The organism is Streptomyces smaragdinus, from assembly GCF_009604385.1.
Taxonomy (GTDB): Bacteria; Actinomycetota; Actinomycetes; order Streptomycetales; family Streptomycetaceae; genus Streptomyces; species Streptomyces smaragdinus.
In genome coordinates, this window is the sequence record NZ_WEGJ01000012.1 from 1 (window position 1) to 110,628 (window position 110,628).

Below are 110,628 nucleotides of genomic sequence, written 5' to 3' on the forward strand. Positions count from 1 at the left end.
TGAGCAGCACTCCGACGTCACTGAAAACCGGGCATGTGGGACTGAACGTCACCGACCTGGACCGGTCGATCGCCTTCTACCGGGCCGTCTTCGGCTTCGAGGTCGGCACCGAGGGCAAGGAGGAGGGGAACTCCACCCAGGCCCTAGTACGGCGAACGCCCGTACCCCAGGGGGAACAACGCCGGTTTGCCGTCGCCGTCGTTGAGCGGCTCGTCCCCCGCCGCGCGCGGCCAGGTCACCGGGAGCCTGCCCGTATAGCCGGCACCGAACAGCGTGTCGGTGAGCCCGCCGCCCTCCGTGCCCGGCAGCCAGGCGGCGACGAAGGCGTTGGTCTCCGCCAGCTCGTCACCGATGATCAGCGGCCGCCCCGAGTACAGCACCGCCACGCACTTCGCCGCCCGCGCGCACGTCTCCCGCAGCTCCCGCGCGTCGTCCGCCGGCAGCGCCAGGTCCGCCGAGTCCCCCCGCCCCTCGGCGTACGGGTCCTCTCCCCCGACCCAGATCGCCACGTCCCCGCGCCCCTCCCGCGACACCTCGACGTCCGTCCCCTCGACGGCGCCCCGCAGCGCCTGCCAGAAGGTCGTGCCCTGCGTGTGCCGCCCGGTCTGCCCCTGCCAGGCGTACGACCAGCCGCCGAGCTGGCGCCCGAGGTCGTCGGCGCCGTCACCGCCGACGACGATCCGGTACGAGCCCTCGCGGGACAGCGGCAGCACCCCGTCGTTCTCCAGCAGCACCTGCGACTTGCGCACCGCCTCCCGGGCCACCGCGCGATGTGCGCGCGAGCCGACGGACGCGGTGAGCTTCGGATCGCCGTACGGATGCTCGAAGAGGCCCATACGGAACTTCACGGCGAGGATGCGCCGTACCGCGTCATCGACCCGCCCCCGGGAGATCCGCCCGCTCTCGACGCCCTCGGTGATCGCGGCGATGGCGCCTCGGTAGTTCTCCGGCACCATGATCATGTCGATGCCCGCGTTCACCGCCCGCTCGACCTGCGCGGCGAAGGTGCCGTCGGGAAGCTGCTGGACCCCGGCGTAGTCACTGACGAGGAAGCCGCCGAAGCCCAGCTCCCCCTTCAGCACCCCCGTGAGCAGCGCCCGGTCCCCGTGCACCTTCTCGCCGCGCACGCTGCTGTACGTCGCCATCACCGACCCCACGCCCGCGTCCACGGCCGCGCGGTACGGCGGCAGATGGACGGCCCTAAGCTCGGCGTCGTCGATCGGGGCGTCGCCCTGGTCGAGGAGGTAGCCCTCCTTCGCGTTGCCGGTGCCGGGGACGGTGCCGCCGTCGGCGACGAAGTGCTTGGCGGTGGCCAGCACCGACCCGGGGCCCAGCCGCTCGCCCTGGAAGCCCCGTACGGACGCGGCGCCGAGAGGGGCGACGAGGTCCGGGGTCTCGCCGTAGCCCTCGTACGTACGGCCCCAGCGGTCGTCGCGCGGGACGCAGACGCAGGGGCTGAACGCCCAGCGCATCCCGGCGCCCAGGACCTCGTCGCGGGTGACGCGGTCGGCGCGCTCCACGAGGCCGGCGTCGCGGGTGGCGCCCATGCCGATGCGCTGCGGGAAGAGGGTGGTGCCCTGCACGTTGCCGAGGCCGTGCACCGCGTCGACGCCGTAGAGGAGGGGGATGCCGAGGCGGCTGCGGAGGGCGGCGTGCTGGAAGCCCTCGACGGCCTTCGCCCATTCGGCGGCCGTACCGCCGTTGCGGCCGCCGGGGCCGCCGTCGTTGCCGGCGCTGAGCATCGCGCCGATGCCGTGGCGGGCCAGGTCGTCGGGGTCCTTGAGGTAGATGTTTCCGACCTGGGTCATCTGGCCGGCCTTCTCGGCGAGCGTCATCCGGCGCAGGCAGTCGTCGGGGCTGTCGCAGCGCCGGGGCTGCGCGGCGGCGGCGGGCGGTACGTCGGTGGATCCCGTACAGCCGACCGCCAGCGCCAGCAGGGTGAGGAGTCCGCCCGCCCAGGCCCGTCCGTGCATCGTGTGCGCCTCCTCGCGTCGACCGATGCCACATTCGATCACCGCGCGGGGCGCGCTCCCGGGCAACGCTCCGGCCCGCCCCCCGGTTGGCGGGCAGGCCGGTACGGGGTCACGCCCGCCGGCGCGCCCCCACGACCAGCGCCCCGCCCACGGCGATCGCCGCCACCGCGGCCCAGCCCAGCAGCCGCGCCCCGTCGGCGCCGGTGGCGGCCAGCGCTCCCCCGGTGCCGCCCGTCGACTGCGCCCGGTCGCCGCCGGGGGAGCCGCTGGAACCGTGGTCCGCTCCCCCGGCGTTGAGCACCAGCCGCGCGGTGTTGTTCCCCGGGTTCCCGTCCTCGGGATGCGCCTTCCCAGACCCCGGCAGCCCGACGGTGAGCGTGCCGACGGCGCCCGGCACGACCCGGTCGATCGTCAGCTCCATCGGATACGCGTACGTCTGCGACTCCAGCACCGACCCGCCCGTGGCACACACATAGCGCGGGGCGCCGAGCTGCCGGTCCGGGCCGTAATACGTACCGTCCCGCTCGGTCGCGCTGCAGCCCTCCGCCGTCTTCGTCACCCTCGCGCCCTCGGGCACCAGGAACTCCAGCTCCGCGAGCGGCAGATGGTCCCTGGTGTTCCGGTACCAGCCGGGCCCCTTGTTGGCCCAGCCCAGATCGACGTTCACCGTCTCACCGACCGCGCCGCGGGCCCGTACCCCACGCGCGGCGAAGTCCACGGTGTTCCGCACGCGGAAGCCGGTCGCCGTCCGGTTGTCCCACGGCGTCAGATCCGCGCCGCGTGCCGTGGCCGCCCGCTGCCGCAGGGTGAGTGTCCGCCCGTCGCCCGGGGTGAACCGCAGCCCGCCACGCGCCCGGGTCCGCGCCTCGGGGGAGTTCGACGACACCTCGAAACTGAAACTGTCGTCCATCGCGTGCGGCGCCATCCGCAGCCGCTCCCCCGGATCCGCCTCCCAGACCTCACCGGGGGCGACATCGTCCTCGAACTCGCAAACGACGACGGTGAGCGCCCCGACCCCCTGCGCGGGCGTCGTGCCGTACGCGCAGTTGTCGTACCGGTCCACGAACTCCACGCCGCGCGTGGCCCGCATCGTCAGCAGCACACCGTCGGTCGGCTGCGTACCGACGTTGGAGAACACCATCGGCGCCACGTACCCGGACCCGGGCCGCAGGTCCGGACCGGGAGAGGGCAGCGGCTGCGCCACCAGATCCGCCCCGCCCACGGTCACGGTCGTCGTGTACGGGGCCAGGGCCTTCCCGTCGACCTCACCGGTCACCCGCACGACGCCGGAGGTCCGCTCGGCCACACCGCGCGCGGCGGTCAACTCGAACCGCCCCGCGAAGTGGGTGTCCCGCCACAGCCCCGTATACCCGCAGGTCACGACGGCACCCTGGGTGGCGCAGTCCCCCAGGGGCCCGTCCGCGCCGTACGCCCAGTCGGCGACACCGGCCAGCCCTCCGAAGTCCATGGTCACCTCGACCGCGGCCTCCGGCACCGCCTCGCCCGGATTGTCGATCACGATGTCGAGATACCCCGCCCGCGGCGCGCCCTCGTCCGGATACGGATACAGCGCGACGTCCCCCGGATCACTGCCGAGCACCGCCCGGGCCTCCTGCGCCCCCACCGGCGCGGCGACACCGACGGCCAGCAGCCCCACGGCTCCCAGCGCACAGACCAGACGCCGCAGAGCGGCTCCCCGGGACAGAAGTGTCATGAGTCAGCCCTTGTCATGAAGTAGGCGTGAATCCGTTGTGACACCGGATACCAACTTGACCCCCGCCACGCCCCCGGAGTTGTCCCGCCCCACATCACGAATCGGCAAAAGCGTCCGGCCCGCCCCCACCGAGGGGACGGGCCGGAATTCACACGTACGGGTCAGGCCGCCGCAGCGTCCTCCCCCTTGCCGCGCCGCCGCGCGACGACGAACAGCGTGCCGCCGACGACCAGTACGGCCGCCGCGAGCCCGCCGACCAGCGGCATGTTGCCGGCACCGGTCGAAGCCAGGTCACCGCCGGTGCCCCCGGTCGACTGCGCCTGGTCGCCGCCGGACGCGGAGCCGCCGTCGGAGCCGCCGTCCCCGGAGTCCCCGCCGCTGCCCCCGCTGCCGGAGCCGCCGCCCGTGCCGTTGAGCACCAGCGACGCGGTGTTGTTCTTGTGGTTGTCGTCGAAGGGGTGCGGCTGCGGCGTGGTCGGCGCGAACGAACCGACGGTCAGCCTGCCGGAGGCACCGGCCACCACCTTCTCGATCTTCAGCTCGAAGGGGTAGGAGAACTTCTCCTTCTCCAGCACCACCGCTCCCGTGCTGCACACATACCGCGGGGCGCCGAGCTGCTGGTTGTCCTCGAGGTAGCCGCCGTCGCTCTTGGTGCCGCGGCAGCCCGCGGGCTTCTTCGTCACCTTCGCGCCCTCGGGCACCAGGAACTCGTAGGTGGCGACGTCCTCGCCGGAACGGGTGTAACCGACCCACGCCGGACCCTTGTTCTGCCAGCCGAGGGACACCTTCACCGTGTCACCCGCCGCGCCCTTCGCGGTCGCGCCCCACGCGGCGAAGTCGGCGTGGTTCGTGATGTCGAAGGCCATCTCCGACAGGTTGTTCCACGGGTCGAGGTCCGCGGCGGTGCGCGCGACGCGCGCCTGCTTCAGGGTGAGCGTGCGGCCCTCGCCGCGCGTGAACGTCAGCCCGCCGCGCTGCTTCGACCGCGCCGTGGCGGTGTTCGGGTCGACCCGGAAGCTGAATTCGTCGTACAGCGCGTGCTCCGCGAGCCGCAGCCGCTCCGGCGGGTCCGCCTCCCACACCTCGCCGGGACCGACCGGGTCGTCGAACGCGCAGATCACAACGGTTCCCGGACCGGAGTACGTACCGCTGCTCTCGCTGTACTCACAGTTGTCGTAGCGGTCCACGAACTCCACGCCGTGCGTCGCGCGCATCGTCAGCAGCACACCGTCGGCGGCCTGCGTACCGGCGTTGGCGAACATCAGCGGGGCGTTGTACACGTCGCCGGGCTTGGACTTGCCGGGCGACGGCAGCGGCGCGGCCACCAGGTCGGGGCCGCCCACGGACACCTTGGCCGTGTAGTCGGCGAGCGACGCGCCGTCGACGGTGCCGGACACCTTGACCGTGCCCGAGTCCCCGTCGGCGCTGCCCGCGGCGGCGGACAGCTGGAACGCGGCCACCGTGCTCCGGCCCTCCCACACCCCCCAGTCGCTGCAGGTCACGACGGCCCCCTGGGCCTCGCAGTCACCGAGGGATCCGTCCTCGCCGTACTTCCAGTCGGCGACACCCTGGACGCCGGTGAAGTCGATCGTGTAGACCACCCGGGCGTCCGACCGCCGCTCTTCGCTCGGGTTGTCAAGCCACACCTCGAAGTCGGCGGCCTGCGCGGCGCCGCTCGCCGGGTGCGGGAAAAGCCCCGTCTCGGCCGGGCTGCTGCCCAGCGTGTACGGGAGGTCCTGCGCCTGTGCGGGCGCGGAGAAACCAACGGCTGCCAGGGCCGCGGCGCCGATGGCGCACGCGACATGCCGCAGGGCAGCTCTCGGTGAAGCAGAAGTCATGGGTCGCCTTAGTCAGCAGAAGGACCATTGAGGCCGCAGTGACAGCGGACACATATTCGACCCGCAACCCGGATGAACAGTTGCCCCGGCTTCGATCACGAATCGGCAACGCACGGCGAAGGCAGCGTCCGCAGATTCCGCGCCTCCCTGTTCCGCGCCGCCAGCTCCCCGTCCGCCGGATACCCGACCTCCTCCAGCGTCAGCCCGTGCGGCCGTACGACCTGAACCGACGAATCCCGCACCGCCGCGGCCAGCACCTTCCCCGTCCACTCCGGCACCCGGTGCCCGTCCCCGACGAACAGCATCGCGCCGACCAGCGCCCGCACCATGTTGTGGCAGAACGCGTCGGCCTTGACCGTGGCCTCCAGCACCCCGTCCGCCCGCCGCTCCCACCGCAGCTCCTGCAGCGTCCGGATGGTGGTCGCACCCTCCCGCCGCTTGCAGAACGCCGCGAAGTCGTGCTCCCCCAGCAACCGGGCGGCGGCATCGTTCATGGCGTCCAGGTCCAGCGGCCAGTTGTGCCACAGCACATGGTTCCGCAGCAGCGGATCGACCCCGCCGGGGTTGTCGCTCACCCGGTACGCGTACCGCCGCCACACCGCCGAGAACCGCGCGTTGAAGTGCACCGGAGCCTCGGCGACCCGCCACACCCGTACGTCCTGCGGCAGCTTCCCCGCGAGCCGCCGCAGCAGATGCGGCCCGTGCTCGGCCCACACCTCCGCCGGCAGGTCGACGTGCGCGACCTGCCCCCGCGCGTGCACACCCGCGTCTGTCCGCCCGGCCACGGTCAGCTCGTACGACTCCTGCCGCCGCATCACGACGGGCAGCGCCGCCTCGATCTCACCCTGTACGGTCCGCTGCCCCCGGTTCTGCTTCGCCCACCCGGAGAACCCCGTCCCGTCGTACGACAGGTCCAGCCGCACCCGCACCATCCCGGGCGCCACCTCGTCCGTCACCGCACACGCCTCTCGTAGCTCATCGGTCCCAGCATTCTCGCCCCCTCACGCACGAAACGGGCCCGCCCCGCGAAGGGGCAGGCCCGCTCGTACACGCACAGGCGTCCGGAACATCCCCGCTCACGCGGAGACCGCACGCCCGGCCGTCACGCGTCCTTGGACTCCTCGGCCGGCGCGGCGTCCTCGACGGCCTCGTCGGCCGAAGCCTTGAGGTCGGCGACGGCGGCGTCACCGGCGACGTCCTTGGCGGAACGCTTGGTGGCGGCCTCGGCCTCGCCGACGGCCTCCTGCTGCACGGTCAGCGCCTCGACCAGCTCGATGATCGCCATGGGCGCGTTGTCGCCACGACGGTTACCGATCTTGGTGATCCGGGTGTAGCCACCCGGGCGGTTCTCGTACCGCGGGCCGATCTCGGTGAAGAGCGTGTGGACGATGCTCTTGTCCGTGATCTCCTGCATGACCTGACGACGGTTGTGCAGGTCGCCCTTCTTCGCCTTGGTGACGAGCTTCTCGGCGAAGGGACGCAGCCGACGGGCCTTGGCCTCAGTCGTACGGATCCGGCCGTGCTCGAAGAGCGAGGTGGCCAGGTTACGCAGCATCAGCCGCTCGTGCGCCGGGCTGCCGCCCAGCCGAGCACCCTTGGTGGGCCTAGGCATAGTGTTACTCCTCATTCTCCGCACCGGCCGTATCAGGTACCGGTACGGGCCCTGCGGGAACCCTGTTGATCCCCGTCGCGGACCCCTGGGACAACAGCCCCGGGGAAACCTCCGGCCTACGGCCGGGGGCACCGGATGCGCAAACACCCGGAAGTTCAATTGTCACCGGGGGCCGGCATTCCAGCCCGTCCGGCGTTTGAGGACTTCGGGCGAAGCCCGAAGCCCCCCGGCGCGGCCGGACCCGAAAGCCCGACCGCGCCGAAAGCGAATCAGTACTGCTCGGTCTCCACGAACCCGGCATCGACGTCATCGTCGGCACCGAACGCGTCAGCGGCCGCCGTGGGGTCGAATCCGGGCGGGCTGTCCTTGAGCGCCAGCCCCATACCCGCCAGCTTCGCCTTGACCTCGTCGATCGACTTGGCCCCGAAGTTCCGGATGTCGAGCAGATCGGCCTCGGACCGAGCGACGAGCTCACCCACGGAGTGGATGCCCTCACGCTTGAGGCAGTTGTACGACCGAACGGTGAGCTCGAGCTCCTCGATCGGCAGCGCCAGATCCGCGGCAAGGGCCGCGTCCGTCGGCGACGGCCCCATGTCGATGCCCTCGGCGTCGATGTTGAGCTCACGGGCCAGCCCGAACAGCTCGACCAGGGTCTTACCGGCGGAAGCCATCGCGTCACGAGGCCGCATGGCCTCCTTGGTCTCGACGTCGACGATCAGCTTGTCGAAGTCGGTCCGCTGCTCGACACGCGTGGCCTCGACCTTGTACGTGACCTTCAGCACCGGCGAGTAGATGGAGTCGACGGGAATCCGCCCGATCTCCTGGCCCACCTGCTTGTTCTGTACGGCGGAGACGTAGCCGCGACCGCGCTCGACGGTCAGCTCCATCTCCAGCTTGCCCTTGCCGTTCAGCGTGGCCAGGACCAGGTCCGGGTTGTGGACCTCGACGCCGGCCGGCGGGGCGATGTCGGCGGCGGTCACGACGCCGGGACCCTGCTTGCGCAGGTACATCACCACGGGCTCGTCGTGCTCGGAGGACACGACCAGCTGCTTGATGTTGAGGATGAGGTCGGTGACGTCCTCCTTGACGCCCGGCACGGTGGTGAACTCGTGCAGGACACCGTCGATCCGGATGGACGTGACAGCCGCGCCCGGGATCGAGGAGAGGAGCGTACGCCGCAGGGAGTTGCCGAGGGTGTAGCCGAAGCCCGGCTCCAGCGGCTCGATGACGAACCGGGACCGGTACTCCTCCACGACCTCTTCGGTCAGGGAAGGACGCTGAGCGATCAGCATGAGGTGATGCCTCCAGTCTTCGGCGCCCACTATTTGACGCCGAGGCGGAACCGGTACCCGCCATATGGCACCGGTCGTACAAACCAGGATACGGGCGGCACAGCGCGAACGCGCCGTACCGCCCGGATCCCGTACGAGCCTTACTTCGAGTAAAGCTCGACGATCAGCTGCTCCTGAACCTGCGTGTCGATGACCGCACGCTCAGGCATCGAGTGGACCAGGATCCGCAGCTTCGACGGGATGGACTCCAGCCACGCCGGAACCGTCTTCTCGCCGGCCTCCGCAGCCGCCACCTGGAAAGGCGTCAGGTTACGGGAGGACTCACGGACCTGGATGATGTCGTTCGGCGACACACGGGCCGACGGGATGTCGGTCTTGCGGCCGTTGACCTCGATGTGGCCGTGGCGGACCAGCTGGCGGGCGTGGTCGCGGGACTTGGCGAAGCCGGCCCGGTACACGACGTTGTCCAGCCGGGTCTCGAGGATGCGGAGCAGGTTCTCGCCGGTCTTGCCGGACTTCCTGTTCGCCTCCTCGTAGTAACCACGGAACTGCTTCTCAAGGACGCCGTAGATGCGAGCGCACTTCTGCTTCTCGCGCTTCTGCAGCAGGTACTCGGAGTCCTTGGTGCGCCCGCGACCGTGCTCACCCGGGGGGTAAGGACGGATCTCGATCGGGCACTTCGCGCTCTCGCACTTAGCTCCCTTGAGGAAGAGCTTCTGCTTCTCCCGACGGCATCGCTTGCAGTCGGCCCCGGTGTAACGCGCCATTGTCTTAGTTCTCCTACTTCAGATGGTCAGACGCGGCGGCGCTTCGGCGGGCGGCATCCGTTGTGCGGGGTGGGGGTGACGTCCTGGATCGAACCCACCTCGAGGCCGGTGGCCTGGAGGGAGCGGATCGCGGTCTCACGGCCGGAGCCGGGACCCTTGACGAAGACGTCGACCTTGCGCATGCCGTGCTCCTGGGCACGGCGAGCGGCGGACTCCGCGGCCATCTGAGCGGCGAACGGCGTCGACTTGCGCGAGCCCTTGAAGCCGACGTGGCCGGCAGAGGCCCAGCTGATCACGTTACCCGCGGGGTCGGTGATCGAAATGATCGTGTTGTTGAACGTGCTCTTGATGTGAGCGTGCCCGTGGGCGACGTTCTTCTTCTCCTTGCGGCGCACCTTCTTGGCGCCGGCCGTACGGCCCTTCGGAGGCATTCAGTTTCTCCCGTGGAGGTGGTCGGTCCTACGACAGCAGGTAGTGGGACCGCTGCGAGGACTACTTCTTGCCCGGCTTCTTCTTGCCGGCGATCGCGCGACGCGGACCCTTGCGGGTGCGGGCGTTGGTCGAGGTGCGCTGACCGCGGACCGGCAGGCCGCGGCGGTGACGCAGGCCCTGGTAGCAGCCGATCTCAACCTTGCGGCGGATGTTCGCCTGGATCTCGCGACGGAGGTCACCCTCGGTCTCGATGTTCGCGTCCACGTAGTCACGGATCTTGACGAGGTCTTCCTCGGTCAGATCACGGACTCGGGTGTCCGGGTCGACGCCGGTCTCGGCGAGCGTGCGCTGCGCGAGCGTACGGCCGATACCGAACACGTAGGTGAGGGCAACCTCCACACGCTTGTCGCGCGGGAGGTCAACGCCTTCGAGGCGTGCCATGAATCTGGCTCCTGATGACTAGTCGGAGGTCTGACGCAGCACCGTTCCCGTAGCCGCCTCCGGGGCTGTGCCCCGGGCCCCGCGAAACGGGGTGGTCGGTCGTACATACAGGCCGGGTCCTCGGCCTCCGAGCCGAGGGTGTCGTCCCACGGGGTGCTGCCGCACACTGCCGGCGCTGCCTCACCGCGGGGGTCGGGTACTGCGTATCTGTCGTTATTCGCTTGTGCGTCGCGCGAACGGAGGTTCGCTGAGAACTGCGAGGTGCAGGTCGGCGTGCGTCAGCCCTGGCGCTGCTTGTGGCGCAGGTTGTCGCAGATGACCATGACCCGGCCGTGACGGCGGATCACCTTGCACTTGTCGCAGATCTTCTTGACGCTCGGCTTGACCTTCATTGGTTCTGAGGTCCTCCGGGTCGGTGCCCTGACGTCCCACGGGAGGCGGGACATCCGAGCAAGATCTACTTGTAGCGGTAGACGATCCGTCCGCGCGTCAGGTCGTACGGAGAGAGCTCCACCACGACCCGGTCGTCGGGAAGGATACGGATGTAGTGCATCCGCATCTTGCCGCTGATGTGCGCGAGGACCTGGTGCCCGTTCTGGAGCTCTACCCTGAACATGGCGTTCGGCAGAGACTCGACGACGGTGCCCTCGATCTCGATGGCCCCTTGTTTTTTGGCCATACCTGAGTGCTACACCTTCCGGATTGGCTACCTGGGGTGGTCCGTGAGCGCACGAGGGCGCACAAGGACCGACGAGTCAGTCTACGCGACGCGCCAGTAAAAGGCGAAATCGGGATTCTCCCCAGCACGGGTGATCCTTACGCCCCCGTTCCGCACCGCGGGCAAAGCCCCCGGGAATCGTGGCCGCGGCCGCGTGGCGGGCATTACCCGAGGGGGTCGGGCGCCGCCTCCACGCCGAGCTCCGCCAGCTTCGCCCGGCCTCCGTCGGGAGCCGTCAGGACAAGCGGTCCCGCCTCCGTCAGCGCGACGGAATGCTCCCAGTGCGACGACCACGAACCGTCGTCGGTCTTGACCGTCCACTCGTCGTCCAGGACATGCGTCCTGGGGGTCCCCAGGCTGACCATGGGCTCGATCGCGAGACAGAGCCCCGGCACCAGCTTCGGCCCCTTCCCCCGCCGCCGGTCCACGTAATTCAGCAGATGCGGGTCCATGTGCATCGCGGACCCGATCCCGTGCCCCCCGTAATCCTCGATGATCCCGTACTTCCCCGACGAGGGCCGCGGCTGCCGCCGGATGTACCCCTCGATGGCCTTCGACACATCGACCAGCCGGTTCCCCCGCCGCATGGCGGCGATCCCGGCCCACATCGACTCCTCCGTCACCCGGCTGAGCTCGAGCAGCTCCGGACGGTGACCGGACCCCACGAAGACCGTGATGGCCGCGTCCCCGTGCCATCCGTCGACGATCGCCCCCGCGTCGATGGAGATCACGTCCCCCGACGCCAGTACGGTCTCCCGGTCCGGGATCCCGTGCACGACCACGTCATTCACCGACGTACAGATATTGCCGGGGAATCCCCCGTACCCCAGGAAATTCGGCCGCGCCCCGTGATCGGCGAGCACCTTCGCCGCGATCTCGTCGAGCTCCTTGGTGCTCACACCCGGCTGCGCGGCCTCCGCGCATGCCGCGTGCATCGCGGCCACGACGAGCCCCGCCTCGCGCATCTTCGCGATCTGCTCGGGGTTCTTGATCTCCACCATCGGGACTGCCGCCTTCTGCACGGGTCGGGGACTACGGATTTCCACGATACGCGCCCCGTATCAACGAAATGAAAACGCCGAGGGCCGGTCCCGTACCGACGGAACCGGCCCTCGAGGCGTGAATACGGGGCGTCCTACTCGGACGGCAGTGCCGCCATCGCCCGCTGCGTGACCTCGGTCACCGTACCCAGCGCGGAGATGGTCGTGACCAGACCCTGCGACTGGTAGTACTCGATGATCGGCTCGGTCTGCGTGTGGTAGACCTCGAGCCGCTTGCGGACGGTGTCCTCGCTGTCGTCGTCACGCTGGTAGAGCTCGCCGCCGCAGGTGTCGCAGACGCCGGCCTTCTTCGGGGCGTTGTACTCGACGTGGAACACGTGCGCCGAGTCGTTGCGGCAGATGCGCCGGCCGGCGATCCGCTTGACGACCTCGTCCTCCGGGACCTCCAGGTCCAGCACGGCGTCGATCTTCATGCCGGCGTCCTTGAGCATCTCGTCGAGGGCCTCGGCCTGGGCGACGTTGCGCGGGAAGCCGTCGAGCAGGAAGCCGCCCGTGGCGTCCGGCTGCTCCATGCGGTCCTGCGCCATACCGATCGTGACCTCGTCGGGCACCAGCTGTCCCGCGTCCATGTAGGACTTCGCGCGCAGCCCGAGCTCCGTGCCCTGGCTGATGTTGGCGCGGAACAGGTCGCCCGTGGAGATGTGCGGGATCGACAGGTTCTTGGCGAGGTACGCGGCCTGCGTGCCCTTGCCCGCGCCCGGCGGTCCGACGAGGACGATTCGCATCAGCGGAGGAACCCTTCGTAATTTCGCTGCTGAAGCTGACTCTCGATCTGCTTCACAGTCTCGAGGCCGACACCCACGATGATCAGGATGCTCGTGCCACCGAACGGGAAGTTCTGGTCGGCGTTGAACAGAACCAGAGCAACCGTCGGAACCAGGGCGATCAGCCCCAGGTAGAGGGAGCCCGGCCAGGTGATCCGGTTGAGCACGTAGCTCAGATACTCCGCGGTAGGACGGCCTGCCCGGATGCCCGGGATGAACCCACCATACTTCTTCATGTTGTCGGCGACTTCCTCGGGGTTGAACGTGATCGCCACGTAGAAGAAGGCGAAGAACACGATCATGAGGAAATACGCGCACACGTACCAGGCCGACCCGGTGTTCACCAGGTTCTGCTGGACCCAAGTGGCCCAGCCGGCGGTGGAGTTCGTGAACTGCACGATCAGTGCGGGGATGTAGAGCAGCGACGAGGCGAAGATGACGGGAATCACACCCGCCTGGTTCACCTTCAGCGGGATGTACGTGGACGTACCGCCGTAGGAGCGGCGCCCGACCATCCGCTTCGCGTACTGCACGGGGACCCGGCGCTGGGCCTGCTCGACGAAGACCACGAGGCCGACCATCGCCAGACCGAGCGCGATGACGACGATGAACTCGCCCCAGCCGCCCGCGATCTTGCCGGACTGCTTGATGGCCCACAGCGAGCCGGGGAAGCCGGCGGCGATGGAGACGAACATCAGCATCGACATGCCGTTGCCGATGCCGCGGTCGGTGATGAGCTCACCGAGCCACATGATGACCGCGGTGCCGGCGGTCATCGTGATCACCATCGTGACGATGGTGAAGATGCCGTCGTCCGGGATGATCTGGTTGTTGGCCGAACACGTCGGGAAGAGCGAGCCGGAACGGGCGGTGGCCACCAGACCCGTGCCCTGCAGGATCGCGAGGGCGACCGTCAGATACCGGGTGTACTGGGTGATCTTTGTCGTACCGGACTGGCCCTCTTTCTTCAGGGCTTCCAGTCGCGGGATGACCACGGTCAGCAGCTGCAGGATGATGCTCGCCGTGATGTACGGCATGATCCCGAGCGCGAAGATGGTCAGCTGGAGCAGCGCACCGCCGGAGAACATGTTGACGAGGCCGAAGAGTCCGGAGCTCGACTCGATCTCGTCCATGCACGTGTTGACGGCCTCATAGCTGACTCCCGGCAGGGGGATATGCGCGCCCAGCCGGAAGAGCAGAATGATGCCCAGCACGAACAGCAGCTTCTTGCGCAGGTCGGGAGTCTGGAACGCCCGGGCGAACGCGGTGAGCACGGTGCCTCCTGCGGCCCCCGTGTTCGAGCACGAGGACTGACGGTCATGAATTCAACGGATTAATGCGGTCAAATGCCGCTTGACGCAAGGCTCTCCCGCGACAGACGACAGTGGTCGCCACCTTACCGGCGACTATGCCGGTCGCGGAACGACCAACCGGGGTTGCCCTTGAAGGACAACCCCGGTAGTTCGTCACATTCAGACGAGCTCTGTCACGGAACCACCCGCGGCAGTGATCTTCTCCTTGGCCGAACCGGAGACCTTGTCGACGGCCACGGTCAGCGCCACGGAGATCTCGCCCTGGCCCAGGACCTTGACGAGGCTGTTCTTGCGCACCGCGCCCTTGGCGACCAGATCGGCCACCGTGACCTCGCCGCCCTCGGGGTAGAGGGTCGCGAGCTTGTCCAGGTTGACGACCTGGAACTCGGTGCGGAACGGGTTCTTGAAGCCCTTGAGCTTCGGCAGGCGCATGTGGAGGGGCATCTGCCCGCCCTCGAAGCGCTCCGGAACCTGGTAACGGGCCTTGGTGCCCTTGGTACCACGACCGGCCGTCTTACCCTTCGACGCCTCACCACGACCCACACGGGTCTTGGCGGTCTTGGCGCCCGGGGCGGGACGGAGGTTGTGGACCTTCAGCGGGTTGTTCTCCGCCATGTCAGTCGACCTCCTCGACCGTCACGAGGTGGCGGACGGTGTGCACCATTCCGCGGATCTCGGGGCGGTCCTCCTTGACGACGCTGTCGTGCAGGCGCTTGAGGCCCAGCGAACGCAGCGTGTCGCGGTGGTTCTGCTTGCTGCCGATGTAGGACTTGGTCTGGGTGATCTTGAGCTGTGCCATTACGCACTCACCCCGGCCCGCGCCCGCAGCAGAGCGGCGGGAGCAACGTCCTCCAGCGGCAGACCACGACGGGCCGCGATCTCCTCGGGGCGCTGAAGGCCCTTCAGAGCGGCCACCGTGGCGTGCACGATGTTGATCGGGTTCGAGGAGCCGAGCGACTTGCTCAGCACGTCGTGGATGCCGGCGCACTCGAGCACGGCGCGCACGGGACCACCGGCGATGACACCGGTACCCGGCGAAGCCGGCTTGAGCAGGACGACGCCCGCGGCCTCTTCACCCTGGATCGGGTGCGGGATGGTGCCCTGGATCCGGGGGACCTTGAAGAAGTTCTTCTTGGCCTCCTCGACACCCTTGGCGATGGCGGCCGGAACTTCCTTGGCCTTGCCGTAGCCGACACCAACCGTGCCGTCACCGTCGCCCACCACGACCAGCGCGGTGAAGCTGAAGCGACGACCACCCTTCACAACCTTGGCGACGCGGTTGATCGCGACAACGCGCTCAACGTAAGCGGTCTTCTCGGCGGCAGCGCCACCGTCACGGCCCTTCCGGTCCCGCCGCTCGCCGCCACCTGCGCCGCCACCGCGGCGCTGGGGTCCAGCCATTGGTCTACCCTCTCTCAGAACTTGAGCCCGGCCTCGCGGGCGGCGTCGGCCAGGGCGGCGATGCGCCCGGCGTACCTGTTGCCACCGCGGTCGAAGACCACGGCCTCGACACCCGCAGCCTTGGCACGCTCAGCGACCAGGGCACCCACCTTCTGGGCCACAGCGGACTTGTCACCCTCGCCGCCGCGGATGGACGCGTCCATCGACGAGGCGGAGGCCAGCGTGTGACCCGCCAGGTCGTCGATGACCTGCGCCACCATGTGGCGGTTCGAGCGCGTCACGACAAGACGGGGGCGCTCCGGCGTGCCGGAGACCTTCTTGCGGACGCGGATGTGACGGCGCTTGGCCGCGACACGCTTGTATGCGTCGCCCTTGGCGATCTTCACACCGTATGCCATGGCTTACTTACCAGCCTTTCCGACCTTGCGGCGGATGACTTCGCCTTCGTACTTGACGCCCTTGGCCTTGTACGGGTCAGGCTTGCGGAGCTTCCGGATCTGCGCCGCGATCTCGCCGACCTTCTGCTTGTCGATGCCCTCGACGCTGAAGCGCGTCGGAGCCTCGACCTTGAAGGTGATGCCCTCGGGGGCCTCGACGAGGATCGGGTGGCTGTATCCGAGCGAGAACTCGAGGTTCGAGCCCTTGGCCAGAACGCGGTAACCGACACCGCTGATCTCGAGCTTCTTGACGTAGCCCTGGGTCACGCCGGTGACCATGTTCGCCACCAGCGTGCGGGACAGGCCGTGCAGGGCCTTGTTCTTGCGCTCGTCGTTCGGACGCGAGACGACGATCGTGCCGTCCTCGCCCTTCGCGACCTCGATCGGCGCGGCAACGGTGTGCGAGAGGGAACCCTTGGGGCCCTTCACAGCGACCGTACGGCCGTCGATGGTGACGTCCACACCGGCGGGAACCTGGACGGGCAGCTTGCCAATACGCGACATGTTGCTATTCCTCCGTTCCCTGGTTACCAGACGTAGGCGAGGACTTCCCCACCTACGCCCTTCTTCTGCGCCTGCTGGCCGGTCAGGAGACCGTGGGACGTGGAGATGATCGCCACGCCCAGGCCGCCGAGGACCTTCGGCACATTGGTGGACTTCGCGTAGACCCGAAGGCCCGGCTTCGAAATCCGCTTGATGCCGGCGATCGAACGCTCGCGGTTCGGGCCGAACTTCAGCTCGAGGACGAGGTTCTTGCCGACCTCCGCGTCCTCGGTGCGCCAGCCGGTGATGTAGCCCTCCTGCTGGAGGATCTCCGCGATGTGCGACTTGATCTTGCTGTGCGGCATCTTCACGGAGTCGTGGTACGCCGAGTTAGCGTTACGCAGACGGGTCAGCATGTCTGCGATCGGGTCAGTCATGGTCATGTGATGGCCTTCGGCCTCTCTCGCCGCGGTTTCCTGTCTGTTCCGTCCCTCTCCCCCGCGCACGAGGCGCGGGGGCGGGTGTGGAGCGGGGACCTACGGCGTAGTAGCTGGTTTTGCCGAGAGCGACTGGAATTACCAGGAGCTCTTGGTCACGCCCGGCAGCTCGCCGCGGTGCGCCATCTCACGGAGGCACACACGGCACAGGCCGAACTTGCGGTACACGGAGTGGGGCCGGCCACAGCGCTGGCAGCGCGTGTAGGCACGCACACCGAACTTGGGCTTACGGGCGGCCTTGGCAATGAGAGCCTTCTTCGCCACGGCTCACGCCTCCTTGAACGGGAAGCCGAGGTGACGCAGAAGGGCGCGGCCCTCGTCGTCGTTGGTCGCCGTGGTGACCACGGTGATGTCCATACCCCGGGTGCGGTCGATCTTGTCCTGGTCGATCTCGTGGAACATGACCTGCTCCGTGAGACCGAAGGTGTAGTTGCCGCGGCCGTCGAACTGCTTCGGCGACAGACCGCGGAAGTCGCGGATACGCGGAAGCGCGAGCGACAGCAGCCGGTCCAGGAACTCCCACATCCGGTCACCGCGGAGGGTGACGTGGGCACCGATCGGCTGACCCTCACGCAGCTTGAACTGCGCGATGGACTTGCGGGCCTTGGTGACCGAGGGCTTCTGGCCGGTGATCGTGGTGAGGTCGCGGATGGCGCCGTCGATCAGCTTGGAGTCGCGGGCGGCGTCGCCCACACCCATGTTGACCACGATCTTGACCAGACCCGGGATCTGCATGACGTTCTCGTACGAGAACTGCTCCTGCAGCTTGCCCGAGATCTCCTCGCGGTAGCGCGTCTTCAGACGGGGCGCGTTGGTGGTGGCAGTCATCAGATGTCCTCACCAGTTCGCTTGGCAACGCGGATCTTGTTGCCGTTGTCGTCGAAGCGGTAGCCGACGCGGGTCACGACCTTCTTGCCGTCCTTCTCCACGACCAGCTGGACGTTGGAGATGTGGACCGGCGCCTCGGTGGTGATGATGCCGCCGGTCTTGGAACCGCGGCTGCTCTGGCCGACCTTCGTGTGCTTCTTGACCCGGTTGACACCCTCGACGAGAACACGGTCCTCGGCGGGGAAGGCCTGAATGACCTTGCCCTGCTTGCCCTTGTCCTTACCGGTGATGACCTGAACCAGGTCGCCCTTCTTGATCTTCATGCTTACAGCACCTCCGGCGCGAGCGAGATGATCTTCATGAACTTCTTCTCGCGCAGCTCCCGGCCCACGGGGCCGAAGATGCGGGTGCCGCGGGGGTCGCCATCGTTCTTGAGGATGACGGCCGCGTTCTCGTCGAAGCGGATGTACGAGCCGTCCGGACGACGGCGCTCCTTGGTGGCGCGCACGATGACGGCCTTGACGACGTCACCCTTCTTCACGTTGCCACCGGGGATCGCGTCCTTGACGGTGGCGACGATGACGTCACCGATACCCGCGTAGCGGCGACCGGAACCACCGAGAACACGGATGCAAAGGATCTCCTTCGCGCCTGTGTTGTCGGCGATCTTGAGTCGCGACTCCTGCTGGATCACGTCTATCTCCTGATCGTCTGCCGGTTCCCGCCGGGGCCTTCCTTACGGTCGGCCCCGGCGAGCCTGGCGGAACAAAGTTCTGAGGTCTGTGCGCCTCAGAACGCTTACTTGGCCTTCTCGAGGATCTCGACGACCCGCCAGCGCTTGGTGGCGGACAGCGGCCGGGTCTCCATCAGGAGGACACGGTCGCCGACACCGGCGGCGTTCTGCTCGTCGTGCGCCTTGAGCTTGTTCGTACGGCGGATGACCTTGCCGTACAGCGCGTGCTTGACCCGGTCCTCGACAGCGACGACGACGGTCTTGTCCATCTTGTCGCTGACGACCAGACCCTCACGGGTCTTGCGGTCTGCCCGGGCGTTCTCGGTCACGTTCTTCTCGCTCATGAAGCACTCTCCACCGTCTCGATGCCCAGCTCGCGCTCGCGCATGAGGGTGTAGATCCGGGCGATGTCCTTGCGGACGGCGTTGAGCCGGCCGTGGTTCTCGAGCTGTCCGGTCGCCGCCTGGAAGCGGAGGTTGAACAGCTCCTCCTTGGCCTCACGCAGCTTGGCAACGAGGTCCTCGTTGTTCAGCTGGCGCAGCTCAGTCGCCTTCGTACCGGCCGACATCACGCGTCACCTGCCTCGCGCCGTACGATCCGGCACTTCATCGGAAGCTTGTGGGCGGCTCGGGTGAGCGCCTCACGAGCAATCTTCTCGTTGGGGTAGGACAGTTCGAACATCACCCGTCCCGGGTGAACGTTCGCGATCCACCACTCCGGAGAACCCTTACCGGAACCCATGCGGGTCTCGGCGGGCTTCTTCGTCAGCGGACGGTCCGGGTAGATGTTGATCCAGACCTTGCCGCCACGCTTGATGTGACGGGTCATGGCGATACGAGCTGCCTCGATCTGCCGGTTCGTCACGTACGCGGGGGTGACGGCCTGGATGCCGTACTCACCGAAAGCCAGCTCCGTGCCGCCCTTCGCCATACCGCGGCGCTTGGGGTGGTGCTGCTTGCGGTGCTTGACCCGACGGGGGATCAGCATGAGGGTCAGGCCTCCCCGCCAGCGGAGCTGGCTGCTCGATTGGAGTCGGTGCTCTCAGCAGCGGGGGCGGCGGCCTCGGCCTTGGGGGCCTCGGCGGCGGGAGCCGACTGCTGCTGCGGACGACGGCCGCGGCCACCACGCTCGCCACCGCGGCCACCACGGCCGGCGGGACGGTCGGCGCCACCACGGGCCGGGCGGTTGCCGGCGCGGGCGGCGGCGTTCTCGGCGCGGACCTCGGCGATGTTCTTGACGTCGCCCTTGTAGATCCAGACCTTCACGCCGATGCGGCCGAAGGTCGTACGGGCCTCGAAGAAACCGTAGTCGACGTTCGCGCGGAGCGTGTGCAGGGGCACACGGCCCTCGCGGTAGAACTCCGAGCGGGACATCTCGGCGCCGCCGAGACGACCGCCGCACTGGATCTTGATGCCCTTGGCGCCGGCCTTCATCGTGCCCTGCATGCTCTTGCGCATGGCACGACGGAAGGAGACGCGGGAGGAGAGCTGCTCGGCGACGGCCTGCGCGACGAGCTGAGCATCGAGCTCGGGGTTCTTCACCTCGAGGATGTTCAGCTGCACCTGCTTGCCGGTGAGCTTCTCCAGGTCGCCGCGGATACGGTCGGCCTCCGCGCCGCGACGGCCGATGACGATGCCCGGCCGGGCGGTGTGGATGTCGACGCGGACGCGGTCACGGGTGCGCTCGATCTCAACCTTCGAGATGCCGGCCCGCTCCATGCCCTGCGTCATCATCCGGCGGATGGCGACGTCTTCCTTGACGTAGTCCTTGTACAGCTTGTCGGCGTACCACCGGGACTTGAAGTCCGTGGTGATGCCGAGCCGGAACCCGTGCGGGTTTACCTTCTGGCCCATTACCGGGTTCCTTCCTTGCTGCTGACGACCACCGTGATGTGGCTGGTCCGCTTACGGATCCGGTAGGCACGGCCCTGGGCACGCGGCCGGAACCGCTTCAGGGTCGGACCCTCGTCGACGTACGCCTCGGAGATGACGAGGCTGTCGGCGTCGGTGTGGTCGTAGTTGTGCGCGGCGTTGGCGATGGCACTGTCCAGCACCTTGCCGACCGGCACGCTCGCGGCCTGCGGGGCGAAGCGCAGGACCGCCTGGGCCTCCGTGGCGTCCATGCCACGGATAAGGTCCACCACCCGGCGGGCCTTCATGGGCGTGACGCGAACGAATCGCGCCCGGGCCATGGCATCCATGGTTGTCCCTTCGGAAATTGTCATAGTCGTTGCACCCAGCTCGTCAGCGACGCTTCGACTTGCGGTCGTCCTTGACGTGGCCGCGGAAGGTGCGGGTCGGCGCAAACTCGCCGAGCTTGTGGCCGACCATCGACTCAGTGACAAACACCGGGACGTGCTTACGGCCGTCGTGCACCGCGATGGTGTGACCCAGCATCGCCGGGATGATCATCGAGCGGCGGGACCAGGTCTTGATGACGTTCTTGGTGCCGGCTTCGTTCTGGACATCCACCTTCTTGGCGAGGTGGTCGTCGACGAAGGGCCCCTTCTTGAGACTGCGCGGCATCTAAACCCGCTCCTAGCGCTTCTTGTTCGTCTTGCGGCGGCGGACGATGTACTTGTTGGACGCCTTCTTCGGCGACCGAGTACGACCTTCCTTCTTGCCCCAGGGCGAGACCGGGTGGCGACCACCGGAGGTCTTGCCCTCACCACCACCGTGCGGGTGGTCGACGGGGTTCATCACGACACCACGCACGGTCGGGCGGACGCCCTTCCAGCGCATCCGGCCGGCCTTGCCCCAGTTGATGTTCGACTGCTCGGCGTTGCCGACCTCGCCGACCGTGGCGCGGCAGCGCACGTCGACCAGGCGGATCTCACCGGACGGCATCCGGAGGTGCGCCATGACGCCCTCCTTCGCCAGCAGCTGCACCGAGGAACCGGCGGAGCGGGCGATCTTCGCACCGCCACCCGGCCGCATCTCGATGGCGTGGATCGTCGTACCCACGGGGATGTTGCGCAGCGGCATCGCGTTGCCGGGCTTGATGTCCGCGCCCGGGCCGTTCTCGATCCGCTGGCCCTGCGTCAGGCCGGCGGGCGCCAGGATGTAGCGCTTCTCGCCGTCCGCGTAGTGCAGCAGCGCGATACGCGCGGTGCGGTTCGGGTCGTACTCGATGTGCGCGACCTTGGCCGGCACGCCGTCCTTGTCATGACGACGGAAGTCGATGACACGGTAGGCGCGCTTGTGTCCGCCACCCTGGTGGCGAACGGTCACACGACCGGAATTGTTACGGCCGCCCTTGCTGTGCAGCGGGCGAACCAGCGACTTCTCCGGCGTGGACCGCGTGATCTCGACGAAGTCGGCGACGCTGGCGCCACGACGGCCAGGAGTCGTCGGCTTGTACTTGCGGATTCCCATTTCTCAGTCCTCGTCCGATATCGGACGATCCTGATCTCCGTTAGGAGACCGGACCGCCGAAGATGTCGATACGGTCGCCCTCGGCGAGGGTCACGATGGCGCGCTTGGTGTTCGCGCGCTTGCCGTAACCGGTGCGGGTGCGCTTGCGCTTGCCCTGCCGGTTGATCGTGTTCACGCCGGTGACGGTGACCTGGAAGGCCGCCTCGACGGCCTGCCGGATCTGGGTCTTGTTGGAGCGCGGGTCGACGATGAACGTGTACTTGTTCTCGTCGAGCAGCGCGTAGCTCTTCTCGGAGACAACCGGCTTCAGCAGCACGTCACGGGGGTCCGTGAACGTCTTGCTGGTGACGGTCGCCGCGGTGTTCTCGGCCATCAGGCGTCGCTCCCTTCGAGCTCAGCCTCGGAGGCGACAGCCTTCGCAGCGGCGGCGGGGCCGGCCACGAAGCGCTCGAAAGCAGCCTGCGTGAAGACCACGTCGTCGGAGATGAGCACGTCGTAGGTGTTCAGCTGACCGGCGTCCAGGATGTGCACGTCGGGCAGGTTGCGGGCGGAGAGCCACGAGGCCTCGTCACCGTGCTCGATGACCAGGAGCACGTTCTTGCGCTCGCTGATCTTGCCGAACAGGGTCTTGGCGGCCTTGGTGGACACCTCGCCGTCCACGACGCCGGTGACGACGTGGATGCGGTTGTGGCGGGCCCGGTCGGTGAGGGCACCGCGCAGGGCGGCGGCCTTCATCTTCTTCGGGGTCCGCTGCGAGTAGTCACGCGGCTGCGGGCCGTGGACGACGCCACCGCCGGCGAACTGCGGGGCGCGCGTCGAACCCTGGCGGGCGCGACCGGTGCCCTTCTGGCGGTACGGCTTCTTGCCACCGCCGCGGACCTCGCCACGGGTCTTCGTCTTGTGCGTGCCCTGACGGGCCGCGGCCAGCTGCGCGACGACGACCTGGTGGATCAGCGGGATGCTGACCTTCGCGTCGAAGATCTCCGTGGGGAGCTCGACGGAACCGGTCTTGTCGCCTGCCGGCGAAAGGATGTCAATGGTGCTCATTACCTCAAGCCCCCTTGGCCGCGGTACGGACCAGGACGAGCCCGCCGTTCGGACCGGGAACCGCACCCTTGATCAGGAGCAGCCCCTTCTCCGCGTCAACGGCGTGGACGGTCAGGTTCTGGGTGGTGACGCGCTCGTTGCCCATCCGACCGGCCATCTTCATACCCTTGAAGACGCGGCCCGGGGTGGCGCAGCCGCCGATCGAGCCGGGCTTGCGGTGCACGCGGTGGGCACCGTGCGAGGCCTTGCCGCCGGCGAAGCCGTGACGCTTCATGACGCCGGCGAAGCCCTTGCCCTTGCTCTTGCCGGTGACGTCGACCTTGATGCCGGACTCGAAGACCTCGGCGGTGACTTCCTGGCCGAGGGAGTACTCGGCGGCGTCGGCCGTCCGGACCTCGACGAGGTGGCGGCGCGGGGTGACGTCGGCCTTGGCGAAGTGGCCCTTGAGGGGCTTGTTCACCTTGCGCGGGTCGATCTCGCCGAAGGCGATCTGGACGGAGTCGTAGCCGTCCTGGTCGGCGGTGCGCACCTGGGTGACGACACAGGGGCCGGCCTTGACAACGGTGACCGGGACGATGCGGTTGTTCTCGTCCCAGACCTGGGTCATGCCGAGCTTCTCGCCCAGGATGCCCTTGATCTGCTTAGCCATTTCTCAGCTCACCGATCCTCAGAGCTTGATCTCGATGTCGACACCGGCCGGGAGGTCGAGTCGCATCAGAGAGTCAACGGTCTTGGGAGTCGGATCGAGGATGTCGATCAGGCGCTTGTGGGTGCGCATCTCGAAGTGCTCGCGCGAGTCCTTGTACTTGTGCGGCGACTTGATGACGCAGTACACGTTCTTCTCGGTGGGGAGCGGCACCGGGCCCGCGACCGACGCACCAGTCCGGGTCACCGTCTCGACGATCTTCTTCGCCGAGGAATCGATGACCTCGTGGTCGTAGGCCTTGAGCCGGATGCGGATCTTCTGTCCCGCCATGGCTTCTCAGCAGTCCTGTCTCATTCACGCTCTGGCTCCGGCGAACCCGCCACTCTCCGACCCACGCGGTCGGGCGTGTCGCATTCTTCCCCGTACTCCACCCCGTGCCACCATGCGGCTGACCGCCGCGCGGTTTCCCTGGGGGATACCGGGGGAGAATTCCCACCGGAGCCTGGTCGACGCCCCGCGTGCACTTCCCGGAAGATTCCCGTACTTCCACCCTCATCAGGGGCGACGAATACGTTGGGACTCGCTTCCGGTCCTCCCGGCGGGAGGCGTGCAGCATCGGCGCTCAACCGAGCAACCTGCTTAGTGTGCCATACGCCGCTCGGCTAACGCCAATCGGCGCATATACCACGCCCGGCCGCCGGGAGCGCAGGGGGCGGTGCCCGTACCCGGGTTGACGCGCGAATGTGAAGCCCGTCACCACTCCGGATGACCGCGTGGGCGCCCTGTCGTTAATGGTCATGTGCACGTAAGCTCCGCTGTCGTTCCTTGATCGACCGACAAAGGGGAGCAAGTATGCGCACCGCACCCACCACCACCCGGTTACGCCGCGCGGCGGGCCTCGTCCTGGGCACGGCCGGCGTCCTGGCCGCCCTCCTGGTGCCCGCGGGCACCGCCCACGCGGCGACCGTCCCCACCGGTCCGCTGTTCAACCAACCCACGGGGACCACCGCCGAGCAGCAGGCCATCCGCACCCAGGTACGGAACATCACCACGAACGCGGACCCCGGCTCGGCCCTCCGGCTGTCGATGTACCACCTCTGGGACGAGACCATCGCGAACGACCTGGCGGCGGCGAAGGCCCGCGGCGTGCAGGTCAAGGTGCTGCTGGACGCCAGCACCCTGGACTACCCGGCCTCGTACGACATCCTCAGGACCGCCCTGGGCACCTCGACCGGCGCGACGTCCTGGGTGAAGCTGTGCGCGACGGGCAGCTCCTGTCTGGGGCCGTCGGGCACGGGGATCAACCACAACAAGTTCCTGCTGGCCGGCAGCGTCGGCGGCGGCGCGCAGACGAACGTGGTGGCCCAGCTGACGTCGAACCTGACCCCGTCGAACTACAGCCGCTACTGGAACAGCTCGGTGACGGTCGCCGGGAACGCGGACCTCTACAACGGCTACGTCTCGTACTTCACGGAGCTCCAGGCGCAGGACCGGGGCGCGTGGACGTACACCTACGGGAACGCCGGCGCGTACAAGTACTACTTCTTCCCGCGCGCGGGCACCGACAACGCGACGGACACCGTGGTCAACGCCCTGGACAACGTGACGTGCGCGTACACCGCGGACGGGGTGGCGAAGAAGACGACGATCCATATCGCGATGCTGAAGATCACCCGCCAGGGTGTGGCCGACAAACTGGCCGCGCTGGCCGGCGCGGGGTGCCTGATCGACATCGTCTACAGCGAGACGGACTCCGGCACCTGGCCGGTCCTGCACCGCTCGAACATCACGAACCGCTGCTACCAGCACGACCACGACGCGGACACATCCACGCCGAACCGGATCGTGCACTCGAAGAACTGGCTGGTGGACGGCCTGTACGACGGTGTGGTCGGCCGCTACCTGTGGACGGGCAGCCACAACTTCTCGGGCCCGGCGCTCCGCAACAACGACGAGGCGATGCTGAAGATCAAGGACGCGGCGGTCTACGCGGCGTTCGAGGCGAACTTCCAGCAGGTCCGCGCGGCGGCGTCCCCGGGGACGAGCGACAACATCACGGTCTGCAAGAGGGAGGCGTAATCATCAGCCCGGCCGGCGTTTGAGGCCGAGGCGCGGAGCGCCGATACGGGGGTCCGGGGGCGGAGCCCCCGAAACCAGCGGCGCGGCGTAAGACGCAAGAGGCCCCGTACCACCGGAAGAACCGGCGATACGGGGCCCAGCGAGCCCGAGGCTCAGGCCAGGATCTTGGTGACCTGACCGGCACCAACGGTGCGGCCACCCTCACGGATGGCGAACTTCAGACCCTCCTCCATGGCGATGGGCTGAATCAGCTCAACGCGCATGTCGGTGTTGTCGCCCGGCATGACCATCTCGGTGCCCTCGGGGAGGTGCACGACGCCGGTCACGTCGGTCGTCCGGAAGTAGAACTGCGGACGGTAGTTGTTGAAGAACGGCGTGTGACGGCCACCCTCGTCCTTGGACAGGATGTACGCCGTGGCCTCGAACTCCGTGTGCGGCGTGACCGAACCCGGCTTGATGATGACCTGGCCGCGCTCGACGTCCTCACGCTTGATGCCACGGAGGAGCAGACCGACGTTCTCACCGGCCTGGCCCTCGTCGAGCAGCTTGCGGAACATCTCGATGCCGGTGACCGTGGTGGTCGTCTTCTCCGGCTTGATGCCGATGATGTCGACGGTCTCGTTGACCTTGAGGACACCACGCTCGATACGACCGGTGACGACGGTGCCACGACCGGTGATCGTGAAGACGTCCTCGATCGGCATCAGGAACGGCTTGTCGACGTCACGCTCGGGCTGCGGGATGGACTCGTCCACGGCCGCCATCAGGTCCAGGACCGTCTGGCCCCACTCCTTGTCGCCCTCGAGCGCCTTCAGAGCGGACACCTTGACGACCGGGACGTCGTCGCCCGGGAACTCGTACTCGGAGAGGAGCTCACGGACCTCGAGCTCGACGAGCTCCAGGATCTCCTCGTCGTCCACCATGTCGGCCTTGTTCAGCGCGACGACGATGTACGGCACGCCGACCTGGCGGGCCAGGAGCACGTGCTCCTTGGTCTGCGGCATCGGGCCGTCGGTGGCGGCGACCACCAGGATGGCGCCGTCCATCTGCGCCGCACCCGTGATCATGTTCTTGATGTAGTCCGCGTGACCGGGGCAGTCGACGTGGGCGTAGTGACGCGTCTCGGTCTGGTACTCGACGTGCGCGATCGAGATCGTGATACCGCGCTGGCGCTCCTCAGGAGCCTTGTCGATCTGGTCAAAGGCCGAAGCCTCGTTCAGGTCCGGGTACGCGTCGTGCAGCACCTTGGTAATGGCGGCCGTGAGGGTCGTCTTACCGTGGTCAATGTGACCGATGGTGCCGATGTTGACGTGCGGCTTAGTCCGCTCGAACTTCGCCTTCGCCACGGGATCCTCCTGTGGAGTGGTTCTGTACGCCTCTACTCATCGGCGCCAGGTGAACTTTTGCTGGGGGCCGGCTGCCGGGACCCCGCCACAGACCCCTCCGGATGGATACCGGACGGTCTGCGGCGGAATGCCCCGTAAGCCCTTGTGCTACAGCCTAGAGGGTTATTCGCCCTTGGCCTTCGCGATGATCTCCTCCGCGACGCTCCGGGGAACCTCGGCGTAGGAGTCGAACTGCATGGAGTAGCTTGCGCGACCAGAGGTCTTGCTGCGCAGGTCACCCACGTAACCGAACATCTCCGACAGCGGAACCAGGCCCGTGACGAGCTTGGCGCCGTGACGGTCCTCCATCGACTGGATCTGACCGCGGCGGGAGTTGATGTCGCCGATCACGTCGCCCATGTAGTCCTCGGGCGTCGTGACCTCGACCTTCATCATCGGCTCGAGCAGGGCCGGGGAGGCCTTGCGCGCGGCCTCCTTGAAGGCCATCGAACCGGCGATCTTGAAGGCCATCTCAGACGAGTCGACCTCGTGGTAGCCACCGTCGAGGAGGATGACCTTCACACCCGTGAGCGGGTAGCCGGCGAGCACACCGAACTCCATGGCCTCCTGCGCGCCCGCGTCCACGGACGGGATGTACTCCCGCGGGATACGGCCACCGGTGACCCGGTTCTCGAACTCGTAGCCGTCGCCCTCGAGCGGCTCGAGCGCGATCTGCACCTTCGCGAACTGACCGGAACCACCGGTCTGCTTCTTGTGGGTGTAGTCGTAGCGCTCGACGGCCTTGCGCAGCGTCTCGCGGTAGGCCACCTGCGGCTTACCGACGTTCGCCTCGACTTTGAACTCACGGCGCATACGGTCGACCAGCACGTCGAGGTGCAGCTCGCCCATACCCGCGATGATGGTCTGGCCGGTCTCCTCGTCGGTGTGCACCTTGAAGGAGGGGTCCTCCTCGGCGAGGCGCTGGATCGCCGTGCCGAGCTTCTCCTGGTCGCCCTTGGACTTCGGCTCGATGGCCACCTGGATGACCGGGGCCGGGAAGTCCATCGACTCGAGGATCACCGGGTTCGCCGGGTCGCAGAGGGTCTCGCCGGTGGTGGTCTGCTTCAGACCCATGACGGCGACGATGTCGCCGGCACCCACCGAGTCGATCTCCTCACGCTTGTTGGCGTGCATCCGGTAGATCTTGCCGATGCGCTCCTTCTTGCCCTTCACCGAGTTCTGGACCTGGGAGCCCGCCTCGAGGCGGCCCGAGTAGACCCGGATGAAGGTGAGCTTGCCGAGGTGCGGGTCGCTCGCGATCTTGAACGCGAGGGCCGACATCGGCTCGTCCTCGGACGGCTTGCGCAGGACGACCTTCTCCGGGTCGCTGGGGTCGTGGCCCTCGATGGCCTCGATGTCCAGCGGGGAAGGCAGGTAGCGCACGACGGCGTCGAGCAGGGGCTGGACGCCCTTGTTCTTGAACGCGGTGCCGCAGAAGACGGGGGTGATGGTGACCCCGTCGTTCTTGCCGGAGTTGAGGGTGATGCGGCGGATCGCCGCGTACAGCTGCTCCTCGGTGGGCTCGACGCCCTCGAGGTACAGCTCCATCATCTCCTCGTCGTTCTCGGCCACGACCTCGAGGAGCTTGCCGCGGTACTCGTCCGCGGCCTCGGTGTGCGTGTCCGGGATGTCGACGACGTCGTACGCCTCGCCGAGCGCGGTCTCGGCGGACCAGACCAGGGCCTTCATCCGGACCAGGTCGACCACGCCGCGGAAGTCCGCCTCGGTGCCGATGGGCAGCTGCATGACGATCGGGGTCGCACCCAGGCGGTCCTCGATCATGTCGACGCAGCGGTGGAACTCGGCGCCGGTGCGGTCGAGCTTGTTGACGAAGCAGATACGCGGCACGCCGTAGCGGTCCGCCTGACGCCAGACGGTCTCGGACTGGGGCTCAACGCCGGCCACGCCGTCGAACACGGTCACGGCGCCGTCGAGCACACGCAGGGAACGCTCCACCTCGACGGTGAAGTCCACGTGACCCGGGGTGTCGATGATGTTGATCGTGTGGTCGACGTCCTCGAGCGGCCAGTGGCAGGTCGTCGCGGCAGACGTGATCGTGATGCCGCGCTCCTGCTCCTGCTCCATCCAGTCCATGGTGGCGGCGCCATCGTGGACCTCACCGATCTTGTAAGACACACCGGTGTAGTACAGGATCCGCTCGGTGGTGGTCGTCTTACCCGCGTCGATGTGGGCCATGATCCCGATGTTGCGGACCTTGGCCAGGTCAAGCGAAGTGGTGGCCATGTTGGCTCAGTCTTCTCTCTCGTATAACGGGGGTGTCGACTACCAGCGGTAGTGCGCGAACGCCTTGTTCGCCTCGGCCATCTTGTGGGTGTCCTCGCGTCGCTTGACGGAGGCGCCCAGACCGTTCGAGGCGTCCAGCAGCTCGTTCATGAGGCGCTCGGTCATGGTCTTCTCGCGACGGGCGCGCGAGTAGCCCACGAGCCAGCGCAGCGCCAGCGTCGAGGAACGGCCGGGCTTGACCTCGACCGGGACCTGGTAGGTCGCGCCACCGACACGGCGGGACTTGACCTCGATGGCCGGCTTGACGTTCTCCAGGGCGCGCTTGAGCGTGATGACCGGGTCGTTGCCGGTCTTCTCGCGCAGGCCCTCCATGGCGCCGTACACGATGCGCTCGGCGGTGGAGCGCTTGCCGTGCAGCAGCACCTTGTTGATCAGCGACGTCACCAGGGGAGAGGCGTAGACCGGGTCGATGATGACCGGGCGCTTCGGGGCGGGGCCCTTACGAGGCATTCTTACTTCTCCTTCTTGGCGCCGTAGCGGGACCGAGCCTGCTTACGGTTCTTGACGCCCTGCGTGTCGAGGGAACCGCGGATGATCTTGTAACGAACACCCGGCAGGTCCTTCACACGGCCACCACGCACGAGCACGATGGAGTGCTCCTGCAGGTTGTGGCCCTCACCCGGGATGTAGGCCGTGACCTCGATGCCCGAGGTCAGACGCACACGCGCGACCTTACGGAGGGCCGAGTTCGGCTTCTTGGGGGTGGTGGTGAACACACGCGTGCAGACGCCGCGGCGCTGGGGGGAACCCTCGAGCGCGGGCGTCTTGTTCTTCTCGACCTTGTCCTGCCGGCCCTTACGGACCAGCTGCTGGATCGTAGGCACTACTTCTCCGGTTTCTGTGTGCCATCTCGGTACTTCTAACCTGGGGTTTTGTCCGTGAAGACCGACTGTCCACCGACCCACGCGGTCGGGTGTGTCGCAAACCGGTGCCCCTGCTGCTTGGCCGGCAGCGGGGAGTGTGCACTCGGCTTTTAGGGCGTCACTCCTCGATGTTCCCGCAGCACCCGTAAGAGCGCACGCGAGAACCCGGGGACACCCCAGGCACAAGGTCAGAGCGTACCTATAGCATCCGCCTGGGTCAAAACGTAATGGGCTCCGGTCGCGCGTACCGGCCACCGGCCCGCTCCCCGGCAGGTCAGAGGGCCGGGCTAGAAGTTGCGGGTGAGGAAGAAAATCAGCCAGAGCGCCATGCCCATGGCACCGATGACGATACCCGTGAGCGCCATACCGTCGCCGCTCTCACCGGTGTGACGGATCTCGCGGCGGGCCACGAGGCCGGAGATCAGCGCCGGGAGGCCCAGGAAGCCGCAGGTCAGCGGGGTGCCGATCCCGCAGATCAGGGCTGCCACCGCGGCGTTGTTGGTACGGGACGGCGGGGGCGGCGCCAGGGGGGTCTGCATGCCCCAGCGGGGCATCGCCGGCATCGGGAGCTGGGGCGGCGCCAGGAAGGCCGTCGGCGCCGGGCCCTGGGGCAGGTCGCCGACCAGGCGGTGCAGATCGGCGTACGTCTGCGCCTCGTACGCCCGGCCCACCCGGTCGTCGTACTCCGTCTTGGTCAGACGTCCCTCCGCGAAACCGGCGCGCAGGACGTCGACCGCGCGCTCCCGGTCCGCGTCGGACGCCCGCATGGACGGCGAACCGCCGCCGGGGCCGTACGGCTGCATGGACACCTGCGAAGCACCTCCCCCAGTGCCGCGGGGACTCCCCCGCCTCATCGGCCTGCCCACCCGTCCCTCCGGTTAGACGTCCGGGACACCCCTCGGGGTTCCCCGGCACGCCGCAGGGGCGGCCCCGGGCCGAAACCCGGGACCGCCCCTGTGTGAAGCGGGTGACGTCAGCCGTTGTACGGGCCGTAGTCGTAGTCCTCCAGCGGGACCGCCTGGCCGGAGCCGGAGCCGAAGGGCGAGTAGTCGATGTCGTCGTAGCCGACGGTCGAGTACATCGCGGCCTTGGCCTCCTCGGTGGGCTCCACCCGGATGTTGCGGTAGCGGGACAGACCCGTACCGGCCGGGATGAGCTTACCGATGATGACGTTCTCCTTGAGGCCGATGAGCGAGTCGGACTTGGCGTTGATCGCCGCGTCCGTGAGGACTCGCGTCGTCTCCTGGAAGGACGCCGCCGACAGCCAGGACTCCGTGGCCAGCGAGGCCTTGGTGATACCCATCAGCTGCGGCCGGCCGGAGGCGGGGTACCCGCCCTCGGCCACCACACGGCGGTTCTCGGTCTCGAACTTCGAGCGCTCCACCAGCTCGCCCGGCAGCAGCTCCGCGTCGCCGGACTCGATGATCGTCACCCGGCGCAGCATCTGCCGGATGATGATCTCGATGTGCTTGTCGTGGATCGACACGCCCTGCGAGTTGTAGACCTTCTGCACTTCCTGGACCAGGTGGACCTGGACGGCCCGCTGGCCGAGGATGCGCAGCACGTCGTGCGGGTTGGTCGCACCGAAGGTGAGCGGCTCGCCGACCTCGACGTGGTCGCCCTCGCGCACCAGGAGCTTGGCGCGCTTGGAGATCGGGTACGCCGTCTCGTCCGAGCCGTCGTCCGGGGTGACGACGAGCTTCTTGGTCTTCTCCGTCTCCTCGATCCGCACCCGGCCGGAGGCCTCGGAGATCGGGGCGACACCCTTCGGGGTACGGGCCTCGAAGAGCTCGACGACACGGGGCAGACCCTGGGTGATGTCGTCACCGGCCACACCACCGGTGTGGAAGGTACGCATCGTCAGCTGGGTGCCCGGCTCACCGATGGACTGGGCGGCGATGATGCCGACCGCCTCACCGATGTCGACCAGCTTGCCCGTGGCCAGCGAGCGGCCGTAGCAGAAGGCGCAGGTACCGACGGCGGACTCACAGGTGAGCACCGAGCGGGTCTTGACCTCCTCCACGCCGTGCTTGACGAGCTGGTCGATGAGGACATCGCCCAGGTCGACGTTGGCCGGCGCGATGACCTTGCCGTCGATGACGACGTCCTCGGCCAGCATCCGCGCGTACACGCTGGTCTCGACGTCGTCCGTCTTGCGGAGCGAGCCGTCCTCGCCGCGGACCGCGATCTTGAGCTTGAGGCCGCGCTCGGTGCCGCAGTCCTCCTCGCGGATGATGACGTCCTGCGACACGTCCACCAGACGACGGGTCAGGTAACCCGAGTCGGCGGTACGCAGGGCGGTGTCCGCGAGGCCCTTTCGGGCACCGTGGGTGGAGATGAAGTACTCCAGCACGGACAGACCCTCGCGGAACGACGCCTTGATCGGCCGCGGGATGGTCTCGTTCTTCGCGTTGGACACCAGACCACGCATACCGGCGATCTGACGCATCTGCATCATGTTTCCGCGCGCGCCCGAGTCGACCATCATGAAGATCGGGTTCGTCTTCGGGAAGTTCGCGTTCATCGCCTCGGCGACCTCGTTGGTCGCCTTGGTCCAGATCGCGATGAGCTCCTGCGTGCGCTCTTCCTTGGTGATCAGACCGCGCTCGTACTGCTTCTGGATCTTCTCGTCCTGGGCCTCGTAGCCCGCGACGATGCCCTTCTTCGCCTCGGGGACGACGACGTCCGAGATGGCGACGGTGACACCGGAGCGGGTGGCCCAGTGGAAGCCGGCCGCCTTCAGGTTGTCCAGCGTCGCCGCGACGATGACCTTCGGGTAGCGCTCGGCGAGGTCGTTGACGATCTCGGAGAGCTGCTTCTTGCCCACCGCGTAGTCGACGAACGGGTAGTCCTCGGGCAGCAGCTCGTTGAAGAGCGCCCGGCCCAGGCTGGTCGTCAGCCGGAACGGGTCGCCCGGCTGCCAGTCGCCCTGGTCCTCGCCCTCGGCGGGCGCCGGCGGCGTCCAGCCCCGCGGCGGGACGGTGCCCACCGGGAAGCGGATGTCGACCCGCGACTGCAGCGCCAGCTCACCGGCGTCGAACGCCATGATCGCCTCGGCCGTGGAGCCGAAGGACCGGCCCTCGCCCTTGACGTCACGCAGCTCGCCGTCGGTGGTGAGGAAGAACAGACCCAGCACCATGTCCTGCGTCGGCATCGTCACCGGCCGGCCGTCGGCCGGCTTGAGGATGTTGTTCGACGACAGCATCAGGATGCGTGCCTCGGCCTGCGCCTCGGCGGACAGCGGCAGGTGTACGGCCATCTGGTCGCCGTCGAAGTCCGCGTTGAACGCGGTGCAGACCAGCGGGTGGATCTGGATGGCCTTGCCCTCGACCAGCTGCGGCTCGAAGGCCTGGATGCCCAGCCGGTGCAGGGTGGGCGCACGGTTCAGCAGCACCGGGTGCTCGGCGATGACCTCTTCGAGGACGTCGTACACCACGGTGCGGCCGCGCTCGACCATCCGCTTGGCGGACTTGATGTTCTGCGCGTGGTTCAGGTCGACCAGCCGCTTCATCACGAACGGCTTGAAGAGCTCCAGCGCCATGGCCTTGGGCAGACCGCACTGGTGCAGCTTCAGCTGCGGGCCGACGACGATGACGGAACGCGCCGAGTAGTCGACTCGCTTGCCGAGCAGGTTCTGCCGGAAACGGCCCTGCTTGCCCTTCAGCATGTCGCTGAGGGACTTCAGGGGACGGTTGCCGGGGCCCGTGACCGGGCGGCCGCGGCGGCCGTTGTCGAACAGGGCGTCGACGGCCTCCTGGAGCATGCGCTTCTCGTTGTTCACGATGATCTCGGGCGCGCCGAGGTCGAGAAGCCGCTTCAGTCGGTTGTTCCGGTTGATGACGCGGCGGTACAGGTCGTTCAGGTCGGAGGTCGCGAAGCGGCCACCGTCCAGCTGCACCATCGGACGCAGGTCCGGCGGGATGACCGGGACGCAGTCCAGGACCATGCCGTTGGGGCTGTTACGGGTGGTCTGGAACGCGGAGACGACCTTCAGCCGCTTGAGGGCACGGGTCTTCTTCTGGCCCTTGCCGGTGCGGATGATCTCGCGGAGCTTCTCCGCTTCCTCGTCCAGGTCGAACGACTCCAGGCGCTTCTGCAGGGCGGCCGCGCCCATACCGCCGGAGAAGTAGGTGCCGAAGCGGTCGCGCAGCTCACGGTAGAGCAGCTCGTCGCCCTCGAGGTCCTGGACCTTGAGGTTCTTGAACCGGTTCCACACCTCGTCGAGCCGGTCCAGCTCACGCTGGGCCCGGTCGCGGAGCTGCTTCATCTCGCGCTCGCCGCCCTCGCGCACCTTGCGGCGCACGTCGGCCTTGGCACCCTCGGCCTCGAGCTCGGCCAGGTCGGCCTCGGCCTTCTTGGCTCGGGCCTCGAGGTCCGCGTCGCGGCGCTGCTCGATCTGCTGGCGCTCCACGGAGATGTGGGCCTCCAGCGACGACAGGTCGCGGGTACGGCGCTCCTCGTCCACCCACGTGATCATGTAGGCGGCGAAGTAGATGACCTTCTCGAGGTCCTTCGGGGCCAGGTCCAGCAGATAGCCCAGGCGCGACGGGACGCCCTTGAAGTACCAGATGTGCGTGACGGGAGCGGCGAGCTCGATGTGGCCCATCCGCTCACGGCGCACCTTCGCGCGGGTGACCTCGACGCCACACCGCTCGCAGATGATGCCCTTGAAGCGGACACGCTTGTACTTGCCGCAGTAGCACTCCCAGTCCCGGGTGGGGCCGAAGATCTTCTCGCAGAAGAGCCCGTCCTTTTCCGGCTTGAGGGTGCGGTAGTTGATGGTCTCCGGCTTCTTGACCTCGCCGTGCGACCAGGTCCGGATGTCGTCCGCGGTCGCAAGGCCGATCCGCAGCTCGTCGAAGAAGTTGACGTCGAGCACTATGCGTCAATCCCTCTCAGGGTCGTGTCAATCAATGGTCTGTACGGGTCCGGGGAGAGCCGGCCGGACTTTCCGAAGTCCGGCCGGCCAACCCGTCAGACCTCTTCGACGCTGCTCGGCTCACGCCGGGACAGGTCGATACCGAGCTCCTCCGCCGCGCGGAAGACGTCCTCGTCGGTGTCACGCATCTCGATGGACATACCGTCCGAGGACAGCACCTCCACGTTGAGGCACAGGGACTGCATCTCCTTGATGAGCACCTTGAAGGACTCCGGGATGCCGGGCTCCGGGATGTTCTCGCCCTTGACGATGGCCTCGTAGACCTTCACGCGGCCGGTCACGTCGTCGGACTTGATGGTCAGCAGCTCCTGGAGGGCGTACGCGGCGCCGTAAGCCTCCAGCGCCCACACCTCCATCTCACCGAAGCGCTGGCCACCGAACTGGGCCTTACCACCCAGCGGCTGCTGGGTGATCATCGAGTACGGGCCGGTGGACCGGGCGTGCAGCTTGTCGTCCACCAGGTGGTGCAGCTTGAGGATGTACATGTAGCCGATGGAGATCGGCTCCGGGAACGGCTCGCCGGAGCGGCCGTCGAACAGCCTCGCCTTACCGGTCGGCTGCACCAGACGGTCGCCGTCGCGGTTCGGGATGGTGTGCTGGAGCAGGCCCGCGAGCTCGTCCTCACGCGCACCGTCGAAGACGGGGGTGGCGACGTTGGTGCCCGGGGCGACCTGGTCGGCCGCGATGACCTGCAGGCGCTGCGCCCACTCCTCGCTGAGGCCGGAGACGTCCCAGCCGCGGCTGGCGAGCCAGCCGAGGTGGATCTCCAGCACCTGACCCGGGTTCATCCGGGACGGGACACCCAGCGGGTTGAGGATGATGTCGACCGGGGTGCCGTCCTCCAGGAACGGCATGTCCTCGACCGGCAGGATCTTGGAGATGACGCCCTTGTTGCCGTGGCGGCCGGCGAGCTTGTCACCGTCGGTGATCTTCCGCTTCTGCGCCACGTACACGCGCACCAGCTGGTTGACACCGGGGGGCAGCTCGTCGCCCTCCTCGCGGTCGAAGACGCGGACGCCGATGATCTTGCCGGTCTCGCCGTGCGGCACCTTCAGCGAGGTGTCACGGACCTCACGGGCCTTCTCACCGAAGATCGCGCGCAGCAGGCGCTCCTCCGGGGTCAGCTCGGTCTCGCCCTTGGGCGTGACCTTGCCGACCAGGATGTCGCCGGCGACGACCTCGGCACCGATCCGGATGATGCCGCGCTCGTCGAGGTCGGCGAGGACCTCCTCGGAGACGTTCGGGATGTCCCGGGTGATCTCCTCCGGGCCGAGCTTGGTGTCCCGGGCGTCGACCTCGTGCTCCTCGATGTGGATCGAGGACAGGACGTCGTCCTGCACGAGGCGCTGCGACAGGATGATCGCGTCCTCGTAGTTGTGGCCCTCCCACGGCATGAACGCCACCAGGAGGTTCTTGCCGAGCGCCATCTCACCCTCCTGGGTGGACGGACCGTCGGCGAGCACCTGGTTCACGACGACCCGGGCGCCCTCGTCCACGACGACCTTCTGGTTGAAGGAGGTGCCCTGGTTGGAGCGGGAGAACTTGGCCACCCGGTACGTGGTGTACGTGCCGTCGTCGTTGGCCACGGTGACGTAGTCGGCGGAGACCTCCTGGACCACGCCGTCCTTCTCGGCCTTGATGACGTCGCCGGCGTCGACCGCGCAGCGGTACTCCATGCCCGTACCGACCAGCGGGGCCTCGGCCCGGATCAGCGGCACGGCCTGGCGCATCATGTTCGAGCCCATGAGCGCGCGGTTGGCGTCGTCGTGCTCGAGGAAGGGGATCATGGCCGTCGCGACCGACACCATCTGGCGCGGGGAGACGTCCATGTAGTCCACGTCCGTGCCGGGCACGTAGTCGACCTCGCCGCCACGGCGGCGGACCAGGACGCGAGCCTCGGCGAACTCGTTCTCCGAGGTCAGCGGGGCGTTCGCCTGGGCGATGACGTAACGGTCCTCTTCGTCGGCCGTCAGGTAGTCGACCTCGTCGGAGACGACACCCAGCTCGTCGACCTTGCGGTACGGGGTCTCGACGAACCCGAACGCGTTGACCCGGCCGTACGAGGCCAGCGAGCCGATCAGACCGATGTTCGGGCCTTCGGGCGTCTCGATGGGGCACATGCGGCCGTAGTGCGAGGGGTGCACGTCACGGACCTCGAAGCCGGCCCGCTCACGGGACAGACCACCGGGGCCCAGCGCGGACAGCCGGCGCTTGTGGGTCAGGCCCGACAGCGGGTTCGTCTGGTCCATGAACTGGGACAGCTGGCTGGTGCCGAAGAACTCCTTGATGGAGGCGACGACCGGCCGGATGTTGATCAGGGTCTGCGGCGTGATCGCCTCGACGTCCTGCGTGGTCATGCGCTCGCGCACGACGCGCTCCATCCGGGCCAGACCCGTACGGACCTGGTTCTGGATGAGCTCGCCGACGTTGCGCAGACGGCGGTTGCCGAAGTGGTCGATGTCGTCGGTCTCGACCACGATCGTCGTGCCGTTCGGCGCGGCGGTCTCGGTCTCGCCGGCGTGCAGACGCACCAGGTACTTGATCGTGGCGATCACGTCGTCCACGGTCAGCACACCGGCGTCCAGCGGCTGCTCGCCGCCCAGCTTCTTGTTGACCTTGTAGCGGCCGACCTTGGCGAGGTCATAGCGCTTGGGGTTGAAGTACAGGTTCTCCAGCAGCGTCTGCGCGGCCTCACGGGTCGGCGGCTCGCCCGGACGCAGCTTGCGGTAGATGTCCAGCAGCGCGTCGTCCTGGCCCTGGGTGTGGTCCTTCTCCAGGGTGGCGCGCATCGACTCGTACTCGCCGAACTCCTCGAGGATCTGCTCGGTCGACCAGCCGAGCGCCTTGAGCAGGACGGTCACGGACTGCTTGCGCTTGCGGTCGATGCGGACACCGACCATGTCGCGCTTGTCGATCTCCATCTCCAGCCAGGCACCCCGGGACGGGATGATCTTGGCGGTGAAGATGTCCTTGTCGGAGGTCTTGTCGATGTTGGAGTCGAAGTAGACGCCCGGCGAACGCACCAGCTGCGAGACCACGACACGCTCGGTGCCGTTGATCACGAAGGTGCCCTTGTTGGTCATGAGCGGGAAGTCGCCCATGAAGACCGTCTGGGACTTGATCTCACCGGTCTCGTTGTTCGTGAACTCCGCCGTGACGAAGAGCGGGGCGGCGAACGTGAAGTCGCGCTCCTTGCACTCGTCGATGGAGTTCTTCGGGGGCTCGAAACGGTGGTCGCGGAAGGTCAGCGACATCGACCCGGAGAAGTCCTCGATCGGGGAGATCTCTTCGAAGATCTCCTCCAGACCGGACTTCCTGGGGACGTCCTGTCCACTGTCCAGGGCCGCCTCGACCCGAGCCTTCCAGGCATCGTTGCCGAGGAGCCAGTCGAAGCTCTCCGTCTGGAGTGCGAGAAGGTTCGGAACCTCGAGGGGCTCCTTGATCTTCGCGAATGAGATACGCAGCGGGGCGGTGCTGGCGCCGTTGTTCTGGTTTCCGGTCGAGGCGGTGCGCGAGGCGGCCAAGAGGGGGTCCTTCCGAGGGCTCGGACTCACTACGCGCGTACCGGTCCCATGCTCGCGCAAGCCGCACCGAACGCCCAGGTCAGGGCGGCAAAGGCGGCTGTGCTTGAGCTTGGAGATGCCCCTGGTGACGGGCAGGGAGCAGCTAACAGGCAGCGCAAAGGGTCAGTGTAGCCACTCGGCACACTGATGTCCAGTCCAGGTTCCAGAGATCGGCAGTGCCAACCTCTCCCCTCGTATTCCGGCCCGGTCTCCCGGGTCGCACTGCGGTTGCTGCGTGCGGTCCTGCTGTCCGTGCCGCGCCGCCCGTATTGCGCTGCGTGCTGCGCCGCGTTGCTGCTCTGATGTGCTCGAGCCAGTCATGCCCACTCGAGCACCGGTCCATGCCTCGGATCCGGACCGATGTGACGACCTGAGAATTGCGCGCCGCGTGCGGTTCGTCAAGGCCCCCCACCTCCGGCCGGGTCTCTCCGGCCGACGTAGATCACCATACAGACCGCCCCGGCACGGGCAAGGACGCTGCGCCAGGAACGCCGAAGGGCGACCACCCAACTGGGTGATCGCCCTTGGTGGGAGCCGTTTCCCGGCGTGCGCCGGGATGGCTCCGAGGTGAGTCAGAAGACTCGCCGGGTCACTTGACCTCGACGGAGGCGCCGGCGCCCTTGAGGGACTCGGCAGCCTTCTCGGCGGCGTCCTTGGCGACCTTCTCGAGGACGGGCTTCGGGGCGCCGTCCACGAGGTCCTTGGCCTCCTTCAGGCCGAGCGAGGTGAGCTCGCGCACGACCTTGATGACCTGGATCTTCTTGTCGCCGGCACCGGTGAGGATGACGTCGAACTCGTCCTGCTCGGCCTCGGCCTCGACAGCGGCGCCACCAGTGGCACCGGCAACCATGACCGGCGCGGCAGCGGCGGCGGTGACGTCGAACTTGTCCTCGAACGCCTTCACGAACTCGGAGAGCTCGATGAGGGTCATTTCCTCGAACTGGGCGAGCAGGTCTTCCTGGCTGAGCTTCGCCATGATGGCGGTCCTTCCACTAGATCGGCAGGTGCCGTATGTACGGGGTGTGGCGGGCGTACGTCGGGCCCGCTGCGATCCGTCGCGGCCCTCAGGCCGCGGGGATCAGAAAGCGAGCCGAATTACTCGGCACCGCCCTGCTCGTCCTGCTTGGCACGGAGCGCGTCCACGGTGCGGACGAGCTTCGAGGGCAGGGCCTGGAAGACGGAGGCAGCCATGGACTGCTTCGCCTTGAAGGCACCGGCCAGCTTGGACAGCAGAACCTCGCGGGACTCGAGGTCCGCAAGCTTCTTGATCTCGTCGGCGGACAGCGCCTTGCCGTCAAGGACACCGCCCTTGATGACGAGGTTGGGGTTGTCCTTGGCGAAGTCACGCAGACCCTTGGCCGACATCACCGGGTCACCGGTGACGAAGGCAACCGCCGTCGGACCAGCGAAGTAGTCGTCGAGCGAGGTGATCCCGGCCTCGTTGGCCGCAATCTTGGTCAGCGTGTTCTTCACCACGGCGTACTGGGCGTTCCCACCGAGCGAACGGCGCAGCTCCTTGAGCTGTGCCACGGTGAGACCGCGGTACTCGGTCAGCACGGCCGCGTTGGAGCTGCGGAACTTGTCCGTAAGCTCGGCAACCGCGTTGGCCTTGTCGGGCTTCGCCATGAGCCTCGGCCTCCTTCCGGGTGATTGCGTGACCGCGTGGCCGTCGTCGGAAGGAGGAGGCTGGAACATACGAAACGCCCCGGCGCGGGTGCACGGGGCGTCGCTCGACCGAATCCGTACGAGCACGGATCGGGAGTGTCTCCACAGTCACCTGCGCGGGTCGTCCGCTGTGTGAGCGGATCCTTCGGCCACCGCGTCCGTCGCACTCATCGAGTACGGGGGCACGGCAACGACCTGCGGTCTTTGGCTTCCGGGACAGAGTACGCGACCGGTCCCGTCCGGAGCAAATCCACCCGGACGGGACCGGCCGGCGCGTCAGCTCTGGGTGGCGGTCTTGGACAGGTCCATGACCTCGGCGGCCGGCGGCGTCTCGACCGTGACGGGGACGTTGATCTCACCGAACACGATGGTCATGTCGATCGGCCCCTTCTTCGTCTCGGAGCGGGTGCGGACCTGCTTGGTCTGGGACTTGCCGTCGATCCACATGTCCATCGTCAGCTTGTCCGCGCCGAGGTCCTCGTACTCCTTGAGGCTCTTCTCGTGCTTGGCGCGCGTCTTGGGGTCCTCGCCCTTGAACGTCTCGCGGATCTGGTCCAGGGTCACCGTGCCCGTGTAGTGGGTGGTCTGCACCCCGCCGATCTTCTCCTCGCCGACCTTCTTCAGGTCCTTGGAGGCGGTCATGCTCTCGGCCTCGCCGGTGGGGTCCGTCCCCGCGCCCGCGCCGGAGAACGGGTCCTCGCCCTCGCCCAGCGTGGTCAGGTTGACCTTGAGCCAGGTCTTGCCGTCCTCGGACGGCTGGCCGTCGGCCTTCATGAACATGGCCTTGTCGACAACCCGGATCTCGAAGGTGCCGGCCTCGGTGCCCATGCCGCCCTTCATCTTCATCGACATGAGGGACTTCTCCATGTCGATCGCGGCGTCCGCCTCGAACGGGCCGTCCGGGGTCTTGCCCTTCATCGTGAACGTCATGGACTTGATGTCCTTGTTGTTCTTCACGGCCTTCTGGATGGCAACGGCCGGCGAGACCTCGACGGCGCCGTTGTTGCCGCCGCCGTTCTCGCTGTTGCTGCTGCTTCCCGTCTTCTTCTTGCCGCCCGACGACGAGTCGTCGTTGCAGGCGACGGCGCCTCCCGCCAGAAGTGCGCCGGCCAGCAGGGCCGCAGCGGCCTTCGTACGGATGACAGACATGGGATGTCCCCCCACAGAGTGCTGTTCTCAGGAATTTCTCATTTGCCGAACAACACCGTAGCCGAGCCGTCCGACACCCCGGCCCGGGGGCCGACCCGTCGAACGGCCCGGCGGGCGGTTACTGGCCGGCCCGCATGAGCTCCTCGAGCGTGGCGGTCTCGGCGGCCGGGGGCACCTCGAGGGCGAAGCCGTCGCCGTAGCCGGTGATGTCGGTGGTCTCCTTCATCGCGCCCTTGGCGGTCCTGGCGGACTTCACCGTACGGACCGCCAGGTCGTCGTCGCCGATCCAGACGTCGAGGGTGACCTTCTTGATCCCGCCGTCCTTCTGCTCCGCGACCCAGTCGTCGCGGTCCTTCGCGGAGATCCCCTCGAGCTTCGCCTTCGCCAGCTTCGCCACGTCCACGGTGCCCGTGTAGTGGTCGGTGTCCTGGCCGGCGATCTGCTCGCTGCCCGCCTTCTTCAGGTCGCCGGCGGTCGACAGGGCGGCGATCAGGACCTCGGGGCCGTACGTGGGGAGGCTGCCGGGCTCGTCGGGGGCGCTCTCCTCGCCGCCCAGCTTCAGCCACTTCTTGCCGTTCAGCTGGGAGGCGTCCATCTCCATGTAGAGCGCGTCCTTGCCGACCATCAGCCGGGTCTCGCCGTCGGCGCCGGCCGTCTTGACCCACTCCGGGTCGCCGGGCTTGCGCATCACCAGGTCCGTGCCCTCGGAGCCGGCCTTCCAGCTGGTCCTGCCCTCGCCGAGGGTCTTGCCGTCCTCCGGGTCCTCGGTGACCACCTCGACCTCGGCGGAGCTCTTCTGGGACACCGCGGCGACGGCCGCCGCGAGGGCGTCGGCCGGGTTCTGCTCCGAGTCGCCGCCGCACGCGGTGAGCGGCAGGGTCAGGGCCGCGGCACAGGCGGCGAGAACCATGGGGCGGGATATACGCATGAGGGACCCGTCTTCTTGCATAAGTGCGGAATAAGAGATTCTGGTTTACCCGGGACAGTAGCCGACGCGCCGGTACGGCGGGGTCCGGGTGTGCTCGTACGCATACGAAAAGGTCCGGACCCGGACCCCCGTGACAGGGGGTACGGGTCCGGACCTTCAGGCGTGAACCGGCGCTCAGACGAGCGGCTCCTCCGAGAGGAGGTTGCGCGTGCGGTTCGGGTCGACCGGGATGCCGGGGCCCATCGTGGTGGTGATGGTGGCCTTCTTGATGTAGCGGCCCTTGGCGGCCGACGGCTTCAGCCGGAGGATCTCGTCCAGCGCCGCGGCGTAGTTCTCCACCAGCTGCTCCTCGCCGAACGACGACTTGCCGATGATGAAGTGCAGGTTGGAGTGCTTGTCGGTGCGGAACTCGATCTTGCCGCCCTTGATCTCGGTCACGGCCTTGGCCACGTCCGGGGTCACGGTGCCGGTCTTCGGGTTCGGCATCAGGCCACGGGGGCCCAGCACGCGGCCGAGGCGGCCGACCTTGCCCATCAGGTCCGGGGTGGCGACGACGGCGTCGAAGTCCAGCCGGCCCTTGGAGACCTCGTCGATCAGTTCGTCGGAGCCGACGATGTCGGCGCCCGCGGCCTCCGCGGCCGCAGCACGGTCACCGGTCGCGAAGACCAGGACCCGGGCGGTCTTGCCGGTGCCGTGCGGAAGGTTCACGGTGCCACGGACCATCTGGTCGGCCTTGCGCGGGTCGATGCCCAGGCGGAAGGCGACCTCGACGGTGCCGTCGAACTTGGTGGCGGAGGTTTCCTTGGCGAGGCGGATGGCCTCGAGGGGGGCGTACTGCTTGTCACGGTCGATCTTGGCGTCGGCCGCGCGGAGAGTCTTGCTGCGCTTCACTGCGTTCTCCTGCTGTGTCTCGGAGTCGTGGTCCACGGACCAGCGCTTGGTCCTGCCACGGAGGGGGTGGGGAGTGTCAGCCTTCGACCGTGATGCCCATGGAACGGGCGGTGCCGGCGATGATCTTCGACGCGGCGTCGATGTCGTTGGCGTTGAGGTCGGGCATCTTGGTCTCGGCGATCTGGCGGACCTGGTCGGCCGTGATCTTGGCGACCTTGGTCTTGTGCGGCTCGCCGGAGCCCTTCTCCACACCCGCGGCCTTGAGGATCAGCTTCGCGGCCGGCGGGGTCTTCGTCACGAAGGTGAAGGAGCGGTCCTCGTAGACCGTGATCTCCACCGGCACGACCATGCCACGCTGCGACTCGGTCGCGGCGTTGTAGGCCTTGCAGAACTCCATGATGTTGACGCCGTGCTGACCGAGCGCGGGGCCGACCGGCGGAGCCGGGTTGGCCGCGCCGGCCTGGATCTGGAGCTTGATGAGCCCCGTGACCTTCTTCTTCTTGGGAGGCATAGCTCTCTCCGGGTCTTGAACGAGAGGTTGATTGCCGGCTGCGTTCATGCGAGGCATGCGGTACGGACCCTCGCGATCACCGCGAGATCCGTATCAGGCAGATGGCATACCGCACCACGATAGCCGCACCGGGGTCCGGATACGAAATCGGGGCCTGTCAGGGCCCCCGGCGATCCCGTACAGGGCACGAGGAAGCCCCCGTCCGGGGGACGGGGGCTCCGGTGTCCTGCGGTGGTGCTAGTTCTTCTGGATCTGGTCGAAGCTGAGCTCGACCGGCGTCTCGCGGCCGAAGATCTCGACCAGGCCCTTGACCTTCTTCGAGTCCGGGTTGATCTCGTTGATCGTGGCCTGCAGGGTGGCGAACGGGCCGTCCGTGACCGTGACCGAGTCGCCGACCTCGAAGTCCAGGACCTGGACCTCCAGCTTGCGCGACGGCATCGGCTTGCCCTCGGCCTCGGCGGCCTCGCGGGCGGCCTTCTCCTCGGCCTCCGGGGCGAGCATCTTGACGATCTCGTCCAGGGTCAGCGGGTACGGGTCGTAGGCGTTGCCCACGAAGCCCGTGACGCCCGGGGTGTTGCGGACGACGCCCCAGGACTCGTTCGTCAGGTCCATGCGGACGAGCACATAGCCGGGGAGCTTGTTCTGCTTGACGTTCTTGCGCTCGCCGTTCTTGATCTGGACGATCTCTTCCTCGGGCACCTCGGCCTGGTAGATGAAGTCCTCGACGTTGAGCGAGACGGCGCGCTGCTCGAGATTCGCCTTCACGCGCTTCTCGTAGCCCGCGTAGGTGTGGATCACGTACCACTCGCCGGGAAGGGAGCGCAGCTCCTGGCGGAGGGCCTCGACGGGGTCGACCGGCTCGGCGGGCTCCGCGGCCTCTGCGGCGTCCTCAGACTCGTCGTCCGCCTCGGCGGGCTCCTCGGCCTCGGTGTCGTCGTCGGCGGCGACCTCGTCGTTTGTCTCGACCTGCTCGGCGTCGTCGGTCTCGACGTCGGCGACCGCCGCAGTCTCCTCACCCTCCAGGGGATCGACTGCGTCGTTCAGGTTCGGGTCAGACACGTGGCTGCTTCTTCCTGGTACTCAAGGCTGCGCGAAAGGGTCAGCCGAAGACGTACTTGATGACTTCGGTGAAACCCAAGTCAATCACGGTCACGAGACCGATGACGATGACAACGAAGATGATGACGACCGTCGTGTACGTCGACAGCTGGTTCCGGGTCGGCCAGACGACCTTGCGCAGCTCCGCGATGATCTGGCGGTAGAACAGCCCGAGGCGGGCCAGTGGGCCCTTCTTGCCACGCTTACCGCCCTTCTTGGCGGTCTTGGTGTCGCCGTCAGGGCGCTCAGGCGTTGCGGTGGAGCCAATGGCGTCCGTCACTGCGTCCTCACCTGATCCCGGGTCGTGGCCGTGCCGCGCCCGGTTGAGCCGCACGGCGATGTGCATCGCTGTTGTACGTGGTGCTAGGCGCGCCGCGATCCGGCTGGCGGATGCGAGCTGCAGGGCCGGAGGGACTTGAACCCCCAACCGCTGGTTTTGGAGACCAGTGCTCTACCAATTGAGCTACGACCCTTTGTGACGACCTCAACCTACCGCATCCCACCGCGTATACCGAAGAGTGCACGCTGTGAATGCCGCTGCTGAGGGCACGAGGAGTGAGTGTACGTGCTCAGCGCCCGCACGTCGAACGGAAGGTCACGGACCGCGTCCGTCCGGGGGGCGGAACGGATGTGCCCGCGGCCCCCGGTGTCTGGAACGATGGCCCCATGACCGATGCAACAGCTGCCGTAACGTCCCCCACCGAGCGCCGGGTGTCGGCCCGCGTCGGTGCGATCTCCGAGTCGGCGACGCTGGCCGTCGACGCCAAGGCGAAGGCGCTCAAGGCCGCCGGCCGCCCGGTGATCGGCTTCGGCGCCGGCGAGCCCGACTTCCCCACGCCCGGGTACATCGTCGACGCCGCCGTCGAGGCCTGCCGCAACCCGAAGTACCACCGCTACACGCCCGCGGGCGGACTGCCCGAGCTGAAGGCCGTGATCGTCGCCAAGACGCTGCGCGACAGCGGCTACGAGGTGGAGCCGGCCAACGTGCTGGTGACCAACGGCGGCAAGCAGGCCATCTACGAGGCCTTCGCCGCGATCCTCGACCCGGGCGACGAGGTCATCGTCCCGACCCCGTACTGGACCACCTACCCCGAGTCGATCCGCCTGGCGGGCGGCGTCCCGGTCGACGTGGTGGCCGACGAGACCACCGGCTACCGGGTGACCGTGGAGCAGCTGGAGGCGGCCCGTACGGACCGTACGAAGGTGCTGCTCTTCGTCTCCCCGTCCAACCCGACGGGCGCGGTCTACACCCGCGAACAGATCGAGGCCGTCGGCCGCTGGGCGGCGGAGCACGGGCTGTGGGTGCTCACCGACGAGATCTACGAGCATCTGGTGTACGGCGACGCGTCGTTCCACTCGCTGCCCGTCGTGGTCCCCGCGCTGCGCGAGAAGTGCATCGTGGTCAACGGTGTCGCCAAGACGTACGCGATGACCGGCTGGCGTGTCGGGTGGGTCATCGGCCCGAAGGACGTGGTGAAGGCCGCGACGAACCTGCAGTCGCACGCCACGTCGAACGTCTCCAACGTGGCGCAGGTCGCCGCGCTGGCCGCCGTCTCCGGCGATCTGTCGGCCGTGGCCGAGATGCGGGAGGCGTTCGACCGCCGCCGCAAGACGATCGTGCGGATGCTGAACGAGATCGACGGCTTCGTCTGCCCCGAGCCGGAGGGCGCCTTCTACGCGTACCCCTCGGTGAAGGGTGTGCTGGGCAAGGAGATCCGCGGCAAGCGCCCGCAGAGCTCCGTGGAGCTGGCGTCGCTGATCCTCGACGAGGTCGAGGTCGCCGTGGTCCCGGGCGAGGCGTTCGGCACGCCGGGCTATCTGCGGCTGTCGTACGCGCTGGGCGACGAGGACCTGGTCGAGGGCGTGTCGCGGATCCAGAAGCTGCTGGCGGAGGCGCAGGACTGAGGCCGTCCGGGGGGAGGGGTGGGCCGGGTGCTCACTCCTCCTTCGGCGGCTCGGGCATCTCCACCAGCGGCAGTGTCTTCACGCCCTTCTTGAACGCGGCCTGGGCCTGCGGGCCCGAGGTGAACGTCCAGTCGGTGCCGCCGCCCTCCTCGCGCGTGTACTGGAACCAGATGAAGCCCACGACGTCGTCCCGGCCCGCCAGCCAGGGGAAGAAGGTGTCGGTGAACGACACCTTCACCTGCCCCGGCCGTGCCCCCGTCTCGGTGATGAGCAGCGGCTTGGCGGTGAACTCGCGGATCGTGTCGAGTGTCGGCTCCATGACGTCGGCGGCGTCGGTCTCCGTCGAGCCGTACGCGGACAGGCCGATCCAGTCGACGTACTCGTCGCCCGGGTAGAGCGACTCCAGGGGCACGTCCGCCGCGCCGCGCAGGATGTTCGGCGACCAGATCCAGATCACGTTGTCGGCGCCTGCCCGGTCGAAGATCTTGCGGATGTGCCGCCAGGCGGCGGTGTACTCCCCGGGCCGGTTGCCGTTCCACGCCTGGGCCCAGGGGTACCAGCGACCGTTCATCTCGTGCGCCATCCGGATCGCGACCGGCCAGCGGTCCTTCGCCACGGCGGCGGCGAACTTCTCGATGTACGGGTCGTGGTCGCCGTCGACGATCGTGCGCAGCCGGTACTCCGGCTGTTCGGTGCCGTGGTCCTTGCCGGCCCACGGCTCCCAGGACAGCACCGGCAGCGCCCGCTGGTCGTGGGCGGCCTGGACGGCCGAGGGGTCGAATTCCTGCGTCCACTTGACGAAGTACTCCGCCATGTTGGGGGCCACGCCGCCCGCGTCCTTGGTGACCTTCCGCAGGACGGAGGGGCGCCAGGGCACGTGCGGGGCGGCGATGCCGAAGTACTTCGCGCCGCCCCCGGGGTTCAGGAAGCGGTCCTTGCCGGGAATCGGCGTGCCGTCCTCCCGTACGGCCGGCAGGGCGATGTCGCGCCCGTCGCGGGCCGCCGCGGGGACGGGCGCCGGGTTGTGTTCGCCCAGCGCGTACGAGCCGGCGCCGACGACCAGCGCGGCGAGCAGCCCGAGGGCGACGACCAGCCCGGTGCGGGGACCGGCGCCCTTCTTCTTGCGGGCCTTGCGGCGGCCGCGGCCCCCCGTGTCCCGTGCGCGTGCCGCCACCGTCACCGACCTGCCTTCGTGCTGTAGAGGGTGACGCGCAGCCCGCCGGGGAACTCCCGGGACCGCTGGGGGACGAAGGCGGAGCGCAGGTACTTCCACTGCACGTCCGCCATCCCGGCGTACGGGTCGGCGGCCGGGGCCGTGGACAGCAGCCAGATCCGCTCGGCGCCCTTGGCGCACACCACGGGCGCCGTGCAGGCCTCGCCGGTGTAGGTGCCGTCGCGCTGGGGGCTGACGGCGACGAAGGCGTTCCAGGGGCTGTGGCGGCGCAGCTGGTACGCGGCGGCCGGCATCACGGCGGCCTGGTCGCCGCCGTACACGAAGCCGTCGCCGGGCTCACGCAGCTTCTCGACGTACGCCACGGCCGCCCGCAGATCAGGCCGCCCGTCCTGCGGGACCGCGTACAGCCCGGGGAAGAGCCGCAGGCCGACCGCGCCGACCGCCACCGCGGCGACCAGGCCCACGGTGTACTGGCGGCGCGTACGCCCGTCTCCGCGGCCCGGGAGGAGCCGGCCGAGGCGGCATACGCCGAGGGCGGCGAGGAGGGCCGTCGCGGGCAGGAGGAAGACGAAGGACGCCGGTTCGAACAGGTCGATCCGAGGGGTCAGCGCGTACGTCAGCGCGGGCGGCAGCAGCGCCCACACCGCGAGGCCCACCCCCGGCAGCCGCCCCAGGACCAGCCCGAGCAGCGCCAGGACGCCCAGCGCGACCGCGACCTGGTCGGAGCCGAACACGACGGCGGGCAGCTCACGGAGCTCGCCCGGGGAGGGGCGCCCGGTGGCCCGGTGCGCCGGCTGCCCGGCGGCCAGCATCGCGACCCCCGCCAGCACGAAGAACGGCACCATCGTCACCGCGCCCCACGCCCCCGCCCGCTGCCGGTCGGTGGCCCGTACGATCAGCAGATGCGCGGCCACCACGGCGCTGGCGACCAGCTGGACCAGCCCCGTGACCAGCACCCCGAGCGTGTAGCCGCCCCAGCGGTCGGAGCCCTCGTGGTCCAGCGCCCGGTACAGCAGCAGCGCCGTCGCCACCGTGACCAGCGCCGCCAGCCCCCACGGCTGGGCGTCCTGGGCCGTGCGGGTGGTGGCCGGCAGCACCGCGTACAGCAGCCCGGCGACCAGCCCGGTCGGCGTGTCGGCCAGCCGCCGGCCGAGGAGGACCAGCAGCCCGGCGGTCACCGCCACGGCCAGCACCGACGGCAGCCGCAGCGCCGCCGGGGAGTCGCCGAGGACCAGCACCCAGAGCTTGAGCAGGGCGTAGTACGGGGCGAATCCCACGTCCGTGGTGTTCAGCAGCCGCCCCAGCTCGCCCCACGTCAGCCGCGCCGCCCACCAGGCGGCCGATTCCTCCTGCCGTACCGGCGCGTCCGCCAGCCGGAACATGCCGAGCCCGAGGGCCACCAGCGCGGGCACGAACACGGCGGCGGCCACCGCGCCGGAGCGCCGGGGTGGCTCCTGAGGACCGTCCCCGCCGGAGGGGGCCGCCCGCTCGGGCGCCCGCGGCTGCGGGATGACCTTGATCGGGATGGTGTCCGACGGATCGAGCAGATACCCGTCCCGGCGGCTCATGCCCCGCCCCCGGTCTTCGCGGGGCCGGTGGCCAGCTCCAGGGTGGCGAGGCCGGCCTGGAACGCCTGCTGGACCTCGTGGCTGGAGGTGAAGCGCCAGTTGGAGCGGGCGCCGGTGTCGCGGTCCTTCTGCATCCAGATGAACCCGATGATCTCGTCGTGCTTCTTCAGCCAGGGGAAGAAGGCGTCCATCCAGGCGAGCTGGTCGTCGTCGATCTGGGCGCCGGTCTCCATGATCATCAGGGGTTTGTCGCTGAAGGTGCGGATCTCCTTCATCGTCGCGCCGAAGGTGATCTCGGGGGACTTCTCGCGGACGCCGTAGCCGGTCATGCCGATCCAGTCGACGTACTCGTCGCCCGGGTAGAGGGGTTCCAGCCGTTCCTCCGGCTCGGGGCGGACGATGTTGGGCGCCCAGATCCAGATCACGTTGTCGGCACCGGCCTGCTGGAAGAGGTCGTACACGTGCTGGTACGCCTTGACGTACTCGCCCCGGTGGTTGCCGTTGACGCGCTCCGCCCACGGGTACCAGATGCCGTTCATCTCGTGCCCGAAGCGCAGGGCCACGGGAAGCTTCGTGCCGGCGATGTCGCGGGCGGTCTTGGTGATGTACGCGTCGAACTTGCCGTCGATGATGTTGGCCAGCCGGTAGCGGGGCTGGATGATGTTCGACTTCAGTACGGTGCCGGGCGTCGGGTTCTGCCGGCCTCCGCCCCACGGCTCCCAGGTGAGCACCGGCAGCGTGCCGTGCTGCCAGGAGGCGGTGACGGAGTAGGGGTTGAACTTCTGGTGCCAGGCCAGGAAGAACGACGTCATGCTGGGGCGTATGCCGCCCGCGTCGGCGGCGAGCTGGTTCAGCTCCTTCTTGTCGTACGGCGCGTTCTCCGTCGCGGCGCCGAAGTAGACGCCCTCCGGGTCCAGGTACTGCTCCTTGACGGGGACGTCGGAGCGGGCCTCGCCCTTGAGCCGGTCGACGAGCCCGGGCCCGTCCTCCTGGCGGCCGAGACCGCTGAGGCCGTTGTCCTCCGCGTTGGTCGTGACCAGCATGTACACCCCGTACGACAGGGCCGCCAGGACGACCATGTTGAAGGCCATCCAGATCCGCAGCCGGATCCCGCTGCCCCGGTTCCACCAGTGCAGCTGCCGGCGCCGCCGGGCACCCCGCCTAGACACTCATCATCACCGATCCCCCGAGCATCATCCCCCCCAACACATACGGCACGAGCACCAGCGCGCTGCGGGTCTTCTCGCCGGCGAAGCTGTCCTTGCGGGTGCCCCAGCTGGCGTTGTGCGCGCAGCGGAAGAACCCCAGGAGCCGTACCGGGAGCAGCAGAAACGTATTGATGATCATGAAAGTCGGCAGAAACAGCAGATCCTGCGGCCGGTACGCGAAATGCCGGCCGAACCGCACCATCAGCGAGAACAGCGACATCACCCCCGCCAGCAGGAGCAGCAGCACCAGATAACGGGTCGGGTCATCCGGCAGCGGCAGTTCGCCGTACACGCTGGGACCGCTGGTCTGGAACGCGGCCGCCACCCAGGAGGCAAACGTGCCCAGCAGTACGAACGGCACCAGCACGTCCGCCGCGTAGAACACGGCGAGCATCCGGGCGTTGCGCAGCATCCACGGCATCATCCGCAGGGTGTTGTACTGCGAGCCGCGCGCCCAGCGGTACTGCTGCTTGGCCAGCTTCTTCAGCTGCAGCGGCGCGTCCGTGTAGACCAGGGACGTCGACTGGTAGACGGTCCGGTACCCGGCCTTCAGCGCGTAGTTGGTGAGCGTGCGGTCGTCGCTCACCTCCAGGAAGACGCCGAGGAACTTCTCGCCCAGGAAGGCGTCCATGCAGTCGAAGAGGATGTGGCTGCGGAACGCGATGGTGCGTCCCGGCAGACAGCCCACGGTCCCGAGCACGCTCATCGCCGGCATGGAGTACTGGCAGCGCACGCTCTCCAGCCAGTCCGCCCACCGGGTCAGCACGGTCCGGCTCGGCTGCAGGATCCGCTGGCGGGTGGTCACCCCGCCGATCCGGCGGTCGCGGAACGGCTTGATCAGCTCGCTCAGCGTGTTGCCGGTCCAGATGGTGTCCGAGTCGACCAGTACGGCGATCTCACCGGAGGACACCTCCAGGCCCACCTTGAGGGCGTTGCGCTTGCCCGGGATCTCCGTCCAGAGCCAGTGGACGCCCATGTCCCGGCAGATCCACTCCAGGGCCTCGTTGCGGCGGCCGTTGATCACCACGATGATCTCGGTCGGCCGCTGTTCGATGATCCGGCCGAGCACCTCGCGGAAGAGGTCCTCCGGCTCGTCCACGACCGGGATGATCACCGATGTGGTGGCCTCGAAGGGCGCCTTCCACGGCTTGTAGCGGCGGGCGAGGACGACCTTGATCAGCCACAGCAGCCACACCAGGCCCATGAAGACGGCGAAGGGGTAGACCACTCCTCGGAGCGCGAACTCACGCAGCTCCAGCAAGAACGCAAGCATGTCGTCCTAGCGCCTGGCCCCGTGCGGCCCTGTCGTATCGGCGCGTCTCGGTGAACACATTTCCTGATCAAGAGTTCTATCAGACCGCTTTCAGCAGTCGCCAGGATCGGCAAGTAGCTGTAACCAAACGCTCACGAACAATTGGGTTCCGTGCAGGCGCAGTTGTGCCGTGGATCACCTCCCCGGCCGCGCGCCGCCGGCGGCGTTCCGTACGCTAGGGGGCGCCCGGGGGGCGGCGGCTCGGAGACCCCGCCGGAGATCTCGCCGGAGACAGAGAGCGGACATGACTTCCTTCCTTCGACGTGTGGACCGGCTCTGGCGCGCGGGCCGGATGTGGCGTACGGACCACATCGGGCGCGGCGGCGTGTTCGAGCGCGCGGGTTTCCTCGGGCGCCCGGGGCCGGGGCTGTCCGTGGCCGGTGCCCTGATCGTCGTGCTGGTGCTGGTCCTGTTCGCCTGCTCCGGCGGTGAGCCGTCCGCCGACCCCGCCGACGAGGCCGGCGGGCCGGGCGCCTCGGAGGAACTGCCCCCGGTGGGGCCGCCGCACAAGAAGGACGTCGTCGACCCCGACGGCGTCTACTTCGGCGTAGCGCCCTTCCACGCCCCGGCCCGGGCCACCACGGAGGCGGTGTACCGGGCGGCGAAGGTACGGCCGCGGATCATCGAGTACTACCAGCGCTGGGACAAGCCGTTCTCCCCCGCCGACGCCCAGCTCGCCTACGACCAGGGCGCGTTGCCCCTGCTCACCTGGGAGCCCTGGGGCGGTGCGGCGGGCCGGGCGAAGGACCAGCCCCGGTACGCGCTGAAGAAGATCGCCTCCGGGGACTTCGACCTGTACATCATCCGCGTCGCCGAGCAGATGAAACGGTTCGGCCGCCCGGTCGTGCTGCGCTTCGCGCACGAGATGAACGGCGACTGGTACCCGTGGTCCGAGCGCAACAGCGGCAACGCGCGCGGGGATTACGTCAAGGCGTACCGCCACGTCCACGACCTCTTCCGGACCACCGGGGCGACCGAGGTGATCTGGGCCTGGAGCCCGAACATCCTGCGCGGCGCCCCCGGCGTCGATCTGCGCTCCCTCTACCCCGGGGACGAGTACGTCGACTGGATCGGTCTGGACGGATACGGTTTCGGCCATAAAACGGCGACCGAAGTGCTTCAGCCGACAACCGACGAACTGCGGAGTTTTACGCGGAAACCGATCCTGCTCACCGAGACCGGCTCCTCACCGGGCCCGCAGCAACCCGGCTGGACCGCCGACCTGTTCCGCTGGATCGAACGCACTCCGAACGTGATCGGTTTTGTATGGTTCCAGCACAGCAAAGACGAAGGGGGGCAGTATGACTACCGATTCGACATCGATCCGGCGACAAAGTCGGCATTCCGGAAAGGTCTCGCGTCCCTCGATCTCACCCCCTGGCCCGTCACGGACGTCAAGCCCCGCTGAGCGCCCGTCCGGCGGCGACCCACCCCCCTCACCCCGGAAGGAATGGCTCACCAGGGCATGAGTACGCCACAGCAACCCCAGGACCCCCGCATACCGGTCCCGCCGGCGACCGGCGCGGGCACCCCGCCCGTACCCCCGCGGACGGTGGTCCCCACCGTCATCACGCCGTCCGACGGCCCGCCCGTGAGCGGCGCGTCGATCCCCCCGTCGGTCCCGCAGCCGCCGCCCCCCGCGTACCGGGAGCCCCAGCCGTACCAGCCGGCGCAGGGCGAGCCCGACTGGTCGGCGATGGCCGACGAGTACAACGCCTCGCAGAAGCGCCGGAAGTGGGTGCTGATCTCGCTGACGGCCGTCGCCGTCCTGGCGATCGCCGCGGGCGCGATCTTCTTCCTCCCCGGGTCGGACAAGGACGACGAGGCCAAGAAGGACGACCCGGTGACCCAGGAGCCGAAGGAGGATCCGACCTCCGGCCCCGAGCCCACCACGTCGAAGTCCGGCAAGCCCGCCCCGGCCGCCACCATGCTGGGCAAGGACCTCTTCACCGCCAAGACCCTCCCGGCGAACGGCAAGACGTACGACCGGCTGGCCGTCTCGCACTCGGACCCCTGCTGGAAGGGCACGCGCAACGGGCTCGGCCCGCTGCTGAACAAGAACAAGTGCCGCCAGGTCCTCACCGCGACCTACGCCTCCGGCGACCACGCGGTCACCGTCGGCGTCGCGGTCTTCGACAACGCCGCCGAGGCCGCGGCCGTGGCAACGAACTTCACCGGCCAGCTCCGCCCCCTCGCCAAGAACGGCAAGCCCGGCCACTGCGCCGACGAGAAGGTCCCGTGCGCCGTCACCAAGGCCGCCCACGGGCTGTACGTGTACACGACGATCGCCGGCCCCACCTCGGGCAAGGCCGGGGACAAGGACCCCGACTCGGTGGCCGCGGGCAACGCGGTCGCCGCGTACGCGCTGTCACGGCTGCTGGCCATGGAGTGATCCGGCGCCGACGCGGGCCGCTCTGTTTCCGCGGCCCGCGTCAGCACACGCCGTCTCAAACGACCCCGTTCGGGGGTATCCGGGGACCGGCTACCACCGCGGCGGCTTCGTACGGCAAGATCCTGGGATGGAGAGCGACACCACCCGCCGGGACGTCCGGCTGCTGCCCAAGGCCCATCTGCATCTGCATTTCACCGGCTCCATGCGGACCGGCACCCTGCTGGAGCTCGCCGACAAGTACGGCGTTCATCTGCCGGAGGCCCTGAGCAGCGGTGAGCCGCCGAGGCTGCGGGCGACGGACGAGCGGGGCTGGTTCCGGTTCCAGCGGCTGTACGACATCGCCCGGTCCTGTCTGCGTTCCCCCGAGGACATCCGGCGGCTGGTGCTCGAGGCCGCCGAGGAGGAGGTGCGGGACGGCTCCGGGTGGCTGGAGATCCAGGTCGACCCCACCTCGTACGCCCCCCGGCTGGGCGGGCTGATCCCGGCCATCGAGATCATCCTGGACGCCGTGGAGACCGCCTCCCGCGACACCGGCGTCGGCATCCGGGTGCTCATCGCGGCGAACCGCATGAAGCACCCCCTCGACGCCCGCACCCTGGCCCGGCTCGCCGTCCGGTACGTCGACCGGGGCGTCGTCGGCTTCGGGCTGTCGAACGACGAGCGCCGCGGCCTCGCCCGCGACTTCGACCGCGCCTTCCACATCGCGCGCGAGGGCGGCCTCTTCGCCGCCCCCCACGGCGGCGAGCTGACGGGCCCGGCCTCCGTCCGGGACTGCCTGGACGACCTGCGGGCCAAGCGCGTCGGCCACGGCATCCGCGCCGCCGAGTCCCCGGCCCTGCTGCGGCGGCTCGCCCAGGAGGGCGTGACCTGCGAGGTGTGCCCGGCGTCGAACGTGGCGCTGGGGGTGTACGAGAAGCCCGCGGACGTACCCCTGCGGGTGCTGTGGGACGCGGGCGTGCCGATGGCGCTGAGCGCGGACGACCCGCTGCTGTTCGGGTCGCGGCTGGCGGCGCAGTACGCGTTCGCCCGGGAGCACCACGGGTTCACCGACGAGGAGCTGGCGGAGCTGGCCCGGCAGTCGGTACGGGCGTCGGTGGCGCCGGATGCCGTACGGGAGCGGCTGCTGGCGGGGATCGACGGCTGGCTTACAGCCTGACGCCGACGGTCACCGGCTCGTTGACCAGGGTCACGCCGAAGGCCTCGCGGACGCCGTCCTGGACCTCGCGGGCCAGGGTCAGGAGGTCCTGGGTGGTCGCCGCGCCGCGGTTGGTGAGGGCCAGGGTGTGCTTGGTGGAGATACGGGCGGGGCCGGTGCCGTAGCCCTTGGTGAAGCCCGCGCGGTCGATCAGCCAGGCGGCGGACGTCTTCGTCAGGCCCTCCCCCGCCGGGAACGCGGGCGGGACGGCGTCGGGGCCGAGGTGGTCGGCGGCGCGCTTCACGAAGTCCGCGAAGGCGGCCTCGTCCAGGATCGGGTTGGTGAAGAAGGACCCCGCCGACCACGTGTCGTGATCCTCCGGGTCCAGCACCATGCCCTTGCCCGCGCGGAGCTTCAGCACGGTCTCGCGGGCGGCCTCCACCGGCACCCGCTCCCCGGCCGGCACGCCCAGGACGCGGGCGGTCTCCGCGTACCGGATCGGCGCCGACATCCCGCCGGCGTCCTCGAGCCGGAAGCGGACGCGCAGCACGACGTACCGCTCCGGGTCCGCCTTGAAGCGGCTGTGGCGGTACGAGAAGCCGCACGCCTCGTTCGGCAGGGTCACCGTCTCGCCGGTGCGGCGGTCGTACGCCACGACCTCCGTGATCGTCTCGGCGACCTCCTGCCCGTACGCGCCCACGTTCTGGATGGGCGTCGCCCCGGCGCTGCCCGGGATGCCGGCCAGGCACTCCACGCCCGCCAGCCCCGCCTCCACGGTCCGGGCCACGGCGTCCGACCAGACCTCGCCGGCGGCCAGCTCCAGGGCGGTGCCGTCGAGGGTGACGCCGCGGGTGGCGATGCGCAGGGCGGTGCCGCGGAAGCCGGTGTCGGCGATGACCAGGTTCGACCCGCCGCCGACGATCAGCAGGGGCGTGCCCTCGCGGTCGGCTTCCCGCACCGCCGTGACGACCTCGGCGTCGGTGGTCGCCGTGACGAGGCGGTCGGCGGGGCCGCCGAGGCGGAAGGTGGTCAGCGGGGCGAGGGGGGCGTCGTGGGTTACCTGCACGGGGTCCAGCGTACGGGGCCCGGTCAGTGGCCCGAGGGGGCGAGGGCCAGCAGGACGCCGAGGGTGACGAGGAGGGAGCCGATGGCGCGGTTGAGGACGCGCTGGGCGGCGAGCATGCGGGCGCGGAGGCGGTCGCTGGAGAAGAAGAGGGCGGCGGCGCTGAACCAGGCCCAGTGTGCGAACGACATGAACCCGCCGTAGCCGAGCTGCTGGGCCAGCGGTGTGGAGGCGTCGACGACCTGAGTGTAGGTGCTGACGACGAAGAGGGTGGTCTTGGGGTTCAGCACGTTGGTGAGGAACCCGGTGCGCAGGGCCGACCCGCGGGTCTTCTCCTCGGTCAGGTCGACCTCGAGGCGAGTGCGGGTGAGGAAGGTCTGGACGCCGATCCAGATGAGGTACGCGGCGCCGACCAGCTTGATCGCCGTGAAGAGCTCGGGCGTCTCGGCGATCAGCAGTCCGACGCCGAGCATCGTGTACGCGACGTGCACGCACACCCCGGCCGCGATGCCGACGGCGGCGAGAAGGCCGGCGGTGCGCCCGTACAGATAGCTGCTCCGTACGACCATGGCGAAGTCCGCGCCCGGGCTGATGACGGCCAGGACGGTGATCGCGGCGACGGCGAGGACTTCGGTCACCCGGGGATAGTGCCTGGCCGGACGGGGCCGATCAAGGCCGGGGGCGCCGCACCGGGTCCGCGGCGGGCGCCCCCTCGGCTCACCGGTAGTTGACGAACTGGACGGCGAAGTCCAGGTCCTGCCCCTTGATCAGCTGGATGACGTCCTGCAGCGCATCGCGGCTCTTGGAGCTGACCCGCAGCTCCTCCCCCTGCACCTGCGCCTTGATGCCCTTGGGGCCCTCGTCGCGGATGATCTTCGACAGCTTCTTGGCGTCGTCCTGGGAGATGCCCTCCTTGAGGGAGGAGAACAGCTTGTACTCCTTGCCGGACGCCTGCGGCTCCCCGCTGTCCAGGGCCTTCAGCGAAATCCCCCGCTTGACGAGCTTCGTCTGGAACACGTCCAGCACCGCGTTCGCCCGCTCCTCGGAGTTCGCCCGGATCTCGATCTTCTCCCCGGACCAGGCGATGGAGGCGCCCACGCCCTTGAAGTCGTAGCGCTGGGAGATCTCCTTGGCGGCCTGGTTGAGCGCGTTGTCGACCTCCTGCCGCTCGACCTTCGAGACGATGTCGAAACTGGAGTCGGCCATGATCCCTGGCTCCCTGTACGTAGATGGTCGGACAGTCCTGCGGCCCGTCACCGGGCCGTCGCCCCAGCCTAGCCACCCGAACCGTGATCCATTCGCGAACAACCGAGTGGCGGACCACCCCCGTGGATCGGGTATGGTTTACGACGTCGCCAAGGAGCAGCGGGACCCCTCGCGGGCCTCTTGGAGGGACAAACACCAGGCGGTGTGCCCGAGCGGCCAAAGGGAGCAGACTGTAAATCTGCCGGCTTCGCCTTCCCAGGTTCGAATCCTGGCGCCGCCACACTCCGGAAGACCCCTTCTGAACTGCGGGAACGCGGTTCGGGAGGGGTCTTCTGCATGTCGAACGGTCAGTCCCACCAGAAGCTCCACCCCGGGTTGTCGATGAGCCATTCGGCGTAGCCGGCATGCGTGAAGCGCGGATTCTGGTCGATGGTGTCGGGGCACAGCAGGTAGTGCTCCAGCGCAAGCAGTTGGGCCTGTTCGAGGCTGGTGGGCGGCGCGGCAACGGAGACATAGAGGTGGGCGGGCGCCATCCCCACCACACGTGCCCCGAAGCGGTCCTCCCACGAGCGCAGGACGGCCGAGAGCTGCCGGGAACCCGTGTGGTTGGTCATCCCCAGCCAGCCGATGGCTTCGGGTATGTCCGCGCTGCGCTCGGCCGGTACGAGGGCGACGTAACGGGCCAGCTCACCTTCCGCGAGCGCCTCCGCCACTTCGCCGGCGATACGGTCCGGATCCTCTCCGGACGCGGAGGCGGGCGCCGGCCCGGGCCACTCGTCGAAAGGCGGGCCAGGGTCGTCCGGCCACGGTTCGACCCCATCCGGTACGGGCACCTCCTCCCCGCCGCTCGCCCATTCGGCCCGCTGATTCCGGTCCCGCTGCCATTCCTCCCGGAGGTACTGGACCGGATCGATCGCCATCGGTTCGCGCGGCTGCAAACTGTCGTCCGCGTACAGGAGCAGTACGGGGTGGAGGCCCGTATCCCGCCGCATGGCGTGCAGGCGCTGCCACCACAAGCCGGCGTCGGGCAGGGATCTGCTGCTGATCCACATCACCGGGACAGGCGAGGCACCGAACCGCTGCATCTGCTCGGAGGGACCGAGCAGGCGGCCCTCGGGCAGGTCGCCGGGCAGACGGCCGAACTGTTCATGAGCACGCTCAGTCATGCGCGGAGACTACTGCCGCCCTCCGACAACAGACGGAGGGCCCGTCACCGGCGGATGCGCCAATGACGGGCCCTCGTCAGGCGCCTCTGGCCGAGGTCAGAGGGTGCCGATCTTCCAGGAGCCCGTGCCGACGCCTCGGTCGGAGTAGTAGCTGGTGGAGACCGCGAGCTTCGCGCCGGGGCGGGTTTCGTAGCCGTTGGTGTCGAGGAAGCCGCCCTGGGCGCTGCGGTAGTCGTTGAGCAGGTTCACCGTGTCGTCGATGCGGACCTTGCCGTCCCGGGGGCTGGAGGTCTTGTCGAGGACGTGCCACTTGACGGTGGAGCCCGCGATGCGGGTGGCGGACTTGGTGGTGGAGACGTTCAGCCGGGCGCCGGCCCGGGTCGAGCGGCCGTTGGTGTCGAGGTAGCCGCCGTGGCCGTGGTCCCACTGGTTGACCAGGTAGACGATGTCACCGCTGACCACCGGAGCGCCGTTGTTCTTGCCGGTGGCCGAGAGCACCTTCCAGCTGCCGGTGCCTGGGCCCCGGGTGGGCGTGTTCGCGGTGGAGACGGCGAGGTAGGCGCCGGGCTGCTGGGAGTAGCCGTTGCTGTCGAGGTAGCCGCCGTCGGAGTTCCACAGGTTGTGCAGCGTGATGGTGGTGCCGTAGGTGAGGACGGCGCCCTGCGGCGCGGCCTCGGCGGCCGACTGCGGGACGGCGGTGGCGGTCGCGGTGGCAGCGAGGGCCGCTGCGGTCACGACTACGGCGGACAGGGTGGTTTTGGTGCGCATGGGTCTCCTTGGCGTTGACGTCCGAACGGACATCAAGACCATAACGACCTAAGTGACTTATGTGGGGCAGGGCATGGTTATTCACTCGTTTTACGGAAATTCGCGGAACGGCCCAGCTGGTTGTACGAGATAGCCAGCGCACGCCCGCCGTCACCGACCGGGCACTCGGACCACGAACCACAATCAGCCACCGGCAACACCTCAAAAGCACAGCTCGCCGCTCCACCCTCGCCGTCGCACACGACCGCGCAGCAGCCGGAACCCCGGCCGCATGATGGGGGCCGGCCGTCACCGGCGCGTTTCAGGGACCGCTCGACGGTCCCTGACATGCCGCCCCGTCCCGAACAGTTCGACGACCTCGGTTACGCGCCCTTCCGGACGAAAACCGCCTCGCGCAGGTCACCGCAGGAAGGGCACCGCATCACGCGTCACGCCTCGAAGGCGTACTCCAGGACGTACGAGGCGGCGTCGAGCGTCATTTCGTTGACCTCCACGGGGCGATTGCCGTCCGCGTAGGCGGTTCGGCAGATGAGGATCACAGGGGTGCCCGCAGCGATGTTCAGGTGCTCCGCCTCGTCCTTCGTGGGCATGCGCGAGCGAATCTCCTCACGGAAGTGCACCGGCTTGCAACCGAGTTCCGCGAGACGGGCATAGGTGCCGCCGGGGCCCGTGTCCTCCTGAGTGACCGCCGACCCTGCCACCAGGGAAGTGGGTAGGTAACTCGTCGCCAGCAGGACAGGCTTCCCGTCCAGGACGAAGCGGCGGCGACGAACGCAGACGGTATCCCCTTCCGGGAGATCCAGAACCCATCCGATGCGCTCCGGCGCTGCGTCCTCCGAGACGGTCACGTGATCAACCACGAAGTCCCGGTCCTCGACGTCCGCCGACCAGATGGAGCGTCCACTGCCCCACTGTTCCTGCGAGAGGCGCTGGACGCCTCGACGTCTGAGCGGCTGGAAGGAACGCACGAACACACCGGCACCCTTACGGGCTTCGGTCAAACCTTCGTCCTTGAGTACACCCAAGGCCTGGCGAACTGTCATGCGTGCCACGCCGTGCCCGGCCATCAGGTCGTTCTCTCCGGGAAGGCGATCGCCGGGACCGTACTCCCCCGACTGGATCGCCTTGCGCAGCGAGTCCGCGATCTGCCGGTACTTGGGCCGGGTCTCGTCGGGACTGGGCATCCAGACCCTCCTCTCCTCTCTAGACAGCTTAGGTGATGCGTGAGGGCGCTTGTTCGATGCAGACAGCCCTCACCCACACGCCAACCTCTCTAGACATCTCGGTTGACAGCATCTCCAGAAATGCGCTCTCCTAGAAGATGTCTAGAGAGGTTGCGTCGGCAACCTCCATGACAACGGAGTCCGTCGACCGTTGCGCAAGGGAGCGCCATGGATCTTGGTGACTGCATGCGACGCAAGCGGTGGGAAGTGCCGTTCAGCGCGGCGCCTGCCGAAGTGTCCTCTCTACGGCGGTTGTTGCGCACGCGCCTAACACTCTGGGGATTAACCGACGTGGTCGAGCAGGCGCAGATCTGTATGACGGAGCTGGTCAACAACGTGATCCACCACGTGGGCGAGGGCACTCAGGCCTTGCTGGCGGGATCTATGCGGGGCATCCGCCTGCGACTCGAGGTGCACGACGAAGGGGCGGCGACGGTTCCGACCGCCATGGCGCCCGCGGCCGATTGCGAGAGTGGGCGGGGGATGCAGATCGTGGATGCGCTTGCCGAGGACTGGGGCGTTGCGGCGGTCGGCACCGGCAAGGTCACCTGGTGCGAGCTGGGGACGGGGCTGTCCGAGCCGAACGGGCATGTCGGCGGTGATCGGGTGACCAACGCCGAGGCGCTGTTGATGCTTTACGCGTCTTCCCTGCCGGAATTGCGGCATGGGCTCCCCCGCCAAGGGCCCCTCAGCCCGGCCTCGGCCGGGGAAGTGGCGGGGGAGCTCATGTCCGATCTGGTCTGGTGGCTACGGGCTCACGGGTGTGATCCCGAAGAGGTGCTGGGCCGGGTCAGGTGAGGAGGGTGGTCGCCTTGCGGTAGTCCTCGTGGGCCGTGGCGTACTGGTGGGCGGCCACAAGGAACAGGGCTCGGTCCGTCAGGGCTGTGGCGTGGGCGGGGGGTGAGGGGGTGGCTGCGGCCACGTACGCGTCGAAGAGGGGGGTGAGCGGGGCCTCGATCAGGTGGGTGCGGGTCTGGCAGTGGAGGGTGGAGCGGGCTGTCAGGCGGCGGTGTGCGGCGATCAGGGTGGGGAGTGGCCGGGGTTCGGTCAGTTCGGCCGTCAGGGCCGGGATCGCGGACAGGTACGTATGGCGTACGTCCGGGGACCAGTTGCCCTCCGTGCCGAACGGGGGCTGGGGAGCGTCCGGGGTCGCCGGGGGTTCCTCGGCGCGGGTGGAGAGGATGTACAGCGTCGACCACCATGCCTGGATGTTGCTCCAGCTCCGGCGTTCGCCCGTCGACGCCAGTTCCGCAGTCAGCGTCAGGGCTTCCGCGCGCGCGGCTGCCGCTTGGGCGGGGTGGCCGGCGGCGGCCAGCATGCGGGCGTAGTGGGACAGTTTCCAGAACGCGATCGCCAGGGAGGTCTCGTTCCGCGTCAGCTTCGAGCGTGCGTCCGACACCACGCGGGCGAACACCGACAGCGCCTCCTCCGGGCGGCCGGCCGCGTCCAGTTCCGCCGACCAGGCGATCAGCTGCCAGTCACCGCCGGAAGACGCGAGTTCGGCTCGTAGCGCCGCCGACTCGCCGTGTCTGCCCTCCTCCGCCAGCACCGCCGCCAGGCGGTCGTGGCCGTACGCCGGGTGCTTGACCTGGCCCAGGGTGTGGCCGAGGCGGCCCGCCGCCGCCATCTCCTCGCAGACCGCCTTGCCTTCCGTGCGGTGGCCCTGCTGGAACAGGGCGAACTGGTACGAGCTCAGGACGTCGATCAGCAGCGCCGCGCGGCGGGGCTCGGTCGGGTCGATGCGGCGGGCCGCGTCCGCCGCCTCCGCGCGGAGGGACAGCACGATGTCGGGGCGGGTCTCGAACTCGCGGTCGTAGCTGCGTGAGCGGAGGGCTTTCGCCAGCCGGGGGAGGAAGGACTGTGGGTAAGCGCGGGCCAGTACTCGGTAGGCCGGGAGCAGGTCCCGGGGGTCTTTTCGGCCGGAGGCGAGCAGTTGTAGCCGGGCGTGGAGCAGATCGTCCTGGTCGACTTCCTCGGGGCGATTCATGAGGTCGATTGTGAAATCTGGGTAGGTCGTCGGGCAATGTTTACGGGCTGTGGTTTTGGTCCTAGGCGGGAAGGGAGATGAGGTGTCATGATGGTGTTGCTGTCACTGTTGGGACGACGGTCGGAGATATTCCGCTTGGAATTCCCCGCCGTACGTGGACCGGTGACCCGCCGGGGATGTGCAACCTGAACCCCCGTTCGACGCGTCAACGGAGTGAGCACACTCCGGGCTGTACGGCAGCCCCCGGCATGGGAGAGCGTCGATGTCCCGAAGTGTCCGATCGTGGGTACGGTCGCGGAAACGTACGACCCTCAGCGCCGCCTGCGCGGTCGTCGCGGCGTCCATCGCGTTAGCCGTCGGGAACACCGCCGTCGGAGGCAAGGGCACGAACGCCGAGGCCAGAGGCGGGGATCCGGCCGAGCGGGTCGGGGCGAGCATGCGGAAGGCCGGGGACAGCGCCAAGGAGACGGCCGAGCGGTGGGACGGCAGCGCCCAGGTGCTGGGGGACGGGTCCACGTCGTACACCGGGGCGCAGCCGGGGCAGTTGAAGCCGCGGAAGCTGAAGCCCGGGGAGAAGCCGCCGCAGTTCGTCGTCTTCTCGTGGGACGGGGCTCTCGAGGGGGACGATCATCTGTTCTCCCATTTCCGGGAGGTCGCCGCGGAGAGCGACGCCCATATGACGTTCTTTCTCACCGGGATTTATCTGCTGCCCCAGGAGAAGAGCGGACTCTATCGGCCGCCGCAGCACAAGCGGGGGGCGGCGGCGATCTCGTACCCGACCGAGGAACACATACGGACCACGCTGAAGCAGCTGAGCGGCGCCTGGAAGGACGGGCACGAGATCGGGTCGCACTTCAACGGGCATTTCTGCGGGAAGAAGGGCGGGGATGACTGGAGCGTCGGTGAGTGGACCAGCGAGATCAACCAGATGTACGAGTTCGTGAAGAAGTGGAAGACCAACACCGGCTTCACCGATCTGCCGCCGCTCCCCTTCGACCCCGACCGGGAGTTCGTCGGCGGGCGCGCGCCCTGTCTGGAGGGGCAGGAGACGCTCGTACCGGCCGTCAAGAAGGCCGGATGGCGTTACGACGCCAGCTCGCCCGGCGGATTCCAGACCTGGCCCGGCAAGAAGGACGGGGTCTGGGACTTTCCGCTCCAGCTGCTGCCGTATCCGCAGCGGGACGTCCAGGTGCTGTCGATGGACTTCAACTTCCTCTACAACCAGTCCGAGGGCCGCACCGACGGTGATCCCGCCCAGTACCCGGTCTGGGAGCAGACCACCGTCGACGCGTACAGGAACGGCTTCAACCGCGTCTACTACGGCAGCCGCGCCCCGATGTTCGTCGGCAACCACTTCGAGCAGTGGAACGGCGGTATCTACATGAACGCCGTCGAGGACCTGATGCGCGACGTCTGCCCCCGCAAGGACGTCGCATGCGTGTCCTTCCGGGAGCTCGCCGACTGGATGGACGCGCAGGACCCGAAGGTCCTGGAGCAGCTGCGTACGCTCGACCCCGGGCAGGCGCCCGTATGGAAGTCGCTCGTCAGCGGAGAGTGAACCGTTCGGAGTAGTCCCGCCAGATGTCCGCCGGAAGCGGGTTCCCGAGTTCGTCGCCGGCGGTGCCCGCCGTGCCGTCCAGCGGCATCAGGGCGAGCTTGCGCAGGTCCATCCGGTACAGCACGACCGCCGTCGTCTCCTCCCCCGCGGAGCCGATGAACCACGCCGCCCTGTTGTCCGGCGTCGTCCCCGTCTTCCCCGCCGGCACCAGTCCCGTGCTCCGCGCGGCCTGACCGGTGCCCTCCTCCACCACCGCCCGCAGGGACTCCGTCACCTCACGCGCCACATCCGCCCCGTAGACCCGTCGCGTACGGACCTCGGGCAGCGGGAGCCGCTCGCCGTTGCGGGTGACCTTCAGCACCGAGTACGGGTCGGTGTGCCGCCCGCCGGCCGCGAAGGTCCCGTACGCGGACGCCATCCGGATCGCGCTGGGGGTGGAGTTGCCCAGTGCGAACGCCGGCACCTGGCTGCCGAGGCTGGACGGCAGCAGGCCGGCCTGGAGCGCGTGCCGGCGGACGCGGTCGAGGCCGACGTCCATGCCGAGCTGGAGGAACGGGCCGTTGACGGAGTGCACCATGGCCTGGCGCAGGGTGACGTTCTCGCCCCAGGAGAGGCCGCCGTCGTTCTTCGCCCTGACGATCTTCCCGTTGCGGTCCCAGTACGGGCCCTCCGGCGTCATCACGGAGGCTTTGTTCTGCCCGTTGTACGTGCTGTACGGCGTCACCGGGTAGCGCACGCCGCTGCGGTCGCGGGCGATGCCGTCGTTCAGCGCGGCGGCGTACACGAAGGGGGTGAAGGCCGAACCGGCGGGGACGGTGACGGCGTTGGATTCGTTGAAGCCCTGCTTCAGGAATCCGGGGCCGCCGTATACGGCGATGATTCGGCCGTCGGGGCCGACCGTCGTGGCGCCCGTCTTCACGTAGGTGTCGGATTTACGGTCCTTCGGCGAGAGCTTCTTGCGCGCCTTGCGGACCGCCGCTTCCAGGGCCTCCGTCTTCTTTTTGTCGAAGGTCGTGTAGATCTGGTAGCCGCCGCGGTCGAATTCCGCCTCGGATATCTTGCCCTTGCCCGTGACGTACGCCTTGGCGAGCTCGACGAGATAGCCCCGCTGCCCGCTGAGATCCGTCCGACCGCCGGTCGCCTGGGTGGGCTCGGGGAAGTTCTTGTACGTCGCGCGCTCGGCCGGTGACAGCTTCCCGATCTCGACCATCCGGTCCAGCGTCCACGCCCAGCGCGCCACCGCCCGCTCGTGGTTCTTCGGGCCCAGGGCGGGGTCGTACTGTCCGGCGCCCTTGAGCAGGGAGGCCAGGAAGGCGCCCTCGCTCGCGTTGAGGTCGGTCGCCTCCTTGCCGTAGTACGCCTGGGCGGCGCGCTGGATGCCGTAGGTGCCGCGGCCGAACCAGCTGGTGTTCAGATAGCCCTCGAGTATCTCGTCCTTGCTGAACTTCTCGTCCACCTTCAGGGCCAGCAGCATTTCGGTGAACTTTCGGGACATTGTCTGGTTCTGGCTCAGGTAGACGTTCTTGACGTACTGCTGGGTGATCGTGGATCCGCCCTGGGTGTCGCCGCCGCCGACCATTCGGGTGAGTGCCCGCGTCATTCCGGAAATCGATATCCCGGGGTCGTCGTAGAAGCCCGCGTTCTCCGCCGCCAGGACCGCCCAGCGGACGTCCTCGGGGACCTTTTCCAGTGGCATGTCCTGGCGGCTCACCCAGCCGGTGCGGGACATCTTGGAGCCGTCGGACCAGTAGAAGACGTTGTCCTGCTGGGTGGCGAAGGAATTCAGGTCCTCGGGGATGTCCGTCTGCGAGTACGCGATCGTCACGGCGCCGGTCAGCAGGCCCACCACCAGCAGGAAGCCGCACAGGGACTGGCGCCAGGAGGGGATCCAGCGCCGCCGGCCGTCGACGCCCGGGCGGGGGTAGTGCGGTCGCAGGCGCCGCAACAGGCCTGCGGGGAGGCGCCCCGCCGACGCCCGCAGCCGCTCGGCGGGAAGGTGCCTTCGTGCAGCCGTACGGACCTGCGTCCAGGCAGCGGAAACGCGCGACATCGGCTCCCCCGTGACGTGGCAAAGGGCGGCCGTCCGCCGCCCACACTTCACTGACGCCGTGATCAACGGGAAGGTTTCGCTCCGGGACCGCTCACGCCGGATACGCGTGCGTCTGCGTCGCCTTCACCGTCGCCCAGACCTCGGCCCCCGGACGGAGGTCCAGGTCCGCCGCCGCGGCCGCCGTCAGGTCGGCGGTCAGCCGGAGGTCCCCCGTGAGGTCGGCGCGGATGCGGTCGGCGTGCGTCTCCAGGCCCGCGACCTCGCAGCGCCAGAGGTTGCGGGCGCTGGTGTCCGCCGGGCGGGTGCGGTGGACGGTCACCGCGACCGGGGGGAACGCGACGAAGGCGTCACCGGTGAAGTCCTCGACGGTGGTGATGACGGGGCCGTCGGTCACGCGGACGGTGTGGCCCTCCGCCTGGCCCCGGTAGAGGTTCAGGCCGACGAGGTCCGCGATGTAGTCCGTACGGGGACGCCGCGCGATGTCCGACGGCGTGCCCTCCTGGACGACGCGCCCCTCCTCGACGACGACCAGCCGGTCCGCCAGCACCATCGCGTCCAGGGGGTCGTGCGTGACGAGGACGGCGACCGCCTCGAAGTCCGCCAGGCGGCGCCGCAGTTCGGCCCGCACCGCGAGCCTCGTACGGGCGTCGAGGGCGGCCAGGGGCTCGTCCAGGAGCAGCAGCCGGGGGCGGGTGGCCAGGGCGCGGGCGAGGGCGACGCGCTGGGCCTGGCCGCCGGACAGGCGGCGGGGTCTGGCGGCGGCGTGGGCAGACAGGCCCATCCGTTCCAGCCACAGGGCGGCCTGTGTACGGGCCTCCGCCTTCGAGGCGCCCCGGCAGCGGGGGCCGAACGCCACGTTGTCCAGGGCGCTCAGATGGGGGAACAGCAGATAGTCCTGGAACACGACACCCACGGGCCGCTTCTCCGCCGGCATCCGGTCCAGCACCTCGCCGTCCAGCAGCAGCCGCCCCTCCGTCAGCGGTGTGAGCCCCGCCAGCGCACGCAGGGCGGTCGTCTTCCCGGCGCCGTTCGGACCCAGCAGCGCGACCACCTCGCCGGGCGCCGCCGTCAGCGTCACGTCCAGCCGGAAGGCGCCCCGGTCGACGACCAGCCGCGCGTCGAGCCCCGTCACGAGGCCGTCATCCAGCGGTCCCGCAGCCCCGCCAGCACCGCGACGGACACCGTCAGCAGCACCAGGCTCAGGGCGATCGCGGCGTCGGGGTCACTCTGCAGGGCGAGATACACGGCCAGCGGCATGGTCTGCGTACGTCCGGGGAAGTTGCCCGCGAAGGTGATCGTCGCCCCGAACTCCCCCAGCGCCCTCGCCCAGGCGAGCACCGCCCCCGCCGCGATCCCCGGCGCGATCAGCGGCAGCGTCACCCGCCGGAACGCCGTGAACCGCGACGCCCCCAGCGTCGCCGCCGCCTCCTCGAACCGCGGATCCGCCGCCCGCAGCGTCCCCTCCACGCTGATGACGAGGAACGGCATCGCCACGAACGCCTCCGCGACCACCACCCCCGCGGTGGTGAACGGCAGGGTGACCCCGAACCAGTCGTCCAGATACCGCCCCACGACCCCGTTGCGCCCCAACGCCATCAGCAGCGCCACACCGCCCACCACCGGCGGCAGCACCAGCGGCAGGGTCACCAGCGCCCGTACGAGCCCCCGCCCGGGGAACTCCACACGCGCCAGCAGCCACGCCAGCGGCACCCCGATCACCAGGCTCACGGCGGTGGCGGCGGTGGCGCACACCAGCGACAGCCGCAGCGCCTGCCAGACCTCGGCCCCGGTCAGCAGCTCGGGCAGCCGCGCCCACGGGGTGCGTACCAACAGCGCGATCAGCGGGAGCACGAGGAACACCAGCCCGATGAGGGCCGGAACCAGCAGCGGCAGGGGTGCGCGCGAGCCTTTGATCACGGCGCGAGGAAGCCCGCCCCGGTCAGAACCCGCTGCCCGTCGGGGGACTGCACGAGGTCCATGAACGCCCGGGCCGCCTTCGCGTTGCCGGTGTCCTTCAGCAGGGCGATGGGATAGTCGTTGACCGCGCCGGCGGCTTCGGGGAAGGGCACGCCCTCCACCTTGTCACCCGCCGCCCGCACATCCGTCTGGTACACGACGGCGGCGTCCGCCTCCTTGAGCACCACCTTGGTGAGCGCCGCCTTGACGTCCTCCTCCAGCGAGACGGGCGTCAGCTTCAGCCCACTCGCGTCGAAGGCCTTCTTGGCGGCCGTCCCGCAGGGGACGGCCTCGTCGCAGAGGACGACCTTCAGGCCGGACTCGGTGAGGTCCTTCAGCGAGGCGATGTGGTGGGGATTGCCGGAGAGGGTGGCTATCTCCAGCTGATTACGGACGAACGTTTCGGGCTCACCGGCGTTTCCGCCTTTGCCAGTCACGAGTGCCATGGTCTTCGGGCTGGCGGCGGCGAACACGTCCGCCGGAGCCCCGCTGTTGATCCCGGCGGCGAGGCTGTCGCTGCCGCCGAAGTTGAACACGACCTTCGTCCCGGGGTGCGCCTTCTCGAAGCTCGCCCCCAGCTCCGTGAAGCTCTGCTCGAGGGAGGCGGCGGCGAAGACGTTCACCGTGCCGGACAGCCGCCCCGAGTTGCCGTCGGAGTCGGACGACGAGCAGGCGCTCAGGGCGAGCAGCGCGACAGCCGCACCAGCGACAGCCAGGGAACGCGTCAACATGACCCGATCATAGACGGCAGATGCAAGGAGGAGTAGCCCTATCTCATCGCAGAGGCAAGGCTTCAGGACTGCAATACCCGCACATGCGATCCATCACGCCCGATCGATGAACACGTTCGTCGACTTCACCCGAGCCGTCGCCTCCATCCCGACCTCCAGCCCCAGCTCCTCCACCGCCTCCCGGGTCAGCAGCGACACCAGCCGGTGCGGGCCCGCCTGGATCTCGACCTGGGCCGCCACGTCGCCGAGCTTGATCGCCGTGACGATGCCGGGGAAGGCGTTACGGGCCGAGGTGTACGAGGGGTCCTCCTCGCCGTCGCCCTTCGCCAGCTCCACGGAGAACGCGGCCAGGTCGCGGCCGTCGATGAGCCGCCGGCCCGTCTCGTCCCGGTGGGTGGCCACGCGTCCCGCGTCGGCCCAGCGCCGGGCGGTGTCGGGGCTGACGCCGAGCAGCCGCGCCGCCCGGCCGATGGTGTATGCCTGCATGGGCGTCACGATAGGCCCGGACGGGCCCGTACCAGGGCGCTTGACAAGTTAGTGAGTGAGCAATAACTTTACGGCATGGCAAGGATGAGTGCGGCAGAGCGACGCGAGAGCGTCATCCGCGCGGCGATGATCGAGTTCGGCCGGGCCGGCTACGACGGCACGTCGACGGAGGCCATCGCCCGGCGTGTCGGCGTGAGCCAGCCGTATCTCTTCCGCCTCTTCCCCAACAAGCAGGCGATCTTCCTCGCCGCGTCCCTGCGCTGCCTGGGCGACACCCAGAAGGTGATAGAGGACGCGCTCGAGGGCTTCGGCCCCGGCCAGGAGGAGGAGGCCGGGCTCGCGATCGCCCACGCGTACCAGAAGCTCGTCGCCGACCGGGACATGCTGCTGATGCAGATGCAGACGTATGTCGCGGTAGCGAAGGCGGAGGCGTCGGGGGACCACGAGTTCGGCAAGCCCATCCGCGCCGCCTGGGCCGAGATGTACGACGCGATGCTGCTGGTCTTCGGCGGCGACCACGAACGCACGGCGGAGCACTTCTCGTTCGGGATGCTGATCAACACCCTGGTGGCGCTCGGCTTCCCGCAGGACCACCGCGTCTGGGCGGGCTTCTGGGAGGAGAGCCGGAGCTCCATCCCCGACCCGAACCGCTGACGCGTCTCCCCCACACAAAACGAAACGCGCGACTCGTAATGACCAAACCATGTCCAGCAAAGTTAGTGAGCAATAACTACCTGACGGAGGAATCATGACCACCCCAACCGCCCGCCGCGGCACCGCCGCCTGGGCGCTCGTCCTCACCAGCGTCGCCAGCTTCATGGGCGCGCTCGACAACCTCGTCGTCACCACGGCCCTCCCCGCCATCCGCGAGAAACTCGGCGGCCGGCTGGAGGACCTGGAGTGGACGGTGAGCGCGTACACCCTCACGTTCGCCGTCCTGCTGTTGTTCGGCGCGGCGCTCGGCGACCGGTTCGGCCGCCGCCGGATGTTCGCCGTCGGCATCGGACTGTTCACCGCGGCCTCCGCCGCCGCGGGCCTCACCTCCGGCATCGACGGCCTGGTCGCGGCCCGCGCCGCCCAGGGCGTCGGCGCGGCGCTGCTGATGCCGCTGAGCCTCACCCTGCTCACCGCCGCCGTACCCGCCGAGAAGCGCGGGGCGTCGCTCGGCATCTGGGGCGCCGTCCAGGGCATCGCGGTGGCCACCGGACCGCTGGTGGGCGGGGCGCTCACCGAGCACATCTCGTGGCAGTGGATCTTCTGGCTGAACGTGCCGATCGGGATCGCCCTGCTTCCCTTCGTCCTCCTTCGCCTGGACGAGAGCCGTGGCGCCAACAACCGTCTGGACGTCCCCGGCACCGTGCTGGCCAGCGCGGGCATGTTCGGCATCGTCTACGGCCTGATCCGCGGCAACGCCGACGGGTGGACCTCCGCCGGCGTCCTCGGCGGGCTCTTCGCCGGTGCCGCCCTGATGGTCGGCTTCGTGCTGTGGGAGCTGCGGACCGAGCACCCGATGCTGCCGATGCGGCTCTTCCGCAGCCGGGCGTTCAGCGCGATCAACGCCGCCAGCCTGCTGATGTTCGTCGGAATGTTCGGGTCGATCTTCCTGCTGAGCCAGTTCCTGCAGGGGGTGGGTCAGTACTCGCCGACCGAGGCGGGCATACGGATGCTGCCGTGGACCGGGATGTCGCTGATCGTGGCGCCGGTCGCCGGTGTGCTGTCCGACCGGATCGGGGGGCGTCCGGTCGTCGCGGCCGGGCTGGCGCTGCAGGCCGTGGGGCTCGGGTGGATCGCGGTGCGGCTGTCCGCCGACTTCTCCTACGGTGCCTATCTGCCGGCGTTCGTCATCAGCGGGATCGGGATGGCGATGTACTTCGCGCCTGCGGCGAACGTGGTGATGTCGGCCGTGCGGCCTGCTGAGCAGGGGATCGCTTCGGGGGCCAACAACGCGCTGCGGGAGGTCGGCGGGGCGCTGGGGGTCGCCGTGCTGGCGGCCGTGTTCTCCGCTCGCGGGGGGTATGAGTCCGGGCAGGTGTTCGTCGACGGGCTGCGGCCGGCGCTGTGGGCCGGGGCGGGCGCTGTTGCGCTGGGGGCTGTGGCCGCGGCGCTCATTCCTGGGCGGAAGCCCTCCGCCGGGTCTGTGGTTGTGGCGGCGTCCGACGCCGGGGGTCGGGTTCCTGCGGGGGTCTGACGCTTGGTACGGGGCGCGGGCGGTCGGTTCCCCCCTGAGGGGGGCCGGCCGCCCGCGCCTTCGGCGCGGGGTGATTCCCACCCGCAGCCGCCCGTCACCGTCCGTGCGGGTCGCCCTCGGTCGGCGGGTCCCTGCCGGCCGTCAGTGCAGGCGTACCGTCGCCTTCGCCATCCCCAGGACCTTCTGGCCCTCCGACGTCACCGTCAGGTCCACCCGGACCGTGCGGGCCTCGTCGTTCTTCGCGCCCACCTTCGCCGAGACCTGGACCACCGCGCCCTTGTCGTCGTCCGGGACCACGACCGGCTTCGTGAAGCGCACCCCGTAGTCGACCACCGCGCCGGGGTCGCCCGTCCAGTCCGTGACCACCCGGGCCGCGACCGCCATCGTGAACATGCCGTGCGCGATCACGTCCGGCAGGCCCACGGACTTCGCGAACCGCTCGTTCCAGTGAATGGGGTTGAAGTCCCCCGACGCCCCCGCGTACCGCACCAGCGTCGCCCGCGTCACGGGGATGTCCCGCGCCGGCAGCTCGTCGCCGACGGACACCGTGTCGTACGTCACCGTTTCGGCCATCGCGCTCACTCCCCGTCCCCGGCGGCGCGCGACACCAGCTTGGTCATCGCGGTCACCACATGCTCACCGGACTCGTCGTGCACCTCGCCGCGGACGGCCAGGATGTCGTTTCCCGCCAGTGATTTGACGGAGTCGATCGTGGACGTCACCGTCAGCCGGTCACCGGCGCGTACGGGACGGCTGTACGTGAACTTCTGGTCGGCGTGCACCACCCGGCTGTAGTCCAGCCCCAGCTCCGGGTCGTGGATGACCAGACCCGCCGCCTCGAACGTAATCGCGAAGACGAACGTCGGTGGCGCGATCACGTCGGCGTACCCGAGGGCCTTGGCCGCCTCCACGTCGGTGTACGCGGGGTTCTCGTCGCCGATCGCCACGGCGAACTCGCGGATCTTCTGGCGGCCTACCTCGTACGGGTCGGTGGGGGGATAACTCCGCCCCTCAAAGGACTGGTCGAGCGCCATCGGGCCCTCCTGCTGCCGTACGCCGCCGGGGGCGCCGTGTGACGCCCGTGCGCCGTCGTATCGCTGTCATATGGCTGGACAAGTCGAGTATGGCGGACACCCCGCGCCCCCTCGTCCACGGATACGACAAGAGACCGGCCCACGGATTGTGGGACCGGCCTCTTGGCTCGAACTTGACCTTGACAGGTCCGCCGTTACCGAGTCTCGCGGTGCGCGGTGTGGGAGTTGCAGCGCGGGCAGAACTTCTTCATCTCAAGACGGTCCGGGTTGTTACGCCGGTTCTTCTTGGTGATGTAGTTCCGCTCCTTGCACTCCACGCAGGCCAGCGTGATCTTCGGGCGGACGTCGGTGGCAGCCACGTGAGTGCTCCTTGACGGACAGATCGGATGAACGCAGAAAGAGTAGCCGATCGAAGGACCGAGCCTACAATCGGCTACTTTGAGTGAGTAGCGGTGACCGGACTTGAACCGGTGACACAGCGATTATGAGCCGCTTGCTCTACCGACTGAGCTACACCGCTTTGATACCTTCCCCACTCGATCTTACGATCTCGCGGGTGTGTACCAGAGCCCCAAAACGGAATCGAACCGTTGACCTTCTCCTTACCATGGAGACGCTCTGCCGACTGAGCTATTGGGGCGAGCGATGAAGACATTACACGCTGAGCGGCCGAAGGTGAAATCCGTATCCGCGGGCGGGCCTGTGACCTGCCCCGCTCGTGGGCCGGCGGCAGCGTGCGACGGCGCGGCTGCACCGCGTGCGCGGGCGGGCGGCCTAGGCTCGTCGCGCACAGCGAGTGATCATCACCACATCCTCCCGGGAGGGCGATGACCGACAGCCGGGCCGGCCGGCCCCAGCAACCGTCCTCCGGCGCGGCGGACGGCCTCGTCCTCTCCGGCGCCCGGCTGGCCGACGGGCGGCTGGTGGACGTCCGGCTCGGCGGCGGGCGGATCCTGGCCGTCGGTACGGCCGGCAGCCTCGTCCCCGAGGGGCGCCACGCGCGCGGCAGTGTGGTGGACCTCACGGGCCATCTGCTGCTGCCGGCCCCCGTGGAGCCCCACGCGCACGGTGAGACGGCGTTCACGGCGGAGCTGGCCGGTCCGGTCCCGTACTCCGTCGCGGACGTCCAGCGGCGCACCACGGAGGCCGCGCTGCTCCAGCTGGGGCACGGGGCGACGGCCGTGCGGACGCAGGTGCGGATCGGGGACGTGCAGGGGCTCGCGGCGCTGGAGGGCGCGTTGCAGGCGCGGCAGTCGCTGCGCGGGCTGGTGGAGCTGACCGTCGTGGCGCTGCCCCGGCTGCTGACGGGCGTCGCGGGCGCGGACGGGCTGGCGGTGCTGCGGGACGCCGTGAAGATGGGCGCGGGGGTGGTGGGCGGCTGTCCGGACCTGGACCCCGATCCGTCGGGGCACACGGAGGCGGTGCTGCGGGTGGCCTCCGAGCAGGGGCTCCCCGTCGACCTGCACACCGACGCCGCCGATCCGGCGCTGCTGGCCCGGCTGGCGTCCGCCGCGGCGGGGCTGGCGCCGGGGGCGGTGATCGGTCCGGGGGCGGGGCTGGCGCGGCTGCCGCAGCCGGTGGCCGCGCGGACGGCGGAGCGGCTGGCGGTGGCGGGAGTGGGCGTCGTGTGTCTGCCGCAGGGGGACTGCGGGGTCGTCGCGCCGACGGGGACGCGCAGCGCCCGCGCGTTCGGGCCGCGGACGGCGCCCGTACGGCTGCTGCGCGCCGCCGGGGTGCGGGTGGCGGCGGGGGGCGGGGCGCTGCGGGACGTGGCGAACCCGGTGGGGCGGGGGGATCCGCTGGAGGCCGCGTATCTGCTGGCGTCGCAGGCGCAGGTGTCGCCCGAGCAGGCGTACGACGTGGTGGGCGGTGAGGCCCGGGCGGTGCTGGGGCTGGCGGAGGTGCGGATCGAGGCCGGGTTCCCGGCGGAGCTGCTGGCGGTGCGGGGGGAGCGGGTGGCGGCGGCGCTGTCCCTGGCGTACAGCCGCATCGTGGTGCACCGGGGGCGCGTGGTCGCGCGGACCAGCGCGGTGCGGGAGTACTGCGATTTCGCGGGGGCGGCGGAGCGCGAGCTGCCCCGCCAGTCGCCCCGGGGCGGGGCGGCCGGCGGGGAGTGATCCGTCAGTACTGGGGGCCGTCGGCGGCCGTCAGCTCCTCCAGGCCGGCCTCGTCCATGGTGTTGTCCGCGAAGCCCTCGTCCTCCAGGCCCGCCATCATCCCGCTCAGGATGGAGGCCAGGTCCAGCTCGGTCGCGCCGGACGGGGCCTCGATCGGCTCGGCCTTCCCGAACTCCGCCTTCAGCACGAGCTTGTCGCCCTTGTCCTTTGACAGCACGCCGAGGTCGACGGACGCCGAGTCGACAGCGCCGTCCTCGAGGAAGAAGTCGACGGACACCGCGCGCGCCGGGATGTCCCGGTAGTCCTTCGCCGTGGGCTTGGGCATCGAGGCCGGCAGGCCGAGGTCCTTCGTGTACGGCAGCACCGTGTCGACCAGGGCCTTCACCAGGCCGCGGGCGGACGCGGAGGCCGTCACCCGCACGAGGCCGTCCTTGCTGCCCTTGTCGCGCAGCTTCACCTCACGGGCCATGGCCTTCTTCAGGTCCTTCATGAGCTCCTTGCCGACCTCGGGCGAAAGGCTGGGCGTCCCGAAACCGGGCACGGCTCCCCCGGTCTTCTCACCGGCCCCCATTTCCTTCCCGAGCTTCTCGGCCTTCGCCAGGTCGAACTTCACCCAGCGGCCCTCGAACATGTCGCCCATCGCGCCGGCCTCCGGCGGGAGCTCGTTCGCCGACGGCATCTCCTCGCCGGAGAGTTCGCCGAACTTCTTCATGTCCATCCGGGTGTACGTGGCGTCCGTACCGATCGTCCGGACCTCGAACAGCGCACCGTCGGGGCCCTGGAGGGAGAGCTGCTGCCCGGTGATGTCCTTCTCGCCGGACTCGCTGATCGGCTTCTTCGACGTCATGTCGTACGTGAAGGTCATCCCGGAGATGAACTTCGCCGTCTTCGCATCCATCGGGTCGCCGGATGACTTGGTGAGGGCGACGAGCTCCGCCGGGGTCGCGTCGAGCCCGAGGGAGAGGTGGAGGGACTTCTGGTCCCCCAGGCGGTCGAACGCGTCGGTCAGCTTCGCTCCGGCCGACAGGTTCTCCATCGTTCCGCAGGCCGTGGCGCCGGTCGCTATCGCGGTCGCGCACAGGGCGGCGGTCAGGGCAGTACGGATGATGTGCTCCTTCGTCCGGTGGCGGCGTGATCGGTTCGATCACCCCTTTGGACGTATGGACGCGTGATCCGCCCGAAAGGTTGTACGGGCCAAGGTGTCGTACGGTCGGGGCATGCGCATTGTCATCGCCGGGGGTCATGGTCAGATCGCGTTGCGGCTCGAGCGGTTGCTCGCCGCGCGCGGTGACGAAGCCGTCGGTCTCGTCCGGCGGGCGGAACAGGCGGAGGATCTGGTCCGGGCGGGGGCGGAGCCCGTGGTCTGCGATCTGGAGGCGGCGTCCGCCGACGAGGTCGCGGGGCATCTCGCCGGTGCGGACGCCGCGGTGTTCGCGGCGGGCGCCGGGCCGGGCAGCGGGGCGGCGCGCAAGGACACCGTGGACCGGGGGGCGGCCGTGCTGTTCGCGGACGCGGCCGAGGCGGCGGGGGTGCGGCGGTTCGTCGTCGTGTCGGCGATGGGGACCGACCGTGAGCTGCCCGCGGGGACGGACGAGGTGTTCTCCGCGTATCTGCGGGCGAAAACGGCGGCGGACGACGACGTACGGGCGCGGACGGGCCTCGACTGGACGATCCTGCGCCCCGGACGGCTCACCGACGAACCGGGCACGGGGCTGGTCGAACTCGCCGATCGCACGGGGCGTGCGGAGGTCTCCCGGGACGATGTGGCGGCCGTGCTGGTCGCGTTGCTCGACGCGCCGGGGACGGCGGGGCGGACGCTCGATCTGATCGGGGGGTCCGTGCCGGTCGTCGACGCGGTGGCCGGGGTCGTCGACTGAGGCTGTTCGTACGGTAGTACCGTTCCGGGTATGTCCGATCTGCGCCTGTCCCAGCCCGCCGGGCGGTGGCTGCTCGCGGCCGTTGTCATCGGTTCGGGAATGACGTTCCTCGACGGCACCGTGGTCAACGTCGCGCTGCCCGCGATCGGGAAGGAGTTCGACACCTCCCTCGCGGGACTGCAGTGGACGGCCAACGGCTACACGCTGACCCTCGCCGCCCTGATCCTCCTCGGCGGGGCGCTCGGTGACCGCTACGGGCGGCGGAAGGTGTTCCTGATCGGTGTGGTGTGGTTCGCGGTGGCGTCGCTGCTGTGCGGGCTCGCGCCGGACATCGGGACGCTGATCGCCGCCCGCGCGCTGCAGGGCATCGGCGGTGCGCTGCTCACGCCCGGGTCGCTGGCGCTGATCCAGGCGTCGTACGCGCGGGAGGACCGGGCGCGGGCCATCGGCGCCTGGTCGGGGCTGGGCGGCATCGCGGGGGCGCTGGGGCCGCTGCTGGGCGGCTGGCTGGTGGAGGCGGCGAGCTGGCGGTGGGCGTTCTTCATCAACGTGCCGCTGGCGGCGGCGGTCCTGGTCATCGCGCTGCGTCATGTGCCGGAGAGCCGTGACGAGTCGGCGGGCGGTCGCTTCGACTGGGCCGGGTCGGGGCTGGGGGCGCTGGGGCTGGCGGGGCTGACATACGCGCTGATCGCGGCGGCGGAGGACGGGACGCCGGCCGTGGTGGTGGCGGCCAGCACGGTGGCCGGTGTGGTGGGGTGTGCGGCGTTCGTGATGTGGGAACGGCGCGTGAGGAATCCGATGCTGCCGATGTCCGTCTTCGCGTCGCGGCAGTTCACCGCGGCGAATCTGGTGACGTTCGCGGTGTACGCGGCGCTGGGCGGCGTGTTCTTCTTCCTGGTGCTGGAGTTGCAGGTCGAGGGCGGGGTCGGTCCGGTGCTGGCGGGGATGGCGCTGCTGCCCGTCACCGTGATCATGCTGCTGCTGTCTGAGCGGTCCGGGAAGCTCGCGCAGCACATCGGTCCGCGGATCCCGATGACCGTGGGGCCGGCGGTGTCGGCCGGGGGGCTGCTGCTGATGCTGCGGATCGGGGCGGACGCGTCGTTCGCCGTGGACGTGCTGCCCGCCGTGAGCGTGTTCGGGCTGGGGCTGGCGATCACGGTGGCGCCGCTGACGGCGACCGTGCTGGGCGCGGCGGACACCCGGCACGCGGGAGTGTCGTCGGGCGTCAACAACGCGGTGGCGCGGGCGGCGGGGTTGCTGGCCGTGGCGGCGCTGCCGCTGGTCGTGGGGCTGTCGGGGGACGACTACCGGGATCCGGAGGCCTTCGGGGACGGTTTCCGGGGGGCGGTGCTGGTGTGTACGGGGCTGCTGGTCGTGGGGGCGGTGCTGGCCTGGGCGACTATCCGGTCGGACGTGCTGGAGGACGGTGAGGGTGAGGCTGAGGCGCCGTTCCACTGTGCGGTGGGGGCGCCTCCTTTGCAGGCGCCGGATCATTGAGCTCGGCCGGGGGTCCGGGGGTTGTCCCCCGGGAAAGCGCAGCACTGTGCGGTGGGGGCGCCTCCGCTGCAGGCGCCGGACGCGCCGGAGCGCTCTTGAGCAGCCGCTGGCCCGCCGCCAGTACGAGGCAGAGGGCCGCCGTTACGGTCCAGAGGGGGCCCGGGCCCGCGTGTTCGAGGAGTTGGGTGCCGGTGACCGGGGCGGCGATGCCCGCGATGCCCCAGCTCGTGCCGTAGACGGCGAGATAGCGGCCGGTGGCGCCGGGCGGTGCGAGGTCGGCGACGAGGGCGAAGGCGCGGCCCATGACGAGGAGTTGACCGACGCCCCACAGCGCGGCCGACGTCAGCAGGACGGGCAGGGGGGCGGGCGTCGCGTAGCCGGCGAGGGCGGCGGCCATCAGGACGTGGCCGGCGGTCAGCGCCGCGGGGGCGGACAGCGCGGCGACGCGGGGCAGGCGCAGGAGTGGCTGGGCGGCGATCAGGGCGACGGCGGAGGCGGTGAACAGCAGGCCGGCGTCGGCCGGTTCGCGGCCGCGTTCCCCGAGGGCGAGCGGGAGCACGGTGAGCACCTGGAGGTAGATCAGGGCGAACGCCGTGCCGAAGGCCAGCAGGAGCAGCAGCCGGCGGTCGCGCCACGGCCTCGCGTCCGGCCGGCTTGCGGTGTCCTCGGCGCGGGGGCGGTCCGCGGGGAGGACGGCGTACAGGGCCGCGCCGCACAGGAGGCAGGTCGCCGCGTCGGCGACGAACAGCCAGCGCAGGTCCCAGCGGCCCAGCCCGGCCGCCAGCAGGCCCGCGCCGACGCCCCCGGCCGCGAGCGCGGCGTTCAGCAGCCCGTACGCGCGCACCCGCAGGCCGGGGCTCACGGCGTCGGCGATCAGGGCCTGGCTGGGCGGCTCGTACAGCTCGAAGACCAGCCCCAGCACCACCGCCCAGCACAGGGCCGCCGTCAGGCTGTCCGCCGCCGCGAGGCCGAGCTGGGCGACGGCGCTGGCGCCGAGGCCGAGCGCGATGGTACGGCGGGGGCCGAGGCTGTCGGCGAGCCGGCCGCCCACCAGCCGGGACGGGATGGTCGCCAGGCCGAAGGCGGCGGAGACCAGTCCGGCGACGGCGGGGCCGACGCCGAACCGGGTGCTGACGAGCACGGTGAGGAAGGAGATCGAGAACGTGCCGAGCTGATTGACGGTCCGCGCGGCGACGAGCAGCCAGACGGTACGCGGCACGCACCCTCCTCCGTGACTGGCTAATGCGATAACGTCAGTGACGTCATGCGCTCACCGTAATCCGAGGCGAGGTAACTGGTCAAGTGATGTTCGACAGTCACGTGACGGTGCTGCTGGACGCATCCGTCGCGCTGGTCAACGCCCTCACACCGGGCACCGCCCGCGGAAAGCCCTACGAGGTGCCCTCCGACCTCCCGGGGGCCGTCGCCGCCGCACTGCCCTCCGTCGACGCGGCGGAGGTCCAGGAACGGTCGGCGCTCTATCTGGCCCGTACGGCCGATCGGCTGCGTACCGTCTTCGAGGCGGCGGCGGCCGGACACGTGGACACGGCGGCGGCGGAGGTCAACGCCCTGCTGCGCGACACCGGCGCCCGTCCGCAGCTCGACCGGGCGCCCGGCGAGCCGTGGCAGCTGCACTTCCACGGGGCGGACGACAGCCTTGCCGTCGGCTGGAGCGCGGGCTGCGCCACGGGCCTGGCGCTGGCGGTGGGCAGCTCGCTCGCGGGCAGGCTGGGGGTGTGCGCGGCGGGCGGCTGCGACCGGGTGTACGTCGACACGTCCCGTAACGCGGGCCGTCAGTTCTGCTCGACGGCGTGCCAGAACCGGGTGAAGGCGGCGGCGTTCCGCGCCCGCCGCCTGGGGGCCTGACCGGTCAGCGGGACGCGAAGGGCTGGTCCGTCGGGACGATCTCCCGGCCCAGCGGGAGCAGCGAGATCGGAATCATCTTGAAGTTCGCGATGCCCAGCGGGATGCCGATGATCGTGACGCACAGCGCGATGCCCGTGGTGATGTGCCCCAGGGCCAGCCACCAGCCCGCCAGGACCAGCCACAGGATGTTGCCGATCATCGAGGGCGCGCCCGCGTCCCGGCGCTCGACGGTGGTGCGGCCGAAGGGCCACAGCGCGTAGCCCGCGATCCGGAAGGACGCCACGCCGAAGGGGATGCCGATGATCGTGATGCACAGGATGACACCGGCCAGCACGTAACCGAGGGCCATCCACAGTCCGCACAGGACGAGCCAGATCAGGTTCAGGAGCGTCTTCATGATCCCAGGGTCTCAGGATCCGCCGTCCCCGGCCAGGTACTTGAGGACCACCGGACCCCGACGCGACCCCGAGTGCCGCCCCTCACCGCTCGCCGCCGCCCGCCATGGCCTCCAGGCGGCGGATGCGCTCGGCCATCGGGGGGTGGGTGGAGAAGAGGCTCGCGCCGCCGCGGGCGCGGGGGCCGAAGGGGCTCGCGATCATCATGTGGCTGGCCGTCTCGATCCGCGGCTCCGGCGGCAGCGGCAGCTGTTTCGTGCCCGCCTCCAGCTTCCGCAGGGCGCTGGCGAGGGCCAGCGGGTCGCCGGTGAGCTGCGAGCCCGTCTCGTCCGCCGCGTATTCGCGGGAGCGGCTGATCGCCAGCTTGATGACGGATGCCGCGATGGGGCCCAGCAGCATGATCATCAGCATGCCGAGGGGGCCGGGGCCGTCGTTGTCCCGGCCGCCGATCGGGATCAGCCAGGCGAAGTTCGCCAGGAACATGATCACCGAGGCGAGGGCGCCGGCCACCGATGAGATGAGGATGTCCCGGTTGTAGACGTGCATCAACTCGTGCCCGAGGACGCCGCGCAGCTCCCGTTCGTCGAGGATCCGCAGGATGCCCTCCGTACAGCACACCGCCGCGTTGCGCGGGTCGCGGCCCGTGGCGAAGGCGTTCGGGGCGGCCGTCGGGGAGATGTAGAGCCGGGGCATCGGCTGGCGCGCCTGGGTGGAGAGCTCGCGCACGATCCGGTACATCTGCGGCGCCTCGATCTCGCTGACCGGGCGGGCGCGCATGGCGCGCAGCGCGAGCTTGTCGCTGTTCCAGTACGCGTACGCGTTGGTGGCCAGCGCGACGAAGAGCGCGATGATCAGGCCCCTGCGGCCGAAGGCGCTGCCGATGAGCAGGATCAGCGCCGACATCCCGCCGAGGAGCGCGGCTGTCTTCAGCCCGTTGTTCGACCGGTGCACTGTGCGCCCTCCAGGAAACGTGCCTCAGGGAGATGGGGCCTTGTCACACCACAAGTGGACCCTCCCTCTTTGGGCAACGCGAGGCGAGAGCGTGCGGTTCCCCTTGCCCGCGTGACCGGAATTACTCCGTACGGGTGATGTTCCCGGCGGTCGCCCGGGCATCGCCGCAGGTGGCGGCGTCAGCGTTCGTGCTCAGAGAAGTGCCTGGTCGGCGAACTTCAGGATCAGCTGCGGCGCTCCCGACAGGGCCAGCGCCACGACGGCGGCGACCGCCGTCGCCGCGCCGAGAACGCGTGGCATACGGACCTTCGCGGCGTCCTTCGCCGGCTCGCGGAACAGCTGCGCGGTCCAGCGCAGGTAGTAGTACAGCCCGACGACGACGTTCAGCGCCATCACCACCGCCAGCCAGCCCAGCCCCGCGTCGACCGCGGTGCCGAGGACGGCGACCTTCCCGAACAGGCCGATGACGCCGGGCGGCAGGCCCGCCAGGTTCACCAGGAAGAAGGCGAGCGCGAGGGCGGTGAGCGGGTGGGCGGCGTACAGGCCGCGCTGGTCGGCGATCCGGCGGCTGCCGGTGGCGGCGACCACCGCGAAGGCGCCCAGGTTCACCACGGCGTACATGAGGGCGTACGCGAGGGTCGAGCCGACGGCCCGCGACGGGTCGTCGGACCAGCCGGCGGCGGCGATGGGGACCAGCAGATAGCCGGCCTGCGCCACGGACGACCAGGCGAGCAGCCGCACCGCGCTGTGCGGGGCGTCCGCGCGCTGGCGGACGGCCGCCACATTGCCCGCCGTCATGGTGAGCGCCGCCAGCACGGCGACGACCGGCCCCCACACGTCGTGGTACGCGGGGAAGGCGAGGAGGGTGACGAGGATCAGCCCGGTGAACCCGACGGCCTTCCCGACGGCGGAGAGGAACGCGGCGATCGGCACCGGCGCGCCGACGTAGGTGTCCGGCACCCAGAAGTGGAACGGGACGGCGGCCGTCTTGAACGCGAAGCCGACGAGCGTCAGCGCCACGCCCACCGTCGCGAGCGTCTCCAGCCGGGGGTCCGTCTTCGCGAGCCCGTCGGCGATCACGTCGAAGTGCAGGCTGCCGGAGGCGGCGTACACGAAGCTGACGCCCAGGAGCATGACGGCGGTGGCGACGACGGACGACAGGAAGAACTTCAGCGCCGCCTCGGCGGACAGCCGGTCGCCGCGCCGCAGTCCGACGAGGGCGAACGCGGGGAGGGACGCCGTTTCGAGGGCGATGATCAGGGTCGCGAAGTCACGGGCGGCGGGCAGCAGCGCGGCGCCCGCGACGGACGACAGCAGCAGGAACCAGAACTCCCCGGCGGGGAGGCCCGTTTCCTTCACGTCGTGCACGCTGAGCAGGGCGGTCAGGACGGCACCGCCAAAGACCAGCAGCTGGACGACGAGCGTGAAACCGTCCGCCCGGTACGAGCAGACGTCCGGGGTGTCCGTCAGACAGAACGTGGCCCGGTGGTCGCCCACGAGGGGCAGCAGGCTGAGGGCGGCGGCCGTGAGACCGGCGATCGCGCCCCAGCCGAGGAGGTGTTTGCGCTCCGGCGGCAGGAACAGATCGGCCACCAGCAGCGCCAGGCCCGCCAGCGCGGCGATGACAGGGGCCGCGATCGCGACCCAGTCGACGGACTGGACCAGGGACATCAGCGGCCTCCCGCGAGGAGCTTCTGCACGGCGGGATCCGTCAGCCCGATGAGGGCCGCCGGCCACAGTCCGCCGAGGACGGTGAGGACGACGAGCGGCGTCCAGGCGGCGAACTCGTAGCCGCGTACGTCGGGCAGCTTCGGCACCTCGCCGGAGTGCGGGCCCATGCACACCCGGCGGACGACGACCAGCAGATACGCGGCGGTGAGCAGCGTGCCGAAGCCGGCGACCGCCATGAACGCGAGGAACGCGGGCCGGCTGAGCCCGTCCGCCGGGTCGAACGCGCCGAACATGGCGAGCATCTCGCCCCAGAACCCGGCCAGCCCCGGCAGCCCGAGCGAGGCGACGGCGCCGAACGCGAGCAGCCCGCCGAGGCGGGGGGCCTTGCCGTACAGGGCGCCCCGCGCGAGCTGGTCGAGGTCGGTGGTGCCGGTGCGGTCCTTGAGTGCCCCGACGAGGAAGAAGAGCAGGCCGGTGATCAGGCCGTGGGCGATGTTGGCGAAGAGCGCGCCGTTGAGGCCGGTGGGGGTGAGGGTGGCGATGCCCAGGAGGACGAAGCCCATGTGGCCGACGGAGCTGTAGGCGATGAGGCGTTTGAGGTCGCCCTTGGCGCCGGTGCGGGCCAGGGCGAGGCAGGCGAGGGATCCGTAGATGATCCCGACGACGCCGAAGGCCGCGAGGTAGGGCGCGTAGGTGTGGGCGGCGTCCGGGGCGACGGGCAGGACGAGGCGGACGAAGCCGTACGTGCCCATCTTGAGCAGGACGCCGGCCAGGAGCACCGAGCCGACGGTCGGGGCGGCGGTGTGGGCGTCGGGGAGCCAGCTGTGCAGGGGCCACATCGGGGTCTTCACGGCCAGGCCGAGGCCGATGGCCAAAACCGCGATGAGCTGCACGGATCGGCTCAGGTTGGACCCGTTGTCAGTGGCGAGTGCCACCATGTCGAAGGTGCCGCCCTTGATGCCGATGAGGAGGAAACCCAGCAGCATGATCACGGAGCCGAGCAGCGTGTAGAGGATGAACTTCCAGGCCGCCTTGGTGCGTTGCTGCCCGCCCCAGCGCGCGATCAGGAAGTACATCGGGATGAGGACCATCTCGAAGGCCAGGAAGAACAGCAGCAGGTTGAGGACGGCGAAGGTGGCGAGCATGCCGGACTCGAGGACGAGCAGCAGGGCCACGAAGGCCGTCGCGGAGGGGCCTTCGGGCTTGTTGAAGTAGCTGTAGATCGCGCACAGGAAGGTGAGCAGCGCGGTCAGTACGAGAAGGGGGAGCGAGACGCCGTCGATGCCGAGGTGCAGCCGGATGCCGAGCGCGGGGATCCAGCTGATGTCGGTGTCGGCCTGGACGGTCGCCGGGTGATCGTGGTCGAAGCCGGCGGCCAGTACGAGGGACAGGACGAACACGACACCGGTGACGGTGACGCCGTGCCGCAGCACCGCCTGCTCGGGGCTCTTGCCCCGCAGCCCGGGCGGGGCCGGCAGGAGCGCGGCGACCGAGCCGAGGAGGGGGACGACGACGATGGCGGCGAGGACCAGTTGCATGGCGGTGTCATTCATAGGTCAGCTCCCCGTGACGGCGACGACCGCGGCGACGGCCAGGACGAGTGAGCCGGCGAGCAGCGCGCTGACGTAGGTCTGCACGTTGCCGGTCTGGATCCGGCGGACGGCGGCGCCGAGCAGCCGGGGGGTGCCGCCGGCGCCGGCCACGTAGGTGTCGACGACCGCGCGGTCGAGGAAGCGGACCAGGCGGGCGGCGGCGCGGACGGGGCGGACGAACAGGGCGCTGTAGACGGCGTCGAGGTGGAAGCCGACGGCGGCCGGGCCGTGCAGGGGGCCGAGCAGTACGCGGCCGGGGTCCGGGGCGTGGGCGTCCGCGGTCTTCGGGGCGGCGGCCGTGCGGCGCCAGGCGGCGTACATCGCGAGGACGCCGACGACGGCCAGGCCGGTGCCGAGCAGGGCCGTGGTGAGCGTCGGTGTCAGGGATTCGCCGTCGAGCCAGTCGGGGATGCGGGTCACGGTGAGGCCGAAGCCGAGCGTGGGGATGAAGAGCACCCACAGGACGGCGTTCATCACGGCGGGCGGCTTGTGGTGCGCGTCGATCGCCGGGGGGCTGACGGCCTCGGGGTCGGGCTCGGCGGTGTCGTCGGTGCGCTCGGTCCGGGCCCCCCGCCCGTGGAACGCCAGCAGCCACAACCGCGTCGCGTACACGGCGGTGAGGAGCGCCGTCAGCAGCCCGGCGATCAGCACCGTCCAGGCGCCGGCGGCCGGTACGCCGTGGGCGCCTTCCACGGCGGCGTGCTCCGCGGCGCCCAGCACGGCCTCCTTGGAGAAGAAGCCGGCGAACGGCGGGATCGCGGCCAGGGCCAGTAGCGCGGCGGTCATCGTCCAGTACGCGTCCGGGACGGTCCGGCGCAGGGCGGGCATCTTGGCCATCGCGGTCAGCGAGTTGGTGCCGGCGGCGTGGATGATCACGCCGGCGGCGAGGAACAGCAGCGCCTTGAAGGCGCCGTGCGAGAGGAGGTGGAACAGCGCGGAGTCACGCGAGCCGACGGCCAGCGCGCCCGTCATGTAGCCGAGCTGTCCGACGGTGGAGTACGCCAGCACCCGTTTGATGTCGTCCTGCGCCAGCGCGGCCAGCGCCGAGCCGACCATCGTCACCGCGGCCATCACCGCCAGCACCACCAGCGCGGCGGCGGACGCGGCGAACACCGGCAGCAGCCGGGCCACCAGATACACACCGGCGGCGACCATGGTCGCGGCGTGGATCAGCGCCGAGACCGGCGTCGGGCCGGCCATGGCGTCGGGCAGCCAGGTGTGCAGCGGGAACTGCGCGGACTTGCCGGCCACACCGGCGAGCAGCAGCAGCGCGATCAGCGTGGGGTGGTCGAGTCCGGGCCCGGTGACGACGGCGGTGAGGATGCCGTTGATCCGGAACGTCCCGGCGTCGGCGGCCAGCGCGAAGATGCCGAACAGGAAGGGGACATCACCGAGCTTGGTGACCAGGAACGCCTTCAGCGACGCCGCCCGTGCCTCGGGCGTCTCCCAGTAGTGCCCGACGAGGAAGTACGAGCAGATGCCCATGATCTCCCAGCCGACCAGCAGCACCAGCAGATCGCCGGAGTAGACGACCAGCAGCATCGCGGCGGTGAAGAGGGAGACGAGGGCGGCGTACGACGGGTAGCGGGGGTCGTCGCGCAGATAGCCGGTGGAGTACAGCTGCACGCAGGTCGCGACCAGCCCCACGAGCACCGCGACCAGCACCGCCATGCCGTCCAGGTGCAGCGCCAGGTCGATCGGCACCGACCCGGTCTCCGTCAGCCGGGTCGCGGCGTCGACCGCCTCGTCCCCGCCCTGGCGCACGGCGACGAGCGCGGCCAGCACCGCGGCGGCCAGCGTCGGCAGCACGGCGAGCGGCCGGACCAGCCCCGGCGCCGTCCGGCCCAGCAGCAGCCCCGCGACGGCGCCGAGGAACGGCAGCAGCGGGACGAGGACGGCGAGGGTGACGGTGTTCACGCGGCGGCCTCCTCGGCCGGGAGCTGCGCGGGGTCGGGAACCGCCGGGGGCTCCGCCAGATCCCGCAGCCGGTCGACGTCGGACGTGCCCCGCGCCCGGTACACGGCCAGCACGATCGCCAGCCCGATGCCGATCTCCGCGGCGGCCACGGTGATCACGAACAGGGTGAGCGACTGCCCGGCGTGCAGGGTGTCGCGCAGCCAGACGTCGAAGGCGACGAGGTTCAGGTTGACGGCGTTGAGCATCAGCTCGACGGACATCAGCACCAGGATGGCGTTGCGCCGGGCGAGCACCCCGTACAGCCCGACGCAGAAGAGCAGCGCGGCCAGTACGGCCGGATACGCGAGATGCATCAGCGGTCCTCCCCCGCACCGTCAGCAGAAGGAGCCGTACGCCGGGACAGCACGATCGCCCCCACCAGCGCCGCCAGCAGCAGCACCGACAGCGCCTCGAACGGCAGCACCCAGTGCCGGAAGAGCGCGGCGCCCATGATGTCGGTCGTCCCCCGCGCCGGCGAGACGTCGATCCACGTACTGCGGAACGCGTCCACCACCAGCGTCACCAGCAGCCCCGCCGACACCACCGCCACCCCCAGGGCGACCGGCCGGTTCCCCGAGTCGGCGTCCGGCGAGCGGCCTATCGGCGCCCGGGTCAGCATCAGCCCGAACAGCAGCAGGACGACCACCGACCCGACGTAGATCAGCACCTGCACCCACGCGATGAACTCGGCGGTCAGCAGCAGATACTCCACCGCCAGCCCGCCCAGCGTGGCGACCAGCCACAGCGCGGAGTGCACCAGCTGCCGCGTGGTCACGGTCACCACCGCGGCCCCCAGCGTGACCAGCCCGACCAGCAGGAAGACGATCTCCACCCCGGCCGGCGAGAGAAAACCGCGGGTCTCCGCGGCGAGCGTGATCACGAGGAAGCCTCCGTGGCAGCCTTCTCCACGGCCTTGCGCGCCGCGGCGACCTCCTTGGGCTCCTCGGCGGCGGGATCCAGCGCCGGCGGCGCCGGTACGGTCCACATCCACTCGCGCAGCTTGTCCCGCTCGTGCGTCAGCTCACGGATGTCCTCCGTCGCGTACTCGAACTCCGGCGACCAGAACAGCGCGTCGAACGGACACACCTCGATGCAGATCCCGCAGTACATGCACAGCGCGAAGTCGATCGCGAACCGGTCCAGCACGTTACGGCTGCGCTCCCGCCCGCCGGGCGCGGCCGGCGGCACCGTCTCCTTGTGGGAGTCGATGTAGATGCACCAGTCCGGGCACTCGCGGGCGCACAGCATGCAGACCGTGCAGTTCTCCTCGAACAGCGCGATCACGCCGCGGCTGCGCGGCGGCAGCGCGGGCTGCGCCTCGGGATAGTGCGCGGTGTGCGAGCGGCGCGTCATGGTCCGCAGCGTGACAGCGAGGCCCTTGGCCAGGCCCCGGCCGGGGGTAGCCATCAGATCACCACCTTGACGATGCCGGTGAGCGCGATCTGCGCCAACGCGAGCGGAATGAGCACGGTCCAGGCGAACCGCTGGATCTGGTCTTCGCGCAGCCGCGGATACGTCACCCGCAGCCAGATCACGCCGAACGCCAGCACCGCCGTCTTCAGCAGCGTCCACAGCCACCCGACGCTGTCGCTGAACGGCCCGTGCCACCCGCCCAGGAACAGCACCGTGGTCAGCCCGCACAGGACGACGATCCCCGCGTACTCGGCGAGCATGAACAGCGCGAAGCGCAGCCCGCTGTACTCGGTGTACGCCCCGAAGATGATCTCCGAGTCGGCGATCGGCGCGTCGAACGGCGGCCGCTGCAGCTCCGCCAGCCCGGCGGTGAAGAAGACGAACGCCCCGACGATCTGCCACGGGATCCACCACCACTCGAACCCGTCGAGGATCCCGGTCAGCGACACGGTCCCCGCGGCCATGGCGACGCTCGCGGCGGTGAGCAGCATCGGCAGCTCGTACGCCAGCAGCTGCGCGGCGGTCCGCAGCCCGCCCAGCAGCCCGAACTTGTTGGCGCTGGCCCAGCCGCCCATCAGCGTGCCCAGCACCCCGGCGCCCATCACGGCCAGCACGAAGAAGATGCCCGCGTCGATCGCCTGCCCCACCCCGCCGCCGGGCGCGAACGGGATGGCGACGAGCACGATCAGGTACGGCAGCAGGGCGACGGCCGGCGCGAGCTGGAAGATGCGCCGGTCGGCGCCGTCCGGGACGACGTCCTCCTTCTGCGCGAACTTCACGCCGTCCGCGACGAGCTGCGCCCAGCCGTGGAAGCCGCCCGCGTACATGGGGCCGACGCGGCCCTGCATATGGGCCATGACCTTGTGTTCGGTCTGCCCGACGACCAGCGGGAGGACGAGGAAGACGAGGAGGACGCCGAGCAGCGTGACGATGACGTCGATGGCGTTCACTCGCCCTCACCTTCCTCCGGGGACGGCTTGTTCCACGGCGTGTCCCCCGGCCGCTGCGACGCCGACCCCTCCGACGCCGACCGCGCCCGCCGTACGGGGGCCGCCGCAGAAGATCCCCCGGAGGCCGTACGCGTCCGCCGGGGCCCGTCCGCCGCCGCCCGCGCCGTGCGCGCCGGGCGCGCGGGCGCCGGGGGCAGCTGGCCCTTGAGCGGTCCCCACTCGTTCGGGTCGGGCACCCCGGGCGGCAGCATCGTGCGCCGCTTGGGCCCGCCGTGCTCCGACTCCCCCGGCTCCTTGGCGCCGGGCCAGGCCTTGGCCACCCGGGCGGCGAGCACGAAGTCCTTGCGCAGGGGGTGGCCCTCGAAGCCGTCCGGCAGCAGCAGGGGTACGAGGTGGGGGTGGCCGGTGAAGTCGACGCCGAACATCTCGTGCGTCTCCCGCTCGTGCCACCCCGCGCCCGCGTACACGCCGGTCACCGACGGCAGGGAGGGCGCGTCGTGGGGCACGGTCGTACGGATCAGCAGCCTGCGCGGCGGCCGGCCGAGGGCGACCACATGGGCGGCGACACGGAAGCCCTCACCGGGCTCGTCCACGGCGCTCAGCCAGTCGAAGTAGGCGCAGCCCAGCTCGTCGCGGGCGGTACGCAGGGCGTCCGGCCACGACGCGGCGGGGACGTCGACGGTCAGCAGCTCGTACGCCTCGGAGGCGACGGCCCCCTCGCCGAACAGCTCCCCGGCGGCGCGCGGCAGCCAGCCGACGGGATCGGTCACGGCCGCTCACCCTCTTCGTCAGCAGACAAGGGCGGCGCGACCAGCGGGCTGCTCAGCGCCGCCGCCGACGCCCGCGGCCCCGACCCGGTCCCGTACCGCTCCCCCAGCGACTCGCGCGCGATCTTCTCCTGCAGCTTGAGGATCCCCTGCAGCAGCGCCTCGGGCCGCGGCGGGCAGCCCGGCACGTACACGTCCACGGGGATGATCTGGTCGACGCCCTTGGTCACCGAGTACGAGTCCCAGTACGGCCCGCCGCAGTTGGAGCAGGCGCCGAACGACACCACGTACTTCGGCTCCGGCATCTGCTCGTACAGCCGCTTGACCGCCGGAGCCATCTTGTCCGTGACCGTCCCCGAGACGACCATCAGGTCAGCCTGCCGGGGCCCGGGCGCCAGCGGGATCACGCCGAGGCGGATGAAGTCGTGCCGCGCCATGGACGCCGCGATGAACTCGATCGCGCAGCAGGCGAGGCCGAAGTTGAAGACCCAGAGGCTGTAGCGCCGCCCCCAGTTCAGGACGACCTTCATCGGCTCCGGCGCGAGGCGCGACAGCACCCCGAGCCGCTTGGGCTCGGGGAGGTCGACGGTCCGCGACTCGTCACTCACGTCCATTCGAGGACGCCCTTCTTCCAGGCGTAGAGGATGCCGACCGCGAGGAACCCCAGGAACACGAACATCTCGACGAGGGTCGTCCCGCCGTAGCCCTCCGTCGCGAAGACCGTCGCCCACGGGAAGAGGAAGATCGAGTCGACGGCGAAGATGACGTACAGAAAGGCGTAGACGTAGTACCTGACCTGGGTGTGCGCCCAGCCCTCGCCCACGGGATCGACGCCGCACTCGTACGTGAGGAGCTTCTCCGGCGTCGGTACGTAGGGCCGCAGCAGCCGCCCTGCGGTGAAGGAGACGCCCACGAAGAGCAGGCCGAGCACCGCGACGAGACCGACCACGGAGTAGCCGTGGAAGTACTGCACGCTGTCCTCGCTCCCTCTTTTCGACGATCTGTACGGGCAGGAGTGTAGGCCCTGCCCCTCTGCCGGCGAGTGGGCCGGGCCCGACTTGGTGGGGATAACCCCACCGGAGCGGGGCGACGAACCCCATGGACCGGGGCGCCCTCCAGACGGCACCCTTGGGGCATGACCGGCACCCACAGCGACGCGCTGCCTGCGCCCCGCGCTCCGCTCAGCGGCCAGACCTGGCGGGAGATCTGCTATCTCCTGATCAATCTGCCGATGACGATCGCGGGCTTCGTGTACGTCTCGGCCTGGCTGTACGCCGGGGTCGCGCTGTCCATCACGGTGATCGGTCTGCCACTGCTCGCCGGGGGCCTGGTGGGCGCCCGGCTGCTGGCGAAGGGCGAGCGGGGCATCGCGCGCGGGCTGCTCGGCGTACACGTCGAGGAGCCGACGCCGATCCGTGCGCGCACGCACGGCGGGCTGCTGCCGTGGCTGTGGGCGACGCTGAAGGATCCGGTGGGGTGGCGGGCGACGCTGTTCCAGGTGATACGGCTGCCGTGGGGGATCTTCACCTTCGCGCTGACGCTGGTGTCGCTGTTCGTGCTGTGGCCGTTCCTGCCCTGGCTGGCGCGCGGGATGTCGAACGTGGACCGGGCGCTGGTACGGGGTCTGCTGTCGCCGTCGGACGAGCTGGAGCGGCGGATCGCGGAGCTGGAGTCGGACCGGGGGGTGGTCGTCGACACGGCCGCCGCGGACCTGCGCCGTATCGAGCGCGATCTGCACGACGGGGCGCAGGCCCGCCTCGTGGCGCTGGCGATGGGGCTCGGCCTGGCGAAGGAGAAGCTGCTGGAGGACCCGGACGCGGCGGCAAAGATGGTCGACGACGCGCACGGCGAGGTGAAGCTGGCGCTCCAGGAGCTGCGCGACCTGGCCCGCGGCATCCACCCGGCGATCCTCACGGACCGGGGCCTGGGCCCCGCTCTCTCCTCGGTGGCGACGCGCTGCACGTCCCCCGTGAAGGTCACGGTGGACCTGCCGGTCCGCCCGGCGCCGGCGATCGAGGGCATCGCGTACTTCACGACGTCGGAACTTCTCCAGAACGTCTCGAAACACGCCCGCGCCACGTCGGCCACGGTGGACGTCTGGCGCTCGGACGACCGCCTCCTGATCCAGGTCGCGGACAACGGCCGCGGCGGCGCCTCCCTGGACGGCGGCTCGGGCCTCGCGGGCCTGGCGGAACGCCTGGGGTCGGTGGACGGCTTGTTCGTGCTGGACTCCCCGGAGGGGGGCCCGACGACGGTGACTGCAGAGCTGCCGTGGCGGGAGCGGTAGGGCATGTTTCTTGGCCGTGGTGCAGGGTTGAGCCCTCGCATCACGGCCACTTTGCGTGTCCGTGAATTCCAGCCCGTCCGGCGCTTGAGGACTCCGGGCGAAGCCCGAAACGCGTCAGCCGGCGCAACCGCCAGGTAGGGATAACCCCCGCCCCGAAAGACCGACGACCCACATAGCCCGCCGCAAGGCGAAACCGCACCCTGGATGCATGACGACGTACGAGACCCGCACCGCCAGGCCCCCCCGCCTCCCCCTCGCCGTGCGCGCCCCCGTGCAGGGGAGGACCTGGCGAGAATTCCTCTACCTCCTCCTCAACCTGCCGATGGCGATCGTCTTCTTCGTCTACGCGGTCACGATGCTCTGCCTGGGCGCCGGCCTCCTCATCACCTTCCTCGGCGTCCCCGTCCTGGCCGCGGCCCTGGCCGGCTGCCGGGGCCTCGGCGCCCTCGAGCGCGCGAGGGCCCGCGCCCTCCTCGACCTGGACGTCGCCGCCCCCGACCCCGTCCGGACGCGCGCCGGCCGGCGCGGGCTGCTGGCCTGGACCGGAGCTCTCTTCCGCAGCGGCAGCTCCTGGCGCCACCTGCTCTACGGCTTCGTCCACTTCCCGTGGGCGGTCTTCTCCTTCGCCGTCTCCGCGGTGGTGATGTTCAACGCCTGGGCCCTCTTCACGTACCCCCTCTGGATGTGGATCTTCCCGGCCCACTACGGCCAGGACGGCCTGCAGATCTACGGCGACGACCACGGCAACGCCTGGTACCTGGACACCCCCCTTGAGCAGCTCCTCGCCGTAGGCGCCGGCGCCGTGCTGGTGCTCGCCTCCCCCTGGCTGATCCGCGGCATGGCGTACGTGGACCGCGGCCTGGTCCGCGGTCTGCTGGGCCCCTCCAGGCTGGCCAGCCGCGTCACCGAGCTGGAGTCGGACCGCGGGGTCGTCGTCGACACCGCCGCCGCGGACCTCCGCCGGATCGAGCGCGACCTGCACGACGGCGCCCAGGCCCGCCTCGTGGCCCTGGCGATGGACCTGGGCCTGGCGCGGGAGAAGCTCCGTGAGGACCCCGAGGCCGCCGCGCGGATGGTCGGCGACGCGCACGGCGAGGTGAAGCTGGCCCTCCAGGAGCTGCGCGACCTGGCCCGCGGCATCCACCCCGCGATCCTCACGGACCGCGGCCTCGGCCCCGCCCTGTCCTCCGTGGCCTCCCGCTGCACGGTCCCGGTGACGGTCACCGTCGACCTGCCGGTCCGCCCGGCGCCGGCGATCGAGGGCATCGCGTACTTCACGGTCTCGGAGCTGCTGCAGAACATCTCCAAGCACTCCGGCGCCCGTACGGCCGGCGTCGACATCTGGCGCTCGGAGGACCGCCTGCTGATCCAGGTCACGGACGACGGCCACGGCGGCGCCACCCTCGACACGGGCTCGGGCCTGTCGGGCCTGTCCGAACGCCTGGGCTCGGTCGACGGCCTGTTCGTCCTGGACTCCCCGGAGGGGGGCCCGACGACGGTCACCGCGGAACTCCCGTGGCGGGACCGCTAGTCGACCGGCGGCTCAGCCGAGCAACAAGGCCACCCACACCACACCCGCGACGAGGGCCGGGGCGCCGAACAATACGAGGTGAAATCGGAAGACCCGAACAAAACGGTCGTATTCCTCCACCAGGATCGCCGGCCCGTCCACCCGATAGGCAACCTGAACGACCTCGGTCTCGGAGAACGGCGCCACACCCATCTGGTCCACCGACCGCACCCGACGCCGCCGCCCGTCCACCGCGGTGAACGCAACCTCGGAATACCAGGTTTCGCCGTTGGTGTGCACGCTCTCGCAGACCCCCGCGACCCGCTCTCCGTCCTGCATGAGTCCCTGCGCGGAACGGATCTTCACGAACGCCCGGGCAGTCAGGGCCCCCAGAACCAGAAAAAACACGAACGCGATGCTCATCGCACCTTCTTCGACTCGTCGGGGAGGTTCTTGAGCCATTTTTTGAACGGCTTGGTCAATGCCCTGCTGTACGGCGCGCGAAGCCTGTATTGGATGTCTGCGGGATCCCAGCCGAGCGCATAGTCCATGTTCTCGATGTGCGGGAGCTCCCGACGGAGCTCACCGATACGCCGCCCCAGGACTGAATCATCGGGATCTCCAAAGAACTGCCAGAAAACACTTTCGTCGGCCGCCGCATCCAGCGCCAGCGCGATATTCCGGTTCTCCTCGTCCGATTCGTCGCCGTGCACGAGGAAGAGCACGAGCGTAGGACGCGGGTCTGCGGCATTCTCCTGAACGATCGCCTCGATGAGCGCGGGAACCGATCGGCGTTCGAACAGCCTCAGCTCTTCGCTGGAACGCTGGATCGCATGCGGGGGCGGAGCATCGGCGAGGAGTGGCTTCTCGGGAATGCGGAACCAGTCCTGGATGAACGCTGCCAGATCCGATCTTTCTGGAGGCGGAAGCCGGTGAGCGCTCTCGGTATAGAGCCAGAACTGAAGATCGCCGGCGGGATTCAAAAGCCGCTGGACGGCTACCGCACGCTGCGCGACAAAGGCAAGATACCCGGACTCGAAGTACCAGCGGGAGTCACCGGGCAACGCCACTACGATCCGAGGGCCCCGATCCCGCCCTCGCACACGCCTGACAGCCAGTTTCTCGGCCCGTGTAGGGCACAGAAGATCCCCCATGGCCCACGAGGCTACACCGGCGTATTCGCCGCACACCAGACGATGGAAGAGAGGGGATGACGGGATTTCCCGTCAACAGGAATCCCCACTTCACGGACGAGAAGACCCCGGGCCGCGATCCCCCCGGCCAAGCGTCAGCCGATCACACCCGGAACGCCCTGCAGGACACTGCGGATCCCCCCCGCTCTCGCGCATCCATCGGCACCCCTCGGACGTCTGTGGAACGAGGACGTCCCGGAACGGAAGCGCCCGGGCCGCGGCCCCCGCCGAAGAGCCCGGCGTAAAACGGGACATGACATCCGCCGGTGCCTGCGCCGCCCCCGCGGGAGTGGGATGCTTGTCAGCGGCACACAAGCCGATGCGGGGGGCATGGTTGATCGTGGAGGAGAAACGCGTGCGGGTGGTCATCGCCGAGGACTCGGTACTGCTTCGGGAGGGGCTCACCCGGCTGCTGACCGACCGCGGGCACGAGGTCGTCGCGGGGGTGGGTGACGGGGACGAGCTGGTGACGACCATCCGGGGGCTGGCGGGCGAGAGCAGTCTGCCGGACGTGGTCGTCAGTGACGTACGGATGCCGCCGACGCACACCGACGAGGGGCTGCGCGCCTGCGTCCAGCTGCGCAAGGAGTATCCGCGGCTGCCGGTGCTGGTGCTGTCGCAGTTCGTCGAGGAGCAGTACGCCACCGAGCTGATCGCCGGGTCCAGCCGAGGGGTCGGCTATCTGCTGAAGGACCGGGTGGCCGAGGTGCGCGAGTTCACCGAGGCCGTGGTGCGGGTCGCCGAGGGCGGGACCGCGCTGGACCCCGAGGTCGTGGCGCAGCTGCTGGGGCGCAGCCGCAAGCAGGACGTCCTCGCGGGGCTGACGCCGCGCGAGCGGGAGGTCCTGGGTCTGATGGCCGAGGGGCGGACGAACTCGGCGATCGCCCGGTCGCTGGTCGTCAGCGACGGCGCGGTGGAGAAGCATGTGAGCAACATCTTCATGAAGCTGGGCCTGGCCCCGAGCGACGGCGACCACCGCCGGGTGCTCGCCGTCCTCACGTATCTCAACTCCTGAGCACACGGGCGAGATGACCCGGTTTGTCCGTGGTCCTAGAACCAAGGTCCTAGAGGGAGCGTCATCAGCTGTGTCACGCCTGGGGGCGAGCAGAACGTGGCACAGCGTGTCAAACCTCCACGTCTCACCCCTGTCCAGCATGCGATCAGGGCAGGGAAGGGCACCCTTACCGCCGTACGATGTGCTGTGGAGCTAGTGAACGGCGCCACCGCTGTGAGCCGTCATCTCGAGGGAGGTCCTGAACAGTGACCACATCGGCCATCGGAGAACAGCGCGGCCCCGAGGAGAAAGAGGTCAAGCGCCTCGACCGGGTCATCATCCGTTTCGCGGGTGACTCCGGCGACGGTATGCAGCTGACCGGGGACCGCTTCACCTCCGAGACGGCGTCCTTCGGCAACGACCTGTCGACGCTGCCGAACTTCCCCGCCGAGATCCGCGCGCCCGCGGGCACCCTGCCCGGGGTGTCGAGCTTCCAGCTGCACTTCGCGGACCACGACATCCTGACCCCCGGTGACGCGCCGAACGTGCTGGTGGCGATGAACCCGGCGGCGCTGAAGGCGAACATCGCGGACGTGCCCCGGGGCGCGGAGATCATCGTCAACACGGACGAGTTCACCAAGCGCGCCCTGGCCAAGGTCGGCTACGCGGTCAGCCCCCTGGAGGACGGCTCGCTCGACGGCTACAGCGTGCACCCGGTGCCGCTGGGGACGCTCACGGTGGAGGCGCTGAAGGAGTTCGGCCTCTCCCGCAAGGACGCCGACCGGTCGAAGAACATGTTCGCCCTGGGCCTGCTGTCCTGGATGTACCACCGCCCCACCGAGTCCACGGAGGCCTTCCTCCGCCAGAAGTTCGCGAAGAAGCCCGACATCGCGGAGGCGAACATCGCCGCGTACCGCGCGGGCTGGAACTTCGGCGAGACGACCGAGGACTTCGCCGTCTCCTACGAGGTCGCCCCCGCGTCGTCGGCGTTCCCGCCCGGCACGTACCGCTCGATCTCCGGGAACCTCGCCCTGTCGTACGGCCTGATCGCCGCCGCCCGCCAGGCGGACCTGCCGCTCTACCTGGGCTCGTACCCGATCACCCCGGCCTCCGACATCCTGCACGAGCTGTCGAAGCACAAGAACTTCGGCGTCCGCACCTTCCAGGCCGAGGACGAGATCGCCGGCATCGGCGCGGCCCTCGGCGCCGCGTTCGGCGGCTCCCTCGGCGTCACCACCACCTCGGGCCCCGGTATCGCCCTGAAGTCGGAGACCATCGGCCTGGCGGTGTCCCTCGAGCTGCCGCTGCTGGTGATCGACATCCAGCGCGGCGGCCCGTCCACCGGGCTCCCGACGAAGACCGAGCAGGCCGACCTGCTCCAGGCGATGTACGGCCGCAACGGCGAGGCCCCCGTCCCGGTGATCGCCCCCGCCACCCCGGCCGACTGCTTCACCGCCGCCCTGGACGCCGCGCGGATCGCGCTGACGTACCGGACGCCGGTGCTGCTGCTGTCCGACGGCTATCTCGCCAACGGCTCCGAGCCGTGGCGGATCCCCGAGACCGACGAGCTCCCCGACCTGCGCGTACAGTTCGCGACCCAGCCGAACCACACGCTGGAGGACGGTACGGAGACGTTCTGGCCGTTCAAGCGCGACCCGGAGACCCTGGCCCGCCCCTGGGCCGTCCCCGGCACCCCCGGGCTGGAGCACCGTATCGGCGGCATCGAGAAGGCCGACGGCTCCGGGAACATCTCGTACGACCCCGCGAACCACGACTTCATGGTCCGCACCCGCCAGGCCAAGATCGACGGCATCCAGGTGCCCGACGTCGAGGTCGACGACCCCAGCGGCGAGGCGAAGGTCCTGGTCCTGGGCTGGGGCTCCACCTACGGCCCGATCACCGCCGCGGTCCGCCGCGTGCGCCGGGAGGGCCAGACCGTCGCGCAGGCCCATCTGCGCAACATCAACCCCTTCCCGCGCAACCTGGGCGAGGTGCTGAAGCGCTACGACAAGGTCGTCGTCCCCGAGATGAACCTCGGGCAGCTGGCGGCCCTCGTCCGCGCCAAATACCTCGTCGACGCCCATTCGTACAACCAGGTCAACGGGATGCCGTTCAAGGCCGAGCAGCTCGCCACCGCCCTGAAGGAGGCCATCGCACATGGCTGACACCGCCACGGACGCGCCGGTGATCGACGCGCTTTCCCTCGTGCCGAAGTCGGACGCCCAGCAGTCCATGAAGGACTTCAAGACGGACCAGGAGGTCCGCTGGTGCCCCGGCTGCGGCGACTACGCCGTGCTGGCCGCCGTCCAGGGCTTCATGCCCTCGCTCGGGCTGGCGAAGGAGAACATCGTCTTCGTCTCCGGCATCGGCTGCTCCTCCCGCTTCCCGTACTACATGAACACCTACGGGATGCACTCGATCCACGGCCGCGCCCCGGCGATCGCCACCGGCCTGGCGACGTCGCGCCGGGACCTGTCGGTGTGGGTCGTCACGGGTGACGGCGACGCGCTGTCCATCGGCGGCAACCACCTCATCCACGCGCTGCGCCGCAACGTCAACCTCAAGATCCTCCTCTTCAACAACCGGATCTACGGGCTGACCAAGGGCCAGTACTCGCCGACCTCCGAGCTCGGCAAGATCACCAAGTCCACCCCGATGGGCTCCCTCGACGCGCCGTTCAACCCGATCTCGCTCGCGATCGGCGCGGAGGCGTCCTTCGTGGCCCGGACGGTGGACTCGGACCGCAAGCACCTCACGGAGGTGCTGCGTCAGGCCGCCGCCCATCCCGGGACGGCGCTGGTGGAGATCTACCAGAACTGCAACATCTTCAACGACGGCGCCTTCGAGCTGCTGAAGGACAAGACCCAGGCGCAGGAGGCGGTCATCCGCCTCGAGCACGGTCAGCCGATCCGCTTCGGCACCGACGGCGCCAAGGGCGTGATCCGGGACGCGGCGACGGGCGACCTGAAGATCGTCGACGTCACCCCGGAGAACGAGTCCCGGATCCTGGTCCACGACGCCCACAACCCGTCCCCGACCACGGCCTTCGCCCTCTCCCGCCTCGCCGACCCGGACACGCTGCACCACACGCCGATCGGCGTCCTGCGCTCGGTCGACCGCCCGGTGTACGACACGGAGATGGCGGAGCAGCTGGACGCGGCGGTGGAGCAGAAGGGCAAGGGCGAGCTGGCGTCGCTCCTGTCCGGCGGCGACACGTGGACGGTCGTCGGCTGACGCCTCTTCGCACGACCCGATCGGGAGCCGGAGTCCTTCTCCGGCTCCCGATCGTCGTTTTACGGGGTCCAGACGGCGAAGACCACGCAGGACAGGGAGGTGCCGATCATGGCGCAGCGGTTCCAGACGTAGAAGGCGTCCGGGTAGGGCGAAGCCGAGGGATAGAACGCCGCGCGCAAGGCCCGCCAGCGAGACGACGGGACGAGGGCCATGAGGAACATCAGCACGGCCAGTACCCACAGCACGACATTCAGGGCCGCCACGCTCATCTCTCCACCTCTCCGGTCACCGAATCGCCCGGGAGGGACGGTCGTTCACTCCGGCGAACCGACCGCGAGCGTAGCGCGATCTCCTTACGAAAGGTAATCGTGTGATCGCAATGTGCTACCTAGGCGTGGCGGCCACCGCAGGCTTCGTGCCAGACGCGTCACACCCCCGGGGCCGAGGGCCGACGGTAAGGACCCTGGCTCCGAGACGGACATGACATCGGACGTTTCGCCAGCTACCGTCGTAAGGCTCTCCGTTCGTCGCGACCCAGGAAGGGGCTGCCGTGCAGTCATCCGCCCACCAGACACGACTGGGGCTGATATACGGCTTCGCGGCCTACGGCGCCTGGGGCGTCATCCCCCTGTTCTGGCCGCTGCTGAAGCCGGCGGGGGCGGCGGAGATCCTGGCGCACCGGATGGTGTGGTCGCTCCCGGTGTGTCTGCTGATCCTGCTTGCGCTGGGCCGCTGGTCCTGGATACGCCCGCTGCTCCGGCAGCCCCGGCGGCTCGCCCTGATTGCCGCGTCCGCCGCGGTGATCACGGTGAACTGGGGGGTGTACATCTGGGCGGTGAACGACGGCCGGGTGGTCGAGGCGGCCCTGGGGTACTTCATCAACCCCCTGGTCAGCATCGCGTTCGGCGTGGTCCTGCTGCGGGAGCGGCTGCGCCCCCTGCAGTGGGCGGCGGTGGCGACCGGCGGGATCGCCGTGGTCGTGCTGGCCGTCGGGTACGGGCGGCTGCCGTGGGTGGCGCTGACGCTGGCGCTGTCGTTCGGTACGTACGGGCTGCTGAAGAAGCACGTGGGGCTGGAGGGCGTGGAGGGGTTCGCGGCGGAGACCGCGATGCAGTTCGTCCCGGCGACGGCGTTCCTGGTGTACCTCACGGCGCGGGGGGACTCGACGTTCACGACGGAGGGTGTCGGGCATCCGCTGCTCCTCGCGAGCTGCGGCATCGTCACGGCGGCCCCGCTGATCGCCTTCGGCGCGTCGGCGGTGCGGCTGCCGCTGTCGATGCTGGGGATGCTCCAGTATCTGGCGCCGACGCTGCAGTTCCTCCTGGGCCTGCTCTACTTCCACGAGTCGATGCCTCCGGAACGCTGGGCGGGCTTCGCCCTGGTCTGGGCGGCGCTCACCCTCCTGACGTGGGACGCCCTGCGTACGGCCCACCGCGGCCGGGCCGCCCTGCGCGCGGCGGTGGCGTCGCGGCCCAAGGAGGCACCGGCGGTGGCACCCCCGGTGGCGGACCGGGCGTAGCGCTCCTGCGGTACGGTCGGCCGTGTGACGACGCCGAGTTCCCGGCCGTACCGGACCCCCGCCGAGGACCCCACCTGGGCCACCGTCGCCCGCCTCGTCGACTGGCTCGACGCCCACTGCTCCGACCTCTCCCCCGAGGCCGCCCGCCTGCTCCGGATCCTGAAGATCACGGAGGAGGCCGGCGAGGTCGCCGAGGCCGTCCACGGTGCCCTCGGCAGCAACCCCCGCAAGGGCGACAGCCACACCTGGGCCGACGTGGAGCGCGAGCTCTGCGACGTCATCCTGACGGCCATGGTCGCCCTGCGCTCCCTCACCCCGGACGCCGGACAGCGGTTCGCGGACCACCTCGGTCACGTGGCCGGGCGGTCGCTCGGAGGGTGACCGCGCCGGGAGGCCGAGCACCGACTTTCCAACGATGCAAGGGCGTTGACGCCTGCCCCAGGGACGGGCACGATGACCGTTCGTGGACACATCCGCGGGAATTATTCACAGCCGCGCCGGGATCCTCGCCAGGATCCGCGGCCTGCTGCCGACCCTGACGCCCGCCGAGCGGGCGCTGGCCGAGCTGGTCGTCGCCGATCCCGGCTGGGTCGCCGCGAGCACCATCACCGACGTCGCCGTCCGCAGCGGGACGTCCCGTACCACCGTGACCCGCTTCTGCCGCGCGCTTGACCTGCCCGGATACGCCGGGCTGCGGCTCGCCCTGGCCGCCGAGAGCGGGCGGGCCGGCAGCGGGGGGTGGGCGGATCTGGGCGCGGACCTGTCGCCGGACGACGATCTGCGGGCGGTGCTGGACTGGGTCGTACGGGCCGACCGGCGCGTGATCGAGGAGACCGCCGCCCAGCTCGACATGGCGGCGCTGAAGGCGGCCGTCGCCGCGCTGGCCGCCGCCCGGCGCATCGACGTGTACGCGGTGAGCGGCAGCCGCTCGGTGGCCCTGGACCTGCATCTGCGGCTGCACCGCATCGGGCGGCCGTGCTTCGTGTGGAACGACATCCACGAGGCCCTGCCCAGCGCGGTGCTGCTGGACGAGCGGGACGTGGCCCTCGGCATCTCGCACTCCGGCGAGACCAAGGAGGTCATCGAGCCGGTCCGCGAGGCCCGCCGGGGCGGCGCCGTCACCGTCGCCGTCACCAACTTCCCCCGCTCCAGCCTGGCGAAGGCGGCGGAGCTGACGCTCGTGACAACCGCCCGCGAGACGACGTACCGGGCCGGCGGGGTCGCCGCCCGGCACGCGCAGATGATCGTCCTCGACTGCCTCTACATCGGCGTGGCCCAGCACGACCGCGTCCGTACCGAACAGGCCCTCGACGCCACCCGCCGCGCGGTGGAGGACCACCGCTACGCCCCCGGCAGCGGCGCCTGACCCATGAGCCCGCGGCGCCGGCCGGCGCCGCGTGAGGAGAACGCGCACCACCGGAACCCGTACGCCCTGAACCGAACCAGGAGTCGAACCGTGGACGCTCCCCGCACCAGCCCCCACCGAGCCCTCGACGTCAGCCGCCGCGGCCTGATCGGCGCAGCCGCCGCCACCGCCGCCGCCACCGCCCTCCCCTGGGCCACCGCCGCCCCCGCGTCAGCGGCGGCCCCCGCCGACACCGCGATCCCCTCCCCCGCCGACCTCCCCCTGACCGGCGGCCCCGACTTCCCCGTCGGGACCTTCTGGCCCCCGCACCCCTTCGCCAGCACCCCCGAGCGCTACGCGGAGGTCAGGGAAGCCGGCTTCGACTTCATCATCTCCGGCAACTACGCCGGCGACGGCAACATCTTCCAGCACCAGCTGCGCATCGCCGCCGACACCGGCCTGAAGATGCTGATCTCGGACGACATCCAGGTCCGCAACATGTCCCGCTGGTTCTCCATCTCCGACAACCCGGCGGACAGCCTCTCCGTCACCCCCGCCGAGGCCGACGCGCTGTACAAGCGCGCGGCCGACGCCTACGGCCCGTACGCCTCGCTGGCCGGCTTCAACTTCTACGACGAGCCCGGCGCCGGCTGGTTCCCCTCCCTGGCCCGCGCCCTGCAGATCGCCCGCGCCAGAACGCCGGGGCTGCTGCCGTACGTCAACCTCTTCCCGTCCACCGACGCGAACTACTACCAGTCCTTCGTCGACGTCGTGAAGCCGTCCCTCGTCTCCTTCGACCGCTATCCGCTGCTCTCCGGCGGCCGGGAGGACGCCGACTACTTCCGCAACTGGGCGGCCGTCCGCAAGGCGGCCCTGAGCGCCGACCTGCCGGCCTGGGTCTTCATCCAGACGCTGCTGTACGACAACCACCGCACGCCCACCGCCGCCGAGCTGCTCTGGCAGATCAACATCAGCCTCGCGTACGGCGCCAAGGGCATCCAGTACTTCACCTACTGGACCCCGGAGGCCGCCCGCGGCGAGGGCTTCGGCCCCGCGCTGATCACGGTGGAGGGCGAGCGCACCGAGCGCTGGTACGCGGCCCGCGACATCAACACCGCCTGGCTGCACCCCGTCGGCCGCGAGCTGAAGCCGCTGCTGCCGGAGACGGTCACCCACGCCAACGAGCCCACGCTCCCCGCCGGCGCGGTCGGCTTCACCCCGGGCGGCGGGCTGGTGGGGATCACCGGGCAGCCGGTGGTCCTCGGCACGTTCACCAGCCGCGACACGGCCGTCGCGGACCGCTGGGTGCTGGTCGCGAACCGCTGGCACAACGCGGCGGCCCGGGCCACCCTCACCGTCGACCCGGTGACGGTCGCGGCGGTGGACGTCTTCGACCCGGCGCGGGGCGCCTTCCGCGCGACGACCGACCACCGGTACGTCGACGTCGGCCTGGCCCCGGGTGAGGCGGTCCTGCTGAAGCTGCGCGCCCGCTGACCCGGGACTGGATGCGGGTGTCAGACCCTCCGGTCAGACTGGTCGTATCCGGGGGACCGAGGGATGGGAGCGTGCGGATGCTGCGTGACGTCGTGCTGGACGACCTGCCGGCCTTCTTCGACTGTATGCAGGACCCCGAGGCGATCCGGATGGCGGCCTTCACGCCGGAGGATCCCGCCGACCGGGAGGCGTTCGACGCCCACTGGGCGCGGATACTCGACGATCCGGCGGTCGTCAACCGGACGGTGGTCTTCGACGGCGAGGTGATCGGCTGGCTCGGGGCGTTCGACTTCGAGGGGCGGCGGGAGGTCACGTACTGGCTGGCCCGGCCGTACTGGGGGAAGGGGCTCGCCACGCAGGCGCTGACGGAGTTCCTGCGCGTGGTCCCGGAGCGGCCGGTGTACGCGCGGGCGGCGACGGACAACGTGGGGTCGCTGCGGGTGCTGGAGAAGACGGGATTCGTGGTCGTCGGGGAGGACAGCGGGTACGCGGCGGGGCGGGGGGCGGAGACGGCGGAGTTCCTGCTGGAGCTGGTGAGGTAGCGCGAGCCGCCCCGGGGACGGTCCCGGGGCGGCTCGGGCCTCAGTTCGCGGCCGCGGTCCTGTTCAGCTCGCCCGCGTGCACCGCGCCGAAGAACACCCGGCCGTCGTCCGTCACCAGGGCGTTGACGAGCGGGGTGGAGAAGAGCCGGCCCTCGTCGGTCTTCTTCGTCAGCGCGTCCAGGAACGAGCGTGCGCCGTCCTCGCCCAGCGCGCCGTCGGGGAGCTTCACCTCGCCGACGGTCGTCCAGCCGGAGCCGTGCGTCTCGACGTCGCCCTTGGCGAGCTCCGGCATCCTGCCGGTGTCCCGCCGCTGGGACAGGTCCCGCGTCGTGACGTCCGCGCCCGCCGGGGGCTTGTACGCGAAGGTGTCGGCGGACGGCTTCGCGAAGCTCACGCGGGTGAAGGCGACGTCCACGACCTTGGTGTCGTCGTCCGCGGTCAGCGTGAACTTCAGCGGCACCCCGTTCTCGGCGACGGCGATCCGTACGTCCTTCACCGTCGAGGCGTCCTGCGTGGGGGTGACCTTCAGCTGGTACGCCTCCCGCCCGGCGACGTTCACCGTCCCGTCCACCGTCACGTCGGTGGTGTCCCCGGACCGCTGCAGCAGCTCCCGCGCCAGCTCGCGCGGCGTGAGATCCCGCATGTCCTCCGGCAGCGCGTGGTCCTCGTCCCCCTCGGCGGCGGCGTCCGCGTTCGTACCGTGGAAGACCTTGTCGGACCCCGTCGAGAACGCCCACACGTCACCGCCGTCGTGCAGCGCGGTGTAGTCGTGGCCGCCCTGGTCGAGGAGCGTCGCCTTCTGCCGGTCCGGCCCGTCCGCCGCCACGCGCAGGGTGTGATCGCCGGAGAGCAGCGACAGCGCGGCGGCCCCCGGATCGGCGTCGTCCCCGGAGCCGGAGCCGAGGCCGCCGGGCAGCGCGGGCAGCCCCAGGTCGGTCCGCAGCTTCACGGTGCCCTGCACGGACTGCGCGTCCGAGTCCAGGACCCTGGTGATCAGCTCCTCGGCGGACACGTCGTCCAGCCCGTCGTCGCCCTGCGCCAGCGCGGGCATCAGCCCCACGGTGAGCGCGGTGACGCCCGCGATGCCGAGCGGTATGCCGTAGCGCAGCGCCTTGCGGGACGGCCGCGGGGCCTCCTCCTCGGCGGGCGGTTCCGGTCGGATCTGTGCCATGTCGTCCTACCTCCGTAGTCGGTCGTCGGCACTCGTCCACCCCTCGGGTCATTGTCACCCGATCTGCGCAAGGTGGCCCCCGGGCCGGTGCGTCCATGGCACCACGCGGGGGCGGTACGAATCGTCAGCCCAGGGTGCCGGGCCGGGTACACCGCGGGAAGGAGGACCGGCGGTACCAACGGGGTAGGGCAGCCGCCGCCGCGTCAGGGTCGTACGGCGTACACCAGGGCCTCAGCCCGTACGCACCACGACGGCCTCGCACAGCCCCTCCAGGGCGGCGCGGGCGGCGCACCGGGGCAGCGCGGAGAGCATCGTCCGGGCCTCCTCCGCGTACCGGATGGTGTCCCGCTTGGCCTGTGCCAGCGCCGGGTGGACCCGCAGCCGCTCCAGGGCCTCCCCGAGGCGCGCGTCGTCCGTCAGATCGCCGTCCAGCAGGGCGCACAGCTCCAGGTCCTCCCGGAGCCCGGCGCGCTCGGCGGCGGCCCGCAGATGGAGCACGGGGAGCGTCTGGATGCCCTCGCGGAGGTCCGTCCCGGGGGTCTTGCCGGACTCGCGGGACTCGGAGGCGATGTCGAGGACGTCGTCGGCGAGCTGGAACGCCATGCCGATGCGCTCGCCGTACTGCGTGAGCACATCGACGGTCGAGTCGGAGGCCCCCGACATGAGCGCCCCGAAGCGGCCGGCGACGGCGATCAGGGAGCCCGTCTTGCCGGACAGGACCTCCATGTAGTGGTCGATCGGGTCGCGGCCCTCGCTGGGTCCGGCGGTCTCCAGGATCTGACCGGTCACCAGCCGCTCGAACGCCTGTGCCTGGATCCGCACCGCTTCCGGACCGAGGTCCGCCAGTATGTTCGACGCCCGCGAGAACAGGAAGTCGCCGGTGAGCACGGCCACCGAGTTGTCCCACCGGGTGTTCGCGGAGGGGACGCCGCGGCGGATGGCCGCCTCGTCCATCACGTCGTCGTGGTACAGCGTCGCCAGATGCGTCAGCTCCACGACCACCGCGGAGGGCACCACGCCCGGCGCGTGCGGGTCGCCGAACTGCGCCGCGAGCATCACCAGCAGCGGACGGAATCTCTTGCCCCCGGCGCGGACGAGGTGCTGGGCGGCCTCGGTGATGAACGGGACATCACTCTTCGTCGCCTCGAGGAGCCCCTCCTCGACGGCCGCCAACCCGGTCTGGACGGCGGCCTCGAGGGCCTCGTCCCGCACGCTGAGCCCGAAGGGTGCGACCACGGTCACGGGGGCTCCTCCTGTCTGCAGACGCTCACGGCAAGCGCGTCGGAATGCGGATTGGACTGTCGGTGTGATGTCACCGGCGACACCGGCGAATGTCGATCTGTCGCCAGAGAACACCATGCACCACGTTCGCAGCGTATCCGGTCACGTAACGATCACAGTGGGCGGCTTCCCCTACGGCGGCGCGATGAACGTAATGTGAGCGGGCACTCCCAGAGATCACCCCACCGATCATCGATCACGACGGACCCAGGGACCGGATCATGCCCGTGCACAGCCCGCTCGACCTCCCCGAAGGCGACCCCTTCGGCCCCGAGAACCTCCCCTACGGCGTCTTCACCACCCCCGGCGACGCCCGCCCGCGCATCGGTGTCCGCTACGGCGACCACGTCCTCGACGCCGGCGCCGCCGCCCGCGCCGCCGGCTCCCCGCACGCCGAGCTGCTGGCCGCGCCCCTGCTGAACCCGCTGCTGGCCGCCGGGCGCCCCGTCTGGACGGCGGTACGGGCCGCGGTACGGGCCTGGCTCACCGAGGACGCCCACCGGGCCGCCGTGGAGCCGCTGCTGACGCCGCTGGCGGAGGCGGAGATGCGGCTGCCGTTCGAGGTCGCGGACTACGTCGACTTCTACGCCAGCGAGCACCACGCCTCCAACGTCGGCCGCATCTTCCGCCCGGACGCCCCCGACCCGCTCACCCCGAACTGGAAACACCTCCCGATCGGTTACCACGGCCGCGCCGGCACGGTCGTAGTCTCCGGCACCCCGGTCGTACGCCCCTCGGGCCAGCGCAAGACGCCCGCGGACCCCACGCCGGTCTTCGGCCCGTCGGTGCGCCTGGACATCGAGGCGGAGGTCGCCTTCGTGGTCGGCAGGCCGTCCGCGCGGGGCACGGCGGTGGAGCGCGGGGACCTGCGGGAGCACGTCTTCGGCCTGTGCCTGCTGAACGACTGGTCGGCGCGCGACCTCCAGGCGTGGGAGTACGTGCCGCTGGGCCCCTTCCTGGGGAAGTCCTTCGCGACGTCCGTGGCGGCCTGGATCACCCCGCTGGAGGCCCTGGAGTCGGCCCGGACGGCGCCCCCGGTCCGTACCCATCCGCTGCTGCCGTACCTCGACGACTCCGCCGACCGCCCCGACGGCTTCGACCTGCGCATCGAGGTCGTGATCAACGGCGAGACGGTGTCCCGCCCGCCGTTCTCCGCGATGTACTGGACGGCCGCCCAGCAGCTGGCCCACCTGACGGTGAACGGCGCCTCGCTGCGTACGGGCGACGTGTACGCCTCGGGCACGGTCTCCGGCCCCGAGCCGGACCAGCTGGGCTGCCTGCTGGAGCTCACCAAGGGCAAGGGCCCCTACCTCGCGGACGGCGACGAGGTCGTCCTGCGCGCCTGGGCCCCGGGCCCGCACGGCACGCGGATCGGGCTCGGCGAGGTCCGGGGACAGATCGTCCCGACCAGGTACTGACATACGAAAACGGCCGGTTCCTTTCGGGGAACCGGCCGTTTTCCGCTTACGAGGACGTCAGCGCACGAAGACGCCCGCGTCCCCCGCGAGGTCCAGGAAGTACTGCGGCGCCAGCCCCAGCACCAGCGTGACGATCACGCCGATCCCGATCGCCGTCGACGTCAGCGCCGACGGGACCGCCACCGACGGGCCGTCGGCCTGCGGCTCGCTGAAGAACATCAGCACGATGACGCGTACGTAGAAGAACGCGGCGATCGCCGACGAGATCACACCGATCACGACCAGCGGCATCGCACCGCCGTCCGCCGCCGCCTTGAACACCGCGAACTTGCCGGAGAACCCGGACGTCAGCGGAATACCGGCGAAGGCCAGCAGGAACACCGCGAACACGGCCGCGACCAGCGGCGACCGCCGCCCCAGCCCCGCCCACTTCGACAGATGCGTGGCCTCGCCGCCCGCGTCCCGCACCAGCGTGACGACCGCGAAGGCGCCCAGCGTGACGAAGGAGTACGCGCCCAGATAGAACAGCACCGACGACACGCCCTCCGGCGTAGCCGCCGTCACGCCCGCGAGGATGAAGCCCGCGTGGGCGATGGAGGAGTACGCCAGCAGCCGCTTCACGTCCGTCTGCGTGACCGCGAGGATCGCGCCGAGGATCATGGTCGCGATGGCCACGCCCCACATCACCGGCCGCCAGTCCCACCGCATGCCCGGCAGCACGACGTACAGCAGCCGCAGCAGGGCACCGAACGCGGCGACCTTCGTCGCGGCGGCCATGAAGCCCGTCACCGGCGTCGGGGCGCCCTGGTAGACGTCCGGGGTCCACATGTGGAACGGCACGGCGCCGACCTTGAACAGCAGCCCGACCAGGATCATCGCGCCGCCGATGAGCAGCAGCGCGTCGTTGCCCATGGTCCCGGCGAGCGCCGGGTCGATCGTCTTCTTCGTGCCCTCGACGACGTCGGCGATCCCGGCGTACGTGACGGTGCCGGAGTAGCCGTACAGCAGCGCGATGCCGAAGAGCAGGAACGCGGAGGAGAAGGCGCCGAGCAGGAAGTACTTGACCGCGGCCTCCTGCGACATGAACCGCTTGCGGCGGGCCAGGGCGCACAGCAGGTACAGCGGCAGCGAGAAGACCTCCAGCGCGACGAAGAGCGTCAGCAGATCGTTCGCGGCGGGGAAGAGCAGCATGCCGGAGACGGCGAACATCACCAGCGGGTAGACCTCGGTGGTGGTGAACCCGGCCTTCACGGCGGCCTGCTCGGCCTCACCGCCCGGCACCGCCGAGCCCTGCGCGGCGAACGAGTCCACGTGCCGCCCGTGCTGCTGCGGATCCAGCCGCCGTTCGGCGAACGTGAGCACCGCGACGATCGACACCAGCAGGATGGTCCCCTGCAGGAACAGCGCCGGCCCGTCCACGGCCACGGCGCCGACCGCGACGATCCCGGCCTCCTTGGCCGCGTAGCCGTCGGTCGCCAGCCAGATCACCGCGCCGAACGCGGCGACCAGACCGGCGATCGCCAGCACGGTCTGCGCCCAGTAGCGCGAGCGGCGCGGCAGGAACGCCTCGACCAGCACGCCCAGGATGGCCACGCCGATGACGATCAGCGTCGGCGACATCTGGCCGTACTCGAAGTCCGGGGCCTTGAAGTCCGGCGCCGACCCCTGCGCCACTGTCCACAGGCTGTGGACAGGGTAGATGGTGCTCACTTGTGGCCTCCGTCAGCGGTCTCACCCTGGGCCGCCGGCTGGTAGTCGAACCAGCCCCCGTCCGTGGTGACGGCGTGGTCGGGCTCGGGGTCCTTCTTCTGTACGTCCGACATCGACCGCTCCACCGCCGGGTTGACGATCTCCGTCAGCGGCTTCGGGTAGATGCCGAGGCCGATCAGCAGCGCGATCAGCGGGGCCACCACGAGCACCTCGCGGACCCGCAGGTCCGGCAGCTTCGCCACGCTCTCCTTGACCGGTCCGGTCATCGTGCGCTGGTAGAGGACCAGCACGTACAGCGCGGCGAGGATGATGCCCAGGGTGGCGACGATGCCGACAGCCGGATAGCGGGCGAACGCCCCGACCAGCACCAGGAACTCGCTGACGAACGGCGCCAGCCCCGGCAGCGACAGCGTCGCGAGCCCGCCGACCAGGAACGTCCCGGCCAGCACCGGCGCCACCTTCTGCACGCCGCCGTAGTCGGCGATGAGCCGCGAGCCGCGCCGGGAGATCAGGAAGCCGGCCACCAGCATCAGCGCGGCGGTCGAGATCCCGTGGTTGACCATGTACAGCGTGGCGCCGCTCTGGCCCTGGGACGTCATCACGAAGACGCCGAGGACGATGAACCCGAAGTGGGAGATCGACGCGTACGCGATCAGCCGCTTGATGTCGCGCTGTCCGACGGCCAGCAGCGCGCCGTAGATGATGGAGATCAGCGAGAGCACCAGGATCACCGGCGTCGCCCAGTCGCTGGCCTCGGGGAAGAGCCCGAGGCAGAAGCGGAGCATCGCGAAGGTGCCGACCTTGTCGACCACCGCGGTGATGAGCACCGCGACGGGCGCCGTGGCCTCGCCCATGGCGTTGGGCAGCCAGGTGTGCAGCGGGAACAGCGGGGCCTTGACGGCGAAGGCGAAGAAGAAGCCGAGGAACAGCCACCGTTCGGTGTTCGTCCCCAGCGTCAGATCGCCGTTCGCGCGGGCCTCGAGGATCTGCGGCAGGGAGAACGTCCCCGTACCGAGGTCGTC

General features: G+C 69.7%; 114 protein-coding genes, 4 tRNA genes and 1 pseudogene (1 of these 119 only partly in view). 26 read left to right on the forward strand and 93 right to left on the reverse strand.

The genetic code is table 11. The features are described from left to right. Nucleotides 1-20: 20 nt before the first annotated feature. Nucleotides 21-128 (forward strand): annotated as a pseudogene (locus tag SRB5_RS17160) (VOC family protein); the annotation flags it as partial. 15 nt (nt 129-143) lie between these two features. Here SRB5_RS17160 and SRB5_RS17165 read toward each other — a convergent pair. The 35 genes from SRB5_RS17165 to rpsJ form a co-directional block, all read right to left on the reverse strand. Beyond that, a complete protein-coding gene (locus tag SRB5_RS17165) occupies nt 144-1,973 on the reverse strand; it encodes a glycoside hydrolase family 3 protein (RefSeq protein ID WP_228390123.1) in 1,830 nt (609 codons plus the stop codon). Between the two features lie 109 nt (nt 1,974-2,082). Next, nucleotides 2,083-3,687: a hypothetical protein gene (locus SRB5_RS17170; RefSeq protein WP_153452933.1), complete on the reverse strand. Its 1,605-nt coding sequence runs from the start codon at nt 3,685-3,687 to the stop codon at nt 2,083-2,085. Nucleotides 3,688-3,848: 161 nt separating this feature from the next. Then, on the reverse strand, nt 3,849-5,525 hold the full coding sequence (locus tag SRB5_RS17175; protein WP_153452935.1) for a peptidase: 1,677 nt from the start codon (nt 5,523-5,525) through the stop codon (nt 3,849-3,851). Between the two features lie 95 nt (nt 5,526-5,620). Then, the gene (gene truA / locus SRB5_RS17180; protein WP_323378039.1) at nt 5,621-6,481 is read right to left on the reverse strand and encodes a tRNA pseudouridine(38-40) synthase TruA; all 861 of its coding nucleotides are present in this window, start codon (nt 6,479-6,481) and stop codon (nt 5,621-5,623) included. A 146-nt stretch (nt 6,482-6,627) separates the two neighbouring features. Further along, the gene (gene rplQ, locus SRB5_RS17185) at nt 6,628-7,137 is read right to left on the reverse strand and encodes a 50S ribosomal protein L17 (protein ID WP_153452937.1); all 510 of its coding nucleotides are present in this window, start codon (nt 7,135-7,137) and stop codon (nt 6,628-6,630) included. A 269-nt stretch (nt 7,138-7,406) separates the two neighbouring features. Then, on the reverse strand, nt 7,407-8,429 hold the full coding sequence (locus SRB5_RS17190) for a DNA-directed RNA polymerase subunit alpha (RefSeq protein WP_153452939.1): 1,023 nt from the start codon (nt 8,427-8,429) through the stop codon (nt 7,407-7,409). Nucleotides 8,430-8,569: 140 nt separating this feature from the next. Further along, nucleotides 8,570-9,196, reverse strand: a complete 627-nt coding sequence (rpsD, locus tag SRB5_RS17195) for a 30S ribosomal protein S4 (RefSeq protein WP_153452941.1) — start codon at nt 9,194-9,196, stop codon at nt 8,570-8,572. A gap of 26 nt (nt 9,197-9,222) precedes the next feature. Further along, nucleotides 9,223-9,627, reverse strand: a complete 405-nt coding sequence (gene rpsK, locus SRB5_RS17200; RefSeq protein WP_153452943.1) for a 30S ribosomal protein S11 — start codon at nt 9,625-9,627, stop codon at nt 9,223-9,225. Between the two features lie 61 nt (nt 9,628-9,688). Continuing rightward, nucleotides 9,689-10,069, reverse strand: coding sequence for a 30S ribosomal protein S13 (gene rpsM / locus SRB5_RS17205; RefSeq protein WP_153452945.1), 381 nt, complete (start codon nt 10,067-10,069; stop codon nt 9,689-9,691). A gap of 278 nt (nt 10,070-10,347) precedes the next feature. Continuing rightward, on the reverse strand, nt 10,348-10,461 hold the full coding sequence (gene rpmJ / locus SRB5_RS17210; RefSeq protein WP_003956441.1) for a 50S ribosomal protein L36: 114 nt from the start codon (nt 10,459-10,461) through the stop codon (nt 10,348-10,350). Between the two features lie 65 nt (nt 10,462-10,526). Further along, the gene (infA, locus tag SRB5_RS17215; RefSeq protein ID WP_004927214.1) at nt 10,527-10,748 is read right to left on the reverse strand and encodes a translation initiation factor IF-1; all 222 of its coding nucleotides are present in this window, start codon (nt 10,746-10,748) and stop codon (nt 10,527-10,529) included. A 203-nt stretch (nt 10,749-10,951) separates the two neighbouring features. Next, on the reverse strand, nt 10,952-11,788 hold the full coding sequence (gene map / locus SRB5_RS17220; protein WP_153453130.1) for a type I methionyl aminopeptidase: 837 nt from the start codon (nt 11,786-11,788) through the stop codon (nt 10,952-10,954). A gap of 134 nt (nt 11,789-11,922) precedes the next feature. Next, nucleotides 11,923-12,573, reverse strand: a complete 651-nt coding sequence (locus tag SRB5_RS17225; protein WP_153452947.1) for an adenylate kinase — start codon at nt 12,571-12,573, stop codon at nt 11,923-11,925. After that, nucleotides 12,573-13,886: a preprotein translocase subunit SecY gene (gene secY / locus SRB5_RS17230; protein WP_323378041.1), complete on the reverse strand. Its 1,314-nt coding sequence runs from the start codon at nt 13,884-13,886 to the stop codon at nt 12,573-12,575. Before secY ends, SRB5_RS17225 begins: the two co-directional genes overlap by 1 nt. Before the next feature lie 198 nt (nt 13,887-14,084). Beyond that, nucleotides 14,085-14,540 (reverse strand): 50S ribosomal protein L15, encoded by a 456-nt coding sequence (rplO, locus tag SRB5_RS17235; RefSeq protein ID WP_153452949.1) that lies wholly within the window; start codon nt 14,538-14,540, stop codon nt 14,085-14,087. Between the two features lies 1 nt (nt 14,541). Continuing rightward, nucleotides 14,542-14,724 carry a 50S ribosomal protein L30 gene (gene rpmD / locus SRB5_RS17240; RefSeq protein ID WP_153452951.1) on the reverse strand — a complete coding sequence of 61 codons (183 nt, stop codon included), beginning with the start codon at nt 14,722-14,724 and terminating at the stop codon, nt 14,542-14,544. After that, the gene (gene rpsE / locus SRB5_RS17245) at nt 14,724-15,326 is read right to left on the reverse strand and encodes a 30S ribosomal protein S5 (RefSeq protein WP_153452953.1); all 603 of its coding nucleotides are present in this window, start codon (nt 15,324-15,326) and stop codon (nt 14,724-14,726) included. The genes rpmD and rpsE overlap by 1 nt, the downstream gene beginning before the upstream one ends. Before the next feature lie 14 nt (nt 15,327-15,340). Then, nucleotides 15,341-15,724 carry a 50S ribosomal protein L18 gene (gene rplR, locus SRB5_RS17250; protein ID WP_153452955.1) on the reverse strand — a complete coding sequence of 128 codons (384 nt, stop codon included), beginning with the start codon at nt 15,722-15,724 and terminating at the stop codon, nt 15,341-15,343. Between the two features lie 3 nt (nt 15,725-15,727). Continuing rightward, nucleotides 15,728-16,267 carry a 50S ribosomal protein L6 gene (rplF, locus tag SRB5_RS17255; protein WP_153452957.1) on the reverse strand — a complete coding sequence of 180 codons (540 nt, stop codon included), beginning with the start codon at nt 16,265-16,267 and terminating at the stop codon, nt 15,728-15,730. A 23-nt stretch (nt 16,268-16,290) separates the two neighbouring features. Further along, nucleotides 16,291-16,689 carry a 30S ribosomal protein S8 gene (rpsH, locus tag SRB5_RS17260; protein ID WP_153452959.1) on the reverse strand — a complete coding sequence of 133 codons (399 nt, stop codon included), beginning with the start codon at nt 16,687-16,689 and terminating at the stop codon, nt 16,291-16,293. A gap of 132 nt (nt 16,690-16,821) precedes the next feature. After that, entirely contained in the window at nt 16,822-17,007 is a 186-nt protein-coding gene (locus tag SRB5_RS17270; RefSeq protein ID WP_003956452.1) for a type Z 30S ribosomal protein S14, read from the reverse strand. A gap of 3 nt (nt 17,008-17,010) precedes the next feature. Continuing rightward, nucleotides 17,011-17,571, reverse strand: coding sequence for a 50S ribosomal protein L5 (gene rplE / locus SRB5_RS17275; RefSeq protein WP_153452961.1), 561 nt, complete (start codon nt 17,569-17,571; stop codon nt 17,011-17,013). Continuing rightward, nucleotides 17,571-17,894, reverse strand: coding sequence for a 50S ribosomal protein L24 (gene rplX / locus SRB5_RS17280; RefSeq protein ID WP_153452963.1), 324 nt, complete (start codon nt 17,892-17,894; stop codon nt 17,571-17,573). The genes rplE and rplX overlap by 1 nt, the downstream gene beginning before the upstream one ends. A 2-nt stretch (nt 17,895-17,896) precedes the next feature. Continuing rightward, the gene (rplN, locus tag SRB5_RS17285) at nt 17,897-18,265 is read right to left on the reverse strand and encodes a 50S ribosomal protein L14 (RefSeq protein ID WP_323378043.1); all 369 of its coding nucleotides are present in this window, start codon (nt 18,263-18,265) and stop codon (nt 17,897-17,899) included. Nucleotides 18,266-18,369: 104 nt separating this feature from the next. After that, a complete protein-coding gene (gene rpsQ / locus SRB5_RS17290) occupies nt 18,370-18,648 on the reverse strand; it encodes a 30S ribosomal protein S17 (protein WP_153452965.1) in 279 nt (92 codons plus the stop codon). Next, the gene (gene rpmC / locus SRB5_RS17295) at nt 18,645-18,872 is read right to left on the reverse strand and encodes a 50S ribosomal protein L29 (protein WP_153452967.1); all 228 of its coding nucleotides are present in this window, start codon (nt 18,870-18,872) and stop codon (nt 18,645-18,647) included. The genes rpsQ and rpmC overlap by 4 nt, the downstream gene beginning before the upstream one ends. After that, nucleotides 18,872-19,291, reverse strand: a complete 420-nt coding sequence (gene rplP, locus SRB5_RS17300; protein ID WP_153452969.1) for a 50S ribosomal protein L16 — start codon at nt 19,289-19,291, stop codon at nt 18,872-18,874. Before rplP ends, rpmC begins: the two co-directional genes overlap by 1 nt. Before the next feature lie 5 nt (nt 19,292-19,296). Beyond that, complete coding sequence (rpsC, locus tag SRB5_RS17305) at nt 19,297-20,157, reverse strand: 30S ribosomal protein S3 (RefSeq protein ID WP_153452971.1); 861 nt, start codon at nt 20,155-20,157, stop codon at nt 19,297-19,299. Further along, nucleotides 20,157-20,504, reverse strand: a complete 348-nt coding sequence (gene rplV, locus SRB5_RS17310; RefSeq protein ID WP_153452973.1) for a 50S ribosomal protein L22 — start codon at nt 20,502-20,504, stop codon at nt 20,157-20,159. The genes rpsC and rplV overlap by 1 nt, the downstream gene beginning before the upstream one ends. A gap of 43 nt (nt 20,505-20,547) precedes the next feature. Then, nucleotides 20,548-20,829: a 30S ribosomal protein S19 gene (gene rpsS, locus SRB5_RS17315; protein ID WP_153452975.1), complete on the reverse strand. Its 282-nt coding sequence runs from the start codon at nt 20,827-20,829 to the stop codon at nt 20,548-20,550. A gap of 12 nt (nt 20,830-20,841) precedes the next feature. Continuing rightward, on the reverse strand, nt 20,842-21,678 hold the full coding sequence (rplB, locus tag SRB5_RS17320; RefSeq protein ID WP_153452977.1) for a 50S ribosomal protein L2: 837 nt from the start codon (nt 21,676-21,678) through the stop codon (nt 20,842-20,844). A gap of 40 nt (nt 21,679-21,718) precedes the next feature. Continuing rightward, nucleotides 21,719-22,051 carry a 50S ribosomal protein L23 gene (gene rplW / locus SRB5_RS17325; RefSeq protein WP_153452979.1) on the reverse strand — a complete coding sequence of 111 codons (333 nt, stop codon included), beginning with the start codon at nt 22,049-22,051 and terminating at the stop codon, nt 21,719-21,721. Beyond that, nucleotides 22,051-22,725, reverse strand: a complete 675-nt coding sequence (rplD, locus tag SRB5_RS17330; RefSeq protein ID WP_153452981.1) for a 50S ribosomal protein L4 — start codon at nt 22,723-22,725, stop codon at nt 22,051-22,053. The genes rplW and rplD overlap by 1 nt, the downstream gene beginning before the upstream one ends. Before the next feature lie 4 nt (nt 22,726-22,729). Beyond that, on the reverse strand, nt 22,730-23,374 hold the full coding sequence (gene rplC / locus SRB5_RS17335) for a 50S ribosomal protein L3 (protein WP_153452983.1): 645 nt from the start codon (nt 23,372-23,374) through the stop codon (nt 22,730-22,732). An 18-nt stretch (nt 23,375-23,392) separates the two neighbouring features. Continuing rightward, nucleotides 23,393-23,701 (reverse strand): 30S ribosomal protein S10, encoded by a 309-nt coding sequence (gene rpsJ, locus SRB5_RS17340; RefSeq protein ID WP_003948644.1) that lies wholly within the window; start codon nt 23,699-23,701, stop codon nt 23,393-23,395. 522 nt (nt 23,702-24,223) lie between these two features. On the opposite strand from rpsJ, the gene SRB5_RS17345 reads away from it, so the two are divergent. Further along, entirely contained in the window at nt 24,224-25,450 is a 1,227-nt protein-coding gene (locus SRB5_RS17345; RefSeq protein WP_153452985.1) for a phospholipase D-like domain-containing protein, read from the forward strand. A 152-nt stretch (nt 25,451-25,602) separates the two neighbouring features. On the opposite strand, the gene tuf is transcribed toward SRB5_RS17345, so the two are convergent. From tuf to SRB5_RS17425, 16 genes are all read right to left on the reverse strand, one after another. Next, nucleotides 25,603-26,796: an elongation factor Tu gene (gene tuf / locus SRB5_RS17350; protein WP_323378044.1), complete on the reverse strand. Its 1,194-nt coding sequence runs from the start codon at nt 26,794-26,796 to the stop codon at nt 25,603-25,605. A gap of 162 nt (nt 26,797-26,958) precedes the next feature. Beyond that, nucleotides 26,959-29,079, reverse strand: a complete 2,121-nt coding sequence (gene fusA / locus SRB5_RS17355; RefSeq protein ID WP_153452987.1) for an elongation factor G — start codon at nt 29,077-29,079, stop codon at nt 26,959-26,961. A gap of 39 nt (nt 29,080-29,118) precedes the next feature. After that, the gene (gene rpsG, locus SRB5_RS17360; RefSeq protein ID WP_153452988.1) at nt 29,119-29,589 is read right to left on the reverse strand and encodes a 30S ribosomal protein S7; all 471 of its coding nucleotides are present in this window, start codon (nt 29,587-29,589) and stop codon (nt 29,119-29,121) included. Nucleotides 29,590-29,591: 2 nt separating this feature from the next. Next, nucleotides 29,592-29,963 (reverse strand): 30S ribosomal protein S12, encoded by a 372-nt coding sequence (gene rpsL, locus SRB5_RS17365; protein ID WP_003948652.1) that lies wholly within the window; start codon nt 29,961-29,963, stop codon nt 29,592-29,594. A 326-nt stretch (nt 29,964-30,289) separates the two neighbouring features. Next, a complete protein-coding gene (locus SRB5_RS17370; protein WP_228390129.1) occupies nt 30,290-30,805 on the reverse strand; it encodes a DUF1707 and DUF4190 domain-containing protein in 516 nt (171 codons plus the stop codon). A gap of 170 nt (nt 30,806-30,975) precedes the next feature. Continuing rightward, on the reverse strand, nt 30,976-34,881 hold the full coding sequence (locus tag SRB5_RS17375) for a DNA-directed RNA polymerase subunit beta' (RefSeq protein ID WP_323378046.1): 3,906 nt from the start codon (nt 34,879-34,881) through the stop codon (nt 30,976-30,978). A 95-nt stretch (nt 34,882-34,976) separates the two neighbouring features. Then, nucleotides 34,977-38,465 carry a DNA-directed RNA polymerase subunit beta gene (gene rpoB / locus SRB5_RS17380; protein ID WP_153452990.1) on the reverse strand — a complete coding sequence of 1,163 codons (3,489 nt, stop codon included), beginning with the start codon at nt 38,463-38,465 and terminating at the stop codon, nt 34,977-34,979. A 628-nt stretch (nt 38,466-39,093) separates the two neighbouring features. Beyond that, nucleotides 39,094-39,480 (reverse strand): 50S ribosomal protein L7/L12, encoded by a 387-nt coding sequence (gene rplL, locus SRB5_RS17385; protein WP_153452992.1) that lies wholly within the window; start codon nt 39,478-39,480, stop codon nt 39,094-39,096. Between the two features lie 119 nt (nt 39,481-39,599). Beyond that, entirely contained in the window at nt 39,600-40,130 is a 531-nt protein-coding gene (gene rplJ, locus SRB5_RS17390; RefSeq protein ID WP_153452994.1) for a 50S ribosomal protein L10, read from the reverse strand. Nucleotides 40,131-40,445: 315 nt separating this feature from the next. Next, a complete protein-coding gene (locus SRB5_RS17395; RefSeq protein ID WP_153452996.1) occupies nt 40,446-41,318 on the reverse strand; it encodes a DUF1396 domain-containing protein in 873 nt (290 codons plus the stop codon). 118 nt (nt 41,319-41,436) lie between these two features. Beyond that, the gene (locus SRB5_RS17400) at nt 41,437-42,246 is read right to left on the reverse strand and encodes a LolA-like protein (RefSeq protein WP_153452998.1); all 810 of its coding nucleotides are present in this window, start codon (nt 42,244-42,246) and stop codon (nt 41,437-41,439) included. Nucleotides 42,247-42,420: 174 nt separating this feature from the next. Continuing rightward, nucleotides 42,421-43,137: a 50S ribosomal protein L1 gene (gene rplA / locus SRB5_RS17405; protein WP_323378047.1), complete on the reverse strand. Its 717-nt coding sequence runs from the start codon at nt 43,135-43,137 to the stop codon at nt 42,421-42,423. A 76-nt stretch (nt 43,138-43,213) separates the two neighbouring features. Continuing rightward, the gene (gene rplK / locus SRB5_RS17410) at nt 43,214-43,648 is read right to left on the reverse strand and encodes a 50S ribosomal protein L11 (RefSeq protein WP_153453000.1); all 435 of its coding nucleotides are present in this window, start codon (nt 43,646-43,648) and stop codon (nt 43,214-43,216) included. 237 nt (nt 43,649-43,885) lie between these two features. Next, entirely contained in the window at nt 43,886-44,707 is an 822-nt protein-coding gene (nusG, locus tag SRB5_RS17415; protein ID WP_407703934.1) for a transcription termination/antitermination protein NusG, read from the reverse strand. A 40-nt stretch (nt 44,708-44,747) separates the two neighbouring features. Then, nucleotides 44,748-45,026, reverse strand: a complete 279-nt coding sequence (secE, locus tag SRB5_RS17420) for a preprotein translocase subunit SecE (protein ID WP_323378083.1) — start codon at nt 45,024-45,026, stop codon at nt 44,748-44,750. Nucleotides 45,027-45,146: 120 nt separating this feature from the next. Beyond that, nucleotides 45,147-45,219: transfer RNA gene (locus tag SRB5_RS17425), tRNA-Trp, on the reverse strand. Between the two features lie 193 nt (nt 45,220-45,412). Between SRB5_RS17425 and SRB5_RS17430 the strand changes: the two genes are divergently transcribed. Further along, nucleotides 45,413-46,651, forward strand: a complete 1,239-nt coding sequence (locus SRB5_RS17430) for a pyridoxal phosphate-dependent aminotransferase (RefSeq protein WP_153453004.1) — start codon at nt 45,413-45,415, stop codon at nt 46,649-46,651. Nucleotides 46,652-46,682: 31 nt separating this feature from the next. Here SRB5_RS17430 and SRB5_RS17435 read toward each other — a convergent pair whose 3' ends face one another. The 4 genes from SRB5_RS17435 to SRB5_RS17450 are packed head-to-tail and all read right to left on the reverse strand — an operon-like array spanning nt 46,683 to nt 51,862. Then, nucleotides 46,683-47,825: a glycoside hydrolase family 26 protein gene (locus tag SRB5_RS17435; RefSeq protein ID WP_153453006.1), complete on the reverse strand. Its 1,143-nt coding sequence runs from the start codon at nt 47,823-47,825 to the stop codon at nt 46,683-46,685. A 2-nt stretch (nt 47,826-47,827) separates the two neighbouring features. Beyond that, nucleotides 47,828-49,393: a glycosyltransferase family 39 protein gene (locus SRB5_RS17440; protein WP_153453008.1), complete on the reverse strand. Its 1,566-nt coding sequence runs from the start codon at nt 49,391-49,393 to the stop codon at nt 47,828-47,830. Further along, nucleotides 49,390-50,562, reverse strand: coding sequence for a glycoside hydrolase family 26 protein (locus SRB5_RS17445; RefSeq protein WP_153453010.1), 1,173 nt, complete (start codon nt 50,560-50,562; stop codon nt 49,390-49,392). Before SRB5_RS17445 ends, SRB5_RS17440 begins: the two co-directional genes overlap by 4 nt. Next, entirely contained in the window at nt 50,555-51,862 is a 1,308-nt protein-coding gene (locus SRB5_RS17450; protein WP_228390124.1) for a glycosyltransferase family 2 protein, read from the reverse strand. The genes SRB5_RS17445 and SRB5_RS17450 overlap by 8 nt, the downstream gene beginning before the upstream one ends. A 316-nt stretch (nt 51,863-52,178) precedes the next feature. Here SRB5_RS17450 and SRB5_RS17455 point away from each other — a divergent pair, with 316 nt between their 5' ends. From SRB5_RS17455 to SRB5_RS17465, 3 genes are all read left to right on the forward strand, one after another. Beyond that, nucleotides 52,179-53,321, forward strand: a complete 1,143-nt coding sequence (locus SRB5_RS17455; protein WP_194292948.1) for a glycoside hydrolase family 26 protein — start codon at nt 52,179-52,181, stop codon at nt 53,319-53,321. 57 nt (nt 53,322-53,378) lie between these two features. Next, nucleotides 53,379-54,305, forward strand: coding sequence for a hypothetical protein (locus tag SRB5_RS17460; RefSeq protein WP_153453014.1), 927 nt, complete (start codon nt 53,379-53,381; stop codon nt 54,303-54,305). 127 nt (nt 54,306-54,432) lie between these two features. Next, nucleotides 54,433-55,461, forward strand: a complete 1,029-nt coding sequence (locus tag SRB5_RS17465) for an adenosine deaminase (protein ID WP_153453015.1) — start codon at nt 54,433-54,435, stop codon at nt 55,459-55,461. Here SRB5_RS17465 and SRB5_RS17470 read toward each other — a convergent pair. The 3 genes from SRB5_RS17470 to SRB5_RS17480 all read right to left on the reverse strand — a co-directional run bounded on the left by SRB5_RS17470 (nt 55,451) and on the right by SRB5_RS17480 (nt 57,709). Beyond that, nucleotides 55,451-56,506 (reverse strand): UDP-N-acetylmuramate dehydrogenase, encoded by a 1,056-nt coding sequence (locus SRB5_RS17470; protein ID WP_323378048.1) that lies wholly within the window; start codon nt 56,504-56,506, stop codon nt 55,451-55,453. The genes SRB5_RS17465 and SRB5_RS17470 overlap by 11 nt on opposite strands. A gap of 23 nt (nt 56,507-56,529) precedes the next feature. After that, nucleotides 56,530-57,141 (reverse strand): LysE family translocator, encoded by a 612-nt coding sequence (locus SRB5_RS17475; protein WP_323378049.1) that lies wholly within the window; start codon nt 57,139-57,141, stop codon nt 56,530-56,532. Nucleotides 57,142-57,220: 79 nt separating this feature from the next. Then, a complete protein-coding gene (locus tag SRB5_RS17480; RefSeq protein ID WP_153453016.1) occupies nt 57,221-57,709 on the reverse strand; it encodes a YajQ family cyclic di-GMP-binding protein in 489 nt (162 codons plus the stop codon). Nucleotides 57,710-57,907: 198 nt separating this feature from the next. Here SRB5_RS17480 and SRB5_RS17485 point away from each other — a divergent pair. Further along, nucleotides 57,908-57,989, forward strand: a tRNA-Tyr gene (locus SRB5_RS17485). Nucleotides 57,990-58,056: 67 nt separating this feature from the next. On the opposite strand, the gene SRB5_RS17490 is transcribed toward SRB5_RS17485, so the two are convergent. The 3 genes from SRB5_RS17490 to SRB5_RS17500 all read right to left on the reverse strand — a co-directional run bounded on the left by SRB5_RS17490 (nt 58,057) and on the right by SRB5_RS17500 (nt 60,827). Next, nucleotides 58,057-58,875, reverse strand: coding sequence for a DUF4253 domain-containing protein (locus SRB5_RS17490; RefSeq protein ID WP_153453017.1), 819 nt, complete (start codon nt 58,873-58,875; stop codon nt 58,057-58,059). Nucleotides 58,876-58,971: 96 nt separating this feature from the next. Beyond that, on the reverse strand, nt 58,972-59,643 hold the full coding sequence (locus SRB5_RS17495) for a hypothetical protein (protein ID WP_153453018.1): 672 nt from the start codon (nt 59,641-59,643) through the stop codon (nt 58,972-58,974). Between the two features lie 428 nt (nt 59,644-60,071). Then, entirely contained in the window at nt 60,072-60,827 is a 756-nt protein-coding gene (locus SRB5_RS17500; protein ID WP_153453019.1) for a GntR family transcriptional regulator, read from the reverse strand. A 207-nt stretch (nt 60,828-61,034) separates the two neighbouring features. On the opposite strand from SRB5_RS17500, the gene SRB5_RS17505 reads away from it, so the two are divergent. Next, the gene (locus tag SRB5_RS17505; protein WP_153453020.1) at nt 61,035-61,664 is read left to right on the forward strand and encodes an ATP-binding protein; all 630 of its coding nucleotides are present in this window, start codon (nt 61,035-61,037) and stop codon (nt 61,662-61,664) included. On the opposite strand, the gene SRB5_RS17510 is transcribed toward SRB5_RS17505, so the two are convergent. Beyond that, a complete protein-coding gene (locus SRB5_RS17510) occupies nt 61,657-62,853 on the reverse strand; it encodes a hypothetical protein (protein WP_153453021.1) in 1,197 nt (398 codons plus the stop codon). The two genes, SRB5_RS17505 and SRB5_RS17510, sit on opposite strands and share 8 nt — an antisense overlap. Nucleotides 62,854-63,115: 262 nt before the next feature. Between SRB5_RS17510 and SRB5_RS17515 the strand changes: the two genes are divergently transcribed. Beyond that, nucleotides 63,116-64,411, forward strand: coding sequence for a polysaccharide deacetylase family protein (locus tag SRB5_RS17515; RefSeq protein ID WP_153453022.1), 1,296 nt, complete (start codon nt 63,116-63,118; stop codon nt 64,409-64,411). On the opposite strand, the gene SRB5_RS17520 is transcribed toward SRB5_RS17515, so the two are convergent. From SRB5_RS17520 to SRB5_RS17540, 5 genes are all read right to left on the reverse strand, one after another. Then, nucleotides 64,398-66,461, reverse strand: coding sequence for a transglycosylase domain-containing protein (locus SRB5_RS17520; protein ID WP_153453023.1), 2,064 nt, complete (start codon nt 66,459-66,461; stop codon nt 64,398-64,400). The two genes, SRB5_RS17515 and SRB5_RS17520, sit on opposite strands and share 14 nt — an antisense overlap. A 91-nt stretch (nt 66,462-66,552) precedes the next feature. Beyond that, on the reverse strand, nt 66,553-67,608 hold the full coding sequence (locus SRB5_RS17525; RefSeq protein WP_153453024.1) for an ABC transporter ATP-binding protein: 1,056 nt from the start codon (nt 67,606-67,608) through the stop codon (nt 66,553-66,555). Next, nucleotides 67,590-68,378, reverse strand: a complete 789-nt coding sequence (locus SRB5_RS17530) for an ABC transporter permease (RefSeq protein ID WP_323378051.1) — start codon at nt 68,376-68,378, stop codon at nt 67,590-67,592. Before SRB5_RS17530 ends, SRB5_RS17525 begins: the two co-directional genes overlap by 19 nt. Continuing rightward, entirely contained in the window at nt 68,375-69,148 is a 774-nt protein-coding gene (gene modA / locus SRB5_RS17535) for a molybdate ABC transporter substrate-binding protein (RefSeq protein WP_153453025.1), read from the reverse strand. Before modA ends, SRB5_RS17530 begins: the two co-directional genes overlap by 4 nt. Before the next feature lie 93 nt (nt 69,149-69,241). Then, on the reverse strand, nt 69,242-69,634 hold the full coding sequence (locus SRB5_RS17540; protein ID WP_153453026.1) for a TOBE domain-containing protein: 393 nt from the start codon (nt 69,632-69,634) through the stop codon (nt 69,242-69,244). 84 nt (nt 69,635-69,718) lie between these two features. On the opposite strand from SRB5_RS17540, the gene SRB5_RS17545 reads away from it, so the two are divergent. Further along, on the forward strand, nt 69,719-70,288 hold the full coding sequence (locus SRB5_RS17545) for a TetR/AcrR family transcriptional regulator (RefSeq protein WP_153453150.1): 570 nt from the start codon (nt 69,719-69,721) through the stop codon (nt 70,286-70,288). A gap of 94 nt (nt 70,289-70,382) precedes the next feature. Further along, nucleotides 70,383-71,822, forward strand: coding sequence for a DHA2 family efflux MFS transporter permease subunit (locus SRB5_RS17550; protein WP_153453027.1), 1,440 nt, complete (start codon nt 70,383-70,385; stop codon nt 71,820-71,822). Nucleotides 71,823-71,963: 141 nt separating this feature from the next. On the opposite strand, the gene SRB5_RS17555 is transcribed toward SRB5_RS17550, so the two are convergent. The 5 genes from SRB5_RS17555 to SRB5_RS17575 all read right to left on the reverse strand — a co-directional run bounded on the left by SRB5_RS17555 (nt 71,964) and on the right by SRB5_RS17575 (nt 73,496). Then, nucleotides 71,964-72,395, reverse strand: a complete 432-nt coding sequence (locus SRB5_RS17555; protein ID WP_153453028.1) for a MaoC family dehydratase — start codon at nt 72,393-72,395, stop codon at nt 71,964-71,966. A gap of 5 nt (nt 72,396-72,400) precedes the next feature. After that, nucleotides 72,401-72,856: an FAS1-like dehydratase domain-containing protein gene (locus tag SRB5_RS17560; RefSeq protein ID WP_153453029.1), complete on the reverse strand. Its 456-nt coding sequence runs from the start codon at nt 72,854-72,856 to the stop codon at nt 72,401-72,403. Between the two features lie 194 nt (nt 72,857-73,050). Beyond that, nucleotides 73,051-73,215, reverse strand: a complete 165-nt coding sequence (gene rpmG, locus SRB5_RS17565) for a 50S ribosomal protein L33 (RefSeq protein ID WP_323378052.1) — start codon at nt 73,213-73,215, stop codon at nt 73,051-73,053. Between the two features lie 88 nt (nt 73,216-73,303). Beyond that, nucleotides 73,304-73,376, reverse strand: a tRNA-Met gene (locus tag SRB5_RS17570). A 47-nt stretch (nt 73,377-73,423) separates the two neighbouring features. Then, nucleotides 73,424-73,496, reverse strand: a tRNA-Thr gene (locus SRB5_RS17575). A 187-nt stretch (nt 73,497-73,683) separates the two neighbouring features. On the opposite strand from SRB5_RS17575, the gene SRB5_RS17580 reads away from it, so the two are divergent. Then, nucleotides 73,684-74,973 (forward strand): amidohydrolase family protein, encoded by a 1,290-nt coding sequence (locus SRB5_RS17580; RefSeq protein WP_153453030.1) that lies wholly within the window; start codon nt 73,684-73,686, stop codon nt 74,971-74,973. A 4-nt stretch (nt 74,974-74,977) separates the two neighbouring features. Here the strand turns inward: SRB5_RS17580 and SRB5_RS17585 are convergent, their stop codons facing one another. After that, nucleotides 74,978-76,009, reverse strand: a complete 1,032-nt coding sequence (locus SRB5_RS17585; protein ID WP_153453031.1) for a hypothetical protein — start codon at nt 76,007-76,009, stop codon at nt 74,978-74,980. Between the two features lie 181 nt (nt 76,010-76,190). On the opposite strand from SRB5_RS17585, the gene SRB5_RS17590 reads away from it, so the two are divergent. Both SRB5_RS17590 and SRB5_RS17595 read left to right on the forward strand, forming a co-directional pair. Then, nucleotides 76,191-76,850: an SDR family oxidoreductase gene (locus SRB5_RS17590; protein WP_153453032.1), complete on the forward strand. Its 660-nt coding sequence runs from the start codon at nt 76,191-76,193 to the stop codon at nt 76,848-76,850. A 30-nt stretch (nt 76,851-76,880) separates the two neighbouring features. Further along, nucleotides 76,881-78,347, forward strand: coding sequence for an MFS transporter (locus SRB5_RS17595; protein ID WP_153453034.1), 1,467 nt, complete (start codon nt 76,881-76,883; stop codon nt 78,345-78,347). Here SRB5_RS17595 and SRB5_RS17600 read toward each other — a convergent pair. After that, entirely contained in the window at nt 78,250-79,566 is a 1,317-nt protein-coding gene (locus SRB5_RS17600) for an MFS transporter (RefSeq protein WP_323378053.1), read from the reverse strand. The two genes, SRB5_RS17595 and SRB5_RS17600, sit on opposite strands and share 98 nt — an antisense overlap. A gap of 86 nt (nt 79,567-79,652) precedes the next feature. Between SRB5_RS17600 and SRB5_RS17605 the strand changes: the two genes are divergently transcribed. Then, on the forward strand, nt 79,653-80,213 hold the full coding sequence (locus SRB5_RS17605) for a CGNR zinc finger domain-containing protein (protein WP_153453036.1): 561 nt from the start codon (nt 79,653-79,655) through the stop codon (nt 80,211-80,213). 4 nt (nt 80,214-80,217) lie between these two features. Here SRB5_RS17605 and SRB5_RS17610 read toward each other — a convergent pair whose 3' ends face one another. The 12 genes from SRB5_RS17610 to SRB5_RS17665 form a co-directional block, all read right to left on the reverse strand. After that, nucleotides 80,218-80,610 carry a YccF domain-containing protein gene (locus tag SRB5_RS17610; RefSeq protein WP_153453037.1) on the reverse strand — a complete coding sequence of 131 codons (393 nt, stop codon included), beginning with the start codon at nt 80,608-80,610 and terminating at the stop codon, nt 80,218-80,220. An 82-nt stretch (nt 80,611-80,692) separates the two neighbouring features. Further along, nucleotides 80,693-81,559 (reverse strand): zinc metalloprotease HtpX, encoded by an 867-nt coding sequence (gene htpX / locus SRB5_RS17615; RefSeq protein ID WP_323378054.1) that lies wholly within the window; start codon nt 81,557-81,559, stop codon nt 80,693-80,695. 192 nt (nt 81,560-81,751) lie between these two features. Then, a complete protein-coding gene (locus tag SRB5_RS17620) occupies nt 81,752-83,230 on the reverse strand; it encodes an NADH-quinone oxidoreductase subunit N (protein ID WP_153453039.1) in 1,479 nt (492 codons plus the stop codon). After that, nucleotides 83,230-84,783, reverse strand: coding sequence for a complex I subunit 4 family protein (locus SRB5_RS17625; RefSeq protein WP_153453041.1), 1,554 nt, complete (start codon nt 84,781-84,783; stop codon nt 83,230-83,232). The genes SRB5_RS17620 and SRB5_RS17625 overlap by 1 nt, the downstream gene beginning before the upstream one ends. A gap of 3 nt (nt 84,784-84,786) precedes the next feature. Beyond that, nucleotides 84,787-86,739, reverse strand: coding sequence for an NADH-quinone oxidoreductase subunit 5 family protein (locus tag SRB5_RS17630; protein ID WP_323378055.1), 1,953 nt, complete (start codon nt 86,737-86,739; stop codon nt 84,787-84,789). Continuing rightward, a complete protein-coding gene (nuoK, locus tag SRB5_RS17635; protein WP_153453043.1) occupies nt 86,736-87,092 on the reverse strand; it encodes an NADH-quinone oxidoreductase subunit NuoK in 357 nt (118 codons plus the stop codon). The genes SRB5_RS17630 and nuoK overlap by 4 nt, the downstream gene beginning before the upstream one ends. Then, nucleotides 87,092-87,655: an NADH-quinone oxidoreductase subunit J family protein gene (locus tag SRB5_RS17640; RefSeq protein ID WP_323378084.1), complete on the reverse strand. Its 564-nt coding sequence runs from the start codon at nt 87,653-87,655 to the stop codon at nt 87,092-87,094. Before SRB5_RS17640 ends, nuoK begins: the two co-directional genes overlap by 1 nt. Further along, nucleotides 87,655-88,185 (reverse strand): NuoI/complex I 23 kDa subunit family protein, encoded by a 531-nt coding sequence (locus tag SRB5_RS17645; RefSeq protein WP_153453045.1) that lies wholly within the window; start codon nt 88,183-88,185, stop codon nt 87,655-87,657. The genes SRB5_RS17640 and SRB5_RS17645 overlap by 1 nt, the downstream gene beginning before the upstream one ends. Then, on the reverse strand, nt 88,185-89,141 hold the full coding sequence (locus SRB5_RS17650; RefSeq protein ID WP_323378056.1) for a complex I subunit 1/NuoH family protein: 957 nt from the start codon (nt 89,139-89,141) through the stop codon (nt 88,185-88,187). The genes SRB5_RS17645 and SRB5_RS17650 overlap by 1 nt, the downstream gene beginning before the upstream one ends. Then, nucleotides 89,138-89,911 carry an NADH-quinone oxidoreductase subunit C gene (locus tag SRB5_RS17655; RefSeq protein ID WP_323378057.1) on the reverse strand — a complete coding sequence of 258 codons (774 nt, stop codon included), beginning with the start codon at nt 89,909-89,911 and terminating at the stop codon, nt 89,138-89,140. The genes SRB5_RS17650 and SRB5_RS17655 overlap by 4 nt, the downstream gene beginning before the upstream one ends. Then, the gene (locus SRB5_RS17660; RefSeq protein WP_153453047.1) at nt 89,908-90,522 is read right to left on the reverse strand and encodes an NADH-quinone oxidoreductase subunit B; all 615 of its coding nucleotides are present in this window, start codon (nt 90,520-90,522) and stop codon (nt 89,908-89,910) included. Before SRB5_RS17660 ends, SRB5_RS17655 begins: the two co-directional genes overlap by 4 nt. Beyond that, nucleotides 90,513-90,881 (reverse strand): NADH-quinone oxidoreductase subunit A, encoded by a 369-nt coding sequence (locus tag SRB5_RS17665; RefSeq protein ID WP_323378058.1) that lies wholly within the window; start codon nt 90,879-90,881, stop codon nt 90,513-90,515. Before SRB5_RS17665 ends, SRB5_RS17660 begins: the two co-directional genes overlap by 10 nt. Before the next feature lie 162 nt (nt 90,882-91,043). Here SRB5_RS17665 and SRB5_RS17670 point away from each other — a divergent pair, with 162 nt between their 5' ends. Both SRB5_RS17670 and SRB5_RS17675 read left to right on the forward strand, forming a co-directional pair. Beyond that, a complete protein-coding gene (locus tag SRB5_RS17670; RefSeq protein WP_153453049.1) occupies nt 91,044-92,195 on the forward strand; it encodes a sensor histidine kinase in 1,152 nt (383 codons plus the stop codon). Nucleotides 92,196-92,403: 208 nt separating this feature from the next. Continuing rightward, nucleotides 92,404-93,726: a sensor histidine kinase gene (locus SRB5_RS17675; RefSeq protein ID WP_153453051.1), complete on the forward strand. Its 1,323-nt coding sequence runs from the start codon at nt 92,404-92,406 to the stop codon at nt 93,724-93,726. Nucleotides 93,727-93,738: 12 nt separating this feature from the next. Here SRB5_RS17675 and SRB5_RS17680 read toward each other — a convergent pair whose 3' ends face one another. Next, nucleotides 93,739-94,128 (reverse strand): hypothetical protein, encoded by a 390-nt coding sequence (locus SRB5_RS17680; protein ID WP_153453053.1) that lies wholly within the window; start codon nt 94,126-94,128, stop codon nt 93,739-93,741. Beyond that, nucleotides 94,125-94,769, reverse strand: a complete 645-nt coding sequence (locus tag SRB5_RS17685; RefSeq protein WP_194292949.1) for a VWA domain-containing protein — start codon at nt 94,767-94,769, stop codon at nt 94,125-94,127. Before SRB5_RS17685 ends, SRB5_RS17680 begins: the two co-directional genes overlap by 4 nt. Before the next feature lie 484 nt (nt 94,770-95,253). Here SRB5_RS17685 and SRB5_RS17690 point away from each other — a divergent pair, with 484 nt between their 5' ends. The 3 genes from SRB5_RS17690 to SRB5_RS17700 all read left to right on the forward strand — a co-directional run bounded on the left by SRB5_RS17690 (nt 95,254) and on the right by SRB5_RS17700 (nt 99,126). Next, entirely contained in the window at nt 95,254-95,913 is a 660-nt protein-coding gene (locus SRB5_RS17690) for a response regulator transcription factor (protein WP_323378059.1), read from the forward strand. 245 nt (nt 95,914-96,158) lie between these two features. Continuing rightward, nucleotides 96,159-98,057: a 2-oxoacid:acceptor oxidoreductase subunit alpha gene (locus SRB5_RS17695; RefSeq protein WP_323378061.1), complete on the forward strand. Its 1,899-nt coding sequence runs from the start codon at nt 96,159-96,161 to the stop codon at nt 98,055-98,057. Then, nucleotides 98,050-99,126, forward strand: a complete 1,077-nt coding sequence (locus tag SRB5_RS17700) for a 2-oxoacid:ferredoxin oxidoreductase subunit beta (RefSeq protein WP_153453057.1) — start codon at nt 98,050-98,052, stop codon at nt 99,124-99,126. Before SRB5_RS17695 ends, SRB5_RS17700 begins: the two co-directional genes overlap by 8 nt. Nucleotides 99,127-99,185: 59 nt before the next feature. Here SRB5_RS17700 and SRB5_RS17705 read toward each other — a convergent pair whose 3' ends face one another. After that, the gene (locus SRB5_RS17705; RefSeq protein ID WP_153453059.1) at nt 99,186-99,389 is read right to left on the reverse strand and encodes a hypothetical protein; all 204 of its coding nucleotides are present in this window, start codon (nt 99,387-99,389) and stop codon (nt 99,186-99,188) included. Nucleotides 99,390-99,676: 287 nt separating this feature from the next. On the opposite strand from SRB5_RS17705, the gene rarD reads away from it, so the two are divergent. From rarD to SRB5_RS17730, 5 genes are all read left to right on the forward strand, one after another. After that, complete coding sequence (gene rarD / locus SRB5_RS17710; RefSeq protein ID WP_323378062.1) at nt 99,677-100,645, forward strand: EamA family transporter RarD; 969 nt, start codon at nt 99,677-99,679, stop codon at nt 100,643-100,645. A 24-nt stretch (nt 100,646-100,669) separates the two neighbouring features. After that, nucleotides 100,670-101,026, forward strand: a complete 357-nt coding sequence (locus SRB5_RS17715) for a MazG-like family protein (RefSeq protein ID WP_323378063.1) — start codon at nt 100,670-100,672, stop codon at nt 101,024-101,026. Nucleotides 101,027-101,108: 82 nt separating this feature from the next. Beyond that, on the forward strand, nt 101,109-102,011 hold the full coding sequence (locus SRB5_RS37510; RefSeq protein ID WP_323378064.1) for a MurR/RpiR family transcriptional regulator: 903 nt from the start codon (nt 101,109-101,111) through the stop codon (nt 102,009-102,011). A 90-nt stretch (nt 102,012-102,101) separates the two neighbouring features. Next, nucleotides 102,102-103,484, forward strand: a complete 1,383-nt coding sequence (locus tag SRB5_RS17725) for a hypothetical protein (protein WP_228390126.1) — start codon at nt 102,102-102,104, stop codon at nt 103,482-103,484. Nucleotides 103,485-103,561: 77 nt separating this feature from the next. Further along, nucleotides 103,562-104,026: a GNAT family N-acetyltransferase gene (locus SRB5_RS17730; RefSeq protein WP_153453177.1), complete on the forward strand. Its 465-nt coding sequence runs from the start codon at nt 103,562-103,564 to the stop codon at nt 104,024-104,026. Between the two features lie 40 nt (nt 104,027-104,066). Here SRB5_RS17730 and SRB5_RS17735 read toward each other — a convergent pair whose 3' ends face one another. Together SRB5_RS17735 and SRB5_RS17740 are read right to left on the reverse strand one after the other, a co-directional pair. Then, on the reverse strand, nt 104,067-105,197 hold the full coding sequence (locus SRB5_RS17735; RefSeq protein ID WP_153453061.1) for a LolA family protein: 1,131 nt from the start codon (nt 105,195-105,197) through the stop codon (nt 104,067-104,069). A 231-nt stretch (nt 105,198-105,428) separates the two neighbouring features. Continuing rightward, complete coding sequence (locus SRB5_RS17740) at nt 105,429-106,439, reverse strand: polyprenyl synthetase family protein (protein ID WP_323378065.1); 1,011 nt, start codon at nt 106,437-106,439, stop codon at nt 105,429-105,431. Between the two features lie 260 nt (nt 106,440-106,699). Here SRB5_RS17740 and fahA point away from each other — a divergent pair, with 260 nt between their 5' ends. Then, nucleotides 106,700-107,896 carry a fumarylacetoacetase gene (gene fahA / locus SRB5_RS17745; protein ID WP_153453065.1) on the forward strand — a complete coding sequence of 399 codons (1,197 nt, stop codon included), beginning with the start codon at nt 106,700-106,702 and terminating at the stop codon, nt 107,894-107,896. Nucleotides 107,897-107,953: 57 nt separating this feature from the next. Here the strand turns inward: fahA and nuoN are convergent, their stop codons facing one another. Both nuoN and SRB5_RS17755 read right to left on the reverse strand, forming a co-directional pair. Further along, the gene (gene nuoN, locus SRB5_RS17750; RefSeq protein WP_323378085.1) at nt 107,954-109,597 is read right to left on the reverse strand and encodes an NADH-quinone oxidoreductase subunit NuoN; all 1,644 of its coding nucleotides are present in this window, start codon (nt 109,595-109,597) and stop codon (nt 107,954-107,956) included. Between the two features lie 5 nt (nt 109,598-109,602). Further along, nucleotides 109,603-110,628, reverse strand: the 3' portion of a protein-coding gene (locus tag SRB5_RS17755) for an NADH-quinone oxidoreductase subunit M (protein WP_153453067.1). Its footprint extends 627 nt past the window's final position; only the last 1,026 of its 1,653 coding nucleotides appear in the window; its start codon lies off the right edge, out of view; its stop codon occupies nt 109,603-109,605.

What these genes read in the sequence shown, in the direction of transcription:
- SRB5_RS17660 (WP_153453047.1), bottom strand. Translation starts at nt 90,522, where the DNA reads ATGGACGTGAGTGACGAGTCGCGGACCGTCGACCTCCCCGAGCCCAAG.
- SRB5_RS17370 (WP_228390129.1), bottom strand. Translation starts at nt 30,805, where the DNA reads ATGCAGCCGTACGGCCCCGGCGGCGGTTCGCCGTCCATGCGGGCGTCC.
- rpsH (WP_153452959.1), bottom strand. Translation starts at nt 16,689, where the DNA reads ATGACCATGACTGACCCGATCGCAGACATGCTGACCCGTCTGCGTAAC.
- SRB5_RS17495 (WP_153453018.1), bottom strand. Translation starts at nt 59,643, where the DNA reads ATGCGCACCAAAACCACCCTGTCCGCCGTAGTCGTGACCGCAGCGGCC.
- rplW (WP_153452979.1), bottom strand. Translation starts at nt 22,051, where the DNA reads ATGGCCGAGAACACCGCGGCGACCGTCACCAGCAAGACGTTCACGGAC.
- SRB5_RS17505 (WP_153453020.1), top strand. Translation starts at nt 61,035, where the DNA reads ATGGATCTTGGTGACTGCATGCGACGCAAGCGGTGGGAAGTGCCGTTC.
- rplL (WP_153452992.1), bottom strand. Translation starts at nt 39,480, where the DNA reads ATGGCGAAGCTCAGCCAGGAAGACCTGCTCGCCCAGTTCGAGGAAATG.
- SRB5_RS17560 (WP_153453029.1), bottom strand. Translation starts at nt 72,856, where the DNA reads ATGGCGCTCGACCAGTCCTTTGAGGGGCGGAGTTATCCCCCCACCGAC.
- SRB5_RS17545 (WP_153453150.1), top strand. Translation starts at nt 69,719, where the DNA reads ATGAGTGCGGCAGAGCGACGCGAGAGCGTCATCCGCGCGGCGATGATC.
- rpsC (WP_153452971.1), bottom strand. Translation starts at nt 20,157, where the DNA reads ATGGGCCAGAAGGTAAACCCGCACGGGTTCCGGCTCGGCATCACCACG.
- SRB5_RS17550 (WP_153453027.1), top strand. Translation starts at nt 70,383, where the DNA reads ATGACCACCCCAACCGCCCGCCGCGGCACCGCCGCCTGGGCGCTCGTC.
- rplP (WP_153452969.1), bottom strand. Translation starts at nt 19,291, where the DNA reads ATGCTGATCCCCCGTCGGGTCAAGCACCGCAAGCAGCACCACCCCAAG.
- SRB5_RS17400 (WP_153452998.1), bottom strand. Translation starts at nt 42,246, where the DNA reads ATGCGTATATCCCGCCCCATGGTTCTCGCCGCCTGTGCCGCGGCCCTG.
- SRB5_RS17625 (WP_153453041.1), bottom strand. Translation starts at nt 84,783, where the DNA reads ATGAATGACACCGCCATGCAACTGGTCCTCGCCGCCATCGTCGTCGTC.
- SRB5_RS17510 (WP_153453021.1), bottom strand. Translation starts at nt 62,853, where the DNA reads ATGAATCGCCCCGAGGAAGTCGACCAGGACGATCTGCTCCACGCCCGG.
- SRB5_RS17735 (WP_153453061.1), bottom strand. Translation starts at nt 105,197, where the DNA reads ATGGCACAGATCCGACCGGAACCGCCCGCCGAGGAGGAGGCCCCGCGG.
- rpsJ (WP_003948644.1), bottom strand. Translation starts at nt 23,701, where the DNA reads ATGGCGGGACAGAAGATCCGCATCCGGCTCAAGGCCTACGACCACGAG.
- rpmD (WP_153452951.1), bottom strand. Translation starts at nt 14,724, where the DNA reads ATGGCACAGCTCAAGATCACCCAGACCAAGTCCTACATCGGCAGCAAG.
- SRB5_RS17440 (WP_153453008.1), bottom strand. Translation starts at nt 49,393, where the DNA reads ATGAGCCGCCGGGACGGGTATCTGCTCGATCCGTCGGACACCATCCCG.
- nuoK (WP_153453043.1), bottom strand. Translation starts at nt 87,092, where the DNA reads ATGCATCTCGCGTATCCGGCCGTACTGGCCGCGCTGCTCTTCTGCGTC.
- rplJ (WP_153452994.1), bottom strand. Translation starts at nt 40,130, where the DNA reads ATGGCGAAGCCCGACAAGGCCAACGCGGTTGCCGAGCTTACGGACAAG.
- SRB5_RS17605 (WP_153453036.1), top strand. Translation starts at nt 79,653, where the DNA reads ATGTTCGACAGTCACGTGACGGTGCTGCTGGACGCATCCGTCGCGCTG.
- SRB5_RS17225 (WP_153452947.1), bottom strand. Translation starts at nt 12,573, where the DNA reads ATGCGAATCGTCCTCGTCGGACCGCCGGGCGCGGGCAAGGGCACGCAG.
- rplE (WP_153452961.1), bottom strand. Translation starts at nt 17,571, where the DNA reads ATGACTGCCACCACCAACGCGCCCCGTCTGAAGACGCGCTACCGCGAG.
- fusA (WP_153452987.1), bottom strand. Translation starts at nt 29,079, where the DNA reads ATGGCCACCACTTCGCTTGACCTGGCCAAGGTCCGCAACATCGGGATC.
- SRB5_RS17395 (WP_153452996.1), bottom strand. Translation starts at nt 41,318, where the DNA reads ATGTCTGTCATCCGTACGAAGGCCGCTGCGGCCCTGCTGGCCGGCGCA.
- SRB5_RS17595 (WP_153453034.1), top strand. Translation starts at nt 76,881, where the DNA reads ATGTCCGATCTGCGCCTGTCCCAGCCCGCCGGGCGGTGGCTGCTCGCG.
- fahA (WP_153453065.1), top strand. Translation starts at nt 106,700, where the DNA reads ATGCCCGTGCACAGCCCGCTCGACCTCCCCGAAGGCGACCCCTTCGGC.
- SRB5_RS17540 (WP_153453026.1), bottom strand. Translation starts at nt 69,634, where the DNA reads ATGCAGGCATACACCATCGGCCGGGCGGCGCGGCTGCTCGGCGTCAGC.
- SRB5_RS17175 (WP_153452935.1), bottom strand. Translation starts at nt 5,525, where the DNA reads ATGACTTCTGCTTCACCGAGAGCTGCCCTGCGGCATGTCGCGTGCGCC.
- rplV (WP_153452973.1), bottom strand. Translation starts at nt 20,504, where the DNA reads ATGGATGCCATGGCCCGGGCGCGATTCGTTCGCGTCACGCCCATGAAG.
- SRB5_RS17580 (WP_153453030.1), top strand. Translation starts at nt 73,684, where the DNA reads ATGACCGACAGCCGGGCCGGCCGGCCCCAGCAACCGTCCTCCGGCGCG.
- rpmC (WP_153452967.1), bottom strand. Translation starts at nt 18,872, where the DNA reads ATGTCGGCCGGTACGAAGGCGACTGAGCTGCGCCAGCTGAACAACGAG.
- rpsG (WP_153452988.1), bottom strand. Translation starts at nt 29,589, where the DNA reads ATGCCTCGTAAGGGCCCCGCCCCGAAGCGCCCGGTCATCATCGACCCG.
- SRB5_RS17680 (WP_153453053.1), bottom strand. Translation starts at nt 94,128, where the DNA reads ATGAGCATCGCGTTCGTGTTTTTTCTGGTTCTGGGGGCCCTGACTGCC.
- SRB5_RS17500 (WP_153453019.1), bottom strand. Translation starts at nt 60,827, where the DNA reads ATGCCCAGTCCCGACGAGACCCGGCCCAAGTACCGGCAGATCGCGGAC.
- rplC (WP_153452983.1), bottom strand. Translation starts at nt 23,374, where the DNA reads ATGGCTAAGCAGATCAAGGGCATCCTGGGCGAGAAGCTCGGCATGACC.
- rplQ (WP_153452937.1), bottom strand. Translation starts at nt 7,137, where the DNA reads ATGCCTAGGCCCACCAAGGGTGCTCGGCTGGGCGGCAGCCCGGCGCAC.
- SRB5_RS17555 (WP_153453028.1), bottom strand. Translation starts at nt 72,395, where the DNA reads ATGGCCGAAACGGTGACGTACGACACGGTGTCCGTCGGCGACGAGCTG.
- SRB5_RS17670 (WP_153453049.1), top strand. Translation starts at nt 91,044, where the DNA reads ATGACCGGCACCCACAGCGACGCGCTGCCTGCGCCCCGCGCTCCGCTC.
- SRB5_RS17465 (WP_153453015.1), top strand. Translation starts at nt 54,433, where the DNA reads ATGGAGAGCGACACCACCCGCCGGGACGTCCGGCTGCTGCCCAAGGCC.
- rpsD (WP_153452941.1), bottom strand. Translation starts at nt 9,196, where the DNA reads ATGGCGCGTTACACCGGGGCCGACTGCAAGCGATGCCGTCGGGAGAAG.
- infA (WP_004927214.1), bottom strand. Translation starts at nt 10,748, where the DNA reads ATGGCCAAAAAACAAGGGGCCATCGAGATCGAGGGCACCGTCGTCGAG.
- SRB5_RS17165 (WP_228390123.1), bottom strand. Translation starts at nt 1,973, where the DNA reads ATGCACGGACGGGCCTGGGCGGGCGGACTCCTCACCCTGCTGGCGCTG.
- SRB5_RS17730 (WP_153453177.1), top strand. Translation starts at nt 103,562, where the DNA reads ATGCTGCGTGACGTCGTGCTGGACGACCTGCCGGCCTTCTTCGACTGT.
- SRB5_RS17620 (WP_153453039.1), bottom strand. Translation starts at nt 83,230, where the DNA reads ATGTCCCTGGTCCAGTCCGTCGACTGGGTCGCGATCGCGGCCCCTGTC.
- rplK (WP_153453000.1), bottom strand. Translation starts at nt 43,648, where the DNA reads ATGCCTCCCAAGAAGAAGAAGGTCACGGGGCTCATCAAGCTCCAGATC.
- rplX (WP_153452963.1), bottom strand. Translation starts at nt 17,894, where the DNA reads ATGAAGATCAAGAAGGGCGACCTGGTTCAGGTCATCACCGGTAAGGAC.
- rplB (WP_153452977.1), bottom strand. Translation starts at nt 21,678, where the DNA reads ATGGGAATCCGCAAGTACAAGCCGACGACTCCTGGCCGTCGTGGCGCC.
- SRB5_RS17480 (WP_153453016.1), bottom strand. Translation starts at nt 57,709, where the DNA reads ATGGCCGACTCCAGTTTCGACATCGTCTCGAAGGTCGAGCGGCAGGAG.
- rplO (WP_153452949.1), bottom strand. Translation starts at nt 14,540, where the DNA reads ATGGCGGAGAACAACCCGCTGAAGGTCCACAACCTCCGTCCCGCCCCG.
- SRB5_RS17460 (WP_153453014.1), top strand. Translation starts at nt 53,379, where the DNA reads ATGAGTACGCCACAGCAACCCCAGGACCCCCGCATACCGGTCCCGCCG.
- SRB5_RS17645 (WP_153453045.1), bottom strand. Translation starts at nt 88,185, where the DNA reads ATGGCTACCCCCGGCCGGGGCCTGGCCAAGGGCCTCGCTGTCACGCTG.
- rpsE (WP_153452953.1), bottom strand. Translation starts at nt 15,326, where the DNA reads ATGGCTGGACCCCAGCGCCGCGGTGGCGGCGCAGGTGGCGGCGAGCGG.
- rplF (WP_153452957.1), bottom strand. Translation starts at nt 16,267, where the DNA reads ATGTCGCGTATTGGCAAGCTGCCCGTCCAGGTTCCCGCCGGTGTGGAC.
- rpsS (WP_153452975.1), bottom strand. Translation starts at nt 20,829, where the DNA reads ATGCCGCGCAGTCTCAAGAAGGGGCCCTTCGTCGACGACCACCTCGCC.
- SRB5_RS17515 (WP_153453022.1), top strand. Translation starts at nt 63,116, where the DNA reads ATGTCCCGAAGTGTCCGATCGTGGGTACGGTCGCGGAAACGTACGACC.
- map (WP_153453130.1), bottom strand. Translation starts at nt 11,788, where the DNA reads ATGGTGGAGATCAAGAACCCCGAGCAGATCGCGAAGATGCGCGAGGCG.
- SRB5_RS17430 (WP_153453004.1), top strand. Translation starts at nt 45,413, where the DNA reads ATGACCGATGCAACAGCTGCCGTAACGTCCCCCACCGAGCGCCGGGTG.
- rpmJ (WP_003956441.1), bottom strand. Translation starts at nt 10,461, where the DNA reads ATGAAGGTCAAGCCGAGCGTCAAGAAGATCTGCGACAAGTGCAAGGTG.
- SRB5_RS17190 (WP_153452939.1), bottom strand. Translation starts at nt 8,429, where the DNA reads ATGCTGATCGCTCAGCGTCCTTCCCTGACCGAAGAGGTCGTGGAGGAG.
- SRB5_RS17700 (WP_153453057.1), top strand. Translation starts at nt 98,050, where the DNA reads ATGGCTGACACCGCCACGGACGCGCCGGTGATCGACGCGCTTTCCCTC.
- rplR (WP_153452955.1), bottom strand. Translation starts at nt 15,724, where the DNA reads ATGGCATACGGTGTGAAGATCGCCAAGGGCGACGCATACAAGCGTGTC.
- rpsQ (WP_153452965.1), bottom strand. Translation starts at nt 18,648, where the DNA reads ATGAGCGAGAAGAACGTGACCGAGAACGCCCGGGCAGACCGCAAGACC.
- SRB5_RS17585 (WP_153453031.1), bottom strand. Translation starts at nt 76,009, where the DNA reads ATGGAGAACCTGTCGGCCGGAGCGAAGCTGACCGACGCGTTCGACCGC.
- SRB5_RS17590 (WP_153453032.1), top strand. Translation starts at nt 76,191, where the DNA reads ATGCGCATTGTCATCGCCGGGGGTCATGGTCAGATCGCGTTGCGGCTC.
- SRB5_RS17170 (WP_153452933.1), bottom strand. Translation starts at nt 3,687, where the DNA reads ATGACACTTCTGTCCCGGGGAGCCGCTCTGCGGCGTCTGGTCTGTGCG.
- SRB5_RS17675 (WP_153453051.1), top strand. Translation starts at nt 92,404, where the DNA reads ATGACGACGTACGAGACCCGCACCGCCAGGCCCCCCCGCCTCCCCCTC.
- rpsK (WP_153452943.1), bottom strand. Translation starts at nt 9,627, where the DNA reads ATGCCTCCGAAGGGCCGTACGGCCGGCGCCAAGAAGGTGCGCCGCAAG.
- SRB5_RS17520 (WP_153453023.1), bottom strand. Translation starts at nt 66,461, where the DNA reads ATGTCGCGCGTTTCCGCTGCCTGGACGCAGGTCCGTACGGCTGCACGA.
- modA (WP_153453025.1), bottom strand. Translation starts at nt 69,148, where the DNA reads ATGTTGACGCGTTCCCTGGCTGTCGCTGGTGCGGCTGTCGCGCTGCTC.
- rplD (WP_153452981.1), bottom strand. Translation starts at nt 22,725, where the DNA reads ATGAGCACCATTGACATCCTTTCGCCGGCAGGCGACAAGACCGGTTCC.
- SRB5_RS17345 (WP_153452985.1), top strand. Translation starts at nt 24,224, where the DNA reads ATGCGCACCGCACCCACCACCACCCGGTTACGCCGCGCGGCGGGCCTC.
- rpsM (WP_153452945.1), bottom strand. Translation starts at nt 10,069, where the DNA reads ATGGCACGCCTCGAAGGCGTTGACCTCCCGCGCGACAAGCGTGTGGAG.
- SRB5_RS17490 (WP_153453017.1), bottom strand. Translation starts at nt 58,875, where the DNA reads ATGACTGAGCGTGCTCATGAACAGTTCGGCCGTCTGCCCGGCGACCTG.
- SRB5_RS17610 (WP_153453037.1), bottom strand. Translation starts at nt 80,610, where the DNA reads ATGAAGACGCTCCTGAACCTGATCTGGCTCGTCCTGTGCGGACTGTGG.